Below are 115,343 nucleotides of genomic sequence, written 5' to 3'. Positions count from 1 at the left end.
TCGGTTTGTAATCGACGCCTGCATAGTAGAACGTGTTGACGAACTCGCCGGTCAGCGGGTTGTTTGCACCCGGAATGGACATACCCATCTGATTGGTCGAACCACGGCCCATGACATGTTCCAGCTGGCCTGCGGTGAAGGTGAAGTCCTTCAGGTCGCCAGACTGAATCTGCCCGCCACGAAAAGTCTGTTGCAACATACGGTCGGTGGACATCACCACCGGCAGCATGGGCACCAGCGTGCCGTATTTCAGTTCGGTCCTGGAGACGCGTGCCTTGAGCGTCGCCCCCAGGCTGCTGAACTCGTCGACCGCACGACCGTCGCTGTCCGTGGGGAAGATATTGCCGTTGAACGCCGTGCTTTGCGGGTTGTAGTGACGGCCTTTGCCCGAGTCCAGACGGATGCCCAACTGGCCGAGTGCATCGACACCGAAGCCCACTGTGCCTGGCGTATAGCCCGACTGGTAGTTGAGCATGAAGCCCTGGCCCCACTCCTGCGTGTAGTTCGGGTCGGCAGCGCCGCTGCGGTTGTCTGCGTTACTGAAGAAGTTGCGCGCAAGAATACTGGCCTTGCTGTCCTCCAGAAAACCTTCGGCGTAGCTCTGCTGAGCGATCAGCAGACCACAAAAGCCCGCAACAAAAGGGGCGGCGCGATTGATACGCTCCATCGGATTCATCCTCATGCTGTAATTAAGTGTTTTTTGAGAGGCAGAGTCAGGCGGCAGTCAGGTTTCTTGTTGTTTTTCAGGCGCAGGTGTTACACATGAATCCGTTGCAGGCGTTGTTGCACCGGGCACTCGATGAAGCTCGACGCGAGGCAGACGATGCAGAACCAGCAGCGCGAGCACGCCCAGCCCGGCGCATGTCAGCAGCCCCGTGCCCACAGCCTGGGCGAGGGCGGTGCGGGCTATCAGCAGCGCCGCATCGACATTGGCAGACGTGTGCTGCAGCAGAACCTGAGGGTCAGCCAAGCGCGGTAAGGCCGACGCCTGACCTGCTGCGTTCAGCGCACTTTGCAGGTTGGCGACATACAGCAGCTTGACCAGCACGCCCATGGCCGCCGTGCCCAGCAAACCGCCGACCAGTCGCAAGGATTGCGTCAGTGCCGTGGCGATACCGAGAAATTGCCGTTCGGCGAGCGTCTGGGTGAATACGGTCAGGTTGAGCAGAATGAAACCCAGCCCCAGCCCCGCCAGCAGAATGAGCCCCAGCAAGGTGCTGAACCCGGCATGCAGCCCGACCAGTGCCAGGGCAATGCAGGCGACTGACAACGCAGCAAACCCGGCGACCGGCAGCCGGTTGGGGTTGGCCATGCGTGTGACGATCCGGCTGTTGACGATGGCGCCCAGCGTAATGCTCAGCGCCAGCGGGGTAAGCAGTAACCCTGCGTCTTTTGGCGAGTAGCCGTAGCTGCCCTGCAAGAGCAGCGGCAGATAAAAAAGAAGAGTGAACATGATGGCGCCGGCCAGCAGCGACATGATGAACAGCAGGCGGATGCTGCGGTTGGCGAATAGTCCGGCGGGCAGCAAGGCAAAGGCACAGCGGCGCTCCTGGAACCAGAGGCCGGCCATGGCCGCGAGGGTCACGGCGCCACAGGTCAGGCTGACGGACAGAGAACGCTGGCCCAGCCATTCGACGAACAATTGCAGGCTGCCAAGAGTCAGCACGATCAATAAAGCCCCGAGCCAGTCGAGCCGGATCGTACCGGCAGAATGGGGTCGATGCCCTTGCGGGCGATACCACGGCAGAAAGCGCCAGGCAAAAAACAAGGCAACCACGCCCAGGGGCAGGTTCAACCAAAAAACCGAACGCCAGCCAAACTCGCCGGACAGATAACCGCCCAATCCTGGGCCGATGGCATTGACCACGCTGAACATGGCACTCAGCAACACCTGCCAGCGCAGCCGCTGGCGGGTGTCGGGAAACAGCTCGGGCACACAGGCAAAGGCGGTACCGATCAACATGCCGCCGCCCACGCCTTGCAAGGCTCGCCCGATCACCAGCACCAACATGCTGTCTGCCAGTGCGCAGAGCAGCGAGGCCAGCGTAAAGATGACTGTTGCGGCCAGTACGAACGGTTTGCGTCCATAAAAATCGCCCAGCCGGCCAAAGATCGGGATGGTCACGATAGATGCCAGCAGGTAGCCGGTGGCGACCCAGGCGTACAACTCGAAACCGTTGAGCTCGGCGACGATGCTGGGCAGTGCGTTGCCGATGACGGTCTGATCCAGCGCGGAAAGGCCCAGTACCAGTGATATGCCGAGCATGGCCAACAAGGCCTGTTTGAAGGTCAGGGCTGGATGGCTCGGCGTCGTCATGTCGAGGTGCTCAGCGCAATGCAGCGACAGCAGTCGCCATGCGCGCGCAGCCGTCTTCAAGGGTTTCAAGTGCTGTAGCCGTAGACATCCGGAAAAACGGTGCCAGGCCATAGGCGGTGCCTGCGACAACGGCCACGCCCTGACTTTCCAGCAGGTACAGCACCACGTCTGTATCGGCTTCCAGTACCGAACCTGACGGTGTGGTTTTGCCGATCAGTGCCCCGCAATTGACGTAGAGATAGAACGCGCCTTCGGGCTTGATGCAGCTCAGGCCGTCAATGGCGTTGATCAGCTCCAGGCAACGATCACGGCGCTGTTTGTAGACCTTGACGCTGTCGCTGACAAAAGACTGGTCGCCGTTGAAGGCAGCGACTGCGGCGGCCTGGCTCACCGAGCAGGCGTTGCTGGTGGACTGCGATTGCAGGGTCGCCATCGCCTTGATGATATCGTCGGGGCCTGCGGCGTAACCGATGCGCCAGCCGGTCATGGCGTAGGTTTTCGACACGCCGTTGATGATCAGCACGCGTTCGCGCAGCGCCGGCTCGACAGTGAGCAGGTGGCTGAGCGGAGCGTCGTCGTAGCGGATGTGCTCGTAGATGTCATCGGTCATGACCAGCACGTGCGGGTAATCGAGCAGTACGTCGGCCAGCGCGCGCCATTCGGATGCGCTGTAGGTGGCACCGGTCGGGTTGCTCGGCGAGTTGAGCAGCAGCCAGCGGGTGCGCGGCGTGATCGCATTGCGCAGTTGCGTGGCAGTCAGCTTGAACTGATCTTCTTCCGGGCATGCCAAGGTCACTGGACGACCGTCGCAGGCCAGGACCATGTCCGGGTATGACACCCAGTAAGGCGCGGGGATCAGCACCTCATCGTCGACACCCAATGTCGCCGCAAATGCATTGAAGATCGCGGCCTTGGCACCACTGGTGACCACGATCTGACCGGGCGCATAAGCAAGGCGGTTTTCACGCTGCAGCTTGGCGGCGATGGCCTCGCGCAGCGCCGTGGTGCCAGCGTTGAGCGTGTAGCGGGTTTCACCGTTCTCGATGGCGGTACAGGCGGCCTGACGAATATGCGCCGGCGTGTCGAAGTCCGGCTCGCCAACCACCAGGTTGATGATCGATTTGCCTGCGCGCCGCAGTTCATTGGCCCGATCGGCAGCAGCGCTGCTTGGCGACGGTTTGATGCGGAGCACGCGGGCAGCGATGCGAGATGCGGTCACGTTGGCATTCCTCGTTGATGGCCTTGATGAGGAATACGTTACGAGCCAGCGAGGCGCTCGCCATAAGACGAGTTCGTTCTGGGTTGATAGGCAGCGCTTATGACCGCAGATGAACCAGCGTCGCACCAAAAACGGGCGGGCAATGGTTGCAGGGGGATCAGCGCCTGGCAAACGCGATCAGCGGGGACTGACATAGCAATTGCTTATGTCTGGTTTTCTGGAGCTGGCCTGGGTCTTGCTGAAGCCTCCTGATCGCGACTCTGGAGTGCAGCACCTTGAACCTTCGCCGTTTGAAATATTTCGTGAAAATTGTCGACATTGGCAGCCTGACCCAGGCCGCCGATGTGCTGCACATCGCACAACCTGCGCTGAGCCAGCAGTTGGTGACGCTGGAGGCCGAGCTGCAGCAACAATTATTGATCCGCACCAAGCGCGGCGTCACCCCGACCGAGGCGGGCAAGGTGCTGTACGGGCATGCTCAGGTGATCCTGCGCCAGTGCGAGCAGGCGCAGAGTGACGTCAACGCCAGCGGTCTGGCGTTATCGGGGCCGGTGTCGGTAGGGCTGGCACCCGGCACTGCCGCTTCGACGCTGTCGCTGCCGTTGCTCAAACGCGTGCGCGAGCGTCATCCGGGCATTCTGCTGTACCTCAATGAGAACTTTGGCACCACCCTCAGCGAGTTGATCATGAACGGGCGCATGGACATGGCCGTTCTCTATGGCGGGCGAGAGGTGCATGGCCTGAGTTTCGTGCCGTTGATACGCGAGCAACTGTACCTGGTGAGTGCCGAAGAGGCGCTCCAGGGCCGCGAGGAAATTCCGCTCAGCGAGCTGGCCGATATCGACCTGCTGTTGCCGCGCACCTACAACACTGTCCGGCGTCTGGTGGACGAGGCATTTGTGCGTATCGAACGCAGTGCCCGGGTGGTCGCAGAAGTCGAATCTTCGACGACGCTGGCCGCTGCAGTGGCCGATCGATTCGGCTCGACCATTCTTCCCGAGTCTGCTGCACGGGTGCTGGCAGACACGCATGCGGTCAACCTGAGCCGCATTGTCGAACCCGAAATCGAAGCACCTCTCGCGCTGTGCCTTTCCGGGCACTTGCCGCTGTCGGTTCCGGCCCAGGCGGTCAAGGCGATCCTTCTGGAACTGGTCGCAGAGATGCGCGGCAACCGCCGTACGCAATGATCCCGACGTCATAAGGGGCGCTTATCACCCCACAGTCAAACCGTCTTGGCGGTCAAAAACCTGCCTCGTTACATTGCCCTCAGCCACATTTCATTTGCCAGGCAAGGGCTGTTGCATGAAACCGGAACGTATCAAAGCACTTATCGACCTGATGGCCGAATCGGACCTGAGCGAACTGAGTCTGTGTGAAGGCGACGCGCAGCTGCGTTTACTGCGCGAGCCCGCTCAGGTCGCCAATCGCGTCAATCCGGCTGTTTCGACAGCGCAGACGACGCCCGCAGCGCGCCCTGTTTCTCCGACTCAGGCAAGTACGACGGCCGCCGTACAACAGACACAGGCGTGCGCTTCGCTGTACGGGGTGTTGCACCTGACGCCGGCACCCGACCAGCCGCCTTTCGTCGAGATCGGCACGTCCGTCGAGGTGGGGCAGACCCTTGCCGTGGTCGAGGCCATGAAGATGTTTCATCCGGTAAAGGCCGAAGCGGCAGGGGTCGTGACTGCCATTCTGGTTGCCAATGGCGAAGAAGTTCAGGCCGGTCAGGCGCTGTTCAGCATTGCGTGATGGTCTTGAGCTGCCTTGCAGAGCGTCTTGCGGGTTCACCGATCAGGGGTTTTTGATGTTCGATAAAGTGTTGATCGCCAATCGCGGCGAAATCGCCCTGCGCATACAGCGCGCCTGCAAGGGCCTGGGCCTGCGTACGGTCGCGGTGTATTCCGAAGCGGATCGCGATGCCGGTTATGTACAACAGGCAGACGAAGCGCTGTGCATCGGTCCTGCCGCAGCGGGGCAGAGTTATCTGAATCAGGCGGCCGTGCTCTATGCAGCGCAGCTGACCGGTGCTCAGGCGATCCATCCCGGCTATGGGTTTCTGTCTGAAAATGCCGCGTTCGCCGAACGCATCGAGCAGGCTGGCCTGACCTTCATCGGCCCCAGCGCTGCGTGCATTCGGGTGATGGGCGACAAGGTCGCAGCCAAGCGGGCGATGCGCGAGGCTGGCGTGCCGTGCGTACCCGGTCCGGACACCAGCATGCCCGACGATCCGCACAGCATCCTGCAAATCGCTCGCGACATCGGTTACCCGGTCATCGTCAAGGCCGCAGGCGGCGGCGGAGGGCGGGGGATGCGCGTGGTTCAGGAAGAGTCTCAGTTGCTCGATGCCATTGCGCTGACCCGCGAAGAAGCCCGGCACGCCTTCGGCAATCCCGAGTTGTATATCGAGAAGTTTCTGGGTCAGCCGCGCCATGTCGAGATTCAGGTGTTATGCGATGCCTACGGCAATGCCGTCTGGCTCGGCTCGCGGGACTGCTCGATGCAGCGCCGCCACCAGAAGGTCCTTGAGGAGGCGCCTGCACCCGGCATCGACGCAGCATTGATGGCCAGAGTAGGCGAGCGCTGCGCACAGGCCTGCCGCCAGATGGGCTATCAGGGCGTCGGCACGTTCGAATTTCTCTTCGAAAAGGACGAGTTCTATTTCATCGAGATGAACACCCGCCTGCAGGTCGAGCACCCGGTAACGGAAATGACCTCCGGCATCGACATTGTTCAGCAGCAGATCCGCATGGCGATGGGCGAGCGCCTGAGTTTCAGTCAGGCCGACGTACGCGTTTCGGGCCATTCGCTGGAGTGCCGGATCAACGCCGAGGACCCGCGCAGCTTCATGCCGACGCCGGGGTTGGTCACTCGCTGGCAGATCCCCGGTGGTTTCGGTGTGCGGGTCGATTCACATGTCAGCCACGGCTACCGCGTTCCGCCTTATTACGATTCGATGGTGGCCAAGGTCATCACCCATGGCGCCAGTCGCGATGAGGCGTTGGCACGCATGCGTCTGGCACTGAGCGAAATGCACGTCGAGGGCATCTCGACCAACATCGTGCTGCATCGCGACATTCTGCAGGACCCGGTGTTCTGCAGGGGTGGCATGGACATTCATCACCTGGAGCGCTGGTTGCAGACAAGGAGCCAACCATGAGTCTCGTGCAGGCGCCGAATGCGCCAAGAATCACCTTGCTGGGAACCACCGCGTTGCTGTTCGAAGCACCCGGCGAGCTCGACCTGGCACCGCAGCAACGGATATGGGCACTGGCCCGTCTGAGCAGGGACTGGCCGCAGGTACGCGAGGCGGTGCCGGGGATGAACAACCTGATGCTGACCTTCGCAGCGCCACCGCGGGACCTGGCCGGTCTGAAAAACCGTTTGCTGGAGACCTGGGAGCAGTGCCAGCCGCTGCCGTTGCAAGGCCGGATCATTGAATTGCCGGTGGTGTACGGCGGTGATGGCGGCCCGCACATGGCTGATGTCGTCGCCCACACCGGGCTGGATATCGAAACCATTGCCAATCTGCACTGCGAGCCGCTGTACCCGGTGTACGCCTTGGGCAGCCATCCGGGTTATTGCTACCTGGGCGGCATGGACCAGCGCCTGGCGACGCCGCGGCGCAAGGTGCCGGTACTCGATATCGGTGCCGGGTCGGTCTCCATCGGTGGCGTTCAGACAGGTATTTCCGCCTCGGCCGGCCCCAGTGGCTGGAACACCATAGGACGCACGGAGATGGTGTTTTTTGATGCGGGTCAGCACCCTCCGGCGCTGTTGCAACCCGGCGATCAACTGCGCTTGCGTATCGAGAGGATCATCCGATGATCGAAGTTATCAGCGCTACGGCACTGGCGACCGTTCAGGATCTTGGGCGACACGGCAGCCTGGGTTACGGCGTCGGCACCTCTGGCGCGATGGACACGCTGTCACTGCGGATCGGCAACCTGCTGCTGGGCAACGATGAAGACGCGGCGGGCATTGAAATTCCGCTGTTCCCGTTCGAAGTTCGCTTTGTCGATGACTGCACCTTTGCGATCACCGGGGCCGCCTGCGCTGCGTCGCTTGATGGGCACCGGCTGCCGGGTAATTGGGTCGCTCAGGCGCGCAAGAATCAGGTGTTGCGGCTCAATTACCCGACGATGGGCAGCCGCGTGTATCTGTGCCTGGCCGGTGGCGTCGATGTGCCGTTGGTACTGGGCTCGCGCAGCACGCAATTGCGTGGGGCTTTTGGAGGCTGGCAGGGCCGTGCGTTGCAGCAGGGCGATGTGATTCCTGCGGGCGCTGCCAATGAGCCGCGCGCCAGTGATTTCGGGGTGCAATCGTCCGTGGCGGCCTTACCGTTGATGCTCGACGGGTTGCCCGCCATCCGCGTGCTGCCGGCTGCCGAATTCGACTGTTTCAGCGCCGAGGCGCAAGCAACGTTTTTTGCCGGTGAGTGGAAAATCACCACGCAGAGCAACCGTTACGGCTACCGCATGGAGGGCACACCCTTGCTTGCGCGCGAGGCGCTGGAAATCCGCTCTCATGGCATCGTGCCCGGTGTGATTCAGGTGCCCCACGGCGGACAGCCGATCGTGCAGATGCGTGATGCCCAGCCCAGTGGCGGTTATCCCAAATTTGCCACGGTCATTGAAGCCGACCTGTGGCGCCTTGGGCAGGCGCCGATCGGCAGCAAGGTGCGTTTTGTGCAGTGCAGTTACGACGAGGCGGTCGAGGCGCTGGACACCAATCACGCTTTCATCGAAGACACCCGGCGCATGCTCGCGCTGCGCAGCCTGCAAGGACATCGCGGATGAACATCAAAGAGATTCGCCAGCTGGCAGCATGGATTCGGGACGCCGGGCTTACTGTACTGGAACTGAAACGCCCGGGTTTCGAGCTGTTGATCCGCCGTGGCGAGCCTGTGCAGGCCTGTGCTGCGCCTTCTGCGCCACAGGTTGCCGCTGAACAGCCTGCGCTGACTGCGCATGTGGTGAGTGCCGATAACCCCGGCATATTTGTCTCGAGTCATCCCGATGAACGCGACAGCTACGTGAAACCCGGCGATGCAGTGGCTGTGGGGCAGTTGCTGGGGCTGTTGCGTATCGGCCTGTTGTATCTGCCGGTGCGCAGTCATCAGGCAGGGCGCGTACTGCGCTTCCTGGCCGCCGAAAACGAGCGCGTCGGTTATGGCCAGCCGCTGATTGAACTGGAGGAACATGATCATGCGCATTGATCTGAATGCTGATCTGGGCGAGGGCTTCGGGCCCTGGACCATGGGCGAGGACGAGGCGTTGATGTCATTGATCTCCTCGGCCAACGTGGCGTGCGGCTTTCATGCCGGCGATCCGCTGATCATGGACAGCACGGTGCGCCGCGCCAAGGCGCTGGGCATCGATCTCGGTGCGCATGTCGGCTTTCCGGATCTGCAGGGGTTCGGCCGCCGCAGGATGAACATCGAACTCAAGGAGTTGTGCGCCATCGTGGTGTATCAACTCGGCGCTCTGGCGGGCCTTGCGGCCGCTGCCGGCTACCGCGTCACGCACATGAGTTTTCACGGTGCGCTGGGCAATATGGCCGCGGCCGATGCCGAACTGGCCGGGCCTCTGGTAAGGGCCGTCGCAGCGTTTGACCCGCAATTGATCATCAGCTCATCCAGCAGCGCGGCCATCGAGAGCGCCGCCGAGGCGTGCAACCTGAGGGTGGCGACGACCTTTCTGGCTGACCGCGCCTATGACGAAAATTGTCTGCTGGTGCCGCGTGGCATTGCCGGTGCGGTGGTCAAGGACCCGGAACAGGTCCGAGCCAGGGTTGCGCAGCTGCTGCAGGACGGCACGGTAACGACCCTGAGCGGCAAGCGTGTGGCGGTCAACGCCCAGTCGATTCTGTTGCATGGCGACACGCCGGGGGCGGTGGAGCTGGCGCGCAGCATTCGCCGGAGCATCGAAGAGCAGGGCGGTGTCATCACCCCTGTTTCACAGTTGCTCGGGTCATAAGCGCAGCTTATCGCCACACAACCATTGTGTCTTGGTCGCTGCCCGTGACGCTCGTTAAAGTCCAGTACAAGGCGATCAGCATTAACAGTAAGCGGCTGATCGACGCTTATTCAAGGAAACCCTGACATGCCTTTTTCCGATTACAAAACCGCGCTGGTCACCGGCGCTTCTTCCGGCATTGGCGAGGCCGTCGTCGAGCGGCTGTGTGCCGAAGGTCTGCAGGTCCATGCGCTGGCGCGCAGTGCCGACAAGCTGGCGGCATTGGCGCAGCGCACCGGTTGTATCGCGCACGCTATCGACGTGACGGATCTGGCTGGCCTGACGGCCCTGTTTCAGGCCCATCATTTCGATGTCGTGGTCAATAATGCCGGCGTCGACCGGCCGGGCTCGCTGCTCAAAGCGGATGCCGAAGGGATCGATCTGCTGGTCGATGTGAACCTGCGCGCGGTATTGCAGATCGCCAGGCTCTCGTTGCCAGGGATGGTCGAGCGTGATTGCGGGCACATCATCAACATCAGCTCGATCGCTGCCGCGTACAACTTCGGTGGCAACTCGACGTACCACGCGACCAAGGCGGCGGTGAGCATGCTGTCCCGGCAGTTGCGCATCGATGCCTTCGGCAAGCGCGTGCGGGTTACCGAAATCTGTCCGGGGCGCGTGGCGACGGATATCTTCGCCCATGTGCATGGCGACTCCGAGGAAGTGCGCAAGCGTTTCATCGAGGGCTATGAGCTGCCGGTGGCCAAGGACATTGCCGATGCGATCGCCTATGTGATTGCCGCGCCCATCGCAGTCAACATCGGCCACATGGAGATCACCCCGACGCTGCAGGTCCCCGGCGGGCTGTCGACGGCGCGCCCGCAGGACTACGAAGGCTGAGGCTGCGTCTTCGAGGGCTGTACCCATCACGAGAGCGGCACCAGCCGCCATGCCATACCCGCGCCAGACTCACTGGCGCCTTGCTTCTGCCCTGGCTGAATGTCTATGGGAACAACCATGACGAGTAAATTCGATCTTTCAGCGATCCTGCAGGGCGAGTACGCCGAGCTGATCGTCAAGGGCATAGAAACGACCCTGCAACTGGCCTTGGTTGCCTGGTGCCTGGCCATGGCGATTGCCCTGCTGCTGGTGTCGATTCGCCTGACCGGCAACAAGTACGCCGAGCGCCTGGTGGCGGGCTATGTGTCCTACCACCGCAATGTCCCGACGCTGGTGCAGCTGATGCTCTGGTATTTCGGTATTCCGACGCTGCTGTCCGAAAGCACGCAGATCTGGCTGGCCAACTACAGCACCGAATATCTGTTCTCGGTCATCGCCCTGGGGCTTTGCCAGGCGGCGTACTTCAGTGAAGACATCCGCAGCGGGTTGCGCGCGATTCCGGCCGGGCAAGTCGAGGCGTCGCGTGCCCTGGGCCTGGGCTATGTGCGTTCGATGCGCTACGTCATCCTGCCGCAAGGGGTTCGCAACTGTTTGCCGTCGTTGATCAATCACACGGTCCTGCTGTTCAAGAACACCAGTCTGGTCATGGCCATCGGCGTGGTGGAGCTGACTTATGCCACCCGCGAAGTCGAGAACTATACCTTCCGCACCTTCGAAGCGTATCTGGTGGCAACCGTGGTCTACCTGGCCATTTCACTGATGCTGATGGGCCTGGGCGCGTTGCTGGCCCGGCAGTTCAGCAAAGCCATGGCGAGGTAGGCGGCGATGTTCGATGTCTTCACGATTGTTCGCGATAACTGGACCTTGCTGCTGGTCGGTCAATACCCCCATGGCCCGATGGGCGGCCTGATCTCGACGCTGATGCTGGCGGCGCTGGCACTCTTGCTGGCCTTTCCCCTGGGGCTGCTGTTGTCGCTGGCGCGGGTCTCACCGTGGCGCTGGTTGCGCTACCCGGCGACGGTCTGGGTCTATGTGATGCGCGGAATTCCGCTGCTGATGGTGATTTTCTGGACCTACTTTCTGGTTCCGTTGCTGATCGGCCATAACATCACCGGCTTCACCACCATGCTCTGCACGCTGGTGGTCTATCAGAGCGCCTATCTGTGCGAAATCATCCGCGGCGCTATTCAGGCGCTGCCGACTGGTCAGTACGAAGCCTCCCGCGCACTGGGCATGGGCTACCTGCGGACCACGATCTGGGTGATCCTGCCGCAGGCGCTATACAACGCCTTGCCGAGCCTGATCAGCCAGTTCATTTCGATCATCAAGGAAACGTCGCTGGGCTACGTGATCAACGTCCAGGAAGTGACCTTTGCTGCCAATCAGATCAATAACCAGCTGCTGACCAAGCCGTTTCAGGTGTTCTTCATCCTGGCGATCACTTACTACGTGCTGTGCTACGGCCTGACCCGTCTCGCCGCCGTGGTGGAGCAGCGTATTGCCCGCAAACGCGAAGGCGATGTATCGCCTGTGCCCGTTCCCCGGCCTTTGACTACCGATAACTGAGGGTTGCCCAATGCATCCGATGATCATGTTTTCCAGGATCAACAAATGGTATGGCGAGTACCAGGCCCTGACCGATATCACCGCCGAAGTGCAGCGCGGCGAAGTGGTGGTGCTGTGCGGGCCTTCAGGCTCGGGCAAGTCGACGCTGATCCGCACCGTCAATCGTCTTGAGGACGTGCAGCAAGGCCAGATCCTGTTTGATGGCCGTGACGTGAACGGCACCGACGCCAACGTCAATCGGCTGCGCAGCCGCGTGGGTTTCGTGTTCCAGAGTTTCAATCTGTTTCCGCATCTGTCGGTGCTCGACAACATCATCCTGACCCCGACCAAGGTCCGCGGCCTGAAGAGCAGCGAAGCGCGCGCCCGCGCCATGGAGTTGCTGGATCGGGTAGGGCTGGCACACAAGGCCGGTGCCTACCCGGCGCAGTTGTCCGGTGGCCAGCAGCAGCGTGTAGCGATTGCCCGTGCGCTGGCCATGGAGCCGCCCGTCATGCTGTTTGACGAGCCCACCAGCGCACTCGACCCGGAAATGGTCGGCGAGGTGCTCGGCGTCATGAAAGGCCTGGCCAAAGAGGGCATGACCATGATGTGCGTCACCCACGAGATGAATTTTGCCCGGGAAGTGGCCGACACCATCTGGTTCATGGATGCGGGGCAGATCCTCGAAAAGTCCAGCCCTGAGGTGTTCTTTCAGCAACCGGGCCATCCGCGTGCCCAGCGCTTCATTGCCGACCTGCGCAGCCACTGAGCGCAGGCACTGATTTCAGCGAATTACTCAATTCATTTCCAGGAGTCTCACCATGCGTATCAAGTCTGTACTGGCTGCACTGGCGTTGTCGCCGTTGGCTGTTTCAGCGGTCCATGCCGATCAGCTCAGCGATGTGATGAGCAAGAAAAGCCTGAGCTGTGGCGTGTACGCCGACGTTCCGCCGTTCTCGGCACCGGACCCTCAAACCCGCGAACTGGTGGGCATGGACGTCGATCTTTGCGAAGCCCTGGCCAAACACATGGGTGTGGAGCTGGAACTCAAGCCGCTGTCGGTCGAAGCACGGATCCCGGAAGTCAAAATGGGCCGCGTGGACGTGATTTTCGCCAACCTGGCTTACACCAAGAGCCGTGCCGAGCAGATCCAGTTCAGCGACCCTTACTACATCGCCAAGGAAACACTGGTAGTTCGTGCGGCGAATGCCGATCAACCGAAATCGTTCTTCAAGGGCAAACGCATCAGTTCGACCAAAGGCTCTACGTCCGAGCAGTCGATCCGTCTGGCTGACGCAACGCCAGTGACCTTCCAGGACACCGGCTCTGCCTACATGGCGCTGCAACAGAACAAGGTGGTGGGCCTGGTGACCAACACCATGACTGCGATCAAGCTGGTCGGGCAGGCCAAGGCTGGCGGCGTGGAATTGGCAATCGCCAAGGAACCGATGGCGCTTGAGCCCATTGGTGCCGGCATGCGCCAGGGCGAACCGGCTTTTCTGGCGAAGGTCAACGAATCGCTGCGCGAAATGGAAGCCGCAGGCGAGATTGATGCAATCTGGGCGCACTGGATCGGCCCGAACACCGAATACAAGATGGTTCGCGAAGACAAGGTGCAAAGCCTCAGCGAATTGAAGTTCGACCCGTTGCCTTGATCAACGGCATGAAGCCGACCAAAAGTATGCGTCCGGCCAAGTCATCTACCCAGCCCCGCGAGGCCAGGACATGGTGTGCACTTAAATTTAGGTGAACACCAGTTCTAGCCTTTTAAGCGGGTATTTCATGCAGCCACAACGCCGTTCCTACTCCAAGTCCTTCAAGGCCCAAGTCATTCAAGAGTGTGCCCAGCCCGGCGCTTCTATTGCCAGCATCGCGCTCAGCCATAGCCTCAACGCAAACCTCTTCCATAAATGGATTCGGGTACAAGCGCAGAAAAACACGGCGCCGCAACCTGCGTTTAACGGCGCCGAATACGGCAAGAAAAAGCCGTACCGGTGATGGACATGGTGCATGCTTGGATGATCGCCCAGCGCGATCTTGTGCTCGAAGGTTCGGCCATCAGTAGAGCACTCGATTACAGCCTGAAACGCTGGGCAGCGCTGTCGCGCTACCTCGACGACGGAGCCGTACCCATTGACAACAATTGGGCCGAGAATCAAATCCGTCTATGGGCTCTTGGACGTAAGAACTGGCTCTTTGCATGGTCGCTACGCAGCGGAAAAAGGGCGGGGGCGATCATGAGTTTGATCCAATCTGCGCGGCTCAAACCACGTAACCCCTGATGATTTGGGACTTGCAAGGATGGCGCAATTAACGGAGTAGTCATAACGATGATTTTGGTTGTTGAAGGAATCAGCGCCAGCGGGAAAACGACTTGGTGCGCTAAGCATGGAGGGCAACATGTCATTCCTGAAAACGGCCGTTTTGAAAACGAACCGGATCGGATAAAAGATCCAGTCGGAGCAGCAACTTTTTGGGCAGAGCGGAACGTGGATCGCTGGCAAAAAGCGTTGGCCATCGAAGACATTTCTTCGTGGGCTTTGTGTGACAGTGACCCTCTCAAGCTCCACTACATCTGGAGCCTTTGGCAGATCGGCGAGACGAGCGAACACAACTGGCGAATAGAGTTGGACGCCACAAGAGAAACAATCGCACAAGGACGTATTGGCTTTGCTGACTGTTACATTATTGGCCGCATAGATCCTCAGCTTGCGCGAGAGCGAGCCAAAGCAGACACCACCCGCCGACGGAGTAGATTCGAGCTACACGTGCGTCTCCAACAAGCTCTGCTGACCTGGTACTCAGCTTTGGATGAAGTGCTTCCCGGCAGAGTGCGATTCGGGTTTCCTTCAGAAATGCCAACTTTGAAAAGCCTTGATGGAAGATATGCGGTGGTGGCCTTTGATCAAATGATCGCATCGCTCCCACTACCCACTCACACCTCTTAGCCAGACGGAGTTTATATAGCAGTTGGAAGCAGATCGATGTGAGGACGAAGTAAAGATGTGTTCGCCATCCGCTTACGATCAAAAGGTCGGCTTCATGCAAGACCACACGATGGATTCCCGCCGCAACGGCACCATCGCGCCTTGATCAGATCTTGATATTTCCTTGATGGTTTATTGAAAGCCGAGGTTCAGAGTTCGACCGACAGTATCAATCGTCGGCATGACCCCGTGTGGGCGTCTCAGAGGACAAAATGTCTGATCGCTCAGGTTCGGTTTCTGCCTCGGCAGTCGGCGCTTCACTCTCCCGAAACAGACGTTTCGCCGTATCCCCGGTTTGGCTGGTTCCGCTGTTTGCTGCCTTGATAGGCCTTTCGCTGCTGATCGGCAGCACACTGTCCAAAGGCCCGAGAATCTTCGTCACCTTCCAGAGAGCCGAGGGGCTTGAAGCTCAAAAGACGAAGGTCAAGGTCAGGAATGTCGTGATTGGCAAGGTATCGGCCGTGGTCTTGAACAACGACCGTACAGGCGTGGTGGCGACGGTGGACCTCGATGCCAGCGCCCGTGCGTTCACTGCCGAGGATTCCCTGTTCTGGGTGGTGCGCCCGCGCATAGGCGCCACCGGTGTGTCGGGCGTGGATACCTTGCTTTCCGGGCCATTTATCGCGACGGACAGTGGCACGTCCGGGCGTACGAAAAGACACTTTGTCGGTCAGGAAACTGCGCCACCCATTACCTACGGTACAAAAGGCACACGTTTTACCCTGCACGCCGGGGACATGGGCTCACTGGAGGTGGGGTCTCCTGTGTACTACCGACGCATTCAAGTCGGACAGATAGCGGCCTTTCATTTATCCGATGACGGCAAGGGCGTGGATGCGGAAGTTTTCATCAATGCGCCCAACGACAGGTTTGTGACTACTGATACACGCTTCTGGAATGCCAGCGGCATCGGCATGACGGTGGACGCCGATGGTCTGAAAATAAAGACTGAATCAGTTTCGACGATACTGGCGGGAGGGGTGGCCTTCGTCGAGCCGGATTACAGCACGAAGGCACCCAGGGCTGCAGAGCATGCACGCTTTACGCTGTTCGACGATCAGCAGAAGGCGCTGTCGCCGCCCGACGGCGAACCGGGTTACATCCGCATGATATTCAGTCAGTCGCTGCGGGGGCTTGAGGTCAATTCACCGGTCGAGTTCATGGGGATAACACTGGGGCGAGTCGTCTCTGTAGACCTGGATTACGACGCGGCCAGCCAGTCGTTCACCAGTATCGTCGGGGCGGTGATTTACCCGGATCGCCTGGGGATGGCCAATGAAAAAATCGTAAAGACATTGGGTGTTACCGACGATGCACGTACGGCGCAGTTGATAGCCGACTTCGTCAAGCGGGGCCTGCGTGCACAGCCTCGCAGCGAGAGTCTGTTGACCGGACAACTGTATATTTCCTTGGGTTTTATCGCCAACGCTACGCCGGTACCGTTCGATGTCAGTGCGCAGCCGCTGATAATTCCGACCGTGCCGGGGGAGCTTGAAAAGATGCAGGAGCAGGTACAGCAGATCATCGACAAGGTCGGCAAAGTGCCGGTGCAGGAGATCGCCGGCAACCTGAATGGCAGCCTTGGCGAGGCGCAGAAGACTTTCAGGCTTTTCAACGCGCAGGTGATCCCTGAACTGCACGGTGTTCTGGAGCAATCCCGAAGCACAATGGACATTGCCGGTGCAGCGCTTGCCGAGGACTCGCCTGTGCGTCAACAGATCGACCGGACAATGGATGAGGTTCAGCGCATGGCCCGTTCGGTACGGGTCCTGACAGATTACCTGAGCCGCAACCCCGAAGCCTTGATCCGTGGCCGCACCCGGCAGGATCCACCGGGCCTCTACCAGAGGCCCGCGCCTGTTCAGCAGACCGATTAAGCCGAGCCGGGCGGCTTCAATACCTCGGTTTGACCGCCTTCCAGTCCGGCTTGTACTTCTGCATCTGCTTCACATCATCGCGCTGCCGGATTCCACAGCTGTAGTACTGGTCGTTGAGCTTGCCGAGCTGGTCATGGTCCAGTTCCAGCCCCAGGCCAGGGGCGCGGGTGATGCTGACACAGCCATCGACAATCGGCAGTTTACCGCCCTTGATGACTTCCTCGTCCGGTTCCTGCCACGGGTAGTGCGTGTCGCAGGCGTAGTCCAGATTGGGCACCGACGCTGCGACGTGGGCCATGGCCATGAGGCTGATGCCCAGATGCGAGTTGGAGTGCATCGACACGCCCAGGCCGAAGGTGTCGCACATCTTCGCCAGCGCCTGAGTGTCGCGCAGGCCGCCCCAGTAATGGTGGTCGGCGAGCACGATCTGCACGCTGTCGAGGGCTACGCTGCGGCGGAACTCGTCGAAATCCGTCACCACCATGTTGGTCGCCAGCGGCAGGCCGGTGCGTTTGTGCAATTCGGACATGCCGTCGAGGCCCGGCGTCGGGTCTTCGTAATATTGCAGGTCATCGCCCAACAGTTCGGCCATGCGAATCGAGGTCTCCAGTGACCAGTTGCCGTTGGGGTCGATGCGCAGTGGATAACCGGGGAAGGCTTTTTTCAGCGCCTTGATGCACGACACCTCGTGTTCCGGCTGCAGCGCACCAGCCTTGAGCTTGATGCTTTTGAAGCCATAGGCTTCGATCATGCGCCGGGCCTGAGCGACGATCTGCTCTTCGCTGAGCGCTTCACCCCAACTGTCGGGCGCGTAAGGGGTATCGGCATGCTGCGCGTATTTGAAGAAAAGGTAAGCGCTGAAGGGTATCTGGTCACGAATGGCACCGCCGAGCAGGTCCACCAGTGGCAGGTTCATGGAACGCGCCTGCAGGTCCAGAAACGCCACCTCGAACGCAGAATAAGCATTGCTGACTGCCTTGCTGGCGTGTGAGCCCGGCGCCAGTTCGGCACCGGCCAGGCTGGCAGGCTTATGCGCTGCCACGGTCGCCTGGACGATGCTGCGCAGCTGATTGAGGTTGAACGGGTCGAGCCCGATCAGTTGGTTCTGCACCTGTTGCTGAATCGCCAGTGCCGGGGCATCACCATAGCTTTCACCGAGGCCGATGTAGCCGTTGTCGCTTTCCACCTCGATGATCGAGCGCAGGGCAAAGGGTTCGTGAATACCACTGGCGTTGAGCAGCGGCGGGTCGCGAAAGGCGATAGGGGTCACGGTTACACGGATGATTTTCAAAGGGCGGTCTCCCGGAAGTCAGGGTTTGAGGCTGGAAGGGGTGCCAGTGACGGCAGGGCTGAGCGCTGCGGGCCGCTCAGCCCTGGACGGGCGGCCGCGGTCACCTCGTGGCGTAGTGCGGGCGAAGAAGATCACCACCGCAGCCAGCAGCGATGTCGCTGCCAGTCCATACAGACCGCCTTGAATCGAACCGGTGGTCTGTTCCAGAAAGCCGAACGTGGTGGGCGCGACGAAGCCGCCCAGGTTGCCGATGGAGTTGATCAGCGCAATGACCGCAGCGGCAATGCGTGCATCCAGATAGCCCTGAGGGATTGGCCAGAACAGCGCAGAGGCGGCCTTGAAACCGATTGCCGCGAAGCAGATGGCGACAAAGGCGAACACTGGACCGCCCACGGTGGACATGAACATGCCGGCTGCGGCAATGACCAGGGTGACCGCCACCCAGGCCTGCTGGTGCTTGAAGCGTGCCGCCAGTGCTGCAAAGCCGTACATGGCCACGATGGAGATGATCCATGGGATCGAATTGAACAACCCGACCTCGAGATCGCTGAAGCTGCCCATTTTGCGGATCATGCTCGGCAGCCAGAAGGTGGCGCCGTAGATGGTCAGTGCCACGGAAAAGTAGATGAAGCAGAACAGCAGGATCTGCCGGTCCGCCAACAGTCGGAATACCGAGGGTCTGACGGTTTGTGAAGCTTCGCGCAGCCGTTGCTCTTCGGCGATGGCGGTGCTGAGCGCGGTTTTTTCTTCGTCACTGAGCCAGCGGGCTTCATGAGGATGTGATTGCAGCCAGAACCAGACGAAACCGCAGAGCACGATCGACGCGAAGCCTTCGATCAGAAACATCCATTGCCAGCCATGCAGGTTCAGGCCCTCGATGCCGAGCAGGGCGCCGGACACCGGTCCGGAAATCACCGACGCTATCGCCGAACCGCTGAGAAACAGCGCCATGGCCTTGCCGCGGTCGCTGGAAGGCAGCCACTGGGTGAAGTAATAGATGATGCCGGGGAAGAAACCGGCTTCGGCAGCGCCCAGAATGAAGCGCAGTACGTAGAAACTGGTTTCGCCTTGCACGAACGCCATGGCCATCGCGGCCGCGCCCCAGGTAAACATGATGCGGGTCAGCCAGGCGCGGGCACCGTAGCGCTGCAAGAGCATGTTGGAGGGGACTTCGAACAGTGCGTAACCGACAAAGAACAATCCGGCACCCAGCCCGTAAGCTGCTGCGCCGATGCCCAGATCGGTTTCCAGATGGCTGCGTACAAAACCGATATTGACCCGGTCGATGTAATTGACGATGAACATCACCACGAACAGCGGCAGCACGTGGCGTTTCACCTTGGCGGCCGCACGGGCAAGCACCGTGACGTCCGTAGTACCAGGGACGGTATTCAAGAGGCGACTCCCATTCATTGTTTTTTTGGGGATGAGTCGATCATGGAGGCGTGTATTATTCCTGTCCAATCCAGCTTTTGACTTGATTGATACCGGGAGTGGATCAATGTTCGAGCTTTCCCAACTGCGTTGCTTCACCACGGTGGCCACGGAGCTGAATTTCCGCCGTGCCGCCGAACGGCTCAACATGACACAGCCGCCGTTGAGTCGGCAGATTCAGATACTGGAGCACAATCTGGGCGTCGAGCTGTTCACTCGCAGCACTCGCAGTGTGGCCCTGACTGCGGCGGGCAGGGCTTTTTTCATCGAGGCGCAGACCTTGCTGGAGCGCGCGCAGCAGGCGGCCATTTCGGCGCGGCGCTTCGCCGAAGGTGACATCGGCTCGGTGACCATCAGTTTTGTCGGCAGCGCGGTGTATGAGTTTCTGCCCAGAGTGATCGCCGAGGCGCGCCTCAAGCAACCGCAGGTGAAGATTTCCCTGACGGAAATGAACACCTATCAGCAGCACGAAGCACTCAGGGCGCGGCGCATTGACCTGGGCATCGTGCGAGCGCCGTTGTTTCAGCCGGGTTACGAGAGCGAATGCCTGGTACGCGAGCCGTTCGTGCTGGCCGTACCGAGCAGCCATCGGCTAGCGCATGCCGATTCGGTGGCGGTGGCCGATCTGGATGGCGCGCCGTTCCTGATGTATTCGCACTCGGCGTATCCACCGTTCAACGAACTGCTGACCGGTATGTTTCGTTCCGCGCAAGTTGCGCCGGAGTATGTCCAATGGCTTGGATCGTCACTGACCATCCTGGCGCTGGTCAACGCCGGAATGGGGTTGGCATTAGTACCGCGTTGTGCGACCAATGTGGTGTTCAAGGACGTCGTGTTTCGTGACATTGACCTGGGCGAGGGCGTGCAGAGCGAGTTGCACCTGGCCTGGCGTACCGACAATGACAATCCGGCGTGCCGGATGCTGCTTGAAGCCATACGTGCGGCCGTCAGGGCAGATGAAAATTGAAGCGAAAAACCTTGCAACGCAGTGGCATCAACTATCATTCATTCAGTCGATAGTCATCATCAAGCAAGGCAAGTTCTGTTTTTCCGGCAAAGGAGGAGGATGGCGCCATAGCCACCTGCTCCAAAGGGAGACGACGCGATGAGAATCTTCAATCTGTTGACGTTTGCTGCCGTGTTCAGCACCAGCATTGTGTTCACTGCCCCCGTCAATGCTGCCGTCTCCCCGGTCTCCGAACAGTCCTGCCATTTCATGCCCGTCGTCGACAGCGCCGCCAGCCTGCAACACACTCAGTCGGTGGGCGTGCTGTACAGCGAAAACACCCTCAGCAACCTTCAGTATTTGAACAAATACCATTCGGTTGCACTCAGGAGCGGCAGCAATGGCGCACTCGATGCGCGTATCCGCAACGCATTCATCAACAGCTCGGACCCTGCACTGGCGACCGACTGGCTGGTGGGTTCATTGAAGAAAAAGTTCGCCTCGGTAACCGTTTACGACAATCTCGATGCGCTGATGCAGGCGCGGCCGGACGTGGTGGTCATGCTCGACACTTACAATCGTCTGGTGAGCAAGCGCAACAGTCAGGTCGAGGCGCGGTTCATGGCGCGCTTCTATGACAATGACCTGCAATACATCGGCAAGGCTGAAGGTGAGGTGGTTCGGGAAATGACCTCGGTCTGGGTGCAAGGCAAGGCCGCTCCAGAGATCGCCGCACAGATCGATCAGCAGCGTGATTTGCAGGTGAATGCCTTGAAACAGTTCGACGCCTCGCTCAAAGCCCTGGTCATGCAGGCCGACCGGGCGCAGGTGGCGGCGAACTGATGGAGTGACTGCGTCAAGCCTGAGAGGCTGTTGACCGACAAAAATTGCTCATCGACTTTCGCTGCTTCAATACCGCCAGCCATCAGCATGGTCGCCTGCAAATGGAAGATCGGTACGTTAGTGCCCTTTGTCCGTAGAGGACGCTTGAAAGGTGTACAAGCGTCATTGATCCAGGCGCGCGCAGGGGGAAAGTGACCGGCGGGTTATTTCGATTAAACCGACGCACGGCTTGGTTTTTACCGTAAAGAATTAATCACATCCGCCGAGAGCCTGACAAGCGAACCGACAATTAGCTGTCCGGTTCGCATGATGAGCAGCAAGCCACGTGTGCTTTGACTGTGGTAACAGAGAAGCCTTGCGATGCTGAAAAAACTACCGGGTGCCTTGCGTGCCCTGATGTCTGTGCCCGCTGATAACCCCAGGTTGTTGCAGGCCCAATACGTTGCGTTGTCCCGACAACTGCCGTTGATGTACTTCGTGCTGCTGGTCAATACCTGGGCATTGGCGTTCACCCATTGGCGAACCGCTCCGGTATGGCTGACGCTGCTGGTCCCTGCGCTGCTGACGGTTATCTGTGGCGTCCGTGCACGCAAATGGTTGCGCACGGTAAACCGGCCGCCGCCGGCTCCGGCGATCATTCTGGCCACGTTGCGTGGTACGCACGGCCTGGCTGGCGTCATAGCGGCCGGGTTTGCCGCCTGGTCGCTGTCGCTTTACCCCTATGGCGATGCCTATTCCCAGGCGCATGTCGCGTTTTTCATGGGCATTACGGTGATTGTCTGCATCTTCTGCATGATGCACTTGCGGCCTGCAGCGCTGACCACCGCGCTGGTCGTCAACACCGCCTTCGTTATTTTCTTCGCTTCCACTTACAACATTACCTTTATCGCCACAGCGGTGAACATCGTGCTGGTGTCGATCGGCATGCTGATCATTCTTCATTACCAGTACCGCGATTTCACCAGCCTGGTGAATGTGCAGGTAAAGACCGAGCAACTGAGTAACGAGAACCTGTTGCTGGCCAATCAGGACAGCCTGACAGGCCTGCCCAATCGTCGACAGTTCTTTCAGACGCTGGATGCCGCGATGATTGAGGCAGTGGCGCAGCGCAGCGAGCTGGCAGTGGGCGTGTTGGACCTGGACGGGTTCAAGCCGGTCAATGACCTTTATGGTCATCGAATCGGCGACCGTCTGTTGATGCTGGTTGCTGAACGCCTGACCAGCGCCTCAAGCGACAAGGTGCATGTGTCGCGACTGGGCGGTGACGAGTTCGCGCTGGTGATAAAGGGTGACATGGACAGCGACGCGTTGCTGGCGTTTGGCAAGCACCTGTGTGACCTCATGCACGAAAGTTTCGAGCTGTCGGACATGCCAATCCAGATTGGCGCGACACTGGGCCTGGCGACGTACCCGGCCACGGCGGATAACGCGACCCAGCTGTTCGAGTTTGCCGATTACGCGCTGTATCAGGGCAAGAACCATAACCCCGGCACCACCTGCCTGTTCTCCGCCAGTCATCGTGAGCAATTGCATGTGGACGGCGTTACCGAACAGGCCTTGCGGCGCGCCAATCTGGAAACCGAGTTCCACGTATTGTTTCAGCCGATCATTGAAAGCTGCACGCGCGAAACGGTCGCTTTCGAGGCACTGGCGCGCTGGAACAGCCCGGAACTGGGATCAGTATCGCCGGCGCATTTCATTCCGATCGCCGAGCGCATCGGTATGATCAACAAGCTGACCGCGCCTTTGTTGACCCGCTCGCTGCACATGGCCCTGTCCTGGCCTGCGCCTGTCAGGCTGTCGTTCAATTTGTCCGCGCACGACTGTGCGTCTCTGGAAAGTGTCAGCCGAATTGTCGAGATCATCAAGAACAGCGGCTTCGATGCGTCGCGGCTCGATCTGGAGATCACCGAAACGGCGGTCATGCAGGATATTGCTCAGGTGCAGCAGGCCATTACCCAGTTCCGCAAGCTGGGTTGCGGTATCTCGCTGGATGACTTTGGGACCGGTTTCTCCAGCCTCAGTCAGTTGCACGCGCTGGCGCTGACCAAGCTGAAGATCGACCGCAGCTTTGTCACCGGGGTGCACAACAACCCGGCCAGCTACAAGATCGTCAAATCACTGGTTGCCTTGAGTCTGGACATGTCCCTGGGCTGCGTGATCGAAGGCGTAGAAACGCAGGATGAGTTGAATGCACTGACCACTCTGGGTTGTACGATGGTGCAGGGCTACTTCTACAGCCCGCCGATCAGTTTTGCAGAGACGCTGGTCTGGATTGAAATACCCGATGAAGAGCGCACCTTCGGTTACGCCATCTCGTGCCCCGTCTGATCGATTGCATGTGGGCCATTCACTCGGGCGTGCGTGGGGTAAGATGCCTTCTTTGATCTCCACGGAAGCCTTTTGATGAGCAAACCCGGGCAGACCGTCCTTGTTGCGCTGCGCAAGATGATTGCATCAGGCGAGCTGGCTGCCGGCGAGCGCCTGATGGAGGTGCCGACCGCCGAGCTGTTCGGCGTTTCGCGCATGCCGGTGCGCATGGCGTTCCGAACGCTGGAGCAGGAGGGGCTGCTGGTGCCCTTTGGCGGGCGTGGTTTTCAGGTGCGCTCGATCAGCCCGCTTGAAATCGCCGGCGCGGTGGATGTACGCGGCGTCCTTGAGGGGCTTGCGGCGCGGCAAATGGCTGAGCGCGGCGTGACCCAAGAGGCGCGCGACGAGCTTGAGGCCTGTCTGGTGCAGGGTGATGCGCTGTTCGAAAAAGGCCATGTCACTGAAGATGACCTGGAGGTCTATCACGACATGAACATGCGTCTGCATCGCGTGATCGTCGAGGGCAGCGGCAATCGTGCCATTGCCGACGCACTGTCGCGCAACGACCATCTGCCTTTTGCCTCGGTAACCGCGCTGGCCGTGGATCGCGACAACCTGATTCGGGAATACCGGAGGTTCAATTTCGCCCACATGCAGCATCACGCCGTGGTGGATGCGCTGGTCAACGGGCAGGGCGCTCGCGCCGAAGCGATCATGCGCGAGCATGCCAATGCCACCTTGCGCTACGCGGAAATCTTCGGCGCCGGGCAGAACGAGCGCATGAAGGTCATTCAGCGCCCGGACTGATCAGATATCGAGCACCAGCACGGGCGTCTTCGAACGTGAGCAGCAGGGCGTGAACTGATCGTTGAGCGCCTGCTCGTCTTCGGTCAGAAACAGGTCGCGATGATCCGGAATGCCTTTCAACACCCGCGTCAGGCAGGTGCCACAGACACCTTGCTCGCACGACAGCGGAATATCGATGCCATGGCTTTCGAGCACCTGAGCGACGGTTTTATTGGCCGGAATGGCAATGACCTGCCCGGTACTGGCGATCTCGATTGAAAAACTGCCGTCGTTGCTGGTGTCCACCGGCTCTGCGGAAAAGTACTCACGGTGCAGAGTGTCCTCGGACCAGCCAGCATTACGCGCGCTGTCGAGGATGTATTGCATGAAACCGCCTGGCCCGCATACGTACAGATGGGTATCGGGCTGTGGGTGGGCGAGTACTGTGGCAGCGTCCAGCACGGTATCCGGCTGTTCATCGAAGTGCAGTGTGATGCGCTCGGCAAATGCCGAATGCTTCAGGCGCTCGATAAAGGCGCCGCGCTCGGCGGAACGCACGCAGTAATGCAGCTCGAAATCGGCAGCCTCCAGCGCAAGCTGTTCGGCCATGCAGAGGATGGGCGTGATGCCGATACCGCCGGCGAACAGCAGCGTGCGTCGGCTGTTTTCAGCCAGCGGGAACAGGTTGCGCGGTTCGCTGATACGCAACTGTGCGCCAGTCTGAATCTGTTGATGCAGGCTGCGCGAGCCACCGCGCGAAGCCGGGTCGTTGAGGACGCCGATCAGGTAGCGGTGACGCTCGTTCGGGGCATTGCACAGCGAGTACTGGCGGATCAGCCCGTCCGGCAGGTGCACGTCAATGTGCGCGCCCGCGGTAAACGGCGGCAACAGCGCTCCGTCTGCTCGCACCAGTTCAAAACTGCAGATATCCAGCGCTTCATCGTTACGTGATAACACCGTCACGTCGATCATGGTAAGTCCTCGGGTGACCGCGGCACGGGTCACTTCTGATTGTTGTCTTGGTGTTTCGACGAGCAATGGCCGGTCATTTTGTTGCCATCACGGGAATCTGCTCGCCGGGACCGGCCTGCTCGGCAGCGATCAGCCGCTCCAGAATCTTGCGTGACTGCACGCCACCGGCGTCGATATTGAGCTTGAGCAAGTTGCGATGCGGGTGCTTGAGCAGGTTCTGTTGCTGGCGTTCAAGCATTTCCAGGTCTTCGGTGAATATCTTGCCCTGGCCTTCGCGGATGCTGGCGGTCAGCGCTTCGTCAGCGGGATTGAAGTTGCGCGCCATGCCCCAGAAGTACCAGATGGACGTGTCGGTCTCGGGGGTGATGAAGTCGACGACGATGCTCGACGCCTTGAACTCTTTAGGCGCGTCATACCCGCCTTTGCCCGCATGGGCTACGCCGACTTCGATCAGCACATGGCTGGGCGGAGTGAAGCGGCAGATCTGCCAGCGATCGACCTGCACGTCATCGGCCAGGTTGTTGCCACGCAGTGCCATCTGCCAGAACGGTGGCGGCATGATGTTTTCCATGTGCCGGGCGGTGACTACTTCTTCGCCTTCGACGGTTGTAACGGGCGCGGCTTCGTCGATTTCCTTCTGGCCGATGCTGGACGCATGCACGTAGGTTTCGTGGGTGAGGTCCATCAGGTTGTCGATCATCAGGCGGTAGTCGCACTGGATATGAAACAGCCCGCCGCCGTAGGCCCAGTCGTCGCTGACGGCCCACTCCAGATGATGAATGAGTGCCGGGTCGGCTTTTTCCCGGTCACCTGGCCAGACCCAGATGAAGCCGTAGCGCTCGACCGCCGCGAAGGTCTTGTTGCAAGGGAAGCCTCGAACACGCTGGCCGGGCATTGAAACCGTCTTGCCGTCGCCGCCCATTACCAGCCCGTGGTAACCACACACCAGTTGGCCGTTCTCGACATAGCCCAGCGAGAGCGGGGCGCCGCGATGCGGGCAGAAGTCTTCGACGGCAACGACCTGCTGGTTCTGGTCGCGATAGAACACCATCTTTTCGTTGCAGATCTGCCGGCCCAGAGGCTTGTCGGCGACTTCATCCGCTGTGCAAGCGACGTACCACGCATTTTTCGGGTGCATGATGCTTCTCCACGGTTCGATTATTGATCTTATGGATCCACAGAATGAATTAAGTTGTTTCCTTGTGATTATTAATGCCACAGGATCGAGATTAATCCAATGATTAATTTTGTTAACTATTATTTAATGGATCCACAGAGGCTGATCAGTCAGGGCTGGATACCTGCAACGCTGCTCGCAGGCGCGGCGCGAGTGCTTCCAGCAGAGTCTGCACGGAACGCAGTGCGCGACAGTCGGGGCGGGTCAGCAGCCACAGCTCGGTGCGGCATCCTTCCAGCGGGCCACTCAGAGGTTCGACCGCCCCAAGGCCCTCGACCGTAAAGCCGGTTAGCGCCGCAACGCCCAAGCCTGCAGCGACCAACTGCGAGACAGCCGACATGCTGCTGCAGCGGTAGCTCGGTAATACCCCCGGAAAGGTCTGTTTGCGCCAGATCACCGAGGTGTGGTCGGGCATCGAGTCGTCCGGACTGATCCATGGGATCGAGGCCGGGTTTTGCGTCAAGGCTTCGCGGTATTCGGGGCGACCGCAGACGAAGTAGTCGGCACTGCCCAGGCAGCGCCCGATCAGGTGCTCGGGTGGCGTATTGGTCAGGCGCAGGGCGATGTCGGCATCACGACGGCTGAGGTTGGCAAAAGCATTGGAGGTGGCCAGCTCCAGCGTAAGGGCCGGGTACTGCGGCATGAAGTCTGCCAGTGCGGGTAATAGCAGGCTGTGCAGTACCGCATCGGTACAGGTCAGGCGTACCGTGCCGCTGACCACCTGTTCGCCCTGTTGCAAGGCGATGCGCGCAGCGGCAAGTGCCTGTTCGGCGCGCTCGGCCTGCTCGGCCATGGCCTGAGCGGTATCGGTCGGTATGTATCCGCGCCGGTTCTTTTCAAATAGCGCTGCGCCAAGCGCGGCTTCCAGGCGACGGATTGAGCGGAATACGGTCGATACATCAACTTGCAACAGATCGGCGGCACGGGCCAGCGTGCGGCCGCGAACCAGGGCGAGCACCAGTGCAAGGTCGGCGTGGGTGATTTCATATTGCATCGGTGCATTGTTCCTTTGCCGGAATGCCTATGTTTGTTGCGCAGACGACTATCCTAGACTGGTTTCATTCCCGCTGGATAGCGCCCGACCGGCGCTGGCCACTCAGATTCAAACAGGATTCAACCTATGTCGCGACATCCCTTGATCGGTGTCACCGCCTGCCGTCAGCAATTGGGCAAGTATTCCTCTCACACGGCAGGCGACAAGTACGTCGAGGCCGCAGCCTTCGCCGGTATGCCGGTCATTCTGCCTGCGCTCGAGGTGCCCACCGAGCCTGCGCAACTGCTCGCGTCGCTGGATGGCCTGCTGTTTACCGGCTCGCCGTCCAACGTCGAGCCGCGTCACTACAATGGGCCGGCGAGCGTGGAGGGCACCGCCCATGATGTATTCCGGGATCGCACCACTCTGCCGCTGCTCAGGGCTGCCATCGCTCAGGGCGTGCCGGTGTTGTGCATTTGCCGCGGTTTTCAGGAGCTGAATGTCGCGCTTGGCGGCAGCCTGCATCAGCGGGTCCAGGAGTTGCCCGGCTATCTGGATCATCGCGAGCCGCAAAGCGATGTGCTGGCGGTGCAGTACGCGCCAAAGCATGCCGTGCAGGTGCAGCCGGGCGGTCTGCTCGACGCGCTCGGGCTGGCACCGGGGTTCGAGGTCAACAGCCTGCACAGCCAGGGTATCGATCGCCTGGCGTCGGACCTGCGCGCAGAAGCATTGGCCCCCGATGGCCTTGTGGAAGCGGTTTCCATGCCCGGCGCGCCAGGCTTTGTGCTGGGCGTGCAGTGGCACCCGGAATGGGAGTTCATGGACAACCCTGTTTCGCTCAGCCTGTTCAAGGCCTTTCGCGAGGCCAGCCAGAGGTATGCGCGCAGCAGCCACTAGAGCGATGAGCTGCTGAGTGTTGTGGGCAAACGTGATTTAATATCCGGCTTGACGGGCTTCGGGTAATGGACGATCCATTGCGCCGGGGCGCTGCCTCATTCACCGGATATCTTTCACATAAGGCCACTATGGATACGGGAGCACGACTCAAACTGGTGCGTGAAAGCTACAAGCTGTCACAGCGTGAGCTCGCCAGACGCAGTGGTGTGACCAATGCCACGATTTCCCTCATCGAGCAAAATCGTGTCAGTCCTTCCATCAGTTCGCTGAAAAAGCTGCTTGAAGGCATTCCTATGACGCTGGCGGATTTTTTCACGTTCGATCAGCCTCCTGGGCAGGATCAGTACGTGTTTCGAGCCGGTGATCAACCCGACCTGGGGCGCAACGGTGCGCGCCTGCTGCTGGTCGGGGCGACCCTGCCGAGCCGGCAAATGCGCTTTCTTCGTGAGCAATACGCGCCAGGCGCCGACTCGGGCGATGAACCGATCGTTCACAGCGAAGGCGAGGAGTGTGGTCTGGTGACGCGCGGCACTGTGGAGCTGACTATCGATGGACAGGTCAACATCCTCGGTCCAGGAGACGGCTATTACTTCCCGACCACCTTGCCGCATCGCTTCCGCAATATCGGCCAGGATGAAGCCGAGATCATCAGCGCCAACACACCCGCTAACTTCTAGCCTGCTTTTGCTGACGTGCCGTTACGATGGCGTGGGTACCGTTGGCACGTCTGGATGCAATTCAAATGACCAGCGCTGTCGGTCTATAACCCTGCGGGTTCATGCACTGCCAGCGCCAGGCATCAGTGAGCATCGAATCAAGGTTGAACCTGGCCCGCCAATCCAGCTCACGCGCGGCTTTTCCTGGATCGGACCAGCATGCTGCAATGTCTCCGGGCCGGCGTGGCTCAAAGATCAAAGGCACAGCTTTGCCGGAGATACGTTCGAAGGCTTGCACCACCTCAAGCACTGAATAGCCCTGTCCTGTGCCCAGATTCCAGACGGATACGCCGCGCTGGTCATGAATTCTGTCCAGCGCCTTCAAGTGTCCCTCGGCCAGATCCATGACATGAAGGTAATCACGCACACCTGTTCCGTCCGGCGTGGGGTAGTCACTGCCAAAAATGTGCAGAGCGGGGCGCAGTCGATTGGCAACCTGCAGCAGGAAGGGCAACAGATTGTTCGGCGTGTTGCAGGGCGACTCGCCCAGCAAGCCGGACGGATGCGCACCAATGGGGTTGAAGTAGCGCAGCAGCCCGATGGACCAGCGTGGATCCGAGCGAGCGACGCTTTGCATCACATGCTCGGCCATCAGTTTGGAGTGCCCGTAAGGATTGGTCGGTAAACCCAGTGGGCAGTTCTCATCCAGCGGCATTTGCTCACACTCGCCGTAAACCGTCGCGGATGAGCTGAATAACAGGTCGAACACGCCTGCTTCTGCCATTGCCTGACACAAGTTGACGCTGCCGCTCACGTTGGTCTCGAAATAGCGCAGCGGCTCTCGAACGCTTTCGCCCACCGCCTTGAGCCCGGCGCAATGCACCACCGCCTTGACAGGGTGCTGAGCGAACAATCGGTGCAACGTCGCTTTGCTGCGCACGTCGCCGTGGATGAACACAACCTGTCGCCCGCAGAGTTCCTCAACCCGTCTTAACGGCTCTCGCGAACTGTTGCACAAGTTATCAAGCACGACGACATCGCGGCCATCTTCAAGCAATTCGAGCGCGATATGAGCGCCAATGTATCCCGCACCACCGGTAACCAGAATCATGAGTGTCCTTCCTGGATTTTCGCCGCCTCGTTAAGAAGCGAGCTGAGGGCTCCGCCTCGTGACCTTTCTCAACAGGACGACAACGGAGCCTTGCTTGCGAAAATCAGGACCAGACCACCGCGTGGGGGACGTGGTTAAAACGTACTGCAGGTACCAAAAAACATTCGCTCAAGACTAAGGGCGTATTCTCTGCGACGAGTTCAATGCGTCATTCCCGACGGCGCATACCCTTTATCGGAATCAACGAACAGCGGCCTGGGCGCGTGTTCGAAACTGATGAGCCGGTCTATGGTTGCTGCATGCATGTGATGGTTCCATGTACGCAACAGCCGCCACTGCCTATCCTCATCATGAATGCCGTCGAAGCTTAGCCCTTTCAAGAGCCCTTCAGTTTCATCCAGGACTTTCTAACAGAAGGGAAACTCTATGAACGGTGTTCAAACAATCCAGTCCGAGACGTTGGCCTTAACCCGAGTCGAGGCCGTCGTCAGGCCTTTGCTGCTGTGCCTGTCCCATCTGCGATGGGGGTTTGTCTATCAGCGTCCTCAGCACATCATGTCGCGCATGGCGCAGGATTATCAGGTGGTGTTTCTTGAGGAGCCTGTTCTGTCGGACTCCCCTGATATCCGCCTTGAGCAGTTGCCGCAAGCGTGCGGTGTCACAGTACTGGTGCCGCACCTGCCCTGGAAGATGCAGCCTGATGAGGTGATCACCGCACAGCGTGTATTACTGAATCGGTTTATCGATGCACAACGTTTTGGTGAGTTGCTGTTGTGGTATTTCACCCCGATGAGCCTGGCGTTTACCGATCACCTCAGCGCGCACGTGACGATCTTCGATTGCATGGACGAATTGTCTGCGTTCAAAGGTGCGCCGCCAGAGCTTGTCGAACAGGAAGAAGCGTTGATGAAGCGCGCAGATGTTGTGTTTACTGGCGGCTTCAGCCTGTGGGAGACCAAGCGTCGGCAGCATGCGAACGCGCACGCCATGCCCAGCAGTGTCGATTTCGGGCATTTTTCAGCCGCTCGCAACGTGCAGCCTGACCCCGAGGATCAACAGTACATTCCCTATCCAAGACTCGGCTTTTTCGGCGTCATTGACGAACGTTTTGATATCGGGCTGATTCAACAACTGGCCGAGTTGCAGCCACACTGGCAAATCGTTTTGATCGGCCCGGTGGTGAAGATCGACCCGGCAAGCCTGCCGCATTTGGCCAACGTCCATTATCTAGGCAGCAAGTCCTATGACGACTTGCCAGCCTATCTGTCTGGCTGGGACGTTGCGTTGATGCCATTTGCGCTGAACGACTCCACACGCTTTATCAGCCCGACCAAGACGCCGGAATACCTGGCTGGCGGCTGCCCGGTGGTATCAACCCGAATTGCCGATGTGGTCAGAACGTATGGTGAGTCGGGTGTTGTCGCCGTTGCCGATGATGCCGACGCGTTTGCGCGCGCGATTCAAGAGGCACTGGCGCACAAAGGGACTATTGATTTTCTTCGCAAAGTTGACGCGTTGCTGGTCGGCGAGTCCTGGGACAATACGTGCGCGGCCATGAAGGCGCAAATTGACCTGGTGGCCATCGGGGAGCACATAGAATGCCTCGGATAAATCTCGAATCAGCCGCGTGTGAAAAGACGCCCTATGACTTTCTGATCGTCGGTGCAGGTTTTGCAGGCAGTGTGTTGGCGGAAAGGCTGGCGGCTGGATCGAGTAAGCGCGTTTTGCTCATCGACCGACGTCCACATATCGCGGGTAACGCTTACGATCACCTGGACAGCGCCGGGGTATTGGTTCATCGATACGGGCCACATATATTCCACACCAACGCTGAGCGGATTGTGGAATACCTTTCACGATTTACCGAATGGCGCGATTACGAACACCGCGTGCTTGCCAGCGTAGACGACCAACTGCTGCCTGTTCCGATCAACCTCGATACGCTCAACAGCCTGTACGGCTTACAGATGAATGAACGAGAAGCCGAAGCGTTTCTTGCCAGCCGTGCCGAGCCCGTCGAGACGATAAGAACCTCCGAAGACGTTGTGATCAATCAGATTGGTCGGGAGCTGTACGAGAAGTTTTTCCGTGGCTACACCCGCAAACAATGGGGGCTGGATCCCTCGCAACTGGACCGGTCGGTTACCGCCCGAGTGCCTACCCGCACTAACTCGGACAATCGTTATTTCACAGATACTTTTCAGAAAATGCCGCTGCACGGCTACACGCACATGTTTGAGCGGATACTCAACCATCCGCTTATCGATACGGTACTGGGGGTCGACTTTGCCGATGTCCGCACGGCGGTGAAGTATTCGCATTTGATCTATTGCGGGCCGATTGATGAATACTTCGGTTATTGCTATGGCCGTCTTCCGTATCGGTCGTTGCGTTTCGAGCACAAGACCGTTGATCAGGCGCAGTTTCAATCGGTGGCGGTGGTCAACTACCCGGATGAGGCGGTCCCTCATACGCGCATCACCGAATACAAGCACCTTACCGGTCAACTGCACGCCAGAACCAGTCTCAGCTATGAGTTTCCAAGTGCCGAAGGCGATCCTTATTACCCCATTCCCCGACCCGAAAATGCCGAGTTGTACAAGCGTTACAAGGCTTTGGCCGATCAGTCGGATGAGGTCACTTTCCTTGGGCGGCTGGGCACTTACAAGTATTACAACATGGACCAGGTCGTGGGCCAGGCATTGGCGTTGTACCAGCGGCTGGCCCATGACTTCTTTGAGCCGCCTCCCGAACCGATCGAACAGCCTGCGCGAGGTTGAGCATGGGCGGCCTGTTCGACAGTTTTTTCATCGGCGGATTCGAGTGCGCCAGCCATCGACGAGGTGACGGTGTGCGACTCGACCTGCTTCACGCCACCGGGCACGACCGCTGGGCACAGAAAGATTTTGCCGCGCTGGCTGAGTGCGGAATGCGCACTGTACGTGACGGTCTGCGCTGGCATCTGATTGAAACCCGTCCAGATTGTTACGACTGGAGCAGTTTTCTGCCCATGCTGCGAGCTGCGCGGCATCAGGGCACCCAGGTCATCTGGGACTTGTGCCATTACGGTTACCCAGATCATCTGGATGTCTGGCGGCCGCAGTTTGTCGAGCACTTTGCGCGTTTTGCAGCGGCGGTGGCTCAGGTCGTCAAAGACGAAGGGCAGACCGCACCTTTCTATTCGCCGATCAATGAGATTTCGTTCTGGAGTTGGGCCGGGGGCGACATGGCTTATTTCAACCCCGGTAGCGAGCAGCGCGGCATGGAGCTCAAGCATCAACTGGTCCGGGCCAGTATTGCGGCAATAGACGCGGTACGCACGGTAGAGCCCAACGCGCGTTTTATTCAGGCCGAGCCATTGATTCATGTAGTACCGGCAACGCGGAGCGGCGCAGATGCCGCGGCAGCAGAACGTTATCGGCTGGCGCAGTTCGAAGCCTGGGATCTGTTATCCGGACGGCAGTGGCCCGGGCTGGGCGGCCGCCCCGAGTATCTGGATATCCTGGGCGTCAACTTTTATCCGCATAATCAATGGCAGCTCAATGGCCATAAGCTTACGCACGACGATCCGCAGTACAGGCCTTTTCACGGCATGTTGAGCGAGCTGCACAGGCGATACGCCAGACCGATATTGATTTCTGAAACCGGTGCTGAAGACGTTCAGCGTCTGCCCTGGTTCAATTACGTTTGTGCCGAGGTCAGCAAGGCGGTGAGGGCAGGCGTACCTGTGCAAGGTATCTGCTGGTATCCCGTTATCGATTATCCGGGCTGGGACGACGGTCGATACTGTCCGGCGGGGCTGCTGGGTTATGCAGACGGGCAGGGTGCTCGGGCGATCTTTGACCCTTTGCAGGTGGCGTTGCGCGAAAACACGCTTGAATTGGCGGCTCTCATTCGAGAAAAGAATGGAAAATTTGCCGTTTGAGTAAGCGCTTCGGGAGTGCGTGACCCTTCAAATGAATATAATTCGATTTTTGTCAGATACTTTAGAACCCTTTTGAGGCTTCGCCAGTCCTAGCCATTAGAGAGCAGGCGCAATAGCCCAATAAACAGTCGTGGAGTTTCTGGAGTGTCGGACAATAAAGCCCGGGTCGACAATGCGGCGACGGGAGATATCAAACATCAGGGAAAGGATATCTTTTTCGCGGCGGTAGAAACGACCCGGATGCCGATGATCGTGACGGACCCCAATCGCCCGGACAATCCCATCATTTTTGCCAACCAGGCATTTCTGGAAATGACCGGCTATGCGTCAGAGGAAATCATCGGGAGCAACTGCCGGTTTCTTCAAGGGCCGGACACTGACCGGGCGGCGGTGCAGTCGATTCGAGATGCCATCGAAGAGCGCGTCGATATCTCCACTGAAATTCTCAACTATCGCAAGGACGGTTCATCGTTCTGGAATGCGCTGTTTATTTCCCCGGTCTATAACGACGCGGGCGACCTGATTTATTTCTTTGCGTCGCAGCTGGACATCAGCCGCCGTCGAGATGCCGAAGAAGCATTGCGTCAGGCTCAAAAGATGGAGGCCTTGGGGCAGCTTACCGGTGGCATCGCGCACGACTTCAATAACCTGCTGCAAGTGATGGGTGGTTATATCGATCTGATCGGCAGTGCGGCAGAGAAACCCACCATTGATGTGCAGCGTGTCCAGCGCAGTGTTCATCACGCCAAGTCTGCCGTCGAACGCGCCAGTACACTGACCAAGCAACTGCTGGCATTTGCCCGGAAACAGAAACTGCAGGGGCGAGTCCTCAACCTCAATGGCCTGGTTTCCACGACAGAGCCGCTGATCGAGCGTACTTTTGGCCCGGAAGTGGTTATCGAAACCGATCTGGATCCGGCACTGAAGAACTGCCGTATCGATCCAACCCAGGCAGAAGTCGCACTGCTTAATATTTTCATTAATGCGCGCGATGCACTCATTGGTAGGCCCGACCCGAAGATATTTATTGAAACCCGCAATCTGGTCGTCGACGAGTTGGCCAATATGTCTTACGACGGTCTGTTACCCGGCCGTTATGTCTCTATTGCGGTGACGGACAACGGCATCGGCATGCCCGCGAGTATCCGTGATCGGGTAATGGACCCGTTCTTTACTACCAAAGAAGAAGGCAAGGGCTCCGGGCTCGGTCTTTCGATGGTCTATGGCTTTGCCAAACAGTCGGGTGGTGCGGCGCGTATTTATACCGAAGAAGGTGTCGGCACCACGCTGCGCCTGTATTTCCCTGTAGACGAAGCCGTGCTGAGCAAGAACGATCCGCCGAAAGCCTCGGAAAGGCGCATTGGCAGTTGCGAACGAATTCTGATCGTGGAAGACCGTCCTGATGTGGCCGAGCTGGCGAAGATGGTGCTGGATGATTACGGCTATGTGTCGGAAATCGTCCTCAATGCCCGTGAGGCGCTGAAGCGCTTCGAGGCCGGCGCCACATATGATTTGCTGTTCACTGACCTGATCATGCCGGGTGGCATGAACGGGGTGATGCTCGCGCGTGAAGTGAGGCGCAGGTACCCGAAGGTCAAAGTGCTGTTGACCACCGGCTACGCTGAAAGCTCGATCGAGCGAACCGACATTGGCGGTTCCGAGTTTGAGGTGGTATCCAAGCCTTGCATGCCGCAGGACCTCGCCAGGAAGGTCAGGCAGGTCCTCGATGGGCCGAACGGCATCGCCTGACGATACTGACAATGAACACATGAAGGCCTGCCTGTTCTCAGTCAGGCCTTCGTGCTGTTTGATATATAATCAAGCCTATCCAATGAGTGCCGATATTCAAAAGGCAATCAGCCCGTAATGCCCGTCTGTTATTAACGGACATCAGACAACTGCCAATAGTTAGAGCAAACAACCTAATAAAATGACAAGTGTGTAAATCGCTTGGAGCAAGGCGAGCAGATAACGTTCCATTGATGTGCGTCACTATCAATACAGTTCTATTGTGCTTTTTCAAGTCTGAAAAAAAGTCTATAAAATTTTTAAACTTCTTGAACGTCGCTCGGGTCATTGATTTGTACGCCACACATGTGTGCGTTTACTGCCAATGACTCAAAGGACTATGACTATGATTCGCGACGACCGTATCGCCCCAGGTGCCCCTGTGTACCACGAAACTCATGCAGCGGCTCCGCTGCTTAAACGAATCTCCTGGAGTGCGATTCTGGCCGGTGTTGTTCTGGCCATGGTTGTTTCGCTGTTGCTGAACCTGTTGGGTACGGCAATCGGAAGTGCCAGTATCGATCCCATGCAGGAAGCCAATCCGTTGTCCGGCATTGGTACGGGCGCAGGTATCTGGGTCGTTGTAAGCTCGGTTATTTCGCTGTTCGTCGGCGGCTGGGCCGCTGGACGTCTGGCGCAGCGTGAAGGTGCATTTCATGGCCTGCTGGTATGGGCGAGCGTCTCGCTGATCACGGTTTATCTGGTCTCCAGCGCAGTGACCGGCGTCGTGCGCGGCGGGCTCAACCTGGCGGGCAGCGGCATGTCGGCACTGGGCAGTGGTATCGCACAGGTGGCTCCAGCCGTTGGCAGCAAGATTCAGGATCAATTGCGCGCCCAAGGCATCGATTTCAATCTGGACGATATTCAGGGCGAGATCGAAACAGCCATGCGTCAGACCGGCAAGCCCGAGCTGAACCCGGATAACGTCAAGCAGGAAGCTCAGGCGACCCAGCAAGACGCACAGAACACTGCCAAGCAGAGCGCACAGAATCCTCAGCAAGCCGACCAGCAATTGAGCGGCCTGATGGATCGCATCAAAGCCAAGGGCGACCAGGCATGGGATGCCGCTGACCGTCAGGCGCTGGTCAATCTGATCAAGGCGCGTGGCAACAAGACTGATGCCGAAGCCAACCAGATCGTTGATCAGGCTCAGGCCAGCTACCGTCAGGCTTATGCCAAGTATCAGGAACTGAAAGCTCAGGCTGAACAGAAAGCCCGCGAAGCGGCTGAAGTGACCGCCAAGCGTGTTTCGCAAGGTGCCTGGATTCTGCTGATCACGCTGGTGATCTCGGGTCTGGTAGCTGCGGGTGCAGGTGTACTGGGTCGTCGCACTCAGCCGCCAGCCAAGGTTGTTGCTGCGGTCTGATTCACTGCAAAAAAAGTGAACTGATGTATTAAATGGGGGGGCGATTATCGCTCCCCATTTTTTTTTGTTTTCATAGAGCTGCAATGAAGTCTGAACAGTGGCTGAACTGTTCACGATCACGGCTGGGATTTCACCCTGAAGGCTTCATGGGTCAACACATTCTCAACAATAACCCTCTTATACTTTATCGCTCCGATTGTATGTCTCCCCCTTCCACGTCGCTGCGGTCATTCCCTTGATAACTTCTCGCGTGCTGTCGCCATTGCTTTTGCTGTTGGGCGTGTTGCTGTTTTTTATCGCGCTGGGCAATCACCAATTACAAAACTCGACAGAACCCCGCGTGGCCGGCATTGCCATGGAAATGCACCTGAGTGGCAACTGGGTTACCCCGAAACTGAACGATCAACCGTTCCTGGAAAAACCGCCGATGAGCGTCTGGCTCGACGCTGCGTCCATCGGGGCGTTCGGTGCGACTCCCTGGGCGGTCAGGCTTGCGTCCGCCTGTGCGGGGCTGTTCAGCGTGTTGCTGCTTTACAGCATGCTGCGTCGCTTCGGGCGACCTGCCTCCATAGCGTGGGTGGCTGCATTCATGCTTGCGACCCAGGCCAGTTTCTGGAGCAATTCGCGGCAGGTGGGCGAGGACGCGTTGCTGGCGCTGGGTGTGAGCATGGCGTTGCTGGGGTTCTTTTGCGCCAGTCAGCGTCTGCGCAGCGACGGATTTCCCGCAGGCGCCTGGCTGCTCTTCGTAGTGGGGATCGCGCTGGCAACCCTGAGCAAGGGCGTGCTGGGCCTCGCGATGCCGGGTGTGGTCATTTTCGCCTGGCTTGTGTGCCAGTCGGTGCAGAGCAAACGCATTGTTCTCGCCCACTGGCTACGCCCGGCGATGTTCACCGTCCTGGCTTTGGTGCCTTTGCTGGTATGGCTGTATTTTCTATACGGGCAGGGCGGTACGCAGTCGTTGAAGGACGTGCTCTGGACCAACAGTGTCGGACGCTTCAGTGGTTCGTTCGAAGAGGCGGGGCATTACGAGCCCGTGCATTACTATCTGAGCAAACTGCCTGAAGCGTTTTTGCCGTGGAATGTGCTCGTCTATCTGGGGCTGTGGCATTTCCTCAAACAGCTGCGGGCCAACCGTTACCTGCTGTTTTTCAGCCTGTGGCTGATCGCGCAGTTCCTGCTGTTGTCGCTGGCCTCGAGTAAACGCATGGTTTATCTGATGTCACTGGCCCCTGCGGCTGCGGTCATTGCGGCGGAATATACCTTTGTGTTGGGCGAGCGACTCAAGGCGCGCTCGCAGCGCTCTCCGTATGCGGCGTTGGTTGTACGAAACGCAAGGGCGATGACGGTTGCCGCTGCCGTTTTGATCGTGGCGGGGTATCTCGGCGCAGCCATATGGCTGGAACCGCGAGCGGACCGGCAGTTGTCGTTCCTGCCGCTGACTGACAAGGTCCATTCCCTGCAAGTCCAGGGACGGCACGTCGCCTTGTTTCAGCCCAGTGAACGGCTGGCAGGTGCCAGCGTGTTCTACAGCCAGAGCTTGCTGGATACATTCATATCCAGTGCTGACCTGAGCAGCTTTCTGACCCGTGCCGACGGCAATGTGGCGATCATGGAAAGCCTGCAGCCTCCCGAACCACCCTTGCGAGTGGTCGACAGCGTCAAGGTCGGCGAGCGTATCTACTATTTCGTCAGCCAGGCTCCGGTGACTGTCGGCAACTGACGGCCACCGGAGCAGCCCGTTACACGAACTGACTGCTGACAAGCGAGTTACAGGCCGTCCACTGCTTTTGTGGGATTGGCAGGTCGCACGATTCGCCACGGCCGATGGGGAAGTAGTGGAAGCCGCGTTTTGCCAGTCGTTCAGTGTCGTACAGATTGCGTCCATCGAAGATGATCGGCGCGTTCAGGCGTTGCTGGATCAACTCGAAATCCGGGGCTTTGAACTGTTGCCATTCAGTGCAGACGATCAATGCATCGGCCTCGTTGAGCGCGGACTCCGGCGTGCCCATGAGCATCAGGTCCTTGCGATGGCCATAGATGCGCTGGGTTTCCTGCATGGCCTCGGGGTCGAACGCCCGCACGCTGGCGCCAGCCTCCCATAACGCTTCCATGAGTACGCGGCTCGGGGCATCACGCATATCGTCGGTGTTGGGCTTGAACGCCAGGCCCCACAGGGCAAAGGTCTTGCCGCGCAGATCGCCCTGATAGAACGCGTTGACCCGCTCGAAGAGTTTGTTCTTCTGCCGTTCGTTGATGGCCTCGACCACCGACAGCAGATCGTTGGAGCAATGAGCCTCCCGGGCGCTGTGAATCAACGCGCGGATGTCCTTGCCGAAGCATGAACCGCCGTAACCGCAGCCGGGATAGATGAAGTCGTAACCTATCCGTGAGTCGGCACCGATGCCCAGCCGCACCAACTCGACGTCCGCGCCCAGATGCTCGGCCAGTTCGGCGATCTGGTTGATGAAGCTGATCTTGGTTGCCAGCATGCAGTTGGCGGCATACTTGGTCAGTTCGGCGCTACGCAGGTCCATGAACATGATCCGCTCATGATTGCGGTTGAACGGCGCATACAGCTCGCGCATGACGTTGCGCACGGCTTCATTTTCGCAGCCGATGACAATACGGTCCGGGCGCCGGCAATCGTTGACCGCCGAGCCCTCCTTCAGAAATTCCGGGTTGGAGACGATATCGAACTGCAGCAGCCGGCCCGCCTGACGCAGTGCCTGATCGACGTGGTTGCGCAAAGCGTCGCCACTGCCGACCGGCACGGTGGATTTCTCGACGATGATCAGCGGTTCGCGCCGATGCCGGGCGATGGCTTCGCCCACCGCAAAAAAGCCGCTCAGGTCGGCCGAACCATCAGCACGAGAGGGCGTGCCGACCGCGATGAACAGGACCTCGGCATGTTCCACTGCCAGTTGCTCGTCAGTGGTGAAACACAGACGCTGCTGGTCCAGGTTTTCACGCACCAGATTGGCCAGTCCTGGCTCGTAGATATGCACCTGGCCCTGACGCAACTGGTCGATCTTGGCCTGATCAATGTCCATGCAGACCACATCGTGGCCGACTTCGGCAAGCACGGTCGCTTGTACCAGGCCGACATATCCGCTACCGAAAACGCTGATTTTCATGGGGAAGATCCTGAGGTGATGGCCGGGGGACGCGCCGAAGGTTGATGATCAAGACACCTGCCACGATCAGGGTGACACCCACAGTTTTCGATACCGTGAATGTCTCGTGGAAAAACGGCAGTGCTGCGGCGAGCGTATAAACCAGCGCGTAGCTGATGCTGAGCAGCGAATAAGCACGGCTCAGGGGCAAGACCCGAAGAGCCAGCAACCAGAAAAGCATGGAGAGCGCATAAGCGGTGATCGAGGCGCAGACGACCATCAGGGCACTGAGATCGAGCTGCGTCGAATTGTGCAGTTCGAGCGAATGAGCGGGCGAGGGCAGGCGGCTCATGCTCCAGCGCATACCCAGCTGTGCCGCGCTGACCAGCGCCACACTGGCCATGGCGCACAGGGTTGCCCGGCAGCGGGTCACGCTTGATGCCCCAACTGAAATACCCCGACAAGAATCAGCGCAATACCCAGCCAGTGCTGTGCGTCAACCGGCTCGTCGAACACATAGCGCCCCGCCAGCGTGATCAGCACGAAGTTAACACCCAGCATCGGATAGGCGATGCCGACGTCCAGGCGTTGCAACACCAGCAGCCAGACCAGCAGGCCCGACCCAAGGCAGGCCAGCGCCAGCCACAGCCACGTTGAGCGCAGCGCTACAAACGCGCCGGGAAATGCCCCGCGCCAGTCTTGTACCGCGCACTTCTGCGCGATCTGGCCCAGGCAGGTCAGCAGGCATGCGCTTGCCAGCATCAGCCAGGTCACGATGCCGACTTCTCGTAAATGAGGATGGCCAGGTTGCCTTCGTCATAGCGCTGACCATCCTTGGGAAGACTTTCGAGCTCTTTCAGTTCCTCATCGCTCTTGCCGCGCATGATGACGCCGACCCGGCCTTGGCTGCGGGCGTTCTTCATCCAGGCATCAATGTCCTGCAGGCGGACTTCTCGACCCTGCACATCGGGATAGCCCAGGCCGTATTCCAGCTCGCCCCAGGTGTTGAACAGTGCAACATCAGGCCGTTTCAGGCGCCACGCCAATGCCGAGGCAGCGCCCAGGTCGTTGCTCAGCAGATGCGTGCAGTCCGCCAGTTCGGCCTGGTGCCTGACGACGAACGGGTCGGGAGTCTTGTTGTTGATCACATCGTTTGGCAGCGCAGCGGGCAGCAATGCGATCAGCAGCCAACCGCCCAACGCCGGCGTGGCCCAAAAGGTCAGGGGGCGCAAGCCTTGCAGGGCGTTGGCGAGTGTCCATCCGAGAAGCACGATGACCGCCAGTGACAGATGCATCGGTTCGTTTTCGTAGACGGGCTGCTTGAGTTGAAGGTAGATCAACGCTAAAAGCCCAAGAAAAGTGACGGTCGCGTTGAATATTCCGTTCGCGCGCAACGCTGTGCTGTGGCCTCGATCGAGGCGCTCGACCAGAGTGTTTGCCATCAGCAGCGCCAACGGCAGCAGACACGGCAGTATGTAGGTTGGCAATTTACCTTTGCTCAGGCTCAGAAACGCCAGTGGCAGCAGCAGCCACAGCAGCAAAAAGGCAATGTCAGGGTGGCTTTTTTCTTGCCATGCCTGTTTCAGTGTTACCGGCAGCAGCAGTGCCCACGGCACACAGGCCGCCACCAGCAACGGCATATAGAACCACCAGGGCTGGGCATGCTGGGCATTGTCCCCGGCAAAGCGGCGAATATGCTCGTGCCAGAAGAAGTAGCGCCAATAGTCGGGCTCTTGCTGGTGGATTGCCAGCGCCCACGGCAGGCAGACGGCGATGGCAATCAAGATTGCAAGCGGGCCGAATTTGAGTAGCTCGGCCAGGCGTCGCTGGCACAGCATGTAGGGCAGGGCGATGATGACGGGCAGTGCCCAGGCGAGAAAGCCCTTGGTCATGAAGCCCATTGCGCAGGCCACGCCGACTGCCGCCCATGCCGCTAGACGCGCTCGGCCGATGCTGTGCACGGCGTACCAGAATGCCAGCAGTGTCACGTTGGTCCAGAGGGTGAATTGCGGATCAAGATTGGCGTAACCGGCCTGGCCGGCGATAAAGCCGAAGCTCATGAACAGCAAGGCGCTGGCGAACTGCTTGCGCGGGTCGTTCCAGATCTTGCCGGCCAGTAGATAGGCCAGCAGCACGCTCAAGCCGCTTGCCAGTGCCGACACAATGCGCACGCCGAACAGGTTCTCGCCAAAGACCTGCTGCCCTAGTGCAATCAGCCAGTAACCGGCAGCCGGTTTTTCGAAGTAACGCAGCCCCATGAAGTGTGGCGCAATCCAGTTACCGCTGTGGAGCATTTCCTGGCTGATCTGCGCATAGCGGGTTTCATCGGGAATCCACAGGCCGTGAAAGCCCAGCGGCAGCAGATAAGCCAGCACGAACGCCAGTAACAGCAGCGCAAGATGACGATGCCTGACGTGCATCACTGCTGCACCCCCAGCCAGCCTTCGCGGCCGGGCAGGTGGCCGCGAACGATATGCCCGGAAGGCAACCGTTCGATGGCATCGGGTAGCAGATGGCCCAGCGGCGCGAAGTGGATGCCTTGGGTATTGGCCCGCTTTAACAGTTGCCTGAAACCTTCGGCCATGATGATCCCTTCCACTTCGGCGTGAAGGGTGTAGACATTGAGCCGTCGTGCGGCGAAGCGGCCGAGAATGTAGTCGTTGAACGCATTCGGCTGCAGGTGCGGGCCGATTACTTCATCGAAGGTCGGCAAATCCACCGGAACCTGAGCGGTACCGAGACTACCGTGGACCAGCAACGGGCGAAACAGACTGGCGCCACGGCAGTCACTGTTGTAGCGAAAGCCAAACGCCTCTTTGGCCTGCACAATGCGCTGGTCGGCGCGCCAGCCTGCCGCTGCGGAGCACACCACCGGGTGGCCGAGGATGTCGCTCAGGCAGTCGACCCCACGGTGTATCTGGGCAGTCAACTGTCTGTCGCTCCAGTGTCCGGCATTCGCTTGCCAGCCATGATGATCCCAGGCATGCAGGCCGATTTCGTGACCTGCATCCAGCGCGCGGCGCATCAGTGGGCCAAGGTCACGGCCGATCGGTTTGCCCGGCCATGCAGTACCGGCCAGCAGAATATCCCAGCCATACAGGCTCGCCGCCTTGGAGCGAAGCATCTTCCAAAAGAACGTAGGCCTTACCAGACGCCACAGATGGCGCCCCATGTTGTCGGGTCCGACACTGAAAAAGAAGGTCGCCTTGACCTGCGCTTCGTCGAGTATGTCCAGTAGCCTGGGCACGCCCTCACACGTGCCCCGGTAAGTGTCGACATCGATTCTCAAGCCTGCCTGCATCAGCACTGATCCGCTTTTTCAGCCATGGCTTCGCGCAGGAAGAAATCCAGGGTTTTGCCGATGGTCTCGCTCAGCTCGATACCCGGCGTCCAGCCAATCAGCTTTTTGGCGTTGTCGATGCTCGGCGTGCGATGGCTGACATCCTGATAGCCCTTGCCGTAGAAGGACTGGCTTTCAACTTCACGAAAGCCCGCAAAGGGCGGGAAATGGCCGCGCAACGGATGAGCTTCGAACTGGCGAAGCAGCTCTTCACCTAATTGACGGATGCTGGCTTCGTTGTCGGGGTTGCCGATGTTGATGATTTGTCCGTTACAGCGCCCATCACGGTTTTCGATGATCCGCGCCAGCGCCTCGATGCCGTCGACGACATCGGTGAAACAGCGCTTCTGGGCGCCGCCATCCACCAGGCGAATGGGCGTGCCTTCGACCAGGTGCAGGATCAGTTGGGTGATGGCCCGCGAACTGCCAATGCGCGCCGAGTCCAGGCGGTCCAGACGCGGTCCCATCCAGTTGAATGGGCGAAACAGGGTGAATTGCAGGCCTTTCTGGCCATAGGCCCAGATCACCCGGTCCAGCAGCTGCTTGGACACCGAGTAGATCCAGCGCTGCTTGTTGATCGGGCCAACGATCAGGTTGGAGGTGTCTTCGTTGAAGTTTGCGTCCTGGCACATGCCATAGACTTCGGACGTGGACGGGAAAATCACGCGCTTGTTGTACTTCACGCAGTAGCGAACGATCTTCAGGTTCTCTTCGAAATCCAGCTCGAAAACCCGCAGTGGATTGCGCGTGTATTCAATCGGCGTGGCGATGGCCACCAGCGGCAGCACGACATCGCATTTCTTGATGTGGTATTCGATCCATTCGGTATGGATGCTGATGTCACCTTCGATGAAATGAAAGTTCGGCTTGGCACGCAGGCGCTCGATGGCGTCCGAGCCGATATCCATGCCGTAGATTTCGTAACGGTCATCCTGCAGTAGACGCTCTGACAGGTGGTTGCCGATGAAGCCGTTGACGCCGAGGATCAACACTCGGGTGCGACGAACCGACCGGCGCTTTGCCTTGTCGAGCAGTTGTGAGCCTGCTACCAACCCGAATTCGCGCGCCAGTTGCGCACCACTGAGGTACAAGCCGCTGTCACCGCGTTGCCCTGCGGTGATGACCAGCGAACCCTCGCCACAGGCGATACGCAATGGCTCGTGACTGATGACCGTGCCGGGCGCCTCGCCATTGCTGCTCGTGTCCACGCTGGCAGCCCAGACGATCAGCTTGTTGTCACCGACCGGGCAAAACGCGCCAGGGTAGGGCTGTGTTACCGCGCGGATCAGGTTGTAGAGCTGGGTAGCCGGCAGCGACCAGTCGATCAAACCGTCGGCCGGGGTGCGCCGACCGAAATACGTCGCACGCGATTCATCCTGGGGCGTAGCTGGCAGTTGCCCTTGCGCGGCCAGCAGGGGCAGTGTTTCGCAAAGCAGGTCAGCGGCGGCGTCACGCAATTTGCCATGCAGCGTCAAGGCAGTATCGGTGGCACTGATCGACACTCGCTGCTGAGCGACTATCGGCCCGGCATCCGCGCGTTTGACCATCTGATGCAGGGTAACGCCGGTTTCACTTTCGCCGTTGACCAGCACCCAGTTGGCCGGCGCGCGTCCGCGATAACGCGGAAGCAGCGAGCCATGCAGGTTCAGCGCAGCTTTTTTCGCGCAGGCCAGCAGCGAATCGCCGAGCAGCTGGCGATAGTAGAAGGAGAAAATGAAGTCCGGCGCCAGTTTGCCGATGCGCTCTACCCATAGCGGGTGATTCGGGTCCTCGGGGGCATGCACCGCAATGCCGTGCCGGGCGCACATCTGCGCCACAGAGCCGAAAAAGGTTTTTTCTTTGGGGTCGTCGGCATGGGTGAACACCGCCGCAATCTCATAGCCTGCGTCCAGCAACGCTTGCAGGCCGACACAGCCAATATCGTGATAAGCGAAAACGACAGCTTTAGTGCTCATGGCGCGACCTTGTTCATATAGGGAGTTACAGAGGAATCAATGTTGTCGGTGGCAACCGGTGACGAGCTGCGCACGACCTTTTCGATAAAGAACCGAGGACGCGCACGCACATCGCTGTACATCCGGCCCAGGTATTCACCCAGCAGTCCCATGCCGATGAACTGCCCGCCGGTGAATACGAACAGCACGGCAAACAGTACGAACATGCCGTCCCCGGCCCATGACGCGCCGAAGATCAGGCGCAGAACGATCAGCAGCGCCGCGAACGAGACACCGAGCAACGCCATGCTGAAACCGATGATGCTGAGCAGGCGCAGGGGCGTGGTGGTCATGCAGGTGATCAGGTCGAACATGAGGTTGATCAGACGCATCGGGCTGTATTTGGAGTCGCCGTGCTCGCGTTCGGCGTGATCGACCAGCACCTCGGTGGTGTGTCGCGCAAAACTGTTCGCCAGAATCGGAATGAATGTGCTGCGCTCCCGGCAGGCGAGCATGGCGTCGACAATCGTGCGCCGGTATGCGCGCAGCATGCAGCCGTAATCGTTCATGGCCACGCCGGTGGAGCGCTGCACGGCCAGGTTGATGAGTTTCGATGGCCAGCGTCTCCAGGCGGAGTCCTGACGGTTGCTGCGCACCGTACCGACCACGTCGTATCCCTGTTCAGCGAGCTTTACCAGACGAGGGATTTCTTCGGGTGGATTCTGCAGGTCGGCATCGAGGGTGATGACCACGTCGCCCTGGCACTGCTCGAATCCGGCCATGATGGCTGCGTGCTGACCGTAGTTTCGATTCAGGATCACTGCGACAAAGGGGCTGTCGGCGCGCTCGGCAGCCCGCTGGAGGATGTCTGCCGAGTCGTCGCGGCTGCCATCGTCGACCAACACGATTTCGAAGCGGTGGTCGAGCTGTTCGCAGGCCGCTTCAGTGCGGCGCAGCAACTCTGGCAGGCTTTGTCGTTCGTTGTAGACAGGGATGACGATCGACACGAACTTGATGGGATACGGTTTCAATGGCTGGATTCCACGGTCGATTCAATGGCACCGACAACCCGCTCGACATCATCGAGGGTCATGTCGGGAAACAGGGGTATGGAGCACAGCCTTGATGAATTCCATTCCGTGTCGGGCAGGCAGACGTCGGGGAAACGCTTGCGGTAATAGCTGTGCAGGTGAGTGGCGATGAAGTGGATGCCGGTGCCGATGTTTCGCGCTTGCAAGGCCTTCATGAAGGCGTCGCGATCCAGCCCGCAGCGCTCGGGATCGATGCGCAGAATGAACAGGTGCCAGGCGTGTTGCTGGGCATGCCGGGGCAGGGCGAGAGGCAGAACGGGGCTGCTGGCCAGTCGTTCGAGGTAATGGCTGGCGAGTGCCTGACGCTGCGCATTGATTGCATCGAGGCGTTGCAACTGCACCCGCGCAATGCTCGCATTGATGTCGGCCAGGTTGTATTTGAAACCAGGCTCCATAACCTCGGCCTGGGGCTTGCGACCCAGGGTCAGGCGGTCGTAGGCATCGACACCCAGGCCATGAAATTTGAGCTGACGCACCCGATCAGCCAGTCGCGCATTGTCGGTGACCAGCATCGCGCCTTCGGCACAGGTCATGTTCTTGATCGCGTGAAACGAAAAGATCGCAGTGCCCTGCTGGCCGACCGGACGTCCCTGGTAACCGGTGCCGGCGGCATGCGCAGCGTCTTCGATCAAGGTGATGCCGTGCCGGTCGGCCAGCGCATACAGCGGGTCGAGATCGAATGCAGCGCCTGCGTAATGCACCGGCACGATCGCCTTGGTTCGCGGGGTGATGGCTTGCGCTATCAGCGCGGCGCTGGTCATCAGGGTGTCACGGTCGACATCGACGAACACCGGAGTGGCCCCTAGCAGGCAGATCATGTTGGCTGTCGACACCCAGGTTTGCGACGGCGTAATCACTTCATCGCCAGGCCCTACGCCCAGCGCCAGCAGCGCAACGTGCATTGCCCCGGTGGCCGAAGACAGTGCCACTGCATGCTGAGCGCCGACCCGCGCGGCGAACTCTTCCTCCAGCTTCTGACATTCCGGGCCAGTGGTGATCCATCCGGAGCGCAGCACGCGCGTTACCGCAGCAATTTCTTCATCGCCAATGGACGGCCGTGAAAAGGCAAGAAAAGTTTGACTCATCTACAGAGACTCTCCGATTGACGCAGCAGGGCCGAACATAAAAAAGTCACACCACGAGTGCGCGTGAGTGCGGTGAACTTGGGCGTTCAAATATGAAAATAATGTCTAGACGTCGTTGCTTTTTTGTATCGCCTGGCAGGCTTTCGAATCATAGAGTAGGGTGAAAGCCAAACGAACGACAACGCCGTTATGCGTCCATGTAGAATTATTAATCTGCCGTTCAGATTTCATCGAGCGCGTCATGAACAGACAGCTTTAGTTCAGCTTGCTCATGATAATCATGAAAAGTTAAAGCGGATGAAGTGTGTTGCAGTTGCAGGTTTTTTTAATGAAGCTTTCATGACCGGGGAATGGGTTTTGCGTTGTCGGACAGGGTCGAGCCTGAATCGAGAAGGTTGCTATTGACCAGGTTTCATTGGGGGGCAGCTTTTTTCTCGGTTTTTTTTAGACGCAGACGGTGCGTTTGCGGAAACCCCGGTCAGGAGGAAGCTTGCCGGGTGTAGAAAACATGACCGCTATCAAGTGATATATATAACCAGGCGGTAGGGTCGGGCAGTGCGGCAGAGAGAAAGTTTGCTGATAAGGAACAGGATGGTATAGGTAATCATCGAGAAATGTTTGGGTGAGTTATAAGGTCAAGGCAGTTTCATGCAGGCGTGCTGATGGTTGCGAAGTGTTCAAGGCTTACTTCATGTGCCTTTATATTCGACACGATCCTGTAAGGAGAGGGTACCGACGAAGTAGTTAACGATGTGTGTAGAACGACGGTCCGCTTGACTGCCATTGCCAGGTTTATTCGATGCAGCAAAGTAAAGGGCCACGCGGCGTGCCTTGCTTCGTGCGAACACGTGGCGGACTCGGCGGTTATCGATCCTGCGAAGGGCTGCCGACCCGCTCACCCCGTTCTGTCTAGTTCCGGCCAGAGATGTTAAATTAGCCGCCATGAACTTCTTCCGAACCCATTGCTCGCCCATTGCCTGGATACTGTACGCAGTTGTCCTGTTCAATGGTCTTGCGTGCAGCATCGGTCACGGCCAGATGATGGCCGCTTTTGCCGGCACTGCAATGGCTTCGGTTTCCCATGCAGATCATGGGATGTCTGATATGCATGCCGGGCATCACACGATGCACATGTCCATGCACGATTCTTCCAAGAAGATGGACATGTCAGGCAGCATGAAGGCGCAGTCGGGAGACTGTTCGTTTGCCGGAACACTGACGCTGGCGATGATTTTCTTCGTGGCGCTGGGCTGGCTGATCCGTGTCCGCCGTACTCGTTTTGTGTTGCCCGAACTCTGGCTCGGCAACCTGCCAAGGTACACCTTTCCGGGACTCAATCCACAGGCACCTTAGTGCCCATCGTGGACGTGTGAGTATCGCTCGCACGAACAACCGATAGTGTCTTTACAGCCTGCCGGAAGGTCATTCCGGCGGGGCGCGTTCATACGTTGGTGAGTCCCTATGTCTGCATCATTTTCAAGCCCGGAGCCACGGCCTTCCGGAGCATTTGTCGCCTTTCTGAAAAGGCTTCATTTTTACATCGGCGTATTCGTCGGTCCGTTTATGCTGGTCGCGGCCTTGAGTGGCGTCGTCTATGCACTGACCCCGCAGATCGAAGATTCGCTCTATGCGCATGCGCTACACACAGACAGTCGTGGCCCTGCGATGAGCTTGCAGGCTCAGATCCAGCGCGCGCAGGCATCGGCAGGTCCAGGCCTGAGCGTCGCCGCAGTGCGCCCGGCACCCCGGGAAGGGGATACCACTCGGGTCATGTTCAGCGATCCGGGCTTTGGCCCATCGGAGCATCGAGCGCTGTTCGTGGACCCGGTGAGTGGCGAAATTCGCGGCGACATGAAGGTCTACGGTACCAGTGGCATATTACCGCTACGTACCTGGATCGATCAGTTTCATCGGGGCCTTCTGCTGGGCGATGTCGGCAGGATCTACAGCGAGCTGGCCGCCTCATGGCTGTGGGTGGCTGCGCTCGGCGGTCTGGTGCTGTGGGCGGTTCGCCGTCGTCGGCAGAGTCGTGAACGCGGCAACGTGCGCCGCTGGCATGCAACCACCGGCGTATGGCTGTTGCTGGGCCTGCTGTTCTTCTCGGCCACCGGTTTGACGTGGTCACAGTACGCCGGCGATAACATTGGCGTATTGCGTGCGTACTACGGCTGGTCAACGCCCAGTGTGGCCACCTCATTGGGCAAGTCGGCGGCGATGCCAATGTCTATGCCCATGGACGAGCACGCCGAGCATCATATGCACATGGCGCCGACGACACAGGCGGCCGAGTTGGACCCTGCCTTGTTCGACAGTGTTCTGGCCAGCGCGCGTGCCGCACATATCGATGCTGCCAAGGTTGAAATCCGGCCATCCGCGAGCAATGACAAGGCCTGGGTAGTCAGCGAGATAGATCGCAGTTGGCCGACGCAAGTAGATGCTGTGTCGATCAACCCGCAAACACTGGACGTGGTGGATCATGTCAAGTTTGCAGACTATTCGCTGCCCGCCAAGCTCACCCGCTGGGGCATTGATGCGCACATGGGCGTGTTGTTTGGTCTGGCCAATCAATTGGTACTGGTGGTGTTCGCCAGTGGCCTGGCGGCCATGGTCGTCATGGGTTATGTGATGTGGTGGCGACGTCGTCCAATGCTTTCTCAACCACGCAATCAGCAGGCAACGCTCTTGAGTCTCTGGCGCTCGTTGAATCCGGGCGCGCAATGCGCGTTGATCCTGGTTGCAGTGTTGACTGGCTTTGCGCTGCCCGTACTGGGCTTGAGTCTGCTGGGCTTTATCATCCTGGACGCGCTACTGGGCCACCGGCGAGCCGCAAGACCCTTGGTCGAGGGCAAGGTGTAACCCTAAGGTGCGCGGATTACCAAGCGCATCGAGCAACTGATTCCCGACCAGGGCCGTCTGCTCGATGGCTTGTCAGTAGCGGATATCGCGGTCGCTCAATACGCTGCGACCGTTCCGTCCTTCCTCGGATCGGTCCCGCCCACGTATCCATGCGCGGTGCGCTGGATAATCTGCGCACCGCCGAAGGCAAACACGCCGCTCGGCTCTTCGACATCGATGTCGTGACCCTTGGCGCGCAGTGCTTTCACCACCTCGGGGTCAAACGCACGCTCCACGGCGACTTTCAGGCCGGATTCGATCCTCCAGCGCGGTGCGTCGGCAGCGGCTTGCGGGTTCTGTTTGTAGCGCAGGATGCGCATCATCATCTGCAAATGACCCTGCGCCTGCATCGGGCCGCCCATCAAACCGAAGGACATCAGCGGCGTGCCGTCGGCATTCATGACAAAACCGGGGATGATGGTGTGGAACGGGCGTTTGCGCGGCGCGACGTAATTGACGTGTTGCGGATCCAGCGAGAAGCCCGCGCCACGGTTCTGCATACTGATGCCCGTACCGGGTACAACCACACCCGAACCGAAGCCCATGTAGTTCGACTGGATGAACGAGATCATCATGCCGCTTTCATCCGCTGCCGACAGGTACACCGTGCCACCCGGTTTTGGCGAGCCGTGCCCGGGATTGGCGGCCTGATCGGTGATCAGCCCTGCGCGCTCCGTCAGGTACGCCTTGCCCAGCAAATCGGCTGACGGCACGCGCATGTGCTCGCTGTCGGCGACATGTTCGTCGAGGTCGGCCAGAGCCAGCTTCATTGCTTCCAGCACCGGGTGAACCGTCTCGAGGCTGTCCACCGGGTGTTCGCCGACGCCCAGTGCCTCGAGCAGGGTCAGGCCGGCAAGTGTGGCAATGCCCTGGCCATTTGGCGGGAGTTCATGCACGACAGCGCCTGCGTATGGCACCGACAGGGTGTCGATCCAGTCCACGGTGTGCGTCGCCAGGTCGTCGAGACTCATCACGCTGCCATTGGCGTTGGCATGGGCGATGATTGTTTGCGCCAGTTCGCCGCGATAGAACGCTTCGCCTTTGGTCTGCGCGATCAGTTCCAGCGTACGGGCGTGGTCCTTGAGCCGGATTTTTTCTCCGGCCATGGGGGCCTTGCCATCCGGCATGAAACACTCGGCAAAGCCCGGCTGATCCTTGAGCAGATGCGCGCCGCGTTTCCACAACTCGGCGATAATCGGCGTGACCTGATAGCCGTCGCGGGCGTAGCCAATCGCCGGTTCGGCCAGGGTCGCGAAGGGCAGTTTGCCGTAGCGCGCTGACAGCTCCACCCAGGCCGACACTGCACCCGGCACGCTGACTGCAGGCCAGCCGCGCTGCGGCATCTGGCTCTGGCCTTTGAAGTATTCGGGTGTCCAGGCTTGTGGCGCGCGACCGGAAGCGTTCAAGCCTTGCAGCTTGCTGCCGTCCCAGACGATGGCAAAGGCATCGCTGCCGATTCCGCAGCCGGTGGGCTCGACCACGGTCAGCACCATGGCCGCGGCGATGGCGGCGTCGACCGCATTACCGCCACGGCGCAGCATGTCCAGCCCGGCCTGAGCGGCCAATGGCTGAGAGCAGGCGACCATGTTGTTGCCCATCACCGGCGAGCGGGCCGACGCGTACGGTTGGTTGTAATCCAGATCATCGAACATAAGCGTTTCTCTTTGGCAGAAGACGAAAGGTTTAGCCCTTGGGGTCCAGCGCATCGCGCAGGCCGTCACCCAGCAGGTTGAAACACAGGACCGTGATGTAGATCGCCACGCCAGGCGCAATCGACATCCACGGAGCCTGCTCCATGAAATTCTTCGCAGTATTGAGCATCGAGCCCCAGGACGGCGACGGCGGTTGCTGGCCCAGGCCGAGGAACGACAGGCTGGCTTCGGCCAGAATCGCCGAGGCGATGGTCAGCGTTGCCTGCACGACCAGTGGCGACATCACGTTTGGCAGTACGTAACGCAGGATGATCCAGCGATCCGGCAGACCGATGGCGCGGGCACCTTCGAGGTAATCCTCGTGCTTGATCGACAGCACCTGGCCGCGGGTCAGTCGGGCAAAGATCGGCATCGCGGACAGGCCGATGGCGATCATCGCGTTGGTCAGGCTGGGGCCGAGAAAGGCGCCCAAAGCGATGGCCAGCACCAGAAACGGGCAGGACAGCAGCGCTTCCATGACCTGCGAAATGATCATGTCCAGCTTGCCACCGAAGTACCCGGCCAGCAGGCCCAGCGGCACGCCGATGAACATGGCGATGGCTACCGAAACACCCCCGGCCAGCAGCGAGCTGCGGGCGCCATACAGCAAGCGCGAGAACAGATCGCGCCCCAGTTCGTCGGTGCCCATCCAGTAGATCAACGAGGGGGCCTTGCGTACCGCGAGGAAGTTGGCTTTGAGCGGATCATGAGGCGCAATCCAGGGCGCCAGAACGGCCGCCAGGACAAACAGCAACAACACCGCCGCGCCAAGCACCGCGCCTTTGTTGGCCAGGAATTTCTTCAGAAAAGGCGAGCGACTGCGGGGCAGGATCGCGCTGTGCGAGAGGCTGGCAATAGCGGTCATCAGGCAGTCCTCAGACGTGGGTTGATCAGGCGATAAAGCACGTCGGCCAGCAGGTTCAGCATCAGGAAGCCAATCGCGACACACAACACCACGCCTTGCACCACGGCGTAGTCACGGTTGAACACGGCGTCGACGATCATCTTGCCGAACCCCGGAATGCTGAACACTTGCTCGGTCAACACCGCACCGCCGAGCAACTCGCCGAACAGCAATGTCGTGAGGGTGATGATCGGCATCAACGCGTTGCGCAGCGCATGCTTGAGAATCACTGTACGCGGGAACAATCCCTTGGCTCGGGCGGTACGGACGTAGTCAGCGCGCAGTACTTCCAGCATGGCGCTGCGGGTATGGCGCATGAGAATCCCCGAAAGCCCGGCACCCAATACGAAGGCAGGCAGGATCAGGGTCTTCAGGTTTTGCCCGAAGTCCTCGCCCATCGGCACAAAGCCGGAGGCGGGCAGCCACTGCAGTTTCACCGCAAAGACCATGATCAGCAGAATGCCCAGCCAGAAGTGCGGAATGGAAATCCCCGACAGCGCCACCACGTTGGCCCCGTAATCCACGGCGGTGCCTTTGCGCACCGCCGAAATGATCCCGGTGGGAATACCGATCAGCAGCGCAATCAGCAGGGCCAGCACCGCCAGTTCGAGGGTCACCGGCAGTTTCGACGCCAGCAGCGTGGTTACCGGTTGCTCGGTGCGCAGCGATGTGCCCAGGTCGCCGGTCAGCACGTTGCCGACCCAGTTCAGGTACTGCAACGGGATCGGGTCATCGAGCCGGTACTTGTCGCGCAGGTACTCCATGACCGCCGGATCGCGCTCTTCCCCGGCCATGGCCAGCACCGGGTCACCCGGCAGCAGCTTCTGCAGGGTGAAGACGAACAGCGAAACCAGAATCAGCGTCGGGATCGAGCTGAGCAGGCGTCGCAGGATGAACATCAGCATACCGGAACCTCGCAGGTGCGCCCGTCAGTCATGGCTTGAACGCGACATTGTTCAGACGAATCAGACCGTCCGGGTTAGGGACGAAACCGGTCACGTTGTTACGCATGGCAATGATTCGCGGGTCGAAATACAAGTAGGCGGTCGGTACTTCATCGGCCAGCAAGCGCAGTGCGTCGTTGTACAGTGCCTGGCGTTGTGCAACGTCGTTCACGGTGCGCGCCTTGTTGAGCAGTTCGTCGAGCCTGGCGTTGCAATACTTGCCGTCGTTCTGGCCGCCTTTGCAGGTCACGAACTGATGGATATCACCATCCGGGTCAGGACGGCCCGACCAGGCGCTCATGCCGATCTGGAAGTTGCCGCTCGCCTGTTCGCTGAGCATCGTCGCGTATTCAGTGGCAATCAGGTTGACCTTGAAGCCCGCTTCCTCAGCCATGGCCTGAATGATCTGCCCGACCTGTTGCGCGATGGGGTTGTTGGCCACTTTCAGGTCCACCGCCAACGGTAGTTTCACCCCGGCCTGCGCCAGCAGCGCCTTGCTTTTCTCGACATCGCGAGCCGGGATCGGCAGTTCCTTGTCGTAATACGGGCTGTTTTTCGGGAACGGTTGAGCGCTTGGCGCGTACAGACCCTCGAACACCACCTGATTGATGGCGTCGCGGTCGATGGACAGCTCAAACGCCTTGCGTACGCGCTTGTCGTTGCCCATCGGCGAGTTGGCTTTTTCACCATTGCCGATGTTGAACATCAGCTGCATGTAGCCCAGGCCCGGTGTGTTGTAGATCGCCAGTTTGCTGTCGGCCTTGACGGTTTTCACATCGGTTGGCGCAACACGCTCGATGATGTCCAGATCGCCGGAGCGCAGGTTGGCCAGACGCACCGAGGTGTCCGGAATCGGCAGGAACACCACTTTGTCGAAGTGATACGCCTGTTTATTCCAGTAGTTTTCAAAACGTTCCAGCACGATTCGATCCTGCTGCACGCGCTGGACAAATTTGTAAGGACCGGAGCAGACCGGGTTGGAGGCGAACTCGCCTTGCGCAGCTTTCGGCGCGAGCATCATCCCGGCACGGTCCGATAGCTGAGAAACCAGCGTGGCATCGGCTTGCTTGAGCTTGATGGCGACGGTTTTTGCGTCTATCACCTCGACGCTGTCCACCGAGGCCAGCTCGCTTTTGCGCAGGGAGTCGGGGAGGGTGCGGGCGCGGTCGAGGTTGAACTTTACCGATGCGGCATCAAAAGGTTCGCCATCGTGGTACGTCACGCCTTCGCGCAACGTCATGGTCAGGGTTTTACCGTCTTCGCTCCAGTTCCAGGCAGTGGCCAGTTGCGGCGAGTAGGTCAGGTCCGGGTTGACGTCCACCAGTTTGTCGCACAGCGCGGTGTACACCAGACGGCCTGAGTAGGTGCGCGAACGATGCGGATCCAGCACATCGGGATCGTCCTGAATGCCGATGCGCAACGTCGATTCGGCGAAGGCAGCATTGGCGGCCAGCAATAACAATGTTCCTGTCACGACGCGTGCGATTTTCATGGCTGGCTCTCCACTGCAAGGGATTGATGGTGCTTGAACAGATTCAGGCGCTGGGTGTAAGCAGCGCTGGGTGTCGGAAGGATCAGCGTGGCGCTGCCTGCGTTGGCGATTTCACGCCAGAAGTGGCAGGCGACCTGGCGTTCGGCCTCGACGGTTTCCATGACCGGCGCAGCCTCCTTGCACAGCGCACGGGCGTGCGGGCAACGGGTATGAAAGCGGCAGCCCGAAGGCGGGCGGCTGGGGCTGGGCATATCGCCACCGAGGAGCGGACGCGGCTGGCGCAGGTCAGGGTGGCTGACCGGCACGGCGGCCATCAACGCCTGGGTATAAGGGTGCAACGGGTTTTCGAACAGCGCGTCGACCGGCGCCAGTTCGACGATTTCACCCAGGTACATCACCGCCACGCGGTCGCTCATGTGGCGAATCACGGCCAGGCCATGGGCAACAATCACCAGGGTCAGGCCGAATTGATGCTTGAGGTCTTCGAGCAGGTTGACCACTTGCGCCTGCACCGAAACGTCCAGTGCCGAGACCGGCTCGTCACCGAGGATCAAGCGCGGCTCGGAAGCCAGTGCGCGGGCGATGCCGATGCGCTGGCGCTGACCACCAGAGAATTCATGGGGATGCCGACCACCCTGTTCAGGAGCCAGACCTACCGTGCGCAGCAACTCGGCGACCTTTGCCTGGCGGTCGCTGCGGCTGGCCTGGCTGTGCAGCCAGATCGGTTCGCCAACGATGGATTCAACGGTCATGCGTGGATTCAGCGAGGCGAACGGGTCCTGAAAGATGATCTGCAAGTCTCGGCGTACCTGACGCAGCTTTTCCGGTGTCAGGTTGGCGAGGTTGCGGCCCTCGTAAATCACGTCACCCGCAGTCGGTTGCAGCAGGTTGAGCAGCAAGCGGCCAAGCGTGGATTTGCCCGAGCCGGACTCGCCGACCAGTGCCAGCGTCTCGCCTTTGCGGACCGACAGGTTGACCTCATTGACGGCCTGTACCGGTGGCTTCTTCGGCTGCAAAAAACCGCTTTCCACGGCGAAGTGCTTGCTCAGGCCGATGCCTTCCAGAATGGGTTTCTGCGCGTTGCTGTCGGGGCTGACGCGCCCGGCGATGTCAGGTTTGGAAAGGTTCACGCACTGACTCCCACATGCTGTTCCAAAGGCGCACGGATGCACGCGGCGAAGTGTCCGGGGGACAACTCAAGCAGCGGCGGGCGTTCGTCTCTGCATTGCTGGATTACGAACGGACAGCGTCCGGCGAAACGGCAACCGCCGGGCATTTCTGCCGGCGTCGGCACTCGCCCATTGATCGTTGCCAGGCGGCCTTCACGAGGACCGATCGAGGGCATCGAGCCCATCAGGCCGATGGTGTACGGATGCTGCGGATCGTCGAACAGGGTTTTCACCGGGCCGCTTTCCACGACGCGTCCGGCGTACATGACCATGACCTCATCGGCGACTTCGGCAACCACGCCCAAATCGTGGGTGATCAGAATCATCGCTGTGCCGGTCTCGGTCTGCAGGTTGGCGATCAGCGAGAGAATTTGCGCCTGAATGGTGACGTCCAGCGCAGTCGTCGGTTCGTCCGCGATGATCAGCGCCGGGTCATTGGCCAGCGCCATGGCAATCATGGCCCGTTGCCGCATGCCTCCCGAGAGTTCATGCGGGTAGGCGTCCAGCCGCTGGCGAGCGTCCGGCACGCGGACTTTTTCCAGCATGTCCAGAGCCCTCTGGCGGGCAGCCTTGTCTGAGAGGCCCTGATGACGCATCACGCTTTCAGCGATCTGTTCGCCGATGGTGAAGACCGGATTGAGGGAGGTCATCGGCTCCTGAAAGATCATCGCCATGCGATTACCGCGCACGTCCAGCAGGCGCTCTTCGGACATGCCCAGCAAGGCTTCATCGATCAGCAGCGAGTCGCTGGCATCTACCTTGGCCGTCGTCGGTAACAGGCCCATCAGGCCCATTGAGGTCACGCTCTTGCCGCAGCCGGACTCGCCGACGATGGCCAGGGTCTTGCCGCGCTTGACGGAAAACGATACGCCGTCGACAACATTGGCGGGCGCACCGGCAAAGCGTACGGTCAGGTCGCTGATGCTGAGCACCGTGCCGTCGCCGTTTTCTGTGAGGTTGGCAGTGGCGCTCATAGGCTGGCTTCCAGGTCTTGGTTGATGACGGTGTTCAGGGCCTGTTGCAGCGCACGTAAATGGCCGCGCATGGCGGTGGCGGCCTTGATCGGATCGCGGCTTTCAATGGCGCTGACGATGTCGTCGTGATCGTGGCTGTAAGTGTCGAGGCGGTCGGCATTGCGTGCCCGGTGACGCAAGTCGCGCCAGGCCGGGTCCAGACGGATCGCATCGAGCATTTCGAAGATGTCGAGCATCAGCCGATTACCCGCCGCTTCGGCAATGGCGCGGTGCAGTGCGCTGTCCCACAGCTCAATGCCTTCGGCATCGGTCTGCTCGGCGACCTGCTGGCGAGTGGTGCGCTCTGCAAGACGGCGCAGAATCGCCATCTGTTCACCGTTGGCCCGTACCGCTGCCAGTGAGGCAAGTGCCGGCTCCAGGTGCAGACGCGCTTCCATGACCTCGGTGAAATTGGTCCGGCCGGAAAGCCGCGCGAAGCTCATGGCAGCACTGGGTGGCGTCGGTCCGACAAAGGTCCCTTTGCCTTGTCGGCGCCAGACCTGGCCTTCGGCTTCCAGCACCGACAGGGCGCGACGAACTGCCCGTCGGCTAACCCCGAAATCGGCCGCCAGATCCCGCTCGGTAGGCAATGCCCGTTGGGGGAATGCTGCATGCTGGGCAACGATCTGGCGCAACGCATCCAGCGCCAGTTTCGAAGAGTTGTCGATAGGGATGTCAGGGTCGAACCTTTGCATCGTGGTACTCGCGCCAGACCAAAAAAAGATGCCCTGAACTGCCCCTAGGCAGAGGTTCCAGGCAGAAGGGCTGGTGCAAGAGCGATGCCAATGAAAATTGGTTCGGTTAATTTTGAGCTACAAGATGACCAGCGACTGGCGACGATCAAGCCTGGCGGGCCAATGTTCAAAGGTCCGCCCGACTGGTCCGCGGCATGCTGAGAGGATTGGTCCGCCGGTGGGTGAACCAATTTTTCAACGGGTACGGATTTGTTGCATCAATGCGTGCAGGGTGCGCCAAAGTGCGCCGTTAGCTGGTCGACCGAAGTGTTGCATCGGGTGGCGCGGCTTGCCATTCCAGAGACAGATCGAGCAGTGCGGCCCCCAGCGCCTTGCCGTGGGCGTCGAGCGCCAGTGACCGTGTGACTCCGCCACGCAGGATGCCGGGCAGGACGAAGTTGAGCGCACCTACACAAGGCAGTTCGTAGCGCCTTACGGGTGGCCCATTCAGGTCCAGCAGTTCGGCGAAGTGTGCAGTGACCCGCTCAACCGTGAGCAGCTCAGCCAGACGTGCATAATCGTCGATGTGAAAGGCAACGATGGAGATATTGGAGACGTCACCCTTGTCACCGGTACGTGCGTGAGCGATGTCCCGCAGTTTTGTGGTGTTCATGGCAGGAGCTCCAGGTGTACGTGCAGGTTGACGTGGTCTCTCGGCACAAACAGTGACGCCACCGCGACCACCTGGCGGACTGATTTGCTCGCACCGCCGCCTCCGTATGGGCCGTTGGTGTAGAGGGTTTCTACTTCATTGCCGACGCGTACCGCATCGCTTTTGTCCACGCAACGCGCGGCGACCCGAAGGCGTACCTCCCAGGGCTCGCCCTCGGCGCGCGCCCCCAGGTGACTTCCATGCAAGGCGCTAACGCCGATCAGTTCGGCCTGAATGTCCTCACATGCCACGCCTGTCAGAGCCAGTCGTTTGAGCACGATGTCCTTCGCCAACAGCCCGCGGGCCAGCGCGCCGGGGCCGCCGTAGGACATTTGTCCTTCGCCGATCCAGCCATCGAGAAAACCTACGGACACCTTCAACGTCTCGGGACGTGCGTGTCCGCCCGCCCCCTGAACGCGTACTTCGTCTCTCGCGATGGATTCGAAGCCAGCATGGGTGAAGTCCGCGCTGACATCGGGCGTCAGGTAGGCGGCAGGGTCATGCACTTCGTACAACATTTGCTCGGTGCAGGTGGCGGTATCAATGCGGCCGCCTGAGCCCGCCACTTTGCTGATAACGGCATTGCCTGCCGCATCTATCTCGGCCAGCGGGAAGCCCAGGCGGTCGAGGTCGGGAACGTCTTTAAAACCGGGATCCGCGAAATAGCCGCCGCTGACCTGGCCGGCGCATTCGAGCAAGTGCCCGACCAAGGTTCCACGGCCCAGCAATGCCCAGTCGTCCTCGGCCCAGCCGAACTCGAACATTTGCGGTGCGAGAAACAGTGACGGATCAGCGACCCTTCCGGTAACGATCACGTCAGCATCGGCGCGCAAGGCCTGGATGATTCCTTCTGCGCCAAGGTAGGCATTGGCCGAAATGAGTCTGTCGCCGAGGGATCGCAGAGACCTGCCGTTGTCGAGGGATCGATCGGGCTGTTGCAGTAGGGCTGCGAGCACGTCATCGCCTGTCAGCGCTGCGACTTTCAAGCCCGTCAGGCCAAGATCTGCCGCTATCCGGCGTATTTCACTTGCGGCGCCAAGCGGATTTGCAGCCCCCATGTTGGTGATGATTCGCAAGCGACGGCTCGTACCGTCAACGCCTTTGCCCACAAAAGGCAAGACCCGGCGCATGCGCTCGCTCAGCAATGGATCGTAGCCTGCTGATGGGTCTGCCAGACGCGACTGTTGTGCCAGCGCAATGGTACGTTCTGCGAGGCATTCGAATACCAGGTAATCCAGTTGCCCATGCTCGGCCAGCTCGATCGCCGGCTCGATGCGGTCGCCGGAATAACCGGCCCCTGAACCAATCCGTATGGTTTTCATTCAAAAAACTCCTATGACCATAGCGGTCAGGGTCATGATGACCGAGGCCGCAAACAGGAAAGGGATAGTGAAGCGCTGATGGTCGGCCAATTCGATCTTGCACAGGCCGACCAGCAGAAAGGTTGCTGGCGTCAGCGGGCTGACCGGGAACCCGGTGGTATGTACGCCAAGCAGCGACGCTTGCGCGACCTGCATCGGGTCAACGCCGAGCGCTTTGCCGACCTCGGCGACCACCGGCATGATGCCGAAGTAGAAGGAGTCCGGATCGAAAAGCAGGCTCAGGGGCATGGATATAAAGCCTACGACGACCGGGATCAGCTTGCCGTGCCCGGCGGGGATCTGGCCCACGGCCACTTCTGCCATGGCCTTCAGCATCCCGGTGCCTTGCATGATGCCTGTGAACACCCCGGCAGCCAGCAGAATACTGGCCATGGTCAGGGCTGTTTTGGCGTGTGCGTCGATACGCGCCCGTTGTGCGTCCACGGCGGGGTAGTTGATGCACAAGGCAATCACGGTGCCGAGCATGAACATCACCACCGGATCGACAACGCCCGCGATCATCACGCCCATTACCACCAGCGTCAGCAGCAGGTTGACCCAGAACAGCCGAGGCTTGCGCAGTTCACGCTCGGCATCGCTGAGCACGCGTTGGTGGGGTTTTACATCAAGATTGTCGGGGCCCAGGCCGAGGCGTCGCTCTTCGCGCCGTCCCAGGAAAAACGCGCAGGTGAAGACAAAGATCAGTCCGACGATCTGCACCGGAATGAGCGGCTGAAACAGATCCGAAACCGGCACATGAAGGGCGGCGGAGGAGCGCAGCACCGGGCCCGTCCAGGGCAGGAAGTTGACCCCCGCAGCCATTGCCGTCACGCACGCCAGTATGCGTTTATCCATGCCAAGGCGCGTGTACAGCGGCAGCATTGCGGGAATGGTCACGAGAAAGGTCACCGCGCCGGAGCCGTCCAGATGCACCAACAGCGCCAGCAGTGCGGTGCCCATGACGATGCGGGTTGGCCGTGTACCGACCCGTTTGAGGATGCGGTCGATGATCGGATCGAGCATGCCGGCATCCGTCATGATGCCGAAGAAGAGGATGGCGAATACAAACATCCCGACTACGGGCGCAACGTTCTTGATGCCTGTGATGATGAAGCCACTGGTTTGCAGACCAAAGCCAGCGAGGAGGGCGGCGATGATCGGCAGGGCGATCAATGCAACCAGGGGAGATATGCGTTTGCTCATAATGCTGACGAGCATGGCAAGGATGGTTATCACACCGAGTGTAGCGAGCATAGGCTGGTCCTCTTTGGCATCCCTGTGCGCGGCAGCGACGAGACGCCCTATTGTTGTTTTGCAAGAGTAATAGCAACGACGCTATGCTCTGTGAATTGAAATATTCAGTGGGTCATATTCGGAAAAACAAAATGAGGAATTCGATCCAGCATATTCGCGCCTTCCTGTCAGTGGCTCAGACCGGCAGTTTTTCCAAGGCTGCAGCCGCTCTCAACTTGTCGCCGTCTGCACTGACCGTGCAAATCCAGCAACTGGAGGATTGGCTCGGCGTTGCCTTGCTGGAACGAAGCCCACGTCATGTCTGCTTGACCGGGGCTGGCCAAAATGCGCTTTTGCCTATGGAGAAACTGCTGCTGGATCTGGACAACATCGTTAGTGCCGCGCGGGACATTGCAGCCTCACGACGCGGGTTGATCACGATCGCCGCGTTGCCGTCGCTGTGTTCAGGCGTACTGCCTGCAGTGTTGAAGACGTTTCGCGAACGGTTTCCCGGTGTCGAGGTCAGGCTGCGAGATGTCGTCGCGCAACGAATCGATGCGCTTGTCATGGAGCGCGAAGTGGATTTCGGATTAGGCGTGCAGGCTCGGCCCACCCATGGGCTGGAGTTCAACGCCATCCTGGAAGACCGGTTGTGCCTGTTCGCTCCAAAAGACCATCCCTTGGCGAATCGCCGCGCAGTGAAACTGAACGAGATAGCTGGTTTCCCGATCGTTCTTACCGGCAGGGAAAGCAGTGTTCGCGATCTTGTCGAGCGAGTGTTTGCTGACGAGCAACTGCCTTTATCTGCGGGCCTGGAAGCCAATTACATGTCTACGGTACTGGCGTTGGTCAGACAGGGGCAGGGCATTACGCTTCTTCCGGAGTCGGCGGACGATGGGCGGGGAGACCTGAGTAAAGTGCCAATCGATCATCCGGGTGTTGTTCGGCAGATTGGGCTTATTACCCGTACGGAGCAAACAATGGCTCCCGCCGTCGTCGAATTTGTTCGGTTGCTGGAGGATCTGCGCACGCTCGGCCATCACAGCCGTACTGAAGCTATTGCTCATAATGAGACTGTTATGCCGCGCCGTTGATCGTCAACTGTAGTGTTTTATGTTTGGGTAAAGTGCAGGAGGGGCGCTTGTTGGTGTTGATGGATAACTCAACTAAATGACTGTTTAGTTGAGTTATTAATCTCAGTGATTCTAAGGTTGGGTGAGGGCGGTTGTTCTGGTTTCTCAAGTTTTCTTGGAAAAGCGTCCTGAAAAGCTCACTGACTCAACCGGATTTTCAATCATCTACTAAAAAGAGACTCGGCCGGTAATGCATTTTTGAACCTCACCACCAACCCAGATGCGCTCGCCAATTTGTTCTACCTGAATTCGTCCGTGACGCCCTAAAGCCGTACCTTGGCTGACAGTATATCGTTTCGGCATTAGCCCGGCTGGTATTAGCCATTGGGCAAGGCTGGCATTAAGGCTACCAGTAACAGGGTCTTCGGCAGACCTGTCACTAATGAAGGCTCGAACTTCAATATCAGCTCCTGCATCTCGCCCGATCCAAGGCGCAAAGGCTCCTACGTTTAACCCGTTCAGTGCTGCATAGTCTGGATGTATTGCCAACAATTCTTCACGCGAGCGCAGCATTACGACAACCCAACCCGGACCGTTGTCTGCCCATTGGCTCGCAATAACACGGTCAGGTGCAACACCCAATCCATCGATGATGCGGTGCAAAACGTAGTCTTCAACCGCGCCTCCACGTAGCAATGGTGGTGCCGCGAAAGCCAGACGAGGGCCGTCGCGGCGGATGTTAACTAAACCTGCACCACACTCCTGAACGACTTCTTTACTTTGCGAAAAAATATTATCCCCTAGCCACACGTAACAGCTGCCTAAGGTAGGGTGGCCAGCGAAGGGAAGTTCACGCATTGGCGTAAAGATACGTACGCGATAATCCGCATCAGGATGGGTAGGACGCATGAGAAATGTAGTCTCGCTAAGGTTTGTCCAACGTGCGAACGCGGCCATTTGTTCGGTGGTCAGATCATCGGCGTCGCTTACGACTGCGAGGGCATTGCCTTCCAAGGGCTTGTTAGCGAATACATCAACCTGGTGAAAACTCAGTGTATTGGGCATGAAGCTCTCGTAGGTTGGTTTGCGTGGAATGGTAACCCTAAATACATCGCAGGAGAGTGTCCACATTGATGCGCGCTTGCCGCCGCACAAAATTCCCGGCGAAGAGCCAGGTCTTGCGTCCAGGTGGATACAGCGCAGGGCTCGCTCGGCGAGCGTACTGTTGATAGATCAACGTGCGTAGAAACTCCGCTGGTGCTGGTAATGCAGTGAGTTTGAGCTTCTGTTTTTCTCGGTCGCCACTGACATTGTTCGGAAGGCCGGAAGCTCAGCTTCAATCGCCGCGATCAAGTTTTTGTTAGTGGCGGTTTCGCTCAGGTTAGATTCGAGGCTGATTGGCATGTTTCGACAGGAGCCTTTTCCTGGTGAAATGCGGTGGGCACTGGCCTGGATTGTGAAATACTTTGTTACGCATAATGTATATTATGTTAAACGGCAGGTCATGTCATGGATGTTCATGAACTGCCTAAGTCACTGATTCGACAAAACCGCTTCTGGCGTCCACTCTGTCAACGGGCCATGTACTAAATGTTCATGGTGAGCCTTTGAATGAGGACCTTCCAGTGAAGTTGGTTCAGAGCCGTTTCGCTTCCGGTCAGCGTGTGCCGCTGCTTGTGCAGGATGGTCAGGCGGCGCCATTGCCCAAGCTAGTCCCATTCATCTACGTCCAGCTCAAGCTCAGGCATCGTGCATACAACACCGCCGCAGCGCACCTGCGTGCTATCCAGGCTTTCTACACCTATGCCAAAAGCCGAGATCTGGATATCGATGAAGCCATCTTAGCGGGCCACTTTGAGGTGATTCTGGCTTTACTGGATGGTTACGCCATCTGGCTCCAAAGCGGCCGTCAGGCCGATAATTTGGTCGCCCGAATAGGCACAGCTAAAACGACATCTTTTCCGCTGATCGATCCGCGCACCCGTGACCAATACCTGCGGCTGTTGAAGCAGTTCCTGTCCTGGTGTGTGACCCGATACATCCGGCGTGCCCGTCAGAACTCAACCAGCCTGGCTAACATCGAGGTGGCATTTGCAGATGTCGCCGACGTCATTGAACGGCGCTTTGAGAGCCATATCATCAATGTTCGTCCCGACCACGCTCGTTACCGCAGCCTGACAGATACGCAACTCCAGATCATTCAAACGCTGATTCGCCCGGGCGCTGCGGAGAATCCGTTTCCAGAACGATTGCAGTTGCGCAATTGGCTAATGATTGAATTACTGCTGGAGACCGGTATCCGTCGTGGAGAGCTTCTGAAGCTCTACACCACGGACATCAATCAGGGTTCTCAGCATGCCTATGTCAGCATCAATGACCGCGAACATGACCCAGGCGACCCGAGCGCTGAAGAGCCTGAATCATGGAGCTCCGTCTGTTCAGATAGGAGCAGTTCCTGCCAGTTTGAAGCTGCATTCGAAAAATTTAGTGAAGCTAAATCATGAGCTAGGCGTTTGTGCGATGAATCTAGATTCGCTGTACAAAGGAGTGTAGCCTCTGCAAAAATTCGAGATCGTGTAGAGCCTTACAGTTTTTTCGCTGGTGGCACTAATCTTTACAGATTTGACACAAGGAGTAGGAAATTGACCGAAAATCCCGAGTCGCCCTCAAAACATCATGTATTTGGTCGTGCTTTGAATGATGTCGAGCATGCCATAGGCATGTATGCCTACAGTTATTGCACGATGCCCGCTGAGGCTATTTACGATAAAGCCATTTTGCAATCCATGATGAGCGTCATTGAAACGTGTCACATTTACTGCATCGGATACACACCAATTGTGGATTTCACTGGTGCAAGCCAAACGGGAGATGAGCTTAATATACAATTGAATGTATTGGGTAAAAAGTATACTGTCACGTATTCAATACCTGGTTTAATCTACAAGATGGAAGACGGTTATAATTTCCTAGAGGATCCGACCGGCGAAAGGTTTTGGCCTGACATGGAGCATGTACAAGACCGCCTAAGCAATGAATTTAAAGCTGTTACTTTCGACGTAAAGTACATTGGCCAGGCATACGGTCAAGACGGTTCAAGAAATGCCATTGATCGACTTCTAAAACATGAAACCTTGCAAAAAATAGCGCTGAAGGGAGTTCCATCAGGGCACAAACTGACTCTACTTTTGCTTTCCATTCAACCTAGCAATCAACTCATTACAATGATGAACCCATTTGCTAAAAATGGCGATAGCGGTGATGCACGGATAAAACAAGGATTGGACAAAGCGCAAAACACTACAGAAGCGGAAAAAATTTCTCTGTATGAAGCGGCGCTAATTAGGTATTTTTACCCGGAATTTAATAAAGAATTCAAGGACAGTTTTCCTTCTACCAATCTAAAGATTCTTCAAGATTGCTATGACAAGGATTTTGGCGCCGTTGTAGCTGAAATCTGCATAGATGAATTACCTTTCATGTTATTTTCAGATAAGATTGAGCCAAAATTTTATCACGTCGCAAAGCATAACTTGCATAAGAGTGAAGATCGAAAAATGTTCTTTGGCATTTGATCTTGCGAAAATGTCACAAACTAGAAGACTGGATCAAACTCATGATCGCCGTGGCCCGTTTACCGCTGCGTAGCGACCCGGCGGCAACCAGTTCGAGCGTCCAAGCGCTGACGGCCGGATCTGGTTCTCGACCTGGTTGTTCCAGGGCTGCCTCATTCGCATGCCTCGCGCAGTTGCTGCGCGAAAAGCGGCAGAAAAAGCTCGGCTTCAGCTTTTTGCCACCCTAAATCAAAGATAAACTTTATCTTTAGAGCTTCTAGAGTGATACTCTGTAAGGTAATCCAAATATTCTTGGAAATATTTATATGGAATTCCAGAATCCACGGCCATTTTTTCAAAGTCATCAGGAAAAGGCCGATATATTTTCTTGATCTCTCTCATTCGTGAAACATAGACCCCCTCATAAGTATGGTCGCCTTCATAATATGAAAATAACCTCTTTCCTCTCACGCTGAACCCACGCTTCACCAGCATTCTATCAACTTCATATTCGGCCAGATCCGGATGCATGTAGAACCATTCGGAGTTCCGACCTGTATATAAATGCAAGACTGGGTCAGCAAAAGATCGTCGATGGATGTAGCCTTCGATAGCTTTCAACTCAAACTTTGAAATTCCATAGGTGGACTTTGCGAGATTATAGGTAGCGAAAAGCACGATGAACGGATTATAGGTTTTTCCTTCTGCAAGCCTTTGCTCAGGCGTTTTTTTTGTTGTTAATCCTATTTTTGATATCCCCATATCTCTAACGTCGGCTGCAATATACAACCACCCAAATGGAGAAAGTGGATGCGCAGCATAGTGATCATTCTGCGTGACGATTTCTTCGTCTGCGTCAAACTCATCGTACTCGAAATCCATTTGAAAACTACTCTATCTGAACCATGATAAATTATTACTATTGAAGCCAAGATCCGCGATGTTAGATCAGTCATCTACACCGGCTTAACCGATACCCGTGCCACAAACCTGAATTAGGGGGGAGTTTAGTGCATCGACTCGATGAATGATCTCATGCATCATGTCTTCGAATTCATTTCTCACCCGCAATCTGACTTTCAACCTTGCCGTAACAGACCATCAGCGACTCCCCTACCCTGCTTGGTGGCCCCCGACACTTGAGTCACGGTGTTACTGGTAACCGCGCCAGTGGGCCTCTACCTGCCAAAGCGGCTTTCCGGCCATAGCTTGTCTCACCCCGTCAATGACGTCTTGGTACTGACTGGAATCGAACTTCGACCAGCGCAGCTTGCGCGCTTTGGCCCACGTGGCACGCAGTCCGCCTACATCATGCACATATAGGTCATCGAGCAGAAGGCTATCGATGGGTGGGTGAAGTGAAGCGACGTTGGCGTGGTTTTCATGCCCTGCACAAACAACTGCACCCTTGAGGTAAACGTTGATTAATTTTGCTGCGACGCCGTGATTGAAGCTGCGCAGGTTATGTTCAGTAGCTGCTTGTATCGCTCTAACGCACCACTGCCGATGCTCCGCATCAATACTATGGGGTGTGGGCAATAACTCGGGGTCTGCTAACAATTCCTTGAGTCCCACTGCCTCAATGATGAGTTTGCCTGTATTGACGTCGAATCGGCAGGTGTTCGTGCTCGCGGCACGGCTCGCTGCCCACGCGGAATACCTGTGTTTGTGCTCGATAATGCAGTAGCTAGATGGACTTACGGTCTGCACGTGAAGCTCCTAATTAATTCAGAACCAATTTCTAAACTCGGCCCTTTCCTGGGCTGGGCAACTGGAATCAGTCGGATGGCGGGCGCGCTTTGCGAATCGCTCCATCAACTCGTAGCTACTTCACTTATTAGTACCACTTGGCATAGACAGGGACTGTCTGTGCAACAAAAAGAAGCCTGACGTACTGAACTTTATAGGCGATTCGCCACCAGGGTTGATCACTCCTACCATGTCGCTGTGTATCCGCTTCCCCTTAGGTTACTTGGCTACGAGCTGCACGCCTTTGTCTAATAACTCTCCAAGGACACGCTCCCTGGTCTGTGTTGATTGACTTGCCTGCGTCACCAGTGCACTGGCGGCCATAGCGGCAAGGCGTCGTGCACTAACGCGTTTCTGAGTTGAGATTTTCTCGATGCCACCTCTCCCATGGATGAAGGCGCTCCGCAGGTTGAACAGGTCAGCGTACAGGTCTGCAGCAGAAGCATCGTCCAAAGCGGATGCTAACCGGACGCTCACGCGTTTAGTAGCACCAATATTTGGATGATGCAGCTTCCGGGCCTTCGGATCGTGATCTGTCTGAAGTCCCAGGGCGGCCTCGATGGCGGTCAAGTGTGCCATGAACTCATCAATGCCATTTGCAAGGAATGCCCGCACCACGAAATGCATGACAGGGGGTTGTAAGAGCTCTGAGTCGAGAGCGCTTTTGAAGTCCGTCCAGCGCTCATCACTGAACTCAAGCATTTCACCTCTGGCGGAATCTATCAGCCTGAGTTCAATGGGGCGCTCCACCTCGATGGACTCTCCCCAATCGTCCGTATAGGTATGCGGCTCCCATGAAAGCGTATCCGCGCTAGGGGGCGCTGAGGGTGAGACGAACAGATCATCGTCGAGACAGTAAACCCAGGGCACCCGAAAACCGCGCCAATCTACTTCGTTCATGGTTGACCACTTCTCCCATGGAGCAAGCAACAGGAAGAAGAGCACGGTCTCAACGGCCTGTGGAAAGCGACCTTTGTGGGGATCAATTTCACCAAAGTCCCTGTCCATGATCGTGGAGAAGTCCGGCATTGCTCGTAGTCCTACACTACGAGTCACGGGAACATTTTCCTCGATCACAAGCCAATGGAATTGCGATAGTCTTGCCGAATCGAGCGGTTGGTTTGGATAGCATCTAGCTAGTCTACGAGCATCGAAAAAGGTCTCAAGATCCGCTGCGCTAAATCTACCCAGCCTGACTGCCCCAAACGTTAATGACGGCACGTCCTCCGCCAAATCTAGCGGGCAGATATAAGTGCGACGCGTGCTCGTTTGCTTGAACGCCTGATCCAGCCTCTCCGCCGCTTCAGTAACATCGCCAATCTCGGCTTCCAAAACCTCTGGCAGGGTGCCGGGTGCTCCGAGTGATCTCAAAGCATGGTTCAGCGCGAAGGAGGATCCGAAGCTATGTCGACCATTTTCGTACAGGTCCGCACATACCTTCTCAAGCCTTTTGAATACAGGTTCAGACCAAAGACCGTTTTGGGATTTGCGAACGATCCATAGATCACTAAGAGCTTGAAGAAGCTGCGGCTCAACCTTAGCCAATTTCGTTGCTCCTTATACTATTGCTGCCCTTGCGAACATGAACTACTCGGGCGTGGACAGAGCGTTGCGGGCGCACTGGAGCGCCAACACATAAGCATCTTGCAGGTGAGGCGCAAGACATCCTTCCATTTGCTGGTGTTGACTCAGGACATTGCAATGATCGGCATCGTCCAGCCGTCGCGTGAAGATCAACCAGCCATGAAGGTGGGGCGTCGTCTGCGTGGGATGCGCCCCGGCGGCGGCAGATAATTTTCTGGCGCCCTGATCATCCGTTAACACTGCTAGCCCGCGGCCCATGGCGAATGCAATGGATGAAAGCTCTCCCTTCCCTAGTCGCTTGCGACTTTCTAACAATCCAATGACCTGAAGATCCGCAATGCTGCAGGAGTGGACTTCAAACTGACCGGCTCGGCGTGCCTCCTGCAGTCGACGCTGTAGCTCACGACTCGAATCATTTGGCAATGTCCTAGGTTTAGCTAGACATTCGTAATCCACAAAGCCTGTCACACAGAAGCTGCATTTAGCTGCGACTGCGGCCCGGTAAAGGGTTGAGGATGATAGAACGTTCCAGACGGAACACGTATCTGTCACGTTGTGAAGGTTGAATTGAGAAGGATCAATGGCCATAAGATGATCTTCCGTAAAGGGATAATAGATCTCGAAGCTCTTCGTAGTCGCACAATAAGGCCTCTGCCAGTCTCCCCTGTGTGATGACTCCCTGACTGGCCGCATCCAGACATAAGGCGACGTAGCTATCCGACAGCCCTCTCTCCAACAAACGAGCTTTACGCTCCCGTTGTCGTGGCGCTAATTGATCTGGAAGCTCTGGATCGACTTTGAGATTACGAGGCACTCGACACGATTTGATGTGTTGGAATACAGCCTCGCTAATCAGCCCTTCAGCTTTGAGCCCGATACCAAGGGCCACGCAGCTCACTCGCAGTTCATTTGCCCAGTGCTGGACGTCTGCCTCCACCCAACGTTTAGGATCAGGCAGTTGCCGAAGGAATTCTGGTGGCATCAGGTAGCGAGAGGCAAAGGTGTTCGCTCGTAGCTCCCGGCGATCATCCTTATCCGTTTGCACGTAGGTAATGCTGGGACCGTCACTCGCATCAAATAGGGCGTGAGCCATTTCATGAGCCGCACTGAACCGCTGCCTGTACACATCCTCGCTATAATTAACCAGGATGCATTTACCGGCAGTTGGGTGAAGCATGAAGAGGCCGGAAACTTTAGAATTTCCGAGTTTGCGGCGGAAGACATGTGCTCCCGTCTCACGGATTTCTCGATAGACATCTCTGGGAACAGCGTTGTGTTCGTGTTGGTTGAAGCGACGGAATCCGGTCGCTGCCGAAACACCATCCTTCTTGAAATGGCCGGTAGGAGGCGCAGCCGTGAATTGCCGATGCTTGATACCCATCGCCTTTGCAAGGAATGCCTCTGTCTCGCAAAGGTACAAAAACTCCTGCACCGCCCGACGATCGTCCTTTGAGAATTCTTTACCGTGTGCCCGGTAAAGGATTTCAGTCTGCTCGAAAGGCGCAACCTGTTCATTAGAAATGAAGAATTTGAAATCGCAGCGGAAAAGGTCAGCCAAGATGAGAACTTCGTCCCCGGTAGGCTCAACTTCGCCTGCCTCGACAGAGCAAAGGCGCTCTGGCGGGATGCGAGTGGCCGCACTCACCTCTTCCACGGTCAGTGCGAGCTGGATGCGATACCTAGAAACGTTTGAACCCAAAGCACTGAGGTTTATTGCCATTGCTGTACCCCGTCTTCCTAGTGAGGGTCAACCCGATCCTAGATGGATCGGTGTTGCCTGGCTACTGGACTAATCCAGAATTAACTCCCATATCGCTTATACCGTTGGTTCCGAGTTCGAAATGCTCTCAGCCATGAAACCCTTTGTAGCCCTCCAGTGCAGATCGAAATCCTATGCCCCCTGCCGCCCGCATACTAGGCGTTCGCATCGAAGATGCAGACTAGGTTGTTCAAGTTGCACGCACGCCGCGGTTGAGAATCTACCGTCAGACTCAGAGTGCCGCTGCTAGGCTACGACCCCGAACCACCGAAGGGGCCAGCCGTAGATTCTAGCGCCTGCAATAGTTCAACCCAAATGGCATCACCCGGACGTGCACACCGCGAATTGTCTTCGCATACTGATCATTTAATGATTGGAACCACCAGATCTGAACCCTAAGTCTCTGAAGAGCGACCGACGCCCTTCTCCAGTGCTTACGCGTCATCCAGCGCAGCACGCAACCGTCATTTTTAGTGCTCTAACGAAGGCAGACAAATTAAAGGAAATCGACCCGAAGCAGCCAAAAACCGAGTCGAAGCTCACAGGTGAGAGTTCGCTGACGACTGGGAGATCAGATTGCCAGTCCTTTCCCTATCCCGCTATCGGAGGCGGGGTCAGGTCTACGAAGCAGCTCAGTCGTTCCAGGATTTGGCAATCCCAAGGAGTCCTCTGCAGATAAACCAGAAGGTCCTCATGAACATAAATCTGTGAACATTTGGTTCCATACACCCGGAGAAAACCCGCTAGTGATTGGGGGTTCGATCGCTCATAAACAATAAGCATCGCCCATAAGTTAAATAATGTATATTTCTATGTCTGCTCATGTGTCAGCGTTTCGTAATTCCTGGACTGAAATTTTTTAACCCTGGACGCTTCGTTCGACAGAAATTTCAAGGGCTTACCCTCGTCTATCCAATCTGTGCGTCTCTGGATCGTTTTCTGTCTGGGCCGGGACTGACTGTCTGCGACTCGCTACGTATCGGCCACCGTGCGACTGCCCAGATGAGCCTGATCCATTCGATGTGGCAATCCAGGCAATAAGTGCAGGGATGACACTCCAGATGAACCGGCCGCTGCGCTGCTCGGCTTTCATGTCTTGCGCGGTCATGGCGAAGCCCTAGTGCAAGGCGCCGACGAAGCTCAGGATGACGGCTCCATAGTTAACAAGCGTAGTCGCAAACAGCGGCCGATAGTCGCCAGAGAACGGGATCAGCAGCGCCAGAGAAATAAACGGTAAAAGGCCGCCATAACCCAGCAGGCTGACGTGCTTTGGCAGAGAGGTTGAAGGCAACGCGTTCATTTGTATTCCTTGCAGTGAGCGACACTCAAGACTGTAGGCCCAAAAGCCCCGCTTGAGCGATACATTGATGGCAGGTGGGCCCCGCCTCATGACCCGGTCTTCAGGGTAACCCCATATCGTGATTGAGCCGAGAGCAGTGACCATTTGGGCAATTCAACGAGATTCCGCATTGGCCCCCTGCCCGGCTTAGGCTTTCCGAAAGCGCGCAGCCTGGTGTTTGTCGGAATTCGATAGCCACCGTTAGCGTGATGATGGAAAACCAACTGCTACCGGGACTCGACCCACACCCACAAGGCCACTCTTGACAATCTCTCATCGTCGGACAAATACTTTACCTTGATTCATATAAATGACTATATAACAAGGTGAATCACTCAATGAATGCTGTGCACAACGATAGCCCTACACCCCTTTATCAGCGCCTTAATGACCCCTTGGCTCAGCAGATTGCAAACATCCAGGGGCGCTCCGGCGAAGCTATTCCCACGGAGACGCCGCTTTCAGCTGAATACCTGCTATCGACCTGCATCGTACCCAAGGCGGTAGATGCGAGGGTCAACGCAGGTTTGCTGGAGCGTCAACAAGGGCGTCGCACATCTGTCCGTCGACCTCTTCGCTTGCCGGACATCAAAGGCCTCAACCTTGGTGCTGCACGTGCCCGCGCCCCTACTCGCTTAACACCTAAATTACCTGACGGCATTGGCATAGCAGCAGGATACGACGTGTTCGCCTTTCCTAATGCGGCCGTTGCACGCGGGTGCTCCCAAGCTTAATTCTTAGCGTGCTTCGGCAGCGTTACGACTTTTTCCAAGGCTGAGTACAGCCTCAGCGCTCCCATTACTGAGACCTCTTCATGACTACCCTAGATATACAACTTCTAATGACAGCGCTTGTCAGCGTCTTGGTGCTGGTGGCACTGATCGTGTCGCGACTCAAAATGCACCCGCTTTTGGCCCTGTTGATCGTTTCCGTTGGAGTGGGCTTTGCCACCCAAATGCAGCCCGAAAGTATCGTCGCTCATTTGATCGCCGGTGCCGGAAAGACACTGGGGGCAGTTGGGATCGTAATTGCGCTTGGCGCGATGCTTGGCAAAATCCTGGCTGATGCTGGCGTCACGGAGCAAATAGCCGAGGTCATCCTTAAGCGCACCTCGGATCGAATGATTCCTTGGGCAATGATGATTGTTGCGTTTGTAATTGGCATACCCATGTTCTTCGAGGTGGGGCTGGTGATCATGCTACCGCTGATATTCAGTGTGGCGCGAAAGCTGGAAAGCCAGGCTCGCTTCAAAGGCTCGGCATATGTTTATGTCGGTGTTCCTGTGATTTCCGCGCTCGCCGCTATGCATGGCATGGTACCTCCGCACCCTGGCCCGTTGACGGCCATCGCCGCGCTTAAAGCCTCAGTAGGCCCGACAATGCTCTACGGCTTTATCGCGGCTATTCCAGCAATGATTCTGGGCGGTCCGCTGTACGGTGCGTTCATTTCGAAGCGCATGAGCACCAGGCCTGACCAGGCATTACTTGATCAGTTTACTCTGGCTGAAAAAGCCGACAATCAACACCGCCCCGGCGTTTGGCTCGGCGCACTGGCAGCCCTGCTACCGGCGATCCTGATGCTGATAAATGCCGTCGCCGAGATGCTGCTACCCAAGGGCAATGCGATCCTGCAGATGGCCAGTTTCGTGGGCAACCCTCTGATATCCATGCTCTTAGGCGTGCTTTTCGCCGGCGCAAGCCTGGTACTGGCGCGCGGTGGCAACGCCGAAAAGCTGCGCGATTCGCTGGGTAAAAGCCTCAAACCTATTGCCTCCATCATCATGATCATTGCTGGAGGCGGGGCATTTCAGGAGCTGCTGACGAGTGCCAAGGTAGGCGATGCCATTGTGCACTTGACCCAACAGTCTGCCTTCCCTCCGTTGATCCTGGGTTGGCTGATTGCGATGTTGCTCTCGGTCTCTACAGGTTCCGCAACTGTGGGTATCGTAGGCGCTGCGGGCTTGCTCGCGCCGCTTGCGGGTGCCGATCCCAGCCTTAACCTGCCCTTGCTGGCATTGTCCATCGGCTGCGGTTCGCTGTTTTTCAATTATGCAAATCATGCAGGCTTCTGGATGGTAAAGGAGTCCTTTGGCATGACAATGGGAGAAGCGACGAAGACGATCTCGGTGGTTCAATCGATTGTGGCTGTGGTCGGATTGATTGTGGTGTTGATCCTGAATGCGGCTATTACAGTTTAAGTGCCCCGCCCATGCGGCTGCGGCCTCAAGCGCATGGGTGACCGGTAATGAATCGGTTGCATGCTTCGATGGTCGCCCAGCGTGACGTTGTGCCCGAAGGTTCGGCTATCAGCAGATAGAATTCTTTAGGAAAACGATATGATCCGGACAGCCGAAGCAAGTGACGAGTTCGATATTAGACATTGCGCTGAACAAGCCTACGCTCGCTATGTGCCGGTGATCGGGCGCAAGCCCGCGCCGATGACCGCCGATTTCATCACGCAGATAGCCACAGGCATAGTGTATGTCGCGACAGACGACCAAGCCCGGTTTCAGGGCTTTATTGTGTTCCATGAAAAGGATGGGTATTTCTTATTGGAAAACGTGGCAGTCCTCCCGAGCGTTGCCGGACGTGGGGTCGGAAAGGCGCTGATCAGTTTTTGTGAAAATGCCGCACGACAGCGTGGTATGAGCGCCGTTCATCTATATACCAATGCAAAGATGGCAGACAATCTCTCGATCTATCCCAAGCTTGGTTATGTGAAAGTGGCAGAGCGCACGGAGGATGGTTTCAATCGCGTTTACTTCGAAAAAAACCTTACATAACCGCATGCTGAAAAGGTGATCGAGCGCCTGAAAATCACTCCTTGGTCGATGTGGGTATCGCAATACGGCTACTGGTCTTGACCTCGCGTAATGCCAGGCTGGACTGGAATCATTAGACCACTACAGCTCTCTGATTTTGAGAGGCTTCATAAATGAAGCACCTCAACTATCGCGGCAAGCAGTAAGCAGACGCTAGCCACGACGGTAAGCCGTAATCGCATCGGAAGGTACCAGGCGGACAAGCTTATAACCCGCGAGAGTTGCCTGTCCTGCCAGAGGTGGACAACAAAGCCGATGACCAACAGCAAGCAACCCAATGGCATTGGCAGTAACGTGGCAATCCAGGCAATAAGTGCAGGGATGACACTCCAGATGAACCGGCCGCTGCGCTGCTCGGCTTTCATGTCTTGCGCGGTCATGGCGAAGCCCCAGTGCAAGGCGCCGACGAAGCTCAGGATGACGGCTCCATAGTTAACAAGCGCAATCGCAAACAGCGGCCGATAGTCGCCAGAGAACGGGATCAGCAGCGCCAGAGAAATAAACGGCAAAAGACCGCCATAACCCAGCAGGCTGATGGGCTTTGGCAGAGAGGTTGAAGGCAACGCGTTCATGTGTATTCCTTGCAGTGAGCGACACTCAAGACTGTAGGCCCAAAAGCCCCGCTTGAGCGATACATTGATGGCAGGTGGGCCCCGCCTTATGACCCGGTCTTCAGGGTAACCCCATATCGTGATTGAGCCGAGAGCAGTGACCATTTGGGCAAATTGAACGAGATTCCGCATCGGCCCCCTGCCCGGCCTATCCAGATCAAACCCCAGCGTTGATCTTCAAGGCGTGCAATCAGTTTGCTACTTGCTGACGGAGTCATCTCATGAGCCCTGGCAGCAGAAAAACTCCTGCTTTCCGTGCTTTTGCCCGTCGTTGCGCGCCACCATCGTTGCTCTTTCACGTGCGCAATAAAGCAAATCTTATGGCCTTCAGATATCAGGGAACTGACAAGCCAGTATGAGCCACTTAAACGACGGTGATGTCTGGAACCCTTTGGTGCGTGACATTCGATGTGGTAGCGACACTCCCAGCTAACGTAATTCGAACAACGAAGGACATAATATGCTAAATAGAATTTCATCATCCAGCCCGACCAGCTATGTCAGTTCAGGCAGCTCATCGGCAGGTATCAACCCCAGTATAAATGTCAGGCCTCCAAGGGGTGGGCCCGTTGATACGCTAGTAGGCGCAGCCAGTGACAACAACCTTGTGTACATTGGTGATGAGCACGGTAAGCTTTTCATACCTAAACTAATAACCGAGTCCGCTGCAAAACTTAAAAATGCAGGCGTCGACCACCTGGCGGTAGAGTTTGTAAAGCACTCCGATGGCGCCGCGTTCAGAGAAGCATTGAGCGATGGAAAAAGCGCTGTCAAACACTTTCTGGAAGCATCATGGGGGCGACACGGAGACGCTTGGCTAGACAAGGTTTCTGAGGCGCTGTGCAGTGCTCATCGTGCAGGGATTTATGTTTCTGGAATTGATAGGAAAATGGCGATAGATCAGCCTAAAACGCCGATGCAAAAAATTTTGTACATGAAAAAGAGGCTAGCTTTGAATGTAGCTTGGGATGCGGCGGCTACAAGAGAGGCCTCCGCTGTCTGCGCGAACAAAAGTATCGTATGGGGCGGTGCCGGCCATTTCACCAACAGCAAGACTGACGGACCAAAAGACATGCGGCCAGGCTTGGTAATCTCGTTTGATCTGACTGGAAGAGGCTCTAGCAGAATCAATGATGCTGATGAACATAGCCATATCGTGATCGCTGGCGAGGATAACTAAAGAAAACCATTACTGGTTAATTTTCCTTGGCCATTGCATTTGACGTCTTGGCGAAATTCCGAGCAAGGTCATTGCTTCCGGCCAAACCGTTTGAGGTTTCCGGCTGCGTTTTCATCGCTTCGACTGGGCTGACTGGACTTTTGGCCCAGTCAACCCTCTTACGGGCGCAACTCACTCACCCCCTCCACCGCTCCCTCGCCAACGCGCGAACTCGCTTTTTTCAAGCATATTCTTCAAAACAAAGCTGCGCCAAGGTGTTAAGTAATGTTATATAAAAATTAACTTAACATTATCTGATCGTTGGAAGATGATCTTTTCGACATCCATGACGCCCTGACAAAAACACAAAACGGGACGGGAACCAAGATCCCCTGTATCGACACCGGGGGACATTGCGCCGCGGTGGCACCACCCCAAGGGCCAGCGAAACGCGCGCCAAGTAATCACTCTCCTGCAAGCATCGAAGCGCAGGACCTCCTAAAACAAAAATAATAGGACACAGCCATGCATAGATTCATTTCACATCCCGCGATCGGGCTGTTGTTTTCTGTAGCGTTACTGGCCTCCGCCGTCAGTGCCGCGCCGTTACCCGCAGCAACCGAGAGCGACTGGATCGCCTCGCAGTTCACCTTCCATACGGGTGAGAAACTCGCCAACCTCAAATTGCACTACATCACCCTTGGCAATCCCAAGAACCCCGCCATCCTCTTTCTGCACGGCACTTATCGGCCAGGCAGCGATATGCTGAGCAAGGACTTTGGCGGTGAGCTGTTTGGCCCTGGTCAGCCGCTGGACGCCAGCAAGTACTACATCATTTCCACCGATGGCATCGGCGTGGGCCAGTCCAGCAAACCATCAGATGGCTTGCGCACTCGGTTTCCGGCGTACAACTACAATGACATGGTTCAAGCCCAGTATCGGTTGGTCACCGAAGGCCTGGGTATCAAGCACCTGAGGCTTATCATCGGCAACTCCATGGGCGGCATGCAAACCTGGATGTGGGGCCAGAACTGGCCGCAGATGATGGACGCGCTGGTGCCCATGGCGTCCCAACCCAACGAAATGTCGTCCCGTAACTGGATGATGCGCCGCTTGCTGGTGGAGTCAATCAAGCAAGACCCGGCCTGGAACAACGGTAACTACAGCGCGCAACCGCCGTCCCTACGCTTGGCCAACGCGATGTTCAGCATCGCTACCAGTGGCGGTACTCTGGCGTATCAGGCGGCTGCCCCGACCCGCGCCCAAGCCGACAAGCTGGTGGATGAACGCCTCAGCGCTGCACAAACCGCCGACGCCAATGACTTTATCTACCAATGGCAATCTTCCGCCGACTTCAACGCAGCCCCCGGTCTGAAGAAAATCCAGGCGCCGGTGCTGGCCATCAATTCGGCGGACGATGAGCGCATCCCGCCGGAAACAGGCCTGATGCAGGCCTCGATGAAAGAACTCAAGCACGCACGGCTATTACTTATCCCCGCCAGTGCCGACACCCGTGGTCACGGCACCACGAGCATGGCGAAGTTCTATAGCAAGGAACTCGGGCAGTTTATGCGCGAGACTGAAAAGGTGAAATAAATCCACCCCCTCGCCCCAGCTTCAGCTCAAAAGTCCGCCACCTTGCCCCAGGCGGACGTTTGAAAACGGTCCGGGTGATAAGGCCGCGGATCAACAATGGGGCTCACACCGCTGACAATATCGGCAATAAGGTGGCCCGCGCCCGGACCAATGCCAAAACCATGTCCGCTGAACCCGGCCGCGATCACCAACCCAGGCAGGCTGGCCATTTCGCCGATACCGGGAACGCCGTCCGGCGTACTGTCCACGTAACCGGCCCAGGACGCCTGGATTGACGTGCCCTGCAGTGCCGGCACCAATTCCACCGCGCGCTTGTAAGTCAGCGCAACTGCTGAGGCGTCAGCGCTTGGGTCGAGAATGCGCATTCTCTCCATCGGCGTGGGCTGGTCCAAGCGCCAGCGCTTCAAGCTTTCGTGGCCTGCTTGCCAGCCTTCCAGCCCCCCAGGGGCAAGGTTGCGCCAGCGGCGCTGAAACATTGGCAGGAATTGTGTAGAGAACTTCAGCAACTGCGGCGTGATATCGACTCGCCCCCGGCCACTGATCGCCAGCGTGTAACTGCCATCAACGCGGCGGGTCATGGACGCGCCGGTGGTATGCAGCGCACTGGGAATTTCCTGGCTCGGGGCGGAGACTGAGAGCACGGTTTGACGAATCGTCGCTTGTGGGAAGCGAATGCCATACTGGCGGCAGAACGAAGATGCCCAGGCGCCTGCGGCAAGCACTGCGAGCCGGGTGCGGATGGTGCCTTTTTCGGTGACCACTGCCGACAATCGACCGCCTTCGGTCTCGACGCCCCGCACGGCGCAATTCTGATGCACGCTACTGCCCAGTGCCATGATCGCGCGCGCGACTGCGGGGGCTGCGCGGGACGGGTCGGCAATGCCATCGGTAGGCGCAAACACCCCGCCTTTCCAAGGCTTGCCTGTTGCTCTGCCCCGTTCGGCGGCCTGCTCGGCATTGAGCATCTGGGTCTGCACGTTGACGGTCCGCGCAAACTCGCCCCAGCGCGCCCACCCTTCCAGCTCCTGCTCGTTGTTGCTCAGGTAGAGTAAGCCGCACCGCGTAAAACCGGTCTGTTCACCGGATTGCTCGGCGAATTGCTCCCACAGTTCCAGGCTTTTGGTGGCCATCGGCAATTCACGCGCATCGCGATTCTGCTGGCGGCACCAGCCCCAGTTACGACTTGACTGCTCGGCGCCTATGCGGCCCTTTTCGACCAGTGCGACCTTCATGCCGCGCCTGGCAAGGTAATAGGCGGTAAACGCGCCAATTATACCGCCGCCGATCACAACCACATCGGCCTCCGCCGGCAGATCTGCAGAGGTATGCACGGGAGTTAAAGGTGCTGGCATGTTCTGATTATCCACATGAGTTCAAAAGAGAAATCTGTTGCTAGAGCCCGACCAGTCCGGCCAGCCCTCCGATATCCGCGATCTGGTGGTAGCCGAAAGCAGCATTGGCCGGCTGTTCATGCCCCCGCGCCACGAAAGCTTTGTGCTTGATCTTCATGTCGTGGGCCGACATCAAGTCATAGCGAAAGCTCGACGAAACGTGCAGCACATCCTCCGGCCCGCAGCCCAGGTTATCGAGCATGAATTCGAACGCCGCCAGACGTGGCTTGTAGGCCTGGGCCTGCTGAGCGGTGAAGACCTTGTAAAACGGTGCGCCGAGCTTGTCGACGTTAGACATGATCTGTTCGTCCATGGCGTTGGAAAAAATCACCAGGGGAATCTTGCCAGCGATTTTCTCCAAACCCGCCGGCACATCAGGATGTGGCCCCCAGGTCGGCACAGCGTCGTAATAGACCTGACCTTCGTCGCGGTATTCGATGCCCCAACGCTTGCACGTGCGCGCCAGGGCTATCTTTAGAATCTGATCATAAGGCAGCCAGTCACCCATGACCTGGTCCAGGCGATAGGCCGCGTAGTCCTTGATGAATTGTTCCATCCGCTCAACCGGTATGCGATCGGCAAACAGATCCCGCGTCAGGGCTGCGGTTTTGAAGTTGGTCAATGTGCCGTAGCAGTCGAAGGTGATGTACTTAGGGCGAAGATCGCTCATGAATGCGGTCCTTGATCAGTGATGAGGTCATTACGGCGCAAACCGCTGTGGTGTGCCGTGCATCTGGCCATCATGGGGTCATTACACCACCATGAGGCCGTAAATAAGCGGTTAAATGCAGGGTTACTTGGTACAAAACACCGTTTAAAAGGCACGTCTCAGCAGACTTTGTCGAGACGCCGGGGTGGGCTTTACAACTCGGCAAAAGCGCTTTCCAAAGCGTCAAGCAGACGCCCCGCCTCCCTGGCTGTCCAGATCAAGGGCGGGCGAATTTTCAGAATGCTCGCATCGGGTCCGGTGGCGGAAATGAGCACCCGTTTTTCTCGCAGATGGTTGACCAGGCGCAGAGCAGTCTGCATGTCGGGCGTCTTGCTGGCCCTGTCCTTTACCAGCTCGACGGCGAAGTACATGCCGGTGCCTCGCACGTCGCCAATCTGCTCATACCGCGCAGCCAGGTCCTTGAGTCCGGCCATTATCAGGCTGCCCACACGGTTGGCGTTGGCCATCAACTGCTCTTCGGTAATGACATCCAGCGTTGCCTGGGCGGCCGCAATCGCCACGCTGTTGCCGCCAAAGGTATTGAAATAGCGCATGTCGCGACCGAAGCTTGCGACTACCTCCGGACGCACCATCAACCCCGCCACCGGGTAGCCGTTACCCATGGGTTTGCCCATGGTGATGATGTCCGGCTCCACCGCGTGGCGCTGATGCCCCCAGAAATGCGTGCCGCTGCGACCAAACCCCGACTGGACCTCATCGGCGATGAACAGGCCTCCAGCCTTGCGCACCACCTCGGCGATCGGCCCGAATACATCCACCGGATCACAGAAAACGCCATCGGACGAGAACAGGCAGTCGGCAATGAATGCTGCGACGCCGCCGCCATGGCGTTGTATATCGCGGATCTGCGCCGCCACCTGGTCGGCCATGTAGCGACCCAGTGCTTCACGTGGAATGCGATAGGAGTCCGGAGCAGGCACCCGTCGCACGAACGGGTCGAGCTTGGCATTGAGACCCAGCGACGGCGAAAAGGCCGCCACCGTCGCTGAGTTGCCGTGGTAGGCCTCGGCGGTGACGATGACGCCCGTATTGCCGGTGTGATGCCGTGCAATGCGGATGGCAAGATCGTTGGCTTCCGAACCGCTGCACGTGAACATCAAGTGCCCGTCGGCGCCCATCTCTCCGTCCGCCGTGGCGCGCAGCTGTTCGGCGTAGTCAAGAATGCCGTCCTGCATGTAACGAGTGTGGCTACACAGCTTATTCATCTGCTCAGTGATGGCAGCGATAACGCGCGGATGGCAATGCCCCACCGACACCACGTTGTTGTAGGCATCCAGGTACTCGTTGCCGTCCTTGTCGTATAGATAAGCCCCTTTGCCACGCACGACCCCCACCGGCTCGTTATAGAACAACCGATAGGCAGGCCCCAGCAAATCGATCCGGCGCTGAATGTGTTCACGTGCAGCAGCGTCGAGGCGATCGACGTTGGCAGGGTTGAAGCCGTTGGGCATGTCACCACGGATGGCCTGGATGTTTGAGTTGCTCATTTAAAACCCCCTAAGCAATGGATGAATCAGTGGGCGAAGTGCATCAGAAGCGCTGACATCTGTGACGATGACCGGTCAAGCATCCAGTCCAGCTGGCCCCATCCCGGCGCGGCGTTCCTTAAGATGTAGGCACTGTTCTGCGGGAAGAGCTGCGAGCGCCAGGTGGTAATCAACGCTCTGGCAACCAGGCGCGCCATGGCCAGATGAGGGATAAGCGCCAGCTCCTCAGCCGTGAGGTCGGCAACGTGCAGGTACCCTCTGAGCAGGTCCTTGGCGGGGGCAAAAATATCGACGTCCTGAACGGTTTGCACTGCGAGCAACTGGTTCATCATGGCCGTGGACACATCGATGGCAATAGCGGTCTTGACCGTGTCGCCGAAATCGATGATCGCCCCGACGCACTGCGGGCGATGCGCATCAATGACGATGTTCGAGGTATTGAAGTCGTTATGCAGTACTTGTTGTCGGCACCCGGCGATCAAACCCTCCACCTCGCCAAAGCGTTCGAGCGCCCGCTCCAGCGAGTGCCGACGCGCGGGCTCGACGACACCATTGAGCAGGGGTTCAAGCACCCGCAGGTGCTGCACATCCCAACACACCTTGCGGGACTCTGCCGGGTGGGCGAAGTCGGCAGTGGCCAGCCTGAGGTGCGCAAGCAATTGGCCGATCTGCTCGCGCCCCTGGGTATTGAGGGTGGTTTTATCCAAGGGGGTGCCTGGCAGAAAGCTCAGAAGCCTCACCTGCCTTGACTCACCACTTTCGGTTACGACGGGGGTCAGGTACCCGCCTTCCAGCGCGGGGTAAACCCTGGGAATCGGCAATTGGGGCGCCCTGCGCCCGATATGCTGCATGACTTCGATTTGCAGCGACAGCTCAATGGGCGACTCCTGCGGGTTGGCGATCTTGAGCACATAGGACTGACCGCTTGAACAATCGCAGCGAAACGTATCGTCTTTTTCTGTGGCGAATCGCGTCAACTGCGCGCTGATACCAAATTGCTCCAGCACGATACGCCGGCCTTCTTCCAGCGACACTGGCGTGAAAGGCGCCGCCAAATCGCCCTGCAAGGCGATAAGGCTTTCGCTGAACTGATCTTTCCCAATCACTTGCATCGCTGGACTCCTGGGCCGGCAAAGCCATGCATGGCACGACGTCGATGCGCAGATATTGTGCTACAACTATTTTTATTGGAAGCGAATATTTCTGCTGAAAGGCCTGGCTTTCAGGTGATGTCTTTTAAAAGTCCATAATAATCATATGGTTGAAATGATATAAAAAAATTTCTAAAAAATGAAATTGTTGTACAAATTAAAAAGAAGCTTGATGGCTTACTGGTGTCCGCACACCCAGTCGTACTAGAATCGCGCACTCTACCGAGCCCCAACCCCCGTCGTGGTTACCATGATTCTTTCCAGCGCAAACATCGAAACATCCCCAGCCAGGCTCTCGGCTGTCGAAGCACTGGCTGCGAAGCTCAAGGCCAGGATCCTGAACGGTGACTTCGAGCCAGGCGAATTCCTTCGGGACGTCAAGATGGCGGAAGAGTACGAAGTGGCGCGCAACACGTTTCGCAGTGCGGCACAGTTGCTGGTGTCATTCGGCTTGCTGCTGAAAGTGCCTCATCGCGGATTCTGCATACCCGAGTTCGGCCCGGACGACGTCGTCGACATCGCCCGGCTGCGCGGGGTACTGGAAACTGAAGCGGTGCGCATGATTATCCTCAATGGCACGGTCCCGGCTGATGCGCTGGACGCCGTGGAAAGACTGCGCAATGCCGCACCCGATACCCCACGCTCCGACATTGTCACCGCTGATGGTGATTTCCACCGGGCGATCATCCGCGCCAGTGGCAGCGCACGCCTGCAGCGCAGCTATGCCATGCTGGAAAGCGAGATTGAACTGCTGCTGGTACTGCAACAGCCGTGTTATGAGGACCCCAAGCAAATCGTCAAAGACCATGAGCGCTTGATAGCCTGCCTTCGCAGCCGTGACTTCGAAACAGCCCGTACAGCGTTTGTCGAGCATTGGGAGGATTTGAGCGCCAAGCTGTTACGCGCACAGTTCGAGCGACGGCAATCGCTGTGAAGCCGTGCAACATCGTTCGTCATTCGATGCTGGGAAATTGCACCCTTACGCCCTGCCCCTCATATCAAAAAAACGGACCTTTTCAACGCAAAGGCGTCAAACCTGGGTATCGCTACCACCGATCAGCCTCATAAGCCCTCGACCCAGGACAACCCATGACCTTCTTCATTTTCCTTCTAGCCTGCTGCGCCGCCGGAGCAACCGGCATCATCTTCAAGCCGGGAGCATGGTACGAATCTCTTGAAAAACCGAGCTTCACCCCGCCTGACTGGGCGTTTCCGGTGGCGTGGACGACGATTTATCTGCTTCTCGCCTGGGCAGGCTATCGCCTGACGCTGATCCCCGGCAGCGAGATCGTGCTGGCCTTGTGGGCGGCTCAAATTGCGCTGAATACGTTGTGGACGCCGGTATTCTTTGGCGCGAACCGCCTCGTTGCTGCGATGGTGATTCTGGTTCTGCTGTGGATCGTAGTTGCCGTGATGATCGTAATGGCCTTGCAACTGGACATCATCACCGGGCTGATTTTGTTCCCCTACCTTGTCTGGCTCTCGGTGGCAGCGGCGCTGAACTTCTCCATTCTGCGCCATAACCGATAAGTACCTGACGCTGACTGCCTTATGCGTTCCCCAAGAATATGAGCGGAATATCGATTAACTGAATTCTGTTCCGCTCATCTCGGCATTCATAAGGCGCTACAGCGCGTAGCGCCGACAGTGCTCAAGGTAGCCTTGCTCGTGACTGCCGACCAGTTGGACGACACTCGACCATAGCCAGGAGGGAGCGTCCAGGGTATCGGACCGATTGCTTTGCAGATCCCTGATCCACGCCGCGCGTGTGGCCAGGTCCATCTGTCTGGCGTGGGCATTACCGACCACTTTCGCGAGGTACGCTGCGGCCTGCATCGCCTCTTGCTCAGTGAGCTCATCAAGTTCCAGCTTCATATCCTGAGGAAGCAGCTCACGTATGAAGAACGAATGATCCAGCATTCGCACGGCAACCATTCGGCTACCCAGGCCGGGAGACAGGTTCCGGGCGCCCTCCACTACCCGTTTGCCATTGTCTCTGGGCATGCGAGCCCTTGCCGTACGTGGGGCCGCCGCTGCGACGGCTTCCTTGACGTCGAGCAGGCAGAACTCTTCATCCTCTTCATCGCCTACACCCATTAGCACCGCATAGCGAAGCAGGCCCAGAGAGCTGCATCCTTTTACCCAATAGGCGGAGTCGAGTAAGCGCACACGGTCATCCTGGGACCTGCCTTTAAGCGATGTCACCAGCGCATGAATCTCCGGCGTTTCGCAAAGCTCCTTGATTGCATCGCGTTCCGCACGGGACAGTTGCCAGAAATGCTTGCCAAGCGGAATGGTCGGTTGTGTACCTTCGAAACGCTCCTTGGCCAGATGCTTCCAGGTGCGTTGTACCGCGCTACGCATGCCGGCTTTCACTTGCGCAGGACGATCGGGCTCTTCATCGTCGTCGCCCATAAACGCCTCTTCGTAGCCCTGCATCATTTCCTCCAGCATTCTTGCCGTGGTAACGCCGGGCAGATCCGAGCCACGAGCCGCCGTCGCCAACGACAACCCAAGCCTCACCAGGTCATGGGCAGGATTACCGATCACGGCTTGATCGAGGTCGCGGATATGCATGTCGATGCGCCCTCTCGAATCTCCCGTGGGCCCCAGGTTGCCGGCGTGACAATCGCCACAGATCCAGACGGGCGGACCGCTGGGCAGGCGTCTCCCCGACTGGCTGTGAAGCCACTCATAGAACTGGGCGGTATTGCCTCGCACGAACGCGTGCGCAGACCGCGCCATCTTTAAATTGCGCAAGTTGATGAGGGATTTGAGGCGGGTGTCGGGGCGAGGCGTTTTCATCGGAAAACCTTAAAGAGGGTTATTCCATTGACTCGTGATGTGACATGAATGTTTCAAGATATTTCAAATCTGGCGATTGTCTGGTCTTTAACACAGCAGCCAGACTCAAATCAGCCTCAAGCGAGTCGCCCCAGAAACTGACGAGGTCGACCCTTAAACAAGGAAAAGCAGTGTGTATTCCCGGCCCAAATGGTCCAGACGACCAGACCGGAAATACACCTGCACAAGCCTGTTAAAGCTTGAACTGCGCCACCATGGTATTGAACGAAGTCGCCAGCCGTGACAGTTCCTGACTGGACGCGCTCGTTTGATTGGCACCTGCTGCCGACTGTGCGCTCAGTTCCTGGATGTTGACCAGGTTGCGATCTACTTCGCGTGCCACCTGGGCCTGCTCTTCGGACGCCGAGGCAATCACCATGTTGCGCTCGTTGATCATCCCCACGCCGCTGGTGATTTTTTCCAGGGCGCTGCCGGCGCGCTGAGCGAGTTCCTGGGTGTTGGTGGCCGTCGCCAGGCTTTTGCTCATTGCAGCGACCGCACCGTCGGCGCCGGACTGCACGGTACCGATCATGCCTTCGATTTCCACCGTGGAAGCCTGGGTGCGGTGCGCCAGAGCGCGCACTTCGTCGGCTACTACAGCAAACCCTCTGCCTTGCTCACCGGCGCGTGCAGCCTCGATGGCGGCGTTCAGCGCGAGCAAGTTGGTCTGTTCCGCAATGCTGCGGATGACCTCAAGCACTTTGCTGATATCCCGGACATGGCCGGCGAGCGTTGTGACCGACCCCGTTGACTCGGTGATCTCGCTGACCATCGTGCCGATGCCCTTGACGGTATTATCCACCTGGCCCCGCCCGTTAGCGGCGTCGGTTGCCAGTGATTTCGACTCCTCCGACGTAGACACCGCATTGCGGGCTACCTCTTCCACAGCCGCCGTCATTTCATTCACTGCCGTTGCAGCCTGTTGAATCTCGTCATTTTGCCGAGTAAGACCGCGGGTGCTTTCTTCCGTGACCGCGCCAAGCTCTTCGGCAGCCGAAGCAAGCTGATCGGACGCGCTGGAAATCTCCTGAATGGTTCGCTTCAAATTGCCCTGCATCGTGCCGATCGCATTGAGCAGCTGCCCTGCTTCATCGCCTCGGGTGCTGGAAACGCTCTGGGTCAGGTCACCCGATGCAATACGTTGTGCAATTTCAATAGCGCTTCTCAGCGGCCCGCTAATCATGCGAGTGATCAGAATACCCAACATGATCGCCACCACAAACGCGATGACAACACCCGCGGTCAGCATGAATACCGAGGTGCTTTGCAACCTGTCAGCGGCTTCTGCACCCTCTTTGATTTGGCGCTTGTTGGAGTCGATCATGATCTGCAGATAGCCGCGAGCCTTGTTGAACTCCCCGTCAGCCAGCGCGTTTAAACGAATGCGCGCATCTTCCAGTTTGCCGGCCTGTTGCAGGTCAAAGATATTCTGGGAAGCAGACATATAGGCTGGCATCAAGGCGTCGTACTGATCACCCGCTGCACGTTCATCGTCCTCCAATGGAGTCGCGCGGTAGATGGCATAGACTTTTTGCGCACGCTCCAGCTCGGCATTGATACTTTGGCGCATTTTCTCCGCCGTGGCCGTGTCCTTGGCATCGAGCAAACGGTAAAGCCCGCGGTTGTGAGTGGTCAGGGCAGTCATCGTCTCGTTGGTGTTGGCTACTGAAACCAGATTATTCGAGAACGTCAGCTCAAGGGCATCGGAAAGCCGGTTGATACCGAGCATACCCACACCACCCACAGCCAGTGTGATCACGGCGCAAACGGTGAACGCGGCCATGAGTTTTTTAGCGAAACTGGTGCGATTTATCAGGTTCATTGATTATCCATCATCGTTAAGTAAGGGGGTCACTTCTGTCCGGAAGCCCTACTGCACTAGAGACAACTAGTTGCACGTGGTTCTAGGTACCTTTTCTACAAGCGGTTCATCGGGCTACGGAAATGGCTATCCAATTTCTATGCCAGAGCGGAACCTGTTTATAACAGCAACTAACGGCGTCACTGCGTAGTGGCTATCTGCCGTCAAGCCGTTAGCTTTACAGGTCGTGAGAGGTGGAAAGCGCTGTTCACTGCACGCTAACCTTTCGCAATCCCTGACGTTATCGGCATGGATTGGATTTTATGAACAGGCGTAGTGTGGAACGGACTAAAAAAGTGGTAATTAGATGAGAACGGGCACTGATGCGCTGGGTGCGTTCAGTGGAATCCAGAGAGGAAGTGTATCGAAATGCGAAGTATTCTCTTGGATGCCTACCCCTTTCAGGGTGCCCGCCTCTATGACGGATTACATTGTTTTATAAAGGCCTGCGGAACAAACTTTTAAGCCTCTCATGACCATCATCGACATAAGTAAAGATAACGGGCACTACCAACAGGCTTAGTACGGTCGAGGCCAACAGTCCGCCGATAACGACCACTGCCATCGGTTGACGGAAACCTGATTCGCCGCCCCATCCCAGTGCGGTCGGCAACATGCCCGCGCCCATTGCGATGGTGGTCATCAGGATCGGCCGGGCGCGTTTGTGACAGGCGTCGATCAACGCTTCATAGCGGCTCACGGTGGGTGCGCGGCGAGCCATGATTGCGTATTCCACCAGCAGGATCGAGTTCTTGGTCACGATCCCCATCAGCATCAGCAAACCAATGACCGACGCCATGGAAAAACTCATCCCGCCGATCAACAGTGCCAACAGTGCGCCGCCAAGCGATAGGGGGAGCGCCGAAAGGATTGTCAGCGGCTGCATGAAGTCATGGAACAGCAGCACCAGCACCGCGTAGATACAGAATACGCCGACGGCCATCGCCAGGCTGAAGTTGCCAAACAGCTCGCTCATCAACTGCAACTCGCCCTGCTCCACCAGTTTCACTTGCGCTGGCAGGTTATGCATGGCCGGCAACTGCCTGGCCTGCTCCATCACTTCGCCCAGATTGCTGCCATTGAGTTCGATGGACAGCGTGATATTGCGCAAGCGGTCGATACGATCAATCTCCGCGGGACCGCTGCCCATGCTGAGCTCTCCCAGCGACGCCAGCGCAATCTGGCCATCACGCCCCTTGATCCGTAGCTGAGCGAGGCTCTGCAGGTCGGTGCGTACTTGCGGTTGCATACGCACCCGCACATTGACCTGGCGCTGGGACAGATTGATCTTGCCCAGGGACGAACTGTATTCGCCGTAGGTGGCCATCCGCAGGGTGTCGGCGATGTCCTGGCTACTGATGCCCTGCTCTGCCGCCCGGAAAACGTCAGGGCGCATCTGGATTTCCGGCCGTTGCACTGCAGCACTCGAGGTGACGTTGCCGATGCCCTTTATCTGGCGCAACTGCGGTTCAAGAGCGGCGGCAGTGCGCTCCAGCAAATCGCCATCATCGCTGGCGAGGACGATGTCCAGCCGTTCTCCGCTGCCGTCACCACCGACCGTTACCCGCACACCGGGCAAGCTGCGCAGACGTTCACGCATGCTCGCTTCCACCTGCGACTGTTTCAGTGCGCGCTGGTCACGCGGCAACAGATCGACGGTCAGTTTCGCGTCCCGATCACCTGCACCGCCCGCATCGCCGCTGCCCGCCGCGATGAAGACGTGGGCCACTTCAGGAATCGCGCGTAAACGCTTTTCAGCCTGCAAGGCAATCTCACCGGTCTGAGCCAGACTGGTGCCGGGCGGCAATTCCAGGCTGACGGTGCTGCTGGCAATATCCTGAGCAGGCAGAAAGCTGGTCGGCAGCAACGGGATCAGCGCCAGCGAGCCGATAAACAAAGCACCAACAATGGCCATGGTGGTCTTGCGGCGACTAAGGCTGGTGTGAATCCAGCCCAGGTAACGTCTCATCAAACCGCTGTCATGCTCGCCATGCGGCCGTGCCTTGAGCAAATACGCCGCCATCATCGGCGTCAGAAGACGGGCGACCAGCAACGAAAACATCAACGCAGCGCTGGCCGTCACGCCGAATTGGCGAAACAGTTTGCCGGAAATCCCGCCCATGAAAGCAGTCGGCAGAAACACCGCGACCAGGGTCACGGTAGTTGCCAATACGGCAAGGCCAATCTCGTCGGACGCCTCGATTGCCGCCTGTCGCGGGGTTTTGCCCATGCGCAGGTGTCGAGCAATGTTTTCGACCTCAACAATTGCATCGTCGACCAGAATGCCGATTACCAGCGCCAGCGCCAGCAGCGAAACGGTATTGAGGCTAAAGCCGGCAAAATACATGACGCCGAAGGTCGGGATGATCGACAAAGGCAATGCCGTGGCCACGATAATGGTCGCCCGCCAGTCACGCAGGAACCACCAGACCACCAGCACCGCCAGTAACATGCCTTCGTAGAGCAGCGCCATGGAGCCACGATAGTTTTCCATCACCGGCTCGACGGCATTACTCGCCTCTTCAATATGCACGTCAGGGTGTTGCCTGGCGAACTCACTGACTGCCTGGCGCAAGTCTTTGGTCACGCCTACGTCGGAAAAGCCCAGGGAGCGGATGACCTGAAAGCCAATTACCGGTTTGCCGTCGCGATACGCCAGGGTGTTGCGCTCGGCATGGGTATCACGCACGGTGGCCAACTGCTGCACAGCGAGCATCCGTCCATCGCTGACAGGAATGCGGATAGCGCCCAGCGCCGCCGGGTCATCAATGCCGCCAAGCACACGCAGCGCCTGTTGGCCGCTGCCCAGATCGCCTTGGCCACCGGAGTTATCTTTCTGCATCGCCCGCAGACGATTCGCAATGTCTGTCACGCTCAGACCCAGACCGGCCATCAGCGTGGGGTCAAGGTCAACCTGGACTTCGCGGTCCACGCCGCCCACGCGACTGATCTTCGCGACACCACGCACGGTCAGAAGCTGTTTGCTCAACTCGTTGTCGACAAACCATGACAACGCCTCTTCGTCCATACGTGGCGCATCGACCACATAGGTCAGCAACGCTGTGGTGTTGGTGGTCAGACGCGTTACCGACGGCGTATCGAGGTTGGCTGGCAACTCAGCCGCAGCGCTGTCCACCGCATTGCGCACTTCGTTGAGGGCTTCATTGCCATCCTTGTCAATCTCGAAGATGACATTGATGAGGACGCTGCCTTCGGAAATTTTCGTAGTGACGTGCTTGAGCAGGCGCAGCGATGTCAGCTTGTCCTCGAGCTTGCGCGCGACTTCGGTTTCCAGTTGCTCGGGGGCGGCGCCTTCCAGTGAGGCACTGATAACCACTGCAGGCAGATCGGTGTCGGGAAAGTCCTGGATACCGAGACGTTCGAATCCGAGGAAACCAAACAGGGTCAGCAGTAAAAACAGCATGACCGCCGGGACCGGGTAACGAATCGACAACGCGGAGATATTCATTGCGCACGGGCCTCGGCGTTGACCAGCGTCACGCTGGCCCCGTCATTGAGGAAGGCCCCACCGCTGCGGACGATCTGCGCCTGCTCTGCCAGGCCTCCGACGATTTCCAGCGCCGATCCACGACGTCGGCCGATCTCGACCACGTGTTGGCTGACGCGCATGTCTTTGCCCAGCACAAACACATAAGAGTGCCCGTCGCGCAGGATCACGCTGGTGTCCGGAACCGTCAGCGCCGGGCTTGAAGGCAGTTCGATGCGACCGCTGGCGTACATGCCGGCGCGGGCCACAGCCCCCACCGGCAGGGAAACGTAGACCAGCGCCCTGCTGGTCTTGCCATCGAGCACTGGCGAGACCAGGCGCACGCGTCCCTGGACCTCGATACCGCCCGGCAACATCACCCGGGCCAACTGGCCAGGCTTAACGCCCGGCAGTTGCTGGGCGTCCAGTTCTGCCTGCCACTCGATCCGGCCATCCCGGATCATTCTGAACATCTCGCTGCCCGCCGACACCACGTCGCCAAGCAAGGCCTTGCGCCCGGAAATGATCCCGTCATCCACCGCGACGATGCGCGTCTGCGTGAGTTTGATCCGGATGCTGCGCAGATCGGCATTCGCCGAGGCCAGGTTGGCTTCGGCGGTCTGTACCTTGACCCTGTACTCTTCCAGTTGCTGCTCGGACAAGGCCCCGCTCTGTCCGACCACCGCCGCACGTCGCGCATTGGAACGGGCTTCCTGCAATTGCGCAGTGGCCTGGGCGACCGCCGACTTCTGCTTGTTTTCCTCGGCCAGCACGCTGTCATCGGCCAGAGTCGCCAAGACCTGGCCCTTCTTCACCTGATCGCCTATATCAGCCTTCAGGCTGGCGATACGCAAGCTCCCGGTCTCGGCACTGATCACGGCTTCCTGCCACGGCGCGAGCGCACCGCTGGCCACTAGTTCCTGCGGCCAGTCTTCGCGGTGCGGTTGAACCGCCTCGACCGTCAGGCTGGTAGCTGGCGCTGCAACGGCGGCCGGGGTCGGTTCTGCACGGCCAAACAATATCCAGCCCGAGACACTCAACGCTGCCAACGCCAGCAGCCCATAAACGTGTATCTTCTTCATGCGCCGCCCCGCTTCGGTGTCTCTCTGGCCAAACCTTCGCGACTGTCCTGCCATCCACCGCCCAAGGCCTTGTACAGGGCAATCCAGTAACGCACCTGATTTTGTTGCACGGTGATCAATTCGATTTGCGCCGACAGCGCCGATCGTCGAGCCACTTCGCGGTCAAGCAAGCTGGCATTGCCGGCCTGCCAGTTGCGGTCTGTGGCCTCGAACGACGCTTCATAGCCGTCGGCTGCCTGCTGCGTACTGGCTTGCCCACGCCGTGCCGCGTCCAGACGTACCAGTGACTGCTCGACTTCCATCACCGACGTGCGCAAGGTCTGCCGATAGGTCGCCAGCGCCGCGTCATAATCCGCCTGCGCCGAGTCCACCGCCGCCCGGCGCTTGCCTGCGTCGAACAACGGAACGGTCAGTTGCGGGCCGAGGCTCCAGACACGGCTGAATACTCCGGTGGTCGTCCCCACCTGGAACGAGCCAACCAGACTCAGTTTGGGCAGACGATCAGCCTGGGCAGCGCCGATCTTCGCATTCGCGGCGGCCAGCTCGCGCTCGCTGGACGCCAGGTCCGGGCGCTGGCGCACCAGGTCGGCGGGTATCTCCCGTACATCCAGCAACGCGGGCTGCGGCAGTCGCGCGGGGTTATGGCCGAGCACTTCTCGCACCTGTTCCTCGTCGCTGCCGGTCAGGGCCACCAGGCTTTTGAGCAGCACGTCGCACTCGCTTTGCTGTTTGATAAGAGTCGCATTGCTCGCCGCCGCACTGGCGTCGCTCAATGATGAATCGGCGGCTGCGGTGAACCCGGCCTGAAACGACACGCGAGTCAGACGTGCGGTCTGCTCCTGGGATTGCGCCTGATCACGGTAAGCGTTGACCAGCATCTGGCAGCCGCGGTACTGCACGAAGTCATCACCGACCTCGGCGGCCAGTGACACACGAGCGTCATGCCAGTCATTGACACGTGCTTCGAGCAGATTACGCGAAGCCTCGTCGGTGCGTCGCAGTTTGCCGAACAGGTCCAGTTCCCAGGACGCATCGAGGGTTGCGCCGGAGGTCGTACCGCTCTTGTGCAATCCGCTCTGATTGATGCCGGCGCGCGACTTGCTCACGCCGCCGCTTACTTGCGGCAGCCTGTCGGCAACGCTGCCGTCCAGCGTGGCGCGAGCCTGGGCAATGCGCGCCAGAGCCTGATCGAGGGACGGGCTGTCTGCCTGTGCCAGACGCAGCAGGGTTGCCAGTGCCGGGTCATTGAACTGTTGCCACCAATCCTGCAGCCCGACCATCGACGCGCCATGAGGCAGCGGCGCATGCCACTGGCTGGCAACCGCCACCGCAGGCAATTGGTAGTCCGGTCCTAGCGTGCAGCCGCTCAGCAGCGATACCCAAAGCGTTGACACCAGGAAGTAGCCAGCAGGTTTGCCAATCGACATAAAGCTCTCGAAGATTCCGGAACAGTGGTGTCTTGAGAAAGGGGGTAACGGGGCAAGAGTCCGGACGATCAGGAGCATTGTCGCGAGGTTTCTTACAGCGCCACAAATCCCTTTCGTAGCATGCATTTAACGCCTGAGGCCGCGAGATGTCTGTCGTGGAATACGGGGACAGTCCAGCGGCGATAAGTTGGCGATCACCCTGAGGTTCTTACAGAATCGGACTCTGCTCGAAGCGAGTAGCAATGAATCCGTACCTGTGCCAACAAGGGATCGACTATGGAAGAGTTAAGCAATCTCAAGAAACTGGAGTCGAATGCGCGCACCTACGCAGCGACCTTCCAGCAGCTGTTTGTCAGCGGCAAGGGCATGCGAGTCAAGGACGCCAACGGCCAGGAATACCTCGACTGCCTGTCGAACGCTGGCACGCTCGCACTGGGTCATAATCCACCGATTGTCCGTGACGCGGTGATCGAATTCCTCAACAGTGATCATCTGCAGCAGGCCCTTGACCTGGCCACACCGGCCAAGCACGCCTTCGTCGAAGAACTGTTCGCGACGTTGCCCGCCAGCATGCGCGACAACAGCAAAATCCTGTTCTGCGGCCCCAGCGGTTCAGACGCAGTGGAAGCCGCCATCAAACTGGCCCGCCATTACACCCAGCGCTCGCCGCTGATGTCCTTCCACGGTGGTTACCACGGCATGACCGCTGGTGCATTGTCGGCCATGGGCAACCTCAACCCCAAGGCCGGCCTAATGGCGCAGGGTACCCACTTCCTGCCGTTCCCCTATCGCTTCCGCTGCCCGTTCGGCACCGATGGCGAACACACCGACCGTCTCTCCATCGAGTACATCCGCACGGTACTCAGTGACCCGGAAAGTGGCGTGCCCAAACCGGCGGCGATGGTGGTCGAAGTGATCCAGGGCGAAGGCGGCTGTATTGCGGCATCGGCCGAGTGGTTGCGCGCCGTGCGCGAGATCACCCGCGAGTTGGGGATATTGCTGATTATCGATGAAGTGCAAACCGGCCTCGGACGTACCGGCAACCTGTTTGCCATCGAACATTCCGGGATAACGCCGGATATTCTGGTGCTGTCCAAGGCGATCGGTGGCGGTTACCCGATATCGGTGATCGTCTATGCCGAGCACCTGGATACATGGGGCCCGGGCATGCACGCAGGTACGTTCCGTGGCAACCAGGTGGCGATGGTGGCAGGCGCTGCGACCATGCGTCATATCAAGGAACACGACCTGGTCGGCAATGCCACGCGCCGAGGGGAGCAGTTGCACAGCGGGCTGGAGGATATCGCCCGGCAATTCCCGTTTATCGGCGACGTTCGTGGCCGCGGTTTGATGCTCGGGGTGGAAATTGTCAAACCGGCCAGCGGATCGCGTCCGGGGGCTGGCGATGGCGCACGTGCCCGGGCGATCAAGCTGGAGTGCTTCAAGAATGGCGTGATCATCGAGACCGGTGGACGCAACAGTGCAGTCCTGCGCTTCCTGCCTCCGTTGAATATCACAGAGTCAGAAGTGGGCATGGTCCTCGACCGCTTCGAACAGTCCCTCAAGAGCAGCAGCGCCGCACGGGTTTCCAGCGTCAGCGCGGTTGGCTGATCACTCGCAAAAGCTTGCTTGAGAGGTTGATGCAGCCGACAGATAGACGTCGGCTGTATGAGCCCCTCACGAACGCTATCCTATTCTGAAGCCTCCTGCATCGACGTTTCATACGCCGATCTTTTTCACCCCGCGCGCAGGCGTCTTTCAGTGCGCGGTCGCGCACAGGCGTTACTCTCCGTTGGACAGGACATCCTTGTCCTGTAATCCCCTTGTCAATCCCGAGCCAGCGCCTCGATCGGATCAAGCTGTGCCGCGTTACGTGCGGGTACGAAGCCGAACACGATGCCGATCAATGTCGAGCAGATGAACGCCGTGACAATCGAGCCCACGGAGAACACCATCTGCCATTCCTTGACCAGCAGTGAAAACACATAGCCAATCACGAACGACAGACCGATGCCGATGACCCCACCAATCAGACAGACCATCACCGCCTCCACCAGAAACTGCTGACGGATATCCGACTGGCGTGCCCCGACTGCCATGCGAATGCCGATCTCGCGCGTCCGCTCGGTGACGGATACCAGCATGATGTTCATCACTCCGATGCCGCCTACTGCCAGCGAAATTACCGCGATCAACGACAGCAACAGGGCCAGCGACTGGCTGGTCTTCTGCACCGTTTGCATCACGCTGTCGAGGTTGTAGGTGAAAAAGTCCTTGGTCCCGTGCCGCTTTTGCATCAGCTTGTTGACGTTATCCTCGACCACCTTGCTCGGTTGCCCGTCCTTGACCCGCACGGTGATGCTGTCCAGGTAGCTCTGACCCAGCAGACGGCCAGAGGCGGTTTCGTAGGGCATCCAGATATTCAGGTTCTTGCTGGTGTCGAAGATGTTTTTCTTGTTCTCGGTCACGCCGATCACTGTACACGGCAGATTACCCACCAGGATCACCTGGCCCAGCGGGTCGACCTTGGGCCCGAACAGGCGGATCCGGGTGTTGTAATCGATCACCACCACCTGCGCCTGCCGACGGGCGTCATCCTTGTTGAACCCCACCCCCGAGCCCATCTTTGTGCCACGCACCTGGAAGTAGCTAGGGCTGACCCCGCTCACCGTCGCCGATACGTCGATGTTACGGTAGCGCAGCAGCATGTTGCGGCCGATATTCGGCGTGGCGCTGTCGATGTAGTACTGACTGCTCAGCGCCGCTACATCGGACAGCGCCAGGGTCTGGATATCCATTGACTTGGTGTCGCCAAAGTCACTGCCCGGGAACACCTCAATGGTGTTGCTGCCGATGGCCTCGATGTCCTTGAGCACATAACGCTTGGCCCCTTCGCCGATCGCAACGATAGACACCACCGAGGTGATGCCGATGATGATCCCGAGCATGGTCAGCAGCGTGCGCATACGGTGCGAGATCAGCGCCACCCACGCCATGACGAAGGCCTCCTGGAACAGGCCGATGTTGGCCATCAGGCGGTTGCCCTGCCTGGGTTTGGACGGCAGGCGCTCGGTAGCTTTTTCGTTGATGATCGGGCGATCGGTGTTGACCCGGTCGGCGATGATCTCGCCGTCACGCATTTCGATGATGCGCTCGGCGTGCGCTGCAACCTTCTCGTCGTGGGTCACCAGGATCACCGTATGCCCGGCGCTGTTGAGCTCGAGGAGGATGTTCATTACCTCCTTGCCGCTCACGCTGTCGAGGGCTCCGGTGGGTTCGTCGGCCAGAATGATCTCGCCGCCGTTCATCAGCGCCCGGGCGATACTCACGCGCTGTTGCTGGCCGCCTGACAACTGACTTGGCCGATGCTCCAGATGCCCCGAAAGGCCCAGGCGCTCGAGCAGCTTCTGCGCGCGCTCCACGCGCATGCTCTTGCCGGTGCCTGCGTAGATGGCCGGCATTTCGACGTTCTGGATCGCCGCCAGGTGCGGTAACAGGTGGTAACGCTGAAAAATGAAGCCGAAGTGATCGCGACGCAACTCTGCCAGCTCATCATCGGTCAGCGTACCGGTTTCACGCCCATCGACCTTGTAACTGCCGCTGTTGGCGTGGTCCAGACAACCCAGGACGTTCATCAGTGTTGACTTGCCGGAACCCGAGGCCCCGGTAATGGCAATCAGGTCGCCGGCATTGATCGTGAGGTTGATGTCATTCAGCGCGATGAAGTCTTTCTCGCCGGCGACGAAACGACGGGTTACACCCTTGAGTTCCAGAAGAGCTCGACTCATGGTCAGGCCCCCGCTGCCGCTGGTGTGGCCGATGGTTCACCGATCACCACCTGGTCACCCTCGGCAAGGCCGCTCTTGATCTCGACCCGCACATTGTTATTGATACCGGTCTGCACATTGCGGCTCTGGGCCTGGCCTTGAGCGTCCATCACGCGCACCGGGAAGGTTCCGTCGCCGTTCTTGTCGCCCAAGGCCGCAACAGGCACCGTCAGTACGTCCTTGGCCTTTTCGCGGACGATATGCACCTGGGCGGTCATCGAAATACGCAGACGATGATCCGGGTTGGGGACGTCGAACAACGCGTTGTAGAACACTGCACTGTTCGGCTTGCTGGCGTTGCTGGACTGCGAGTCAAGAAAGTTCTGCGGCGCCGGTTCCGTGCCTTTCAGTTTGGCGTAATAGCGTTTTTCGGCATCACCGAGGATGGTGAAATACACCTCTTGTCCCGGTGTGATATGAATCACGTCGGCCTCGGAGACCTGTGCCTTGACGGTCATGGTGTCCAGATCCGCCAGTTTGAGAATCACCGGCGTCAGTTGGCTGGCGATCACGGTCTGCCCTTCCTGCGTCACGATACCCACCACATCACCGCTGATCGGCGCGACGATACGGGTGTAACCCAGGTTGATCCTGGCGGTCTCGATCTGGATTCTTGCGTCGCGCACTTGTGCCTCCAGCGAGCGCAGGTTGGCACTGCGGACCTCGAAGTCCGATTGCGCCGTATCGAAGTCCTTTTGCGAGATCGCGTCATCTGCACGCAGTTGTTTGTAACGTTGGTAAATGGCTTTGGCGTCCTTGAGCTGTGCGACAGCCGCGTCCTTCTGGGCGATCAGGTTCTGTTCGTTGACCTGCGACTGACGCAGGGTGTTCTGCAGCACCACGGGATCGATTTCCGCCAGCCACTGACCTTGTTTGACCTTGTCACCCAGATTGACCTTCAGTGACTTGAGCTGGCCCGAGACCTGCGCGCCGACGTCAACCTGTTTGATGCCTTGCAGCACCCCGCTGGCCAGCACCGAGTTTTCAATTTCGGTGCGTTCGACCTTGGCAGTCAGGTACTCCGGTGGCTTTTCCGGGGACTGGATGCTGTAGGCAATACCCGCTGCCAGAACCAACAGCACTACAACAATGAGCACTTTGCGAAACTTCAACTTTTTCATAGAAAGCCACGAATGTGTTGAGGATTGACCCGGCGATCAACCGCCGGGCTTGAAGAAACGAGGTTATTGACGGGGTAGCCACCAGTTCGCCAGATGCTGTACATGCTGCGCCTTGAGGATGGTGAAATGGTTGCCCGGCCCACGCCAGACAGTGAGGTCCGGGGCACACCGGCGCCAGCCGCTGACCATCGCCTGTTGTTCGCGCTGATTGCCCGCCGCATCCAGCACCGGGTCGTCAGCCAGCACCAGACGCACCGGTCCGGTGTAGATCTGCGACGGTTGATAACGCGTGCGCAACGCCGTACCGAAGGCCCGCGCAGGCCCACGCATCGCGTCCGGCGACGAACGCTGCGGCAGCATCCCTGCCCGCACCATTCCGGCATGCAACAAGCGCATCTGGCCGATATCGTCCTGGGCCCTGAAGGCCGTACGATCGATGCCCAGCGACTTGCCCGCAGCCAGCTCCATGGTCTCGATCAAACGTTCCAGTACGCCTATCGCGGTGTAAGGTTTGCCCACCACGCCGTTGCCGCCCGGCGACTCGCTGTCGATCAGTGTCAGCGAAGCCACTTCCCTGCCGCTTGCCGTCAGGCGCGTGGCCATTTCAAAGGCCACCCAGCCGCCGAACGAATGACCGAGCAGATGCACCGGCCCTTCGGGATGAGTGCTGTCGAGTGCTTGCAGATACGCCTCGGCGGCGGTTTCCACCAGGCTGTAAGGCACCGTGCGGCCATCCAGCCCGCGTGGTTGCAGCCCATGGATTGGCCAGTGCGGCCCAAGGGCATCGGCCAGGCTGATGAAGCCGGTCACACTGTCCCCTGCCCCCGGTACACAGAAAATTGGCGCGTGATCGCGACGTCCGCCCTGAATCGTCAGCAACGGCCGGTGGGCGCTTTCAGCCCCCCGCGGCCGATCGGGCAGATCAGCCAACGCCTGGCTGATCGCCTGACCCAGACCCTCGATATGCGGCGGCTTCATCATGCTCAAGTGATCGCCCGCGACCTTGATACTGCGCAACTGACCGACTGGCAGGACGCTATCCCAACCCAGGTAACCGCTGTGTTTCTGCGAGTTGGGTTCCCACTCGATGGCGGTAAACAAGTGCAGCGGCACGCTGTTGGGATAAACCGTGTAATTGGCCTGCGCATGACCGTGAGCCACCTCTCGGTCGAGGTACTGCCAGAGATCCTCGGTCGTGTAGGTTTCCAGCTCCGGAGGCAGCGCACCCTGCTCACGACAGTGTTGCAGGAGCCCTGCGAAATCAAAGGCCTGCCGGTTTGCACGCACTCGCTCAAGGGCCTCCAGGGCCTGCGTGCATTCGCCTCGTGCTCTCCAGAACTGCTCGCAGTGTTCCAGCAGGTGCTGACGGTGGGCGGTCTGCAGGTCCCAGCGTTCGCGACCCTGATCCACCAGGCGCGGCATGTAGGTGTCGAGCAGGCCGATAAACTCCACCTCCTCGTCCATACCCTCCAGCTGGATGGCGATTTCGTAGGCCAGAAGCCCACCGAACGACCAGCCCGCCAGGCGATAAGGTCCGTGCGGCTGAACGCTGCGCATGGCACTCAACAAGCGTGTTGCCAGGCATTCCATGGTCTGCAGCTGCTCCTGACCGAGGGGGATGCCGCTCAACCCGTAGACCGGAATATCGCTATCGATGTGCACCGCCAGCGCAGGGAAATGCACGTCCTGACCAGTGAACTCATGAACCAGGAACAGCGGACGCTGACTACCGGTGGTACGCAACGGCACCAGTTGTTCATGAAGCTGCGGTGCAGCCTCTTTGCTGCGGCTATCCAGCAGGCCCGCCAGGTCCGCGACGCTGGCGTGCTGGAAAACGTCGGCCAGAGACACCGACAAACCACTCTGTACCAGTTGGTTGACCAGTCGCACTGCCATCAGCGAGTGACCTCCGAGATTGAAGAAGCTGTCATAACGGCCCACCTGTTGTAATTCAAGTACTTGCGCCCAGGCTTTCGCCAGACGAATCTCCAACTCCCCTACCGGGGCTTCAAACGCATGGCTCGCGAACTGATCCGCCGTTGGTGCTGGCAGTGCCTGAACATCCACCTTGCCATTGAGCGTGAGCGGCAAATCTGGCAGGCAGATGAAGACGCTCGGGACCATATATTCCGGCAAGCCGGCGCTCAGTTGCGCACGCAAGGCCTCCGGCTCGGGTGCTTCAACGCCCGCATGCACGGTGTAATACGCCACCAGCCGCGTGTCGCCCGGGCTGTCTTCGCGCGCCACGACCACGGAGTTGCGTACGCCATCGCACCCATGCAGGCTGCTTTCGACTTCCCCAAGCTCGACCCGGAAGCCGCGGACCTTCACCTGACCATCATTACGCGCCAGGTATTCGAGGTTGCCGTCCGGCAACCAGCGCGCCAGGTCGCCGGTGCGATAGAGCCGCGCCCCCGCCTGCTGACTGAACGGGTCGTCGCTGAAGCGTTCAGCAGTGAGTTCCGCGCGATTCAGGTAGCCAAGCGCGACGCCGACACCGCCGATATAGATCTCGCCGACGCTGCCCATCGGCACCAGCTCGCCGCACGCGTCGAGCAGATAGATGCGCACGTTGGCGTTGGGTTTGCCGATTGGCAGGCTCAGGGTGCCCGGCTGCACGTCGAACACTTCGTAACGAGTAGCGCACGTCGTGCCCTCGGTCGGGCCGTAGCCGTTGAACAGGCGCACTTGAGACGAATGCTCACGCACCCGGCGGAACGACGCCGGATCCGCCCGTTCGCCACCGCACTCCAGCATGCGCAAGCCCGCCAGCGCTTCGGGAATCAACCCGGCATACAGGTTGAACAAGGCGGTCGAACTGAACATCACCGTCACTGCATGGCGTTTGAGCAAGGCGGCAAAGGCTGTCGGCTCAAGCAACACTGAAGGCTCGACGATTATCGACTGACCGCCATTGAGCAAGGCACCCCAGATTTCCGGGCTGCTGGCGTCGAACGCCGGGTTGGAAGAAAACGCCACGCGGTCATCGGCACGGAAGTCATAGTTGTCCCGCACCAGCCGCACAATGCCGTTGTGGGTGACAATCACGCCCTTGGGCATGCCGGTGGAACCGGAGGTGTAGATGATGCACGCCGGAGTCTCGCCTGCGACCTCATTTGCAAGCGTGACTGGCCCCTGGTGAGCCACTGATAGGTCCAGGGTGTCCAGATCGAGTCGCGGCGTCGTTTCAGGTGCCGTCAGCTCGCTGCGGGTCAGCAACATGAGTGCTTCGCTGTCCTCGAGCATGAAGCGCACACGCTCCTCGGGGGCCAGGCGATCCAGCGCCAGGTAAGCCGCGCCACACTTGAGCGTGGCCAGCATACCGGTCAGTAGCTCCACCGAACGATCCAGCAGGATAGCCACTCGGGTTCCCGCTTTCACGCCGTGTTGGCGCAAGTGCTGAGCCAGGGTGTTGGCGCGGCTGTCGAGTTCGGCGTAGGTCAGCGTCTGCTCACCCTGACGGGCCGCAAGCGCCTGAGGTCGAGACGCTGCATGCGCCTCGAAAAGGCGATGCATCAGCTGACCCTGAGGGTAAGCACGTTCGGTTGCATTAAGACCGCTCAACAGGTGCTCGCGCTCGACCGCATCCACCAATGGTACGTGCTCCAGGATGCGGTGCTCATTGGCGACCATCGCTTCCAGCAATCGCTGGAAATAGCCCAGGTAACGGACCATGGTGCTTTCGTCGAACAGCGCCGTAGCGTATTCCAGCGTGCCGACCAATTGATCGCCGACCTCGGTCATGTCCAGCACCAGGTCGAACTTGGCCGTGTGGTCGTTCACCGCCACGCCTTCCAGGTTCATATTGCCCAGCGCCAGATCGGACGTTTCGTTGTTCTGCCAGGACAACATGGCCTGGAAGATCGGGCTGTGGGACAGGCTGCGTTGCGGGCGAACCACCTCGACCACCTGTTCGAACGGCAGGTCCTGATGGGTCTGCGCTGCCAGCGTTTGGCGCTTGACCTGCTGCATCAACGCTTCGACGCTGGGTGCGCCGGAGAGATCGACGCGTATCGCCAGGGTGTTGACGAAGAACCCGATCAGGTCCTCCACCTCGGCACGCAGGCGGTTGGCTACTGGTGTACCGATCACCACATCATCCTGACCTGCCAGACGCCCCAGCAGCGAGGCCCATGCAACCATCACGGTCATGAACAAAGTGCTGCCATGCCGCTGGCTCAGGGCCTTGAGGCCACGGGTCAGCTCTGCATCGAGCACCAGACCGCGTATGTTGCCGCTGTAGTCCTGTTGTGCCGGGCGTGGCCGGTCGGTCGGCAAGGTCAGCAACGCTGGCGCACCGCCCAGGGTCTGCTGCCAGTACTGGCGCTGTTGCTGCAGCACGTCGCCGCTCAGCCAGTTGCGCTGCCACACCGCATAGTCGGCGTATTGCACCGGCAACGCGGGCAACGGATCTTCGGCGCCGGCACTGAACGCGGCATAGAGTGCACCCAGTTCTCGGGTCAGCACATCCGCAGACCAGCCGTCGGAGACGATATGGTGCATCGTCACCAGCAACACATGATCGTCGTCGGCCATGCGCACCAGGCGTCCGCGTACCAGCGGGCCGTTGAGCAGATCAAAGCCTTCGTTGGCCTCTTCAGCGGTGATGGCGAGCAGTTGCTCTTCAGCATCCGCCTGCCCGGTCAGCACCTGCAGTTGCAGGCTGAAACCGATATCGGCCGGGGCGATGCGCTGTACCGGATCCTGGTCCTGATCCTGCACAAAGGTCGTACGCAGCACTTCGTGGCGCGCCACGATACGGTCCAGCGCCCTCTCCAGCGCAGGGTTGTCCAGAGTGCCACGTAGACGCAGCCCTGCCGGGATATGGTACGCCGCGCTGCCGCCTTCCAGTTGGGCGAGGAACCACAGCCGCTGCTGGGAAAACGACAGCGGCAAGTCCTGATCACGGGACACCGGTACGATAGCTGGCTGAACGCTGCCTTTGGCTTCGGCGAGTATCCGTGCCATGGCGGCGAGCTCCGGCTGGGCAAAGATATCCGCCAGGCCCAACTCGACACCCAGGTGCTGGCGCACCTGGGAAATGAGACGCATCGCCAGCAGCGAGTGCCCGCCCAGTTCGAAGAACTGGTCATGACGGCCCACCTGTTCCAGATTGAGCAGGCTCTGCCAGATCTGCGCCAGCGCCAGCTCGGTGTCGCCTTGCGGTTCCACATGTTCGCGGCTGGCAAAGGCCTCGGCTTGCGGAGCCGGCAAGGCGTTGCGGTCAAGCTTGCGGTTCGGCGTCAACGGCAAGGCATCGAGGATCACGAACGCGCTCGGCAGCATATATTCAGCCAGTTGCGGCGCCAGTTCGGTACGCAGGCTGGCGGCCGTCAGGTGCATATCCGGCTGCGCGACTACGTAGGCCACCAGACGTTTATCTCCCGGATTATCTTCCCGAGCGATCACCACCGCTTCCTTGACCCCGGCGCAATTGCCCAGGCGTGCTTCGATTTCGCCCAGTTCGATACGGAAACCGCGCACCTTGACCTGGAAGTCGTTACGGCCCAGGTACTCGATGCGACCGTCGGCCATGTAGCGCGCCAGGTCGCCAGTTTTGTACATTCTGGCATCAGAGCTGTTGCTGAACGGATCCGCGAGGAAGCGCTCTGCGTTGACCTCGGCAAGGTTCAGGTAGCCTCGCGCCACGCCATCGCCACCGATGAAAATCTCACCGGCCACGCCGTATGGCACTGGCTGCTGGTGAGCGTCGAGCAGGTAGATGCGGGTGTTGGCCATCGGTTTACCGATGGTCGCGTTACCGCTGCCTTCGCTGCCAGCCAGGGCGTCATGGCTGACGTAGGCGGCGGTACATGACACCGTCGCTTCGGTTGGCCCATAAGTGTTGATCAGGCGCGTATGCGCCGGGCGCACCTCGTCCCAGAGCTTGAGCTTCTGTGCTGACAGTGCATCGCCAGTGACGTTGATCAGACGCACATGTTGCAGGCGCTGAGCCGCCACCTGCGGTTGCTTGTGCCATTCGGCTACCAGCGTGTGCCAGTGGGCGGCGGTCAAGTGCAGGACGGTCGGATAAATATCGTAATCTTCAGAGCCTTCGCTGCCGAAGATCTCGCGGCTTGGCGCCAGAGTGGCGCCAGCCAGCAGCGCCGGGAAGATCTCCTCCACCGAGAGGTCGAAGTTCAGGGTGTTCTGTTGCAGCACGGTGTCGCTCTGGGACAGGCCAAACAGGCGTGCAGCATCGACGCTGTAGTTGACCAGACCGCGATGTTCGATCATCACCCCCTTCGGATTGCCGGTTGAACCTGATGTGTAGATCACATACGCCAGATTGCGCACGCCGAGGGCTTCCACCACCGGGTTGTCGTCACGCTCGGTAAAGGTGTTGCGCTGATCGTCGTCGAGCAACACCAGTGGCAAAGCAAGCGTCGGCAGGCGTTTCTGCAGATCACGCTGGGTCAGCAATGCCGTTGGCTGGCTGTCGTTGATCATGTAGGCCAGGCGCTCGGCTGGATACGCCGGGTCCAGCGGCACATAAGCCGCTCCTGCCTTGAGCACACCGAGCAAGCCGATCATCATTTCCACGCCACGCTCGACGCAGATCGCCACTCGATCATCCGGGCCAATGCCCAGGCCGATCAGGTGATGGGCCAGACGGTTAGCCTGACGGTTCAGTTCGGCATAGCTCAAGCGCTGCGCCTGGAAGGCCACGGCGATGGCGTCGGGCTGTGCATGGACCTTTTCTTCGAACAGCTGATGAATCGTGCAGTCCTGCGGGTAAGGCACATTGTTAGCGTTAAGCTCGACCAGCAGATGCTGGCGTTCCACCGCATCGAGCAACGGTACCTGTTCCAGCACCTGGCGGTCGTCGGCGACCATGGCTTCCAGCAAGCGTTGGAAGTAGCCCAGGTAGCGCTGCATGGTGCGTTCGTCGAACAGTGCCGTGGCGTATTCCAGCGTGCCGATCAATTGATCGCCAACCTCGGTCATGTCCAGTGTCAGGTCGAACTTGGCCGTATGGCCTGCCACCGCGACGCCCTGCAGGGCCATGTCGCCAAGCGCCAGGTCGGACGCTTCGTTGTTCTGCCACGACAACATGGCCTGGAAGATCGGGCTGTGGGACAGGCTGCGTTGTGGGCGAACCACCTCGACCACCTGTTCGAACGGCAGGTCCTGATTCGCCTGGGCGGCCAGGGTCTGCTGTTTGACCTGCTGCAACAGGTTTTGCACGCTCGGTGTCCCCGAGAGGTCGACGCGCACGGCCAGGGTGTTGACGAAGAACCCGATCAGGTCCTCAACTTCGGCGCGCATGCGGTTGGCCACCGGCGTACCGATGACCACGTCGTCCTGACCGGCCAGACGTCCCAGCAGCGCCGCCCATGCGGCCATGACCGTCATGAACAGGCTGCTGCCATGCCGCTGGCTCAGGGCCTTGAGGCCGCGGGTCAGGTCGGCGTCGAGCACCAGCCCGAGCAACTTGCCACTGTAGTCCTGTTGCGCCGGCCGTGGCCGGTCGCTCGGCAAGGTCAGCAAGGACGGCGCACCGGCCAGAGTCTGCTGCCAGTACTGGCGTTGCTGTTGCAGTACGTCGCCGCTCAGCCAGTTGCGCTGCCACACGGCATAGTCGGCGTATTGCACCGGCAAAGCGGGCAACGGATCTTCGGCACCGGCAATGAACGCGGCATAGAGCAGGCCCAGTTCACGGGTCAATACATCTGCGGACCAGCCGTCAGAGACGATGTGGTGCATGGTCACCAGCAACACATGGTCGTCATCGGCCAGGCATACCAGGCGTCCGCGCACCAGCGGGCCATTGAGCAGATCAAAGCCCTCTTCGGCCTCTTCTGTGGCGATGGCGAGCAATTGTTGTTCTGCATCGGCCTGCCCGGTCAGCACCTGAAGTTGCAGGCTGAAACCGATATCGGCCGGGGCGATACGCTGCAGCGGATCTTGGTCCTGCTCCTGTACAAAGGTCGTACGCAACGCCTCGTGGCGCGCAACGATGCGGTCCAGCGCTCGTTTCAATGCGTCCTGATCGAGGCTGCCGCGCAGACGCAGACCGGCTGGAATGTGATAAGCCGCACTGCCACCGTCCAGCTGTGCAAGGAACCACAGGCGTTGTTGGGCAAACGACAGCGGCAAAGCCTGATCGCGAGATACCGGCACGATGGGCTGCTGGCTGCTGCCGGCAGCGTGCGCCACTACCTCAGCCAGTGCCGCTAGCTCCGGCTGGGCGAAGATGTCCGCCAGGCTCAGCTCGACGCCCATGCGCTGACGCACCTGGGAAATCAGACGCATCGCCAGCAGCGAGTGCCCACCCAGCTCGAAGAAGTGGTCATGACGCCCTACTGCTTCCAGGTTGAGCAGGTTCTGCCAGATCTGCGCCAGGGCTTTTTCGCTGGTGCCTTGCGGGGCGACATGTTGACGACTGGCAAAAGCATCGTCCGCCGGGGCCGGCAAGGCCTTGCGATCGAGTTTACGGTTAGGTGTCAGCGGCAGTGCATCGAGCAGCACGAACGCGCTCGGCAGCATGTATTCGGCCAGTTGCGGTGCCAGCTCGGCGCGCAGTCTGGCGACATCCAGACTCGCTTGTGGCTGGGCGATCACGTAGGCCACGAGACGTTTTTCACCGGGATTGTCCTCCCGAGCGATCACCACCGCTTCCTTGACCCCTTTGCAATTGCCGAGACGGGCTTCGATTTCGCCCAGTTCGATACGGAAACCGCGCACCTTGACCTGGAAGTCGTTACGGCCCAGGTATTCGATACGGCCGTCGGCCATGTAGCGCGCCAGGTCGCCAGTTTTGTACATTCTGGCATCAGGGCTGTTGCTGAACGGATCCGCGAGGAAACGCTCTGCGTTGACCTCGGCAAGGTTCAGGTAACCCCGCGCTACCCCGTCGCCACCGATGAAAATCTCACCGGCCACGCCATACGGTACTGGCTGCTGGTGGGCATCAAGCAGGTAGATGCGCGTGTTGGCCATCGGTTTGCCGATGGTCGCGTTGCCGCTGCCTTCGCTGCCAGCCACGGCGTCATGGCTGACGTAAGCCGCAGTGCAAGACACCGTCGCCTCGGTTGGCCCGTAGGTGTTGATCAGGCGCGTATGTGCTGGGCGCACCTCGTCCCAGAGCTTCAGTTTCTGTGCCGACAATGCGTCACCGGTGACGTTGATCATGCGCACTTCGGCCAGGCGTTGTTCAGCAGCCTGCGGCTGGTTGTGCCATTCGGCGACCAGCGTGTGCCAATGGGCAGCGGTCAAGTGCAGGACGGTCGCATAAATGCCGTGATTTTCAGTGCCTTCACTGCCGAAGATCTCGCGGCTTGGCGCCAGGGTTGCACCGGCCAGGAGTGCCGGGAAGATCTCCTCCACCGAAAGGTCGAAGTTAAGAGTGTTCTGTTGCAGCACGGTGTCGCTCTGGGACAAGCCAAACAGGCGTGCCGCATCGACGCTGTAGTTGACCAGACCGCGATGCTCGATCATCACCCCCTTCGGATTACCCGTGGAGCCCGAGGTGTAGATCACATACGCCAGGTTGCGCACGCCGAGATTCGCTACGACCGGGTTGTCATCACACTCGGTGAAACCCTGGCAATGCTCGTCGTCGAGCAATACCAGCGGCATGGACAGTGCTGGCAAACGCTCCTGCAGGCCGCGCTGGGTGAGCAACGCCGATGGCTGGCTATCGTTGATCATGTACGCCAGACGCTCGGCCGGATACGCCGGGTCCAACGGCACATAGGCGGCGCCGGCTTTGAGCACACCGAGCAGCCCGACTATCATTTTCACCCCACGTTCGACGCAGATCGCCACCCGATCATCCGGGCCGATGCCCATGCCGATCAGGTGATGAGCCAGGCGGTTGGCCTGACGGTTCAGTTCGGCATAGCTCAAGCGTTGTGCCTGGAAGGCCACGGCAATGGCGTCGGGCTGGGTCTGGACCTTTTCTTCGAATAGCTGATGAATCGTGGCGTCTTGCGGGTAAGGCACGTCGGTAGCGTTGAGGTCGACCAGCAGATGCTTGCGTTCCACCGTATCGAGCAGTGGCACCTGTTCCAGTACCTGGCGATCATCGGCGACCATGGCGTGCAGCAAACGCTGCAAGTACCCCAGATAACGCGCGATGGTGCTTTCGTCGAACAACGCAGTGGCGTATTCCAGCGAACCGAACAGTTGGCCCTGGGCTTCGCCGATGTCCAGCGAGAGATCGAACTTGGACAGCGTATGGCCCGCGCTCAGGCTTTCCAGTTGCAGATCGCCGAGGGAGAAATCCCCGTCGCCCATGTCCTGCCAGCTGAGCATGGCCTGGAACACCGGGCTGTGCGACAGGCTGCGCACCGGCTTGATCACTTCCACCACCTGCTCGAACGGCAGGTCCTGATGGTCCTGGGCGCCTAAGGTGTTGGTCTTGACCTGCGCCAGCAGCGTCTCTGCCGTGGGCTTGTCGCTGAGGTCGACGCGGATCGCCAGGGTATTGACGAACAGGCCCACCAATCCTTCGACTTCACTGCGTGTACGGTTGGCCACCGGCGTGCCGATGACCACGTCGTCCTGACCGGCCAGACGTCCCAACAGCGCAGCCCAGGCGGCCATTACAGTCATGAACAGGGTGCTGCCGTGACGTTGGCTCAAGGCCTTGAGGCCGCGAGTCAGGTCCTGGTCGAAAACGATGGGCAGCACCGCGCCGGCATAGTCCTGCTGCGCCGGACGCACCCGGTCGGTGGGCAGCATCAGCAGCGCCGGAGCATCTGCCAGGGTTTGCTGCCAGTAGTCGCTTTGTTGCTGTAGCAAATCGCCGCTCAACCAGCGACGCTGCCACACCGCGTAGTCCAGGTAGTGCAGCGTCAGAGGCGTCAGCGGGTCGTCCTGGCCCTGACTGAATGCCGCATAGAGCGCGGCCAGTTCACGGGTCAGCACGCCAATCGACCAGCCATCGGAAACGATGTGGTGCATGGTCAGCAGCAGGACGTGATGGTCCTCGGCCATACGGATCAGACGACCACGGATCAACGGGCCCTGTTCCAGATCGAAGCTTTGCAGCGACTCTTCGCTGGCCAGTGCCTGAAGCTTCTCTTTGGCATCCACCAGCCCTTGCAGATCATGCAGCTGCAGGTTGAAGCCGGCATCTGACGGGCTGATCCGTTGCAATGGCTGTTCGTCATCGCCCTGAATGAAGGTGGTGCGCAAGCCCTCATGGCGCGCGACGATGCGCTCCAGGGCCCGTTGCATCGCCGTACGGTCCAGCTCGCCATGCAGGCTCAGGCCGATAGGCATGTGGTAGGCCGCGCTGGCCCCTTCCATCTGCGCGAGGAACCACAGACGTTGCTGACCGAACGAAAGCGGCCAGACCTGATCGCGTGCCACCGGCACGATATCCGGCAGGATGCTGCGTCCGGCGCGGGCGATGGCCAGTGCCAAGGCGCTTAGTTCGGGGTGGGCAAACAGCGCGGCCAGGCTCAGTTCGACACCCAGTTGCTGGCGAATCTGCGAAATCAAACGCATGGCCAGCAATGAGTGGCCGCCGAGTTCGAAGAACTGGTCGTGACGGCTGATGCGTTCAACCGAGAGCAAGTCGCTCCAGATTCCCGCCAGCAGGGTTTCGGTTTCGCCTTGCGGGGCTTCATAACCACGGCGGATCAGTGCATCGGCGTCCGGTGCGGGCAATGCCTTGCGGTCCAGCTTGCCGTTCGGCGTCAGCGGCAGTGCGTCGAGCAGCACATAGGCCACCGGGATCATATGCGCCGGTAATTGCTCCTGCAGCCAGCCGCGCAGGTTATCGATATCTACCGAAGCATGCCCTGCGCTCAGGGTGTAATAAGCCACCAGACGCTTGTCGCCCGGCACATCTTCGCGAGCCGTCACAACCGCTTCATGGACCGCCGGGTGTTTGGCCAGCAGTGCATCGATCTCGCCCAGTTCGATACGGAAACCACGGATCTTCACCTGATCATCGTTACGACCCAGGTATTCGATATTGCCGTCTGGCAAGTAGCGCCCCAGGTCGCCCGTGCGGTACATGCGTGCTGCTGGTTGCTGGCTGAACGGGTCCTTGAGGAAGCGTTCGGCAGTTAGGTCGTCACGGTTCAGGTAGCCCCGCGCCACACCGGCGCCGCCGATGTAGATCTCGCCCACAACACCCAGGGGGACGGGCTGTTGCTGTTGGTCCAGCAGGTAAAACTGCGTATTGCCAACCGGTTTGCCGATGTGTGGAGCGAAGCCGTCTTCGCGATCCATGGCCACCCAGCTTGAATAGGTGGTGGTTTCAGACGGGCCATAGAGGTTGCACAGGCGCTGCACGCCAGTCTTCTCGAACAGCGATTCCACCAGGCTACGCTTGAGCGCTTCACCGGCCACGTTCACCGTGTGAACCGTTGCCGGCAGACCGTCAACGTCCAGTAGTGCTTTCAGCGCCGACGGTACCGTGTTGATCAGGCCGATATCGTGCTCGCCGTGTTGCAGTTCCAGCACGTTTTTGACGACTTCGATGCTGCCGCCCGAGGTCAGTGGCGCAAAGCACTCGTAGACGGCGAGGTCGAAGTTCAGCGAGGTGGAGAAGAGTGTTTTTTCCAGTGTCGAACCGTCAAAAACCGTGTGTGCCCAGCTCAGGAAGTTCACGGTGTTACGGTGTTCGATCATCACGCCTTTCGGCAAGCCGGTCGAACCCGAGGTGTAGATCAGGTAGGCCAGGTGCGCCGAAGTCAGCCCCGGCACCTGCGGATTCTGGACGGATTCGCCCTGCCAATCGCTCAGATCAAGATTGATCACAGGCACCGAAACGTCGGCCAGCAAGCCCTGAGTAGCGGTGTGAGCCAGCACGGCTGCCGGAGCGCTGTCCTGCAACATGTACGCAATACGTTCCGCTGGATAAGCCGGGTCGAGCGGCACGTAACCACCACCCGCCTTGAGAATCGCCAGCAAACCGACGACCATTTCCGCGCCGCGTTCTACACAGATTCCGACGCGAGAATCTGGCTGGACACCCCGCTCGCGCAAAGCATGTGCCAGGCGGTTGGCCTGCTCGTTAAGCTCGCGGTACGTCAGGCGCTGTTCGCCGTGCAGCACTGCCAGTGCTTCCGGTGTGCGCTTGGCTTGCGCTTCGAATAAGCCATGAATGGTCTGTTCGTGCGGGTAATCCAGAGCGGTGTCGTTGAACTGCACCAGCAACTGCTCACGCTCGTCGACCGGCAGGGTCGGCAGGCTGTCGAGGGCCAGGGACGGTGACTGCTCAAGTGCATCCGCCAGATGCTCCAGCACGGTCTGCATGTAACCGCAGACCCGTTTGGCACCGACTTCGCTGCTGACCTGTACGGTCAGACTGAACCCGTTACCCACGTCGTCCACGTTCAGGGTCAACGGGTAGTTGGTGTGGTCCTTGGCGCCAAAGGACTCGATCCCTTCCCAGGCAGTGGCGGTTTCTGCCGAAACATCGTTCACGCCGCTGTGCCGGTAGTTGAGCAGTGCGCTGAACAGTGGTGTCGGTGCCGCCACGCCGCTGCAACGCTGGGCGAGTACCAGCGGTGCGTGTTCATGGCCCAGCAACGCCGTCAGTTGCCTGTGCGTAGCTTTCAGTCCCTCGACCACCGTTGTCGCGCCGACATCGACGCGCAGCGGCAAGGTGTTGATAAACATGCCCAACGCACGGTCGGCACCCTCGCCGGCCTGCATACGGCCTAGCAGTACGGTGCCGAACACGACCTGGTCACGGGCCGAGACACTGCCGAGCACACGCGCCCACGCCAGGTGCATCAGGCTCGCTGCGCTGACGCCGGCTTGCCGGGCCTGAGCCCGCAAACGCAGGTTCAGTTCAGCGGGCAGGATCACGCTCGCCTCTTCAAGGTCCCGGCCACCGTTCTGCACATCCTGCAAACCGAATGGCAGCGTCGGCTCGTCGATATCGCTGAGCATGTCGCGGAAGAAGGCTTCGTGCTGTGCCTCGCTGACACCCAGGCGAGCCTGGGCTACGTAGTTGCGATAGGGCACGCTTTGACCCAGAGCAGCGTGCTGACCGAGCAGGTGCGCCTGAAGTTCACGCAACACCACGTACAGCGAGGTGGCGTCGTTGACCAGGTGATGGAACAGCAGCATCGCCAGCCAGCGATCGTTGAGCGGATCATGGCTAAAGACAATCTGCATCAAGGGCGCTTGACGTACGTCGAGGCGGTAATGCCGAGGATCGAAGCGCTCGTGCAATTGCTCGGCCAGCGGGCCGTCTGCCGGGTCTAGGTCCACCTCGGTGACGTGCATTTCAGCCTGACGCAGCACCACTTGCAGCGGTTCTTCGAGACCCTCCCACAGCACAGCGGTGCGCAGGATATCGTGACGGTTGATCACCCCTTGCAAGGCACGGCTGAAGTCATCCAGTCGTGCGCGGTCGCGCAGACTGAACAGCGCTTTCAGGGTATACGGGTCGCCCTGCTCGGCACTGATGTGGTGATAGAGAATGCCTGCCTGCAAAGGTGCCAGCGGGTAAATGTCCTGCACGTTAGCGGCACCGCCGGGCACATGCTTCACGACGCGGTCGATCTGCGCCTGAGTCAGGCTGATCAGCGGCAACAGTTCAGGGGTGATGTATTCACAATGTTCGGGAATCAGATTGGCCGGCACCACGACTTCCGTGCCACCACCGACCGCTGCCGCCAGTGCGGCTAGCGTAGGCTGGCTGAACAGCACGCGTACATCGGCACTCAGCCCGACTTGACGCATGCGTTCGATCAATTTGACTGCGAGCAGCGAGTGGCCACCCAGTTCGAAGAAGTGATCATGGCGACCGACCTGCCCGACCTTGAGCACGTCAGCCCAGATCGACGCCAGTTGGGTCTCAACCTCGCCCTGAGGTGCTTCATAACCATGGCTGATCAGCGATTGCGCATCCGGCATTGGCAGGGCCTTGCGGTCGAGCTTGCCGTTGGCGGTCAGCGGCAGCGCATCGAGCTGCACGTAGGCCGCGGGCACCATGTACTCCGGCAACAAGCCTTGCAGGTGGCTGCGCAGGTGTTCGATGTCGAGCACGGCTTCAGGCTGTCGCGCCGTGACATAGGCCACCAGACGCTTGTCACCAGGCACATCCTGACGGCACAGCACCACGGCTTCGCTTACATCGGCGTGTTCGGCCAGGCGTACTTCTATTTCACCCAATTCAACACGGAAACCACGGATTTTCACTTGATCGTCATTGCGACCCAGGTATTCCAGGTTACCGTCGGCACGCCAGCGAACCAGGTCGCCGGTGCGGTACATCAGTGCGTTTTCCGACGCACTGAACGGATCGACGACAAACTGCGTGGCGCTCAATTCAGCACGATTCAAATAGCCCTTGGCAACGCCCTGCCCACCGATGTACAGCTCGCCGGGCACGCCCAATGGCACCGGTTGGCCTTGGCCATCGAGCACATACAGGCGGCTGTTGCCCACGGGCTTGCCAATAGGAATCGAGCCATTGCCGACCGACGTGATTTCGTAGGTCGCGGAGAAGGTTGTGGCTTCGGTCGGACCATAGCCGTTGAGCAGATACTGTGGAGGACTGTTGGCCAGCACCCGGCTAATAACGGCAGGGTCCAGCACATCGCCGCCGACAATCAGGTAGCGCAGGCGCGAAAAGGCCTCGCCCAGCCCTGAAGCGTATTGATGGAAAAGTCCTGCGGTCATCCACAGCACGTTCACCGATTGCTCCAGCAACAGGCGCTGGAAATCGCGCGGGGACAGCAAGTCGTTCTGCCCGATCACCACCACGCAACCGCCATTGAGCAACGGTGCCCAAACGTCAAGCGTGCTGGCATCAAACGCAGGATTTGAAGCGAAAGCTACGCG

General features: G+C 58.8%; 86 protein-coding genes and 5 pseudogenes (2 of these 91 only partly in view). 41 read left to right on the top strand and 50 right to left on the bottom strand.

Annotation, left to right across the window (positions count from 1 at the left end):
- The 3 genes in view from JOE39_RS07440 to JOE39_RS07430 are tightly spaced (at most 57 nt apart) and all read right to left on the bottom strand, a layout consistent with a single transcriptional unit that may run on beyond the window.
- Positions 1–667: the 5' portion of an OprD family porin gene (locus tag JOE39_RS07440; RefSeq protein WP_024665394.1), read on the bottom strand. 665 nt of this gene lie to the left of the window's left edge; 667 of the gene's 1,332 nt are visible here — the first part of the coding sequence; its start codon is at positions 665–667; its stop codon lies off the left edge, out of view.
- A 57-nt stretch (positions 668–724) separates the two neighbouring features.
- Positions 725–2,317, bottom strand: a complete 1,593-nt coding sequence (locus JOE39_RS07435; RefSeq protein WP_210078651.1) for an MFS transporter — start codon at positions 2,315–2,317, stop codon at positions 725–727.
- A 10-nt stretch (positions 2,318–2,327) separates the two neighbouring features.
- Positions 2,328–3,536 (bottom strand): aspartate transaminase, encoded by a 1,209-nt coding sequence (locus JOE39_RS07430; RefSeq protein WP_024665396.1) that lies wholly within the window; start codon positions 3,534–3,536, stop codon positions 2,328–2,330.
- A gap of 275 nt (positions 3,537–3,811) precedes the next feature.
- Between JOE39_RS07430 and nac the strand changes: the two genes are divergently transcribed.
- The 16 genes and pseudogenes from nac to JOE39_RS07350 all read left to right on the top strand — a co-directional run bounded on the left by nac (position 3,812) and on the right by JOE39_RS07350 (position 16,799).
- Entirely contained in the window at positions 3,812–4,723 is a 912-nt protein-coding gene (nac, locus tag JOE39_RS07425) for a nitrogen assimilation transcriptional regulator NAC (RefSeq protein ID WP_003394172.1), read from the top strand.
- 115 nt (positions 4,724–4,838) lie between these two features.
- Positions 4,839–5,285: an acetyl-CoA carboxylase biotin carboxyl carrier protein subunit gene (locus JOE39_RS07420; RefSeq protein WP_024665397.1), complete on the top strand. Its 447-nt coding sequence runs from the start codon at positions 4,839–4,841 to the stop codon at positions 5,283–5,285.
- A 55-nt stretch (positions 5,286–5,340) separates the two neighbouring features.
- Positions 5,341–6,693: an acetyl-CoA carboxylase biotin carboxylase subunit gene (gene accC / locus JOE39_RS07415; RefSeq protein WP_032661878.1), complete on the top strand. Its 1,353-nt coding sequence runs from the start codon at positions 5,341–5,343 to the stop codon at positions 6,691–6,693.
- Positions 6,690–7,361, top strand: coding sequence for a 5-oxoprolinase subunit PxpB (pxpB, locus tag JOE39_RS07410; protein WP_032661875.1), 672 nt, complete (start codon positions 6,690–6,692; stop codon positions 7,359–7,361). Before accC ends, pxpB begins: the two co-directional genes overlap by 4 nt.
- On the top strand, positions 7,358–8,332 hold the full coding sequence (locus tag JOE39_RS07405; protein ID WP_210077608.1) for a biotin-dependent carboxyltransferase family protein: 975 nt from the start codon (positions 7,358–7,360) through the stop codon (positions 8,330–8,332). The genes pxpB and JOE39_RS07405 overlap by 4 nt, the downstream gene beginning before the upstream one ends.
- On the top strand, positions 8,329–8,751 hold the full coding sequence (locus JOE39_RS07400; protein ID WP_210077611.1) for a hypothetical protein: 423 nt from the start codon (positions 8,329–8,331) through the stop codon (positions 8,749–8,751). Before JOE39_RS07405 ends, JOE39_RS07400 begins: the two co-directional genes overlap by 4 nt.
- Positions 8,741–9,511 (top strand): 5-oxoprolinase subunit PxpA, encoded by a 771-nt coding sequence (locus JOE39_RS07395; protein ID WP_024960955.1) that lies wholly within the window; start codon positions 8,741–8,743, stop codon positions 9,509–9,511. Before JOE39_RS07400 ends, JOE39_RS07395 begins: the two co-directional genes overlap by 11 nt.
- Before the next feature lie 126 nt (positions 9,512–9,637).
- Positions 9,638–10,390 (top strand): SDR family oxidoreductase, encoded by a 753-nt coding sequence (locus JOE39_RS07390; protein ID WP_003370854.1) that lies wholly within the window; start codon positions 9,638–9,640, stop codon positions 10,388–10,390.
- Positions 10,391–10,507: 117 nt separating this feature from the next.
- Entirely contained in the window at positions 10,508–11,209 is a 702-nt protein-coding gene (locus tag JOE39_RS07385; RefSeq protein ID WP_003401075.1) for an amino acid ABC transporter permease, read from the top strand.
- 6 nt (positions 11,210–11,215) lie between these two features.
- Complete coding sequence (locus JOE39_RS07380) at positions 11,216–11,956, top strand: amino acid ABC transporter permease (RefSeq protein WP_003394185.1); 741 nt, start codon at positions 11,216–11,218, stop codon at positions 11,954–11,956.
- A 19-nt stretch (positions 11,957–11,975) separates the two neighbouring features.
- Positions 11,976–12,704, top strand: a complete 729-nt coding sequence (locus JOE39_RS07375) for an amino acid ABC transporter ATP-binding protein (protein ID WP_180274091.1) — start codon at positions 11,976–11,978, stop codon at positions 12,702–12,704.
- A gap of 52 nt (positions 12,705–12,756) precedes the next feature.
- Complete coding sequence (locus JOE39_RS07370; protein WP_210077614.1) at positions 12,757–13,590, top strand: ABC transporter substrate-binding protein; 834 nt, start codon at positions 12,757–12,759, stop codon at positions 13,588–13,590.
- A gap of 127 nt (positions 13,591–13,717) precedes the next feature.
- Positions 13,718–13,933, top strand: a complete 216-nt coding sequence (locus JOE39_RS07365; protein ID WP_024683471.1) for a transposase — start codon at positions 13,718–13,720, stop codon at positions 13,931–13,933.
- Positions 13,897–14,199: pseudogene (locus JOE39_RS07360) on the top strand (transposase); the annotation flags it as partial. The gene JOE39_RS07365 and the pseudogene JOE39_RS07360, both read left to right, overlap by 37 nt.
- Before the next feature lie 66 nt (positions 14,200–14,265).
- Positions 14,266–14,883, top strand: a complete 618-nt coding sequence (locus JOE39_RS07355; RefSeq protein ID WP_198710838.1) for a hypothetical protein — start codon at positions 14,266–14,268, stop codon at positions 14,881–14,883.
- Positions 14,884–15,134: 251 nt separating this feature from the next.
- Positions 15,135–16,799 carry an MlaD family protein gene (locus tag JOE39_RS07350; protein ID WP_032661865.1) on the top strand — a complete coding sequence of 555 codons (1,665 nt, stop codon included), beginning with the start codon at positions 15,135–15,137 and terminating at the stop codon, positions 16,797–16,799.
- 16 nt (positions 16,800–16,815) lie between these two features.
- On the opposite strand, the gene JOE39_RS07345 is transcribed toward JOE39_RS07350, so the two are convergent.
- Positions 16,816–18,090, bottom strand: coding sequence for a glucarate dehydratase family protein (locus tag JOE39_RS07345; RefSeq protein WP_032661862.1), 1,275 nt, complete (start codon positions 18,088–18,090; stop codon positions 16,816–16,818).
- A gap of 18 nt (positions 18,091–18,108) precedes the next feature.
- Positions 18,109–19,452 carry an MFS transporter gene (locus tag JOE39_RS07340; RefSeq protein WP_024960947.1) on the bottom strand — a complete coding sequence of 448 codons (1,344 nt, stop codon included), beginning with the start codon at positions 19,450–19,452 and terminating at the stop codon, positions 18,109–18,111.
- A gap of 139 nt (positions 19,453–19,591) precedes the next feature.
- Between JOE39_RS07340 and JOE39_RS07335 the strand changes: the two genes are divergently transcribed.
- A complete protein-coding gene (locus JOE39_RS07335; RefSeq protein WP_032661857.1) occupies positions 19,592–20,491 on the top strand; it encodes a LysR substrate-binding domain-containing protein in 900 nt (299 codons plus the stop codon).
- 138 nt (positions 20,492–20,629) lie between these two features.
- Positions 20,630–21,313 (top strand): ATPase, encoded by a 684-nt coding sequence (locus JOE39_RS07330; RefSeq protein WP_122219999.1) that lies wholly within the window; start codon positions 20,630–20,632, stop codon positions 21,311–21,313.
- Between the two features lie 26 nt (positions 21,314–21,339).
- Here JOE39_RS07330 and JOE39_RS26295 read toward each other — a convergent pair.
- Positions 21,340–21,441: pseudogene (locus JOE39_RS26295) on the bottom strand (nucleoside hydrolase); the annotation flags it as partial.
- Positions 21,442–21,673: 232 nt separating this feature from the next.
- Between JOE39_RS26295 and JOE39_RS07325 the strand changes: the two are divergent.
- Both JOE39_RS07325 and JOE39_RS07320 read left to right on the top strand, forming a co-directional pair.
- Entirely contained in the window at positions 21,674–23,644 is a 1,971-nt protein-coding gene (locus JOE39_RS07325; RefSeq protein WP_032661852.1) for an EAL domain-containing protein, read from the top strand.
- A gap of 75 nt (positions 23,645–23,719) precedes the next feature.
- Positions 23,720–24,430 (top strand): GntR family transcriptional regulator, encoded by a 711-nt coding sequence (locus JOE39_RS07320; protein WP_024662424.1) that lies wholly within the window; start codon positions 23,720–23,722, stop codon positions 24,428–24,430.
- Here JOE39_RS07320 and JOE39_RS07315 read toward each other — a convergent pair whose 3' ends face one another.
- The 3 genes from JOE39_RS07315 to JOE39_RS07305 all read right to left on the bottom strand — a co-directional run bounded on the left by JOE39_RS07315 (position 24,431) and on the right by JOE39_RS07305 (position 27,552).
- Positions 24,431–25,381 (bottom strand): PDR/VanB family oxidoreductase, encoded by a 951-nt coding sequence (locus JOE39_RS07315; RefSeq protein ID WP_122220000.1) that lies wholly within the window; start codon positions 25,379–25,381, stop codon positions 24,431–24,433.
- 73 nt (positions 25,382–25,454) lie between these two features.
- Positions 25,455–26,519, bottom strand: coding sequence for an aromatic ring-hydroxylating dioxygenase subunit alpha (locus JOE39_RS07310; protein ID WP_122220001.1), 1,065 nt, complete (start codon positions 26,517–26,519; stop codon positions 25,455–25,457).
- Positions 26,520–26,664: 145 nt separating this feature from the next.
- On the bottom strand, positions 26,665–27,552 hold the full coding sequence (locus JOE39_RS07305; RefSeq protein WP_122220002.1) for a LysR family transcriptional regulator: 888 nt from the start codon (positions 27,550–27,552) through the stop codon (positions 26,665–26,667).
- 126 nt (positions 27,553–27,678) lie between these two features.
- Here JOE39_RS07305 and JOE39_RS07300 point away from each other — a divergent pair, with 126 nt between their 5' ends.
- Both JOE39_RS07300 and JOE39_RS07295 read left to right on the top strand, forming a co-directional pair.
- Entirely contained in the window at positions 27,679–28,428 is a 750-nt protein-coding gene (locus JOE39_RS07300) for a gamma-glutamyl-gamma-aminobutyrate hydrolase family protein (RefSeq protein ID WP_122220003.1), read from the top strand.
- 128 nt (positions 28,429–28,556) lie between these two features.
- Complete coding sequence (locus JOE39_RS07295; protein WP_003344936.1) at positions 28,557–29,105, top strand: cupin domain-containing protein; 549 nt, start codon at positions 28,557–28,559, stop codon at positions 29,103–29,105.
- A gap of 61 nt (positions 29,106–29,166) precedes the next feature.
- On the opposite strand, the gene galE is transcribed toward JOE39_RS07295, so the two are convergent.
- Complete coding sequence (galE, locus tag JOE39_RS07290) at positions 29,167–30,195, bottom strand: UDP-glucose 4-epimerase GalE (protein WP_003396908.1); 1,029 nt, start codon at positions 30,193–30,195, stop codon at positions 29,167–29,169.
- Positions 30,196–30,621: 426 nt separating this feature from the next.
- On the opposite strand from galE, the gene JOE39_RS07285 reads away from it, so the two are divergent.
- The 6 genes from JOE39_RS07285 to JOE39_RS07260 all read left to right on the top strand — a co-directional run bounded on the left by JOE39_RS07285 (position 30,622) and on the right by JOE39_RS07260 (position 38,994).
- Positions 30,622–31,806, top strand: coding sequence for a glycosyltransferase family 1 protein (locus JOE39_RS07285; protein WP_122220004.1), 1,185 nt, complete (start codon positions 30,622–30,624; stop codon positions 31,804–31,806).
- On the top strand, positions 31,794–32,975 hold the full coding sequence (gene glf, locus JOE39_RS07280) for a UDP-galactopyranose mutase (protein ID WP_210077616.1): 1,182 nt from the start codon (positions 31,794–31,796) through the stop codon (positions 32,973–32,975). Before JOE39_RS07285 ends, glf begins: the two co-directional genes overlap by 13 nt.
- 2 nt (positions 32,976–32,977) lie before the next feature.
- Positions 32,978–34,120: a family 1 glycosylhydrolase gene (locus JOE39_RS07275; RefSeq protein ID WP_122220006.1), complete on the top strand. Its 1,143-nt coding sequence runs from the start codon at positions 32,978–32,980 to the stop codon at positions 34,118–34,120.
- Between the two features lie 144 nt (positions 34,121–34,264).
- Positions 34,265–35,869: a hybrid sensor histidine kinase/response regulator gene (locus JOE39_RS07270; protein ID WP_003344947.1), complete on the top strand. Its 1,605-nt coding sequence runs from the start codon at positions 34,265–34,267 to the stop codon at positions 35,867–35,869.
- A 385-nt stretch (positions 35,870–36,254) separates the two neighbouring features.
- Positions 36,255–37,274 carry a hypothetical protein gene (locus JOE39_RS07265; RefSeq protein WP_004417649.1) on the top strand — a complete coding sequence of 340 codons (1,020 nt, stop codon included), beginning with the start codon at positions 36,255–36,257 and terminating at the stop codon, positions 37,272–37,274.
- Positions 37,275–37,512: 238 nt separating this feature from the next.
- A complete protein-coding gene (locus tag JOE39_RS07260) occupies positions 37,513–38,994 on the top strand; it encodes a glycosyltransferase family 39 protein (protein ID WP_032662413.1) in 1,482 nt (493 codons plus the stop codon).
- A gap of 19 nt (positions 38,995–39,013) precedes the next feature.
- Here the strand turns inward: JOE39_RS07260 and JOE39_RS07255 are convergent, their stop codons facing one another.
- The 9 genes from JOE39_RS07255 to JOE39_RS26290 all read right to left on the bottom strand — a co-directional run bounded on the left by JOE39_RS07255 (position 39,014) and on the right by JOE39_RS26290 (position 48,920).
- Positions 39,014–40,408, bottom strand: a complete 1,395-nt coding sequence (locus JOE39_RS07255; protein WP_032661832.1) for a UDP-glucose/GDP-mannose dehydrogenase family protein — start codon at positions 40,406–40,408, stop codon at positions 39,014–39,016.
- Positions 40,386–40,790: a 4-amino-4-deoxy-L-arabinose-phosphoundecaprenol flippase subunit ArnF gene (arnF, locus tag JOE39_RS07250; RefSeq protein WP_003396894.1), complete on the bottom strand. Its 405-nt coding sequence runs from the start codon at positions 40,788–40,790 to the stop codon at positions 40,386–40,388. The genes JOE39_RS07255 and arnF overlap by 23 nt, the downstream gene beginning before the upstream one ends.
- A 26-nt stretch (positions 40,791–40,816) precedes the next feature.
- The gene (gene arnE / locus JOE39_RS07245) at positions 40,817–41,161 is read right to left on the bottom strand and encodes a 4-amino-4-deoxy-L-arabinose-phosphoundecaprenol flippase subunit ArnE (RefSeq protein ID WP_032661829.1); all 345 of its coding nucleotides are present in this window, start codon (positions 41,159–41,161) and stop codon (positions 40,817–40,819) included.
- On the bottom strand, positions 41,158–42,807 hold the full coding sequence (arnT, locus tag JOE39_RS07240) for a lipid IV(A) 4-amino-4-deoxy-L-arabinosyltransferase (protein ID WP_032661826.1): 1,650 nt from the start codon (positions 42,805–42,807) through the stop codon (positions 41,158–41,160). The genes arnE and arnT overlap by 4 nt, the downstream gene beginning before the upstream one ends.
- Entirely contained in the window at positions 42,807–43,688 is an 882-nt protein-coding gene (gene arnD / locus JOE39_RS07235; RefSeq protein ID WP_210077618.1) for a 4-deoxy-4-formamido-L-arabinose-phosphoundecaprenol deformylase, read from the bottom strand. The genes arnT and arnD overlap by 1 nt, the downstream gene beginning before the upstream one ends.
- Complete coding sequence (gene arnA, locus JOE39_RS07230) at positions 43,688–45,682, bottom strand: bifunctional UDP-4-amino-4-deoxy-L-arabinose formyltransferase/UDP-glucuronic acid oxidase ArnA (RefSeq protein ID WP_032661823.1); 1,995 nt, start codon at positions 45,680–45,682, stop codon at positions 43,688–43,690. The genes arnD and arnA overlap by 1 nt, the downstream gene beginning before the upstream one ends.
- A complete protein-coding gene (gene arnC, locus JOE39_RS07225; protein ID WP_122220007.1) occupies positions 45,679–46,692 on the bottom strand; it encodes an undecaprenyl-phosphate 4-deoxy-4-formamido-L-arabinose transferase in 1,014 nt (337 codons plus the stop codon). Before arnC ends, arnA begins: the two co-directional genes overlap by 4 nt.
- Positions 46,689–47,837: a UDP-4-amino-4-deoxy-L-arabinose aminotransferase gene (gene arnB, locus JOE39_RS07220; RefSeq protein ID WP_210077620.1), complete on the bottom strand. Its 1,149-nt coding sequence runs from the start codon at positions 47,835–47,837 to the stop codon at positions 46,689–46,691. Before arnB ends, arnC begins: the two co-directional genes overlap by 4 nt.
- A 933-nt stretch (positions 47,838–48,770) precedes the next feature.
- Positions 48,771–48,920: a hypothetical protein gene (locus JOE39_RS26290; protein WP_229636577.1), complete on the bottom strand. Its 150-nt coding sequence runs from the start codon at positions 48,918–48,920 to the stop codon at positions 48,771–48,773.
- On the opposite strand from JOE39_RS26290, the gene JOE39_RS26285 reads away from it, so the two are divergent.
- Together JOE39_RS26285 and JOE39_RS07210 are read left to right on the top strand one after the other, a co-directional pair.
- Entirely contained in the window at positions 48,861–49,190 is a 330-nt protein-coding gene (locus tag JOE39_RS26285; protein ID WP_324294174.1) for a DUF2946 domain-containing protein, read from the top strand. The genes JOE39_RS26290 and JOE39_RS26285 overlap by 60 nt on opposite strands.
- A gap of 108 nt (positions 49,191–49,298) precedes the next feature.
- On the top strand, positions 49,299–50,693 hold the full coding sequence (locus JOE39_RS07210) for a PepSY-associated TM helix domain-containing protein (RefSeq protein ID WP_024664350.1): 1,395 nt from the start codon (positions 49,299–49,301) through the stop codon (positions 50,691–50,693).
- A gap of 95 nt (positions 50,694–50,788) precedes the next feature.
- Here JOE39_RS07210 and JOE39_RS07205 read toward each other — a convergent pair whose 3' ends face one another.
- From JOE39_RS07205 to JOE39_RS07160, 10 genes are all read right to left on the bottom strand, one after another.
- Positions 50,789–52,384, bottom strand: a complete 1,596-nt coding sequence (locus JOE39_RS07205; RefSeq protein ID WP_170855954.1) for a gamma-glutamyltransferase family protein — start codon at positions 52,382–52,384, stop codon at positions 50,789–50,791.
- A 31-nt stretch (positions 52,385–52,415) separates the two neighbouring features.
- Positions 52,416–53,288, bottom strand: coding sequence for an ABC transporter permease (locus JOE39_RS07200; protein ID WP_003410575.1), 873 nt, complete (start codon positions 53,286–53,288; stop codon positions 52,416–52,418).
- The gene (locus JOE39_RS07195) at positions 53,288–54,232 is read right to left on the bottom strand and encodes an ABC transporter permease (RefSeq protein ID WP_017279132.1); all 945 of its coding nucleotides are present in this window, start codon (positions 54,230–54,232) and stop codon (positions 53,288–53,290) included. Before JOE39_RS07195 ends, JOE39_RS07200 begins: the two co-directional genes overlap by 1 nt.
- A 28-nt stretch (positions 54,233–54,260) precedes the next feature.
- A complete protein-coding gene (locus tag JOE39_RS07190) occupies positions 54,261–55,763 on the bottom strand; it encodes an ABC transporter substrate-binding protein (RefSeq protein WP_122220008.1) in 1,503 nt (500 codons plus the stop codon).
- Entirely contained in the window at positions 55,760–56,893 is a 1,134-nt protein-coding gene (locus JOE39_RS07185) for an oligopeptide/dipeptide ABC transporter ATP-binding protein (RefSeq protein ID WP_096133549.1), read from the bottom strand. Before JOE39_RS07185 ends, JOE39_RS07190 begins: the two co-directional genes overlap by 4 nt.
- Entirely contained in the window at positions 56,890–57,906 is a 1,017-nt protein-coding gene (locus JOE39_RS07180) for an ABC transporter ATP-binding protein (RefSeq protein ID WP_210077622.1), read from the bottom strand. Before JOE39_RS07180 ends, JOE39_RS07185 begins: the two co-directional genes overlap by 4 nt.
- Complete coding sequence (locus JOE39_RS07175) at positions 57,903–58,640, bottom strand: FCD domain-containing protein (RefSeq protein ID WP_003401136.1); 738 nt, start codon at positions 58,638–58,640, stop codon at positions 57,903–57,905. Before JOE39_RS07175 ends, JOE39_RS07180 begins: the two co-directional genes overlap by 4 nt.
- Before the next feature lie 289 nt (positions 58,641–58,929).
- Positions 58,930–59,292 (bottom strand): hypothetical protein, encoded by a 363-nt coding sequence (locus JOE39_RS07170; protein ID WP_004404666.1) that lies wholly within the window; start codon positions 59,290–59,292, stop codon positions 58,930–58,932.
- Positions 59,289–60,653 carry an acyclic terpene utilization AtuA family protein gene (locus JOE39_RS07165; protein WP_004404664.1) on the bottom strand — a complete coding sequence of 455 codons (1,365 nt, stop codon included), beginning with the start codon at positions 60,651–60,653 and terminating at the stop codon, positions 59,289–59,291. The genes JOE39_RS07170 and JOE39_RS07165 overlap by 4 nt, the downstream gene beginning before the upstream one ends.
- A complete protein-coding gene (locus tag JOE39_RS07160; RefSeq protein WP_057445531.1) occupies positions 60,654–61,946 on the bottom strand; it encodes a citrate:proton symporter in 1,293 nt (430 codons plus the stop codon).
- Positions 61,947–62,077: 131 nt separating this feature from the next.
- Between JOE39_RS07160 and JOE39_RS07155 the strand changes: the two genes are divergently transcribed.
- Positions 62,078–63,019 (top strand): LysR family transcriptional regulator, encoded by a 942-nt coding sequence (locus JOE39_RS07155; protein WP_057445532.1) that lies wholly within the window; start codon positions 62,078–62,080, stop codon positions 63,017–63,019.
- Positions 63,020–63,226: 207 nt separating this feature from the next.
- On the opposite strand, the gene JOE39_RS07150 is transcribed toward JOE39_RS07155, so the two are convergent.
- Positions 63,227–64,063: a PhzF family phenazine biosynthesis protein gene (locus JOE39_RS07150; RefSeq protein WP_057445541.1), complete on the bottom strand. Its 837-nt coding sequence runs from the start codon at positions 64,061–64,063 to the stop codon at positions 63,227–63,229.
- Positions 64,064–64,623: 560 nt separating this feature from the next.
- On the opposite strand from JOE39_RS07150, the gene JOE39_RS07145 reads away from it, so the two are divergent.
- Together JOE39_RS07145 and JOE39_RS07140 are read left to right on the top strand one after the other, a co-directional pair.
- Positions 64,624–65,502: a hypothetical protein gene (locus tag JOE39_RS07145; protein WP_024664345.1), complete on the top strand. Its 879-nt coding sequence runs from the start codon at positions 64,624–64,626 to the stop codon at positions 65,500–65,502.
- Between the two features lie 138 nt (positions 65,503–65,640).
- Entirely contained in the window at positions 65,641–66,573 is a 933-nt protein-coding gene (locus JOE39_RS07140; RefSeq protein ID WP_024664344.1) for a hypothetical protein, read from the top strand.
- A gap of 16 nt (positions 66,574–66,589) precedes the next feature.
- Here JOE39_RS07140 and JOE39_RS07135 read toward each other — a convergent pair.
- The 7 genes and pseudogenes from JOE39_RS07135 to JOE39_RS07105 form a co-directional block, all read right to left on the bottom strand.
- Positions 66,590–66,714, bottom strand: a pseudogene (locus tag JOE39_RS07135) (transposase); the annotation flags it as partial.
- A gap of 87 nt (positions 66,715–66,801) precedes the next feature.
- Positions 66,802–67,434, bottom strand: a complete 633-nt coding sequence (locus tag JOE39_RS07130) for a hypothetical protein (protein ID WP_032623493.1) — start codon at positions 67,432–67,434, stop codon at positions 66,802–66,804.
- Between the two features lie 270 nt (positions 67,435–67,704).
- Positions 67,705–68,262 (bottom strand): hypothetical protein, encoded by a 558-nt coding sequence (locus JOE39_RS07125; protein ID WP_024664342.1) that lies wholly within the window; start codon positions 68,260–68,262, stop codon positions 67,705–67,707.
- A gap of 258 nt (positions 68,263–68,520) precedes the next feature.
- Positions 68,521–69,846 (bottom strand): hypothetical protein, encoded by a 1,326-nt coding sequence (locus JOE39_RS07120; RefSeq protein ID WP_024664341.1) that lies wholly within the window; start codon positions 69,844–69,846, stop codon positions 68,521–68,523.
- Positions 69,847–69,888: 42 nt separating this feature from the next.
- Positions 69,889–70,473, bottom strand: coding sequence for a hypothetical protein (locus JOE39_RS07115; RefSeq protein ID WP_080272529.1), 585 nt, complete (start codon positions 70,471–70,473; stop codon positions 69,889–69,891).
- Positions 70,463–71,605 (bottom strand): XRE family transcriptional regulator, encoded by a 1,143-nt coding sequence (locus JOE39_RS07110; protein ID WP_245227472.1) that lies wholly within the window; start codon positions 71,603–71,605, stop codon positions 70,463–70,465. The genes JOE39_RS07115 and JOE39_RS07110 overlap by 11 nt, the downstream gene beginning before the upstream one ends.
- Positions 71,606–72,665: 1,060 nt before the next feature.
- A pseudogene (locus tag JOE39_RS07105) lies at positions 72,666–72,944 on the bottom strand (DUF3429 domain-containing protein); the annotation flags it as partial.
- A 377-nt stretch (positions 72,945–73,321) separates the two neighbouring features.
- Between JOE39_RS07105 and JOE39_RS26280 the strand changes: the two are divergent.
- From JOE39_RS26280 to JOE39_RS07090, 3 genes and pseudogenes are all read left to right on the top strand, one after another.
- Positions 73,322–73,555 (top strand): annotated as a pseudogene (locus JOE39_RS26280) (GntR family transcriptional regulator); the annotation flags it as partial.
- A 242-nt stretch (positions 73,556–73,797) separates the two neighbouring features.
- Positions 73,798–75,180, top strand: a complete 1,383-nt coding sequence (locus JOE39_RS07095; protein WP_024664339.1) for a gluconate:H+ symporter — start codon at positions 73,798–73,800, stop codon at positions 75,178–75,180.
- 138 nt (positions 75,181–75,318) lie between these two features.
- Positions 75,319–75,765 (top strand): GNAT family N-acetyltransferase, encoded by a 447-nt coding sequence (locus tag JOE39_RS07090; RefSeq protein WP_024664338.1) that lies wholly within the window; start codon positions 75,319–75,321, stop codon positions 75,763–75,765.
- Positions 75,766–75,911: 146 nt separating this feature from the next.
- On the opposite strand, the gene JOE39_RS07085 is transcribed toward JOE39_RS07090, so the two are convergent.
- A complete protein-coding gene (locus JOE39_RS07085; RefSeq protein ID WP_024692540.1) occupies positions 75,912–76,376 on the bottom strand; it encodes a DUF3429 domain-containing protein in 465 nt (154 codons plus the stop codon).
- A 499-nt stretch (positions 76,377–76,875) separates the two neighbouring features.
- Between JOE39_RS07085 and JOE39_RS07080 the strand changes: the two genes are divergently transcribed.
- Together JOE39_RS07080 and JOE39_RS07075 are read left to right on the top strand one after the other, a co-directional pair.
- Positions 76,876–77,595 (top strand): hypothetical protein, encoded by a 720-nt coding sequence (locus JOE39_RS07080; RefSeq protein ID WP_024683006.1) that lies wholly within the window; start codon positions 76,876–76,878, stop codon positions 77,593–77,595.
- 504 nt (positions 77,596–78,099) lie between these two features.
- Entirely contained in the window at positions 78,100–79,170 is a 1,071-nt protein-coding gene (locus tag JOE39_RS07075) for an alpha/beta fold hydrolase (RefSeq protein ID WP_210077624.1), read from the top strand.
- A gap of 26 nt (positions 79,171–79,196) precedes the next feature.
- Here JOE39_RS07075 and JOE39_RS07070 read toward each other — a convergent pair whose 3' ends face one another.
- The 4 genes from JOE39_RS07070 to JOE39_RS07055 form a co-directional block, all read right to left on the bottom strand.
- Complete coding sequence (locus tag JOE39_RS07070) at positions 79,197–80,522, bottom strand: FAD-binding oxidoreductase (RefSeq protein ID WP_210077626.1); 1,326 nt, start codon at positions 80,520–80,522, stop codon at positions 79,197–79,199.
- A gap of 40 nt (positions 80,523–80,562) precedes the next feature.
- On the bottom strand, positions 80,563–81,231 hold the full coding sequence (locus tag JOE39_RS07065; protein ID WP_003426786.1) for a haloacid dehalogenase type II: 669 nt from the start codon (positions 81,229–81,231) through the stop codon (positions 80,563–80,565).
- A gap of 191 nt (positions 81,232–81,422) precedes the next feature.
- The gene (locus tag JOE39_RS07060; RefSeq protein ID WP_024692536.1) at positions 81,423–82,778 is read right to left on the bottom strand and encodes an aspartate aminotransferase family protein; all 1,356 of its coding nucleotides are present in this window, start codon (positions 82,776–82,778) and stop codon (positions 81,423–81,425) included.
- A gap of 26 nt (positions 82,779–82,804) precedes the next feature.
- Positions 82,805–83,890, bottom strand: a complete 1,086-nt coding sequence (locus tag JOE39_RS07055; protein WP_210077628.1) for a phosphotransferase — start codon at positions 83,888–83,890, stop codon at positions 82,805–82,807.
- Positions 83,891–84,179: 289 nt separating this feature from the next.
- On the opposite strand from JOE39_RS07055, the gene JOE39_RS07050 reads away from it, so the two are divergent.
- Both JOE39_RS07050 and JOE39_RS07045 read left to right on the top strand, forming a co-directional pair.
- Positions 84,180–84,863 (top strand): GntR family transcriptional regulator, encoded by a 684-nt coding sequence (locus JOE39_RS07050; RefSeq protein ID WP_210077631.1) that lies wholly within the window; start codon positions 84,180–84,182, stop codon positions 84,861–84,863.
- A 155-nt stretch (positions 84,864–85,018) separates the two neighbouring features.
- On the top strand, positions 85,019–85,459 hold the full coding sequence (locus JOE39_RS07045) for a TspO/MBR family protein (RefSeq protein ID WP_003410532.1): 441 nt from the start codon (positions 85,019–85,021) through the stop codon (positions 85,457–85,459).
- Positions 85,460–85,555: 96 nt separating this feature from the next.
- Here the strand turns inward: JOE39_RS07045 and JOE39_RS07040 are convergent, their stop codons facing one another.
- From JOE39_RS07040 to JOE39_RS07020, 5 genes are all read right to left on the bottom strand, one after another.
- Positions 85,556–86,734, bottom strand: a complete 1,179-nt coding sequence (locus JOE39_RS07040) for a DUF2252 domain-containing protein (RefSeq protein WP_074910369.1) — start codon at positions 86,732–86,734, stop codon at positions 85,556–85,558.
- Between the two features lie 232 nt (positions 86,735–86,966).
- Positions 86,967–88,595 carry a methyl-accepting chemotaxis protein gene (locus JOE39_RS07035; protein WP_024960362.1) on the bottom strand — a complete coding sequence of 543 codons (1,629 nt, stop codon included), beginning with the start codon at positions 88,593–88,595 and terminating at the stop codon, positions 86,967–86,969.
- Positions 88,596–89,070: 475 nt separating this feature from the next.
- Positions 89,071–92,103, bottom strand: a complete 3,033-nt coding sequence (locus tag JOE39_RS07030) for an efflux RND transporter permease subunit (RefSeq protein ID WP_210077633.1) — start codon at positions 92,101–92,103, stop codon at positions 89,071–89,073.
- Positions 92,100–93,203, bottom strand: coding sequence for an efflux RND transporter periplasmic adaptor subunit (locus JOE39_RS07025; protein WP_210077635.1), 1,104 nt, complete (start codon positions 93,201–93,203; stop codon positions 92,100–92,102). Before JOE39_RS07025 ends, JOE39_RS07030 begins: the two co-directional genes overlap by 4 nt.
- Complete coding sequence (locus JOE39_RS07020; protein WP_024665407.1) at positions 93,200–94,630, bottom strand: efflux transporter outer membrane subunit; 1,431 nt, start codon at positions 94,628–94,630, stop codon at positions 93,200–93,202. Before JOE39_RS07020 ends, JOE39_RS07025 begins: the two co-directional genes overlap by 4 nt.
- Positions 94,631–94,906: 276 nt before the next feature.
- Here JOE39_RS07020 and JOE39_RS07015 point away from each other — a divergent pair, with 276 nt between their 5' ends.
- The gene (locus JOE39_RS07015) at positions 94,907–96,241 is read left to right on the top strand and encodes a diaminobutyrate--2-oxoglutarate transaminase family protein (protein WP_210077637.1); all 1,335 of its coding nucleotides are present in this window, start codon (positions 94,907–94,909) and stop codon (positions 96,239–96,241) included.
- Between the two features lie 215 nt (positions 96,242–96,456).
- Here the strand turns inward: JOE39_RS07015 and JOE39_RS07010 are convergent, their stop codons facing one another.
- The 3 genes from JOE39_RS07010 to sypC form a co-directional block, all read right to left on the bottom strand.
- Complete coding sequence (locus JOE39_RS07010; protein ID WP_003426772.1) at positions 96,457–98,418, bottom strand: MacB family efflux pump subunit; 1,962 nt, start codon at positions 98,416–98,418, stop codon at positions 96,457–96,459.
- 2 nt (positions 98,419–98,420) lie between these two features.
- Positions 98,421–99,578: a macrolide transporter subunit MacA gene (macA, locus tag JOE39_RS07005; protein ID WP_004404596.1), complete on the bottom strand. Its 1,158-nt coding sequence runs from the start codon at positions 99,576–99,578 to the stop codon at positions 98,421–98,423.
- Positions 99,579–99,641: 63 nt separating this feature from the next.
- Positions 99,642–115,343 carry the final stretch of a non-ribosomal peptide synthase/polyketide synthase gene (gene sypC / locus JOE39_RS07000; protein ID WP_210077639.1) on the bottom strand. The gene runs 24,903 nt beyond the window's last position, so the window shows 15,702 of its 40,605 coding nt (coding positions 24,904–40,605); the start codon falls outside the window, past its right edge — the gene reads right to left on this strand; it ends in the stop codon at positions 99,642–99,644.

The organism is Pseudomonas sp. PvP100 (assembly GCF_017833055.1).
Lineage (GTDB): Bacteria > Pseudomonadota > Gammaproteobacteria > Pseudomonadales > Pseudomonadaceae > Aquipseudomonas > Aquipseudomonas syringae.
Note: the sequence above shows the minus strand (reverse complement) of the source record. Positions and strands in the feature narration are given on the sequence as shown.

What these genes read in the sequence shown, in the direction of transcription:
- JOE39_RS07435 (WP_210078651.1), bottom strand. Translation starts at nt 2,317, where the DNA reads ATGACGACGCCGAGCCATCCAGCCCTGACCTTCAAACAGGCCTTGTTG.
- JOE39_RS07420 (WP_024665397.1), top strand. Translation starts at nt 4,839, where the DNA reads ATGAAACCGGAACGTATCAAAGCACTTATCGACCTGATGGCCGAATCG.
- accC (WP_032661878.1), top strand. Translation starts at nt 5,341, where the DNA reads ATGTTCGATAAAGTGTTGATCGCCAATCGCGGCGAAATCGCCCTGCGC.
- pxpB (WP_032661875.1), top strand. Translation starts at nt 6,690, where the DNA reads ATGAGTCTCGTGCAGGCGCCGAATGCGCCAAGAATCACCTTGCTGGGA.
- JOE39_RS07405 (WP_210077608.1), top strand. Translation starts at nt 7,358, where the DNA reads ATGATCGAAGTTATCAGCGCTACGGCACTGGCGACCGTTCAGGATCTT.
- JOE39_RS07400 (WP_210077611.1), top strand. Translation starts at nt 8,329, where the DNA reads ATGAACATCAAAGAGATTCGCCAGCTGGCAGCATGGATTCGGGACGCC.
- JOE39_RS07395 (WP_024960955.1), top strand. Translation starts at nt 8,741, where the DNA reads ATGCGCATTGATCTGAATGCTGATCTGGGCGAGGGCTTCGGGCCCTGG.
- JOE39_RS07390 (WP_003370854.1), top strand. Translation starts at nt 9,638, where the DNA reads ATGCCTTTTTCCGATTACAAAACCGCGCTGGTCACCGGCGCTTCTTCC.
- JOE39_RS07385 (WP_003401075.1), top strand. Translation starts at nt 10,508, where the DNA reads ATGACGAGTAAATTCGATCTTTCAGCGATCCTGCAGGGCGAGTACGCC.
- JOE39_RS07380 (WP_003394185.1), top strand. Translation starts at nt 11,216, where the DNA reads ATGTTCGATGTCTTCACGATTGTTCGCGATAACTGGACCTTGCTGCTG.
- JOE39_RS07375 (WP_180274091.1), top strand. Translation starts at nt 11,976, where the DNA reads ATGATCATGTTTTCCAGGATCAACAAATGGTATGGCGAGTACCAGGCC.
- JOE39_RS07370 (WP_210077614.1), top strand. Translation starts at nt 12,757, where the DNA reads ATGCGTATCAAGTCTGTACTGGCTGCACTGGCGTTGTCGCCGTTGGCT.
- JOE39_RS07365 (WP_024683471.1), top strand. Translation starts at nt 13,718, where the DNA reads ATGCAGCCACAACGCCGTTCCTACTCCAAGTCCTTCAAGGCCCAAGTC.
- JOE39_RS07355 (WP_198710838.1), top strand. Translation starts at nt 14,266, where the DNA reads ATGATTTTGGTTGTTGAAGGAATCAGCGCCAGCGGGAAAACGACTTGG.
- JOE39_RS07350 (WP_032661865.1), top strand. Translation starts at nt 15,135, where the DNA reads ATGTCTGATCGCTCAGGTTCGGTTTCTGCCTCGGCAGTCGGCGCTTCA.
- JOE39_RS07335 (WP_032661857.1), top strand. Translation starts at nt 19,592, where the DNA reads ATGTTCGAGCTTTCCCAACTGCGTTGCTTCACCACGGTGGCCACGGAG.
- JOE39_RS07330 (WP_122219999.1), top strand. Translation starts at nt 20,630, where the DNA reads ATGAGAATCTTCAATCTGTTGACGTTTGCTGCCGTGTTCAGCACCAGC.
- JOE39_RS07325 (WP_032661852.1), top strand. Translation starts at nt 21,674, where the DNA reads ATGCTGAAAAAACTACCGGGTGCCTTGCGTGCCCTGATGTCTGTGCCC.
- JOE39_RS07320 (WP_024662424.1), top strand. Translation starts at nt 23,720, where the DNA reads ATGAGCAAACCCGGGCAGACCGTCCTTGTTGCGCTGCGCAAGATGATT.
- JOE39_RS07315 (WP_122220000.1), bottom strand. Translation starts at nt 25,381, where the DNA reads ATGATCGACGTGACGGTGTTATCACGTAACGATGAAGCGCTGGATATC.
- JOE39_RS07310 (WP_122220001.1), bottom strand. Translation starts at nt 26,519, where the DNA reads ATGCACCCGAAAAATGCGTGGTACGTCGCTTGCACAGCGGATGAAGTC.
- JOE39_RS07305 (WP_122220002.1), bottom strand. Translation starts at nt 27,552, where the DNA reads ATGCAATATGAAATCACCCACGCCGACCTTGCACTGGTGCTCGCCCTG.
- JOE39_RS07300 (WP_122220003.1), top strand. Translation starts at nt 27,679, where the DNA reads ATGTCGCGACATCCCTTGATCGGTGTCACCGCCTGCCGTCAGCAATTG.
- JOE39_RS07295 (WP_003344936.1), top strand. Translation starts at nt 28,557, where the DNA reads ATGGATACGGGAGCACGACTCAAACTGGTGCGTGAAAGCTACAAGCTG.
- galE (WP_003396908.1), bottom strand. Translation starts at nt 30,195, where the DNA reads ATGATTCTGGTTACCGGTGGTGCGGGATACATTGGCGCTCATATCGCG.
- JOE39_RS07285 (WP_122220004.1), top strand. Translation starts at nt 30,622, where the DNA reads ATGAACGGTGTTCAAACAATCCAGTCCGAGACGTTGGCCTTAACCCGA.
- glf (WP_210077616.1), top strand. Translation starts at nt 31,794, where the DNA reads ATGCCTCGGATAAATCTCGAATCAGCCGCGTGTGAAAAGACGCCCTAT.
- JOE39_RS07275 (WP_122220006.1), top strand. Translation starts at nt 32,978, where the DNA reads ATGGGCGGCCTGTTCGACAGTTTTTTCATCGGCGGATTCGAGTGCGCC.
- JOE39_RS07265 (WP_004417649.1), top strand. Translation starts at nt 36,255, where the DNA reads ATGATTCGCGACGACCGTATCGCCCCAGGTGCCCCTGTGTACCACGAA.
- JOE39_RS07255 (WP_032661832.1), bottom strand. Translation starts at nt 40,408, where the DNA reads ATGAAAATCAGCGTTTTCGGTAGCGGATATGTCGGCCTGGTACAAGCG.
- arnF (WP_003396894.1), bottom strand. Translation starts at nt 40,790, where the DNA reads ATGGCCAGTGTGGCGCTGGTCAGCGCGGCACAGCTGGGTATGCGCTGG.
- arnT (WP_032661826.1), bottom strand. Translation starts at nt 42,807, where the DNA reads ATGCACGTCAGGCATCGTCATCTTGCGCTGCTGTTACTGGCGTTCGTG.
- arnD (WP_210077618.1), bottom strand. Translation starts at nt 43,688, where the DNA reads ATGCAGGCAGGCTTGAGAATCGATGTCGACACTTACCGGGGCACGTGT.
- arnA (WP_032661823.1), bottom strand. Translation starts at nt 45,682, where the DNA reads ATGAGCACTAAAGCTGTCGTTTTCGCTTATCACGATATTGGCTGTGTC.
- arnB (WP_210077620.1), bottom strand. Translation starts at nt 47,837, where the DNA reads ATGAGTCAAACTTTTCTTGCCTTTTCACGGCCGTCCATTGGCGATGAA.
- JOE39_RS26290 (WP_229636577.1), bottom strand. Translation starts at nt 48,920, where the DNA reads ATGGGAAACCGAAGCCATTGCAGTGCCGGCAAAAGCGGCCATCATCTG.
- JOE39_RS07210 (WP_024664350.1), top strand. Translation starts at nt 49,299, where the DNA reads ATGTCTGCATCATTTTCAAGCCCGGAGCCACGGCCTTCCGGAGCATTT.
- JOE39_RS07205 (WP_170855954.1), bottom strand. Translation starts at nt 52,384, where the DNA reads ATGTTCGATGATCTGGATTACAACCAACCGTACGCGTCGGCCCGCTCG.
- JOE39_RS07200 (WP_003410575.1), bottom strand. Translation starts at nt 53,288, where the DNA reads ATGACCGCTATTGCCAGCCTCTCGCACAGCGCGATCCTGCCCCGCAGT.
- JOE39_RS07195 (WP_017279132.1), bottom strand. Translation starts at nt 54,232, where the DNA reads ATGCTGATGTTCATCCTGCGACGCCTGCTCAGCTCGATCCCGACGCTG.
- JOE39_RS07190 (WP_122220008.1), bottom strand. Translation starts at nt 55,763, where the DNA reads ATGAAAATCGCACGCGTCGTGACAGGAACATTGTTATTGCTGGCCGCC.
- JOE39_RS07180 (WP_210077622.1), bottom strand. Translation starts at nt 57,906, where the DNA reads ATGAGCGCCACTGCCAACCTCACAGAAAACGGCGACGGCACGGTGCTC.
- JOE39_RS07175 (WP_003401136.1), bottom strand. Translation starts at nt 58,640, where the DNA reads ATGCAAAGGTTCGACCCTGACATCCCTATCGACAACTCTTCGAAACTG.
- JOE39_RS07170 (WP_004404666.1), bottom strand. Translation starts at nt 59,292, where the DNA reads ATGAACACCACAAAACTGCGGGACATCGCTCACGCACGTACCGGTGAC.
- JOE39_RS07165 (WP_004404664.1), bottom strand. Translation starts at nt 60,653, where the DNA reads ATGAAAACCATACGGATTGGTTCAGGGGCCGGTTATTCCGGCGACCGC.
- JOE39_RS07160 (WP_057445531.1), bottom strand. Translation starts at nt 61,946, where the DNA reads ATGCTCGCTACACTCGGTGTGATAACCATCCTTGCCATGCTCGTCAGC.
- JOE39_RS07155 (WP_057445532.1), top strand. Translation starts at nt 62,078, where the DNA reads ATGAGGAATTCGATCCAGCATATTCGCGCCTTCCTGTCAGTGGCTCAG.
- JOE39_RS07150 (WP_057445541.1), bottom strand. Translation starts at nt 64,063, where the DNA reads ATGCCCAATACACTGAGTTTTCACCAGGTTGATGTATTCGCTAACAAG.
- JOE39_RS07130 (WP_032623493.1), bottom strand. Translation starts at nt 67,434, where the DNA reads ATGGATTTCGAGTACGATGAGTTTGACGCAGACGAAGAAATCGTCACG.
- JOE39_RS07115 (WP_080272529.1), bottom strand. Translation starts at nt 70,473, where the DNA reads ATGGCCATTGATCCTTCTCAATTCAACCTTCACAACGTGACAGATACG.
- JOE39_RS07110 (WP_245227472.1), bottom strand. Translation starts at nt 71,605, where the DNA reads ATGGCAATAAACCTCAGTGCTTTGGGTTCAAACGTTTCTAGGTATCGC.
- JOE39_RS07095 (WP_024664339.1), top strand. Translation starts at nt 73,798, where the DNA reads ATGACTACCCTAGATATACAACTTCTAATGACAGCGCTTGTCAGCGTC.
- JOE39_RS07090 (WP_024664338.1), top strand. Translation starts at nt 75,319, where the DNA reads ATGATCCGGACAGCCGAAGCAAGTGACGAGTTCGATATTAGACATTGC.
- JOE39_RS07085 (WP_024692540.1), bottom strand. Translation starts at nt 76,376, where the DNA reads ATGAACGCGTTGCCTTCAACCTCTCTGCCAAAGCCCATCAGCCTGCTG.
- JOE39_RS07080 (WP_024683006.1), top strand. Translation starts at nt 76,876, where the DNA reads ATGCTAAATAGAATTTCATCATCCAGCCCGACCAGCTATGTCAGTTCA.
- JOE39_RS07075 (WP_210077624.1), top strand. Translation starts at nt 78,100, where the DNA reads ATGCATAGATTCATTTCACATCCCGCGATCGGGCTGTTGTTTTCTGTA.
- JOE39_RS07070 (WP_210077626.1), bottom strand. Translation starts at nt 80,522, where the DNA reads ATGCCAGCACCTTTAACTCCCGTGCATACCTCTGCAGATCTGCCGGCG.
- JOE39_RS07065 (WP_003426786.1), bottom strand. Translation starts at nt 81,231, where the DNA reads ATGAGCGATCTTCGCCCTAAGTACATCACCTTCGACTGCTACGGCACA.
- JOE39_RS07060 (WP_024692536.1), bottom strand. Translation starts at nt 82,778, where the DNA reads ATGAGCAACTCAAACATCCAGGCCATCCGTGGTGACATGCCCAACGGC.
- JOE39_RS07055 (WP_210077628.1), bottom strand. Translation starts at nt 83,890, where the DNA reads ATGCAAGTGATTGGGAAAGATCAGTTCAGCGAAAGCCTTATCGCCTTG.
- JOE39_RS07050 (WP_210077631.1), top strand. Translation starts at nt 84,180, where the DNA reads ATGATTCTTTCCAGCGCAAACATCGAAACATCCCCAGCCAGGCTCTCG.
- JOE39_RS07045 (WP_003410532.1), top strand. Translation starts at nt 85,019, where the DNA reads ATGACCTTCTTCATTTTCCTTCTAGCCTGCTGCGCCGCCGGAGCAACC.
- JOE39_RS07040 (WP_074910369.1), bottom strand. Translation starts at nt 86,734, where the DNA reads ATGAAAACGCCTCGCCCCGACACCCGCCTCAAATCCCTCATCAACTTG.
- JOE39_RS07035 (WP_024960362.1), bottom strand. Translation starts at nt 88,595, where the DNA reads ATGAACCTGATAAATCGCACCAGTTTCGCTAAAAAACTCATGGCCGCG.
- JOE39_RS07030 (WP_210077633.1), bottom strand. Translation starts at nt 92,103, where the DNA reads ATGAATATCTCCGCGTTGTCGATTCGTTACCCGGTCCCGGCGGTCATG.
- JOE39_RS07025 (WP_210077635.1), bottom strand. Translation starts at nt 93,203, where the DNA reads ATGAAGAAGATACACGTTTATGGGCTGCTGGCGTTGGCAGCGTTGAGT.
- JOE39_RS07020 (WP_024665407.1), bottom strand. Translation starts at nt 94,630, where the DNA reads ATGTCGATTGGCAAACCTGCTGGCTACTTCCTGGTGTCAACGCTTTGG.
- JOE39_RS07015 (WP_210077637.1), top strand. Translation starts at nt 94,907, where the DNA reads ATGGAAGAGTTAAGCAATCTCAAGAAACTGGAGTCGAATGCGCGCACC.
- JOE39_RS07010 (WP_003426772.1), bottom strand. Translation starts at nt 98,418, where the DNA reads ATGAGTCGAGCTCTTCTGGAACTCAAGGGTGTAACCCGTCGTTTCGTC.
- macA (WP_004404596.1), bottom strand. Translation starts at nt 99,578, where the DNA reads ATGAAAAAGTTGAAGTTTCGCAAAGTGCTCATTGTTGTAGTGCTGTTG.